Annotated in this window: 69 protein-coding genes; 28 read left to right on the forward strand and 41 right to left on the reverse strand. The window is 63.5% G+C overall.

Annotated elements, in window-relative coordinates:
• Positions 1-156: 156 nt before the first annotated feature.
• Positions 157-816 (forward strand): 16S rRNA (guanine(527)-N(7))-methyltransferase RsmG, encoded by a 660-nt coding sequence (gene rsmG / locus K1X71_09975; GenBank protein MBX7073461.1) that lies wholly within the window; start codon positions 157-159, stop codon positions 814-816.
• Positions 817-1,035: 219 nt separating this feature from the next.
• Entirely contained in the window at positions 1,036-1,935 is a 900-nt protein-coding gene (locus K1X71_09980) for a sulfotransferase (GenBank protein ID MBX7073462.1), read from the forward strand.
• Here the strand turns inward: K1X71_09980 and K1X71_09985 are convergent.
• From K1X71_09985 to K1X71_10000, 4 genes are all read right to left on the reverse strand, one after another.
• The gene (locus K1X71_09985; GenBank protein MBX7073463.1) at positions 1,865-2,620 is read right to left on the reverse strand and encodes a 1-acyl-sn-glycerol-3-phosphate acyltransferase; all 756 of its coding nucleotides are present in this window, start codon (positions 2,618-2,620) and stop codon (positions 1,865-1,867) included. The two genes, K1X71_09980 and K1X71_09985, sit on opposite strands and share 71 nt — an antisense overlap.
• A gap of 157 nt (positions 2,621-2,777) precedes the next feature.
• Complete coding sequence (locus tag K1X71_09990; GenBank protein MBX7073464.1) at positions 2,778-3,473, reverse strand: four-helix bundle copper-binding protein; 696 nt, start codon at positions 3,471-3,473, stop codon at positions 2,778-2,780.
• 214 nt (positions 3,474-3,687) lie between these two features.
• Entirely contained in the window at positions 3,688-5,391 is a 1,704-nt protein-coding gene (locus K1X71_09995) for a hypothetical protein (protein ID MBX7073465.1), read from the reverse strand.
• An 84-nt stretch (positions 5,392-5,475) separates the two neighbouring features.
• A complete protein-coding gene (locus tag K1X71_10000) occupies positions 5,476-6,084 on the reverse strand; it encodes a DNA-3-methyladenine glycosylase I (protein ID MBX7073466.1) in 609 nt (202 codons plus the stop codon).
• Between the two features lie 222 nt (positions 6,085-6,306).
• Here K1X71_10000 and K1X71_10005 point away from each other — a divergent pair, with 222 nt between their 5' ends.
• Positions 6,307-6,633, forward strand: coding sequence for a Dabb family protein (locus K1X71_10005; GenBank protein MBX7073467.1), 327 nt, complete (start codon positions 6,307-6,309; stop codon positions 6,631-6,633).
• Positions 6,634-6,664: 31 nt separating this feature from the next.
• Here the strand turns inward: K1X71_10005 and K1X71_10010 are convergent, their stop codons facing one another.
• Positions 6,665-7,648 carry an SDR family oxidoreductase gene (locus tag K1X71_10010; GenBank protein ID MBX7073468.1) on the reverse strand — a complete coding sequence of 328 codons (984 nt, stop codon included), beginning with the start codon at positions 7,646-7,648 and terminating at the stop codon, positions 6,665-6,667.
• A 185-nt stretch (positions 7,649-7,833) separates the two neighbouring features.
• Here K1X71_10010 and K1X71_10015 point away from each other — a divergent pair, with 185 nt between their 5' ends.
• Entirely contained in the window at positions 7,834-8,754 is a 921-nt protein-coding gene (locus K1X71_10015) for a VanZ family protein (protein MBX7073469.1), read from the forward strand.
• Between the two features lie 4 nt (positions 8,755-8,758).
• On the opposite strand, the gene K1X71_10020 is transcribed toward K1X71_10015, so the two are convergent.
• From K1X71_10020 to K1X71_10030, 3 genes are all read right to left on the reverse strand, one after another.
• On the reverse strand, positions 8,759-9,967 hold the full coding sequence (locus tag K1X71_10020; GenBank protein MBX7073470.1) for a S26 family signal peptidase: 1,209 nt from the start codon (positions 9,965-9,967) through the stop codon (positions 8,759-8,761).
• Between the two features lie 25 nt (positions 9,968-9,992).
• Positions 9,993-11,885, reverse strand: coding sequence for an acyl-CoA dehydrogenase family protein (locus tag K1X71_10025; protein ID MBX7073471.1), 1,893 nt, complete (start codon positions 11,883-11,885; stop codon positions 9,993-9,995).
• Positions 11,886-12,098: 213 nt separating this feature from the next.
• Positions 12,099-12,410 (reverse strand): hypothetical protein, encoded by a 312-nt coding sequence (locus K1X71_10030; GenBank protein MBX7073472.1) that lies wholly within the window; start codon positions 12,408-12,410, stop codon positions 12,099-12,101.
• A gap of 542 nt (positions 12,411-12,952) precedes the next feature.
• On the opposite strand from K1X71_10030, the gene K1X71_10035 reads away from it, so the two are divergent.
• Entirely contained in the window at positions 12,953-13,417 is a 465-nt protein-coding gene (locus tag K1X71_10035; protein MBX7073473.1) for a prepilin-type N-terminal cleavage/methylation domain-containing protein, read from the forward strand.
• A gap of 77 nt (positions 13,418-13,494) precedes the next feature.
• Here K1X71_10035 and K1X71_10040 read toward each other — a convergent pair whose 3' ends face one another.
• Positions 13,495-14,901: a hypothetical protein gene (locus K1X71_10040; GenBank protein ID MBX7073474.1), complete on the reverse strand. Its 1,407-nt coding sequence runs from the start codon at positions 14,899-14,901 to the stop codon at positions 13,495-13,497.
• Positions 14,902-15,527: 626 nt separating this feature from the next.
• Between K1X71_10040 and aroF the strand changes: the two genes are divergently transcribed.
• On the forward strand, positions 15,528-16,541 hold the full coding sequence (aroF, locus tag K1X71_10045) for a 3-deoxy-7-phosphoheptulonate synthase (GenBank protein ID MBX7073475.1): 1,014 nt from the start codon (positions 15,528-15,530) through the stop codon (positions 16,539-16,541).
• Positions 16,542-16,543: 2 nt separating this feature from the next.
• On the opposite strand, the gene K1X71_10050 is transcribed toward aroF, so the two are convergent.
• Entirely contained in the window at positions 16,544-17,020 is a 477-nt protein-coding gene (locus tag K1X71_10050; GenBank protein ID MBX7073476.1) for a molybdopterin-dependent oxidoreductase, read from the reverse strand.
• Positions 17,017-18,264, reverse strand: a complete 1,248-nt coding sequence (locus K1X71_10055) for a Gfo/Idh/MocA family oxidoreductase (GenBank protein ID MBX7073477.1) — start codon at positions 18,262-18,264, stop codon at positions 17,017-17,019. Before K1X71_10055 ends, K1X71_10050 begins: the two co-directional genes overlap by 4 nt.
• Positions 18,265-18,423: 159 nt before the next feature.
• Between K1X71_10055 and thyX the strand changes: the two genes are divergently transcribed.
• Both thyX and K1X71_10065 read left to right on the forward strand, forming a co-directional pair.
• A complete protein-coding gene (gene thyX, locus K1X71_10060) occupies positions 18,424-19,350 on the forward strand; it encodes an FAD-dependent thymidylate synthase (protein ID MBX7073478.1) in 927 nt (308 codons plus the stop codon).
• On the forward strand, positions 19,347-19,736 hold the full coding sequence (locus tag K1X71_10065; protein ID MBX7073479.1) for a DUF4440 domain-containing protein: 390 nt from the start codon (positions 19,347-19,349) through the stop codon (positions 19,734-19,736). Before thyX ends, K1X71_10065 begins: the two co-directional genes overlap by 4 nt.
• Positions 19,737-19,885: 149 nt before the next feature.
• Here K1X71_10065 and K1X71_10070 read toward each other — a convergent pair whose 3' ends face one another.
• Together K1X71_10070 and K1X71_10075 are read right to left on the reverse strand one after the other, a co-directional pair.
• Complete coding sequence (locus K1X71_10070) at positions 19,886-20,557, reverse strand: FMN-binding negative transcriptional regulator (protein ID MBX7073480.1); 672 nt, start codon at positions 20,555-20,557, stop codon at positions 19,886-19,888.
• 33 nt (positions 20,558-20,590) lie between these two features.
• The gene (locus tag K1X71_10075; GenBank protein ID MBX7073481.1) at positions 20,591-21,094 is read right to left on the reverse strand and encodes a transcriptional repressor; all 504 of its coding nucleotides are present in this window, start codon (positions 21,092-21,094) and stop codon (positions 20,591-20,593) included.
• Positions 21,095-21,312: 218 nt separating this feature from the next.
• Between K1X71_10075 and K1X71_10080 the strand changes: the two genes are divergently transcribed.
• Together K1X71_10080 and K1X71_10085 are read left to right on the forward strand one after the other, a co-directional pair.
• Positions 21,313-21,939, forward strand: a complete 627-nt coding sequence (locus tag K1X71_10080; protein MBX7073482.1) for a Holliday junction DNA helicase RuvA — start codon at positions 21,313-21,315, stop codon at positions 21,937-21,939.
• 134 nt (positions 21,940-22,073) lie between these two features.
• On the forward strand, positions 22,074-22,622 hold the full coding sequence (locus K1X71_10085; GenBank protein ID MBX7073483.1) for a hypothetical protein: 549 nt from the start codon (positions 22,074-22,076) through the stop codon (positions 22,620-22,622).
• Positions 22,623-22,660: 38 nt separating this feature from the next.
• Here K1X71_10085 and K1X71_10090 read toward each other — a convergent pair whose 3' ends face one another.
• Together K1X71_10090 and queC are read right to left on the reverse strand one after the other, a co-directional pair.
• A complete protein-coding gene (locus tag K1X71_10090; GenBank protein ID MBX7073484.1) occupies positions 22,661-23,350 on the reverse strand; it encodes a 7-carboxy-7-deazaguanine synthase QueE in 690 nt (229 codons plus the stop codon).
• Positions 23,347-24,051: a 7-cyano-7-deazaguanine synthase QueC gene (gene queC / locus K1X71_10095; GenBank protein ID MBX7073485.1), complete on the reverse strand. Its 705-nt coding sequence runs from the start codon at positions 24,049-24,051 to the stop codon at positions 23,347-23,349. Before queC ends, K1X71_10090 begins: the two co-directional genes overlap by 4 nt.
• A 17-nt stretch (positions 24,052-24,068) precedes the next feature.
• Here queC and queF point away from each other — a divergent pair, with 17 nt between their 5' ends.
• Positions 24,069-24,470 (forward strand): preQ(1) synthase, encoded by a 402-nt coding sequence (gene queF / locus K1X71_10100; protein MBX7073486.1) that lies wholly within the window; start codon positions 24,069-24,071, stop codon positions 24,468-24,470.
• On the opposite strand, the gene K1X71_10105 is transcribed toward queF, so the two are convergent.
• Together K1X71_10105 and K1X71_10110 are read right to left on the reverse strand one after the other, a co-directional pair.
• A complete protein-coding gene (locus K1X71_10105) occupies positions 24,455-25,855 on the reverse strand; it encodes an aminotransferase class III-fold pyridoxal phosphate-dependent enzyme (GenBank protein ID MBX7073487.1) in 1,401 nt (466 codons plus the stop codon). The genes queF and K1X71_10105 overlap by 16 nt on opposite strands.
• Positions 25,856-25,914: 59 nt before the next feature.
• Positions 25,915-27,219: a Gfo/Idh/MocA family oxidoreductase gene (locus tag K1X71_10110; GenBank protein MBX7073488.1), complete on the reverse strand. Its 1,305-nt coding sequence runs from the start codon at positions 27,217-27,219 to the stop codon at positions 25,915-25,917.
• Positions 27,220-27,486: 267 nt separating this feature from the next.
• Between K1X71_10110 and K1X71_10115 the strand changes: the two genes are divergently transcribed.
• The 3 genes from K1X71_10115 to K1X71_10125 all read left to right on the forward strand — a co-directional run bounded on the left by K1X71_10115 (position 27,487) and on the right by K1X71_10125 (position 30,252).
• Positions 27,487-27,795, forward strand: coding sequence for a hypothetical protein (locus K1X71_10115; protein MBX7073489.1), 309 nt, complete (start codon positions 27,487-27,489; stop codon positions 27,793-27,795).
• A 114-nt stretch (positions 27,796-27,909) separates the two neighbouring features.
• Complete coding sequence (locus K1X71_10120) at positions 27,910-28,587, forward strand: carbonic anhydrase (protein ID MBX7073490.1); 678 nt, start codon at positions 27,910-27,912, stop codon at positions 28,585-28,587.
• 33 nt (positions 28,588-28,620) lie between these two features.
• Positions 28,621-30,252 carry a SulP family inorganic anion transporter gene (locus K1X71_10125; GenBank protein ID MBX7073491.1) on the forward strand — a complete coding sequence of 544 codons (1,632 nt, stop codon included), beginning with the start codon at positions 28,621-28,623 and terminating at the stop codon, positions 30,250-30,252.
• Positions 30,253-30,262: 10 nt separating this feature from the next.
• On the opposite strand, the gene K1X71_10130 is transcribed toward K1X71_10125, so the two are convergent.
• The 10 genes from K1X71_10130 to K1X71_10175 form a co-directional block, all read right to left on the reverse strand.
• A complete protein-coding gene (locus tag K1X71_10130; GenBank protein MBX7073492.1) occupies positions 30,263-31,234 on the reverse strand; it encodes a DUF1559 domain-containing protein in 972 nt (323 codons plus the stop codon).
• Positions 31,231-31,656, reverse strand: a complete 426-nt coding sequence (locus K1X71_10135; GenBank protein MBX7073493.1) for a hypothetical protein — start codon at positions 31,654-31,656, stop codon at positions 31,231-31,233. Before K1X71_10135 ends, K1X71_10130 begins: the two co-directional genes overlap by 4 nt.
• Positions 31,653-32,144, reverse strand: coding sequence for a hypothetical protein (locus tag K1X71_10140; protein ID MBX7073494.1), 492 nt, complete (start codon positions 32,142-32,144; stop codon positions 31,653-31,655). The genes K1X71_10135 and K1X71_10140 overlap by 4 nt, the downstream gene beginning before the upstream one ends.
• A complete protein-coding gene (locus tag K1X71_10145) occupies positions 32,141-32,548 on the reverse strand; it encodes a hypothetical protein (GenBank protein ID MBX7073495.1) in 408 nt (135 codons plus the stop codon). The genes K1X71_10140 and K1X71_10145 overlap by 4 nt, the downstream gene beginning before the upstream one ends.
• Positions 32,545-33,798, reverse strand: coding sequence for a type II secretion system F family protein (locus tag K1X71_10150; protein MBX7073496.1), 1,254 nt, complete (start codon positions 33,796-33,798; stop codon positions 32,545-32,547). Before K1X71_10150 ends, K1X71_10145 begins: the two co-directional genes overlap by 4 nt.
• 7 nt (positions 33,799-33,805) lie before the next feature.
• Positions 33,806-34,861, reverse strand: a complete 1,056-nt coding sequence (locus tag K1X71_10155; GenBank protein ID MBX7073497.1) for a type II secretion system F family protein — start codon at positions 34,859-34,861, stop codon at positions 33,806-33,808.
• Positions 34,858-35,916: a type II secretion system F family protein gene (locus tag K1X71_10160; protein ID MBX7073498.1), complete on the reverse strand. Its 1,059-nt coding sequence runs from the start codon at positions 35,914-35,916 to the stop codon at positions 34,858-34,860. The genes K1X71_10155 and K1X71_10160 overlap by 4 nt, the downstream gene beginning before the upstream one ends.
• Positions 35,917-36,018: 102 nt before the next feature.
• Positions 36,019-37,212 carry a Flp pilus assembly complex ATPase component TadA gene (gene tadA / locus K1X71_10165; GenBank protein MBX7073499.1) on the reverse strand — a complete coding sequence of 398 codons (1,194 nt, stop codon included), beginning with the start codon at positions 37,210-37,212 and terminating at the stop codon, positions 36,019-36,021.
• Between the two features lie 98 nt (positions 37,213-37,310).
• A complete protein-coding gene (locus tag K1X71_10170; GenBank protein MBX7073500.1) occupies positions 37,311-38,606 on the reverse strand; it encodes a Gfo/Idh/MocA family oxidoreductase in 1,296 nt (431 codons plus the stop codon).
• Positions 38,607-38,856: 250 nt separating this feature from the next.
• Entirely contained in the window at positions 38,857-39,951 is a 1,095-nt protein-coding gene (locus K1X71_10175) for a formylglycine-generating enzyme family protein (protein ID MBX7073501.1), read from the reverse strand.
• 18 nt (positions 39,952-39,969) lie between these two features.
• Between K1X71_10175 and K1X71_10180 the strand changes: the two genes are divergently transcribed.
• Together K1X71_10180 and K1X71_10185 are read left to right on the forward strand one after the other, a co-directional pair.
• Positions 39,970-40,992 (forward strand): FAD:protein FMN transferase, encoded by a 1,023-nt coding sequence (locus K1X71_10180; GenBank protein MBX7073502.1) that lies wholly within the window; start codon positions 39,970-39,972, stop codon positions 40,990-40,992.
• Between the two features lie 266 nt (positions 40,993-41,258).
• Entirely contained in the window at positions 41,259-43,076 is a 1,818-nt protein-coding gene (locus K1X71_10185) for a chloride channel protein (GenBank protein ID MBX7073503.1), read from the forward strand.
• Between the two features lie 162 nt (positions 43,077-43,238).
• Here the strand turns inward: K1X71_10185 and K1X71_10190 are convergent, their stop codons facing one another.
• Positions 43,239-44,078 carry a hypothetical protein gene (locus K1X71_10190; protein MBX7073504.1) on the reverse strand — a complete coding sequence of 280 codons (840 nt, stop codon included), beginning with the start codon at positions 44,076-44,078 and terminating at the stop codon, positions 43,239-43,241.
• A 156-nt stretch (positions 44,079-44,234) separates the two neighbouring features.
• Complete coding sequence (locus K1X71_10195; GenBank protein MBX7073505.1) at positions 44,235-44,930, reverse strand: hypothetical protein; 696 nt, start codon at positions 44,928-44,930, stop codon at positions 44,235-44,237.
• Positions 44,931-45,128: 198 nt separating this feature from the next.
• Between K1X71_10195 and rlmN the strand changes: the two genes are divergently transcribed.
• Complete coding sequence (rlmN, locus tag K1X71_10200; protein ID MBX7073506.1) at positions 45,129-46,187, forward strand: 23S rRNA (adenine(2503)-C(2))-methyltransferase RlmN; 1,059 nt, start codon at positions 45,129-45,131, stop codon at positions 46,185-46,187.
• Here the strand turns inward: rlmN and K1X71_10205 are convergent.
• From K1X71_10205 to K1X71_10235, 7 genes are all read right to left on the reverse strand, one after another.
• Positions 46,184-47,230: an LOG family protein gene (locus K1X71_10205; GenBank protein MBX7073507.1), complete on the reverse strand. Its 1,047-nt coding sequence runs from the start codon at positions 47,228-47,230 to the stop codon at positions 46,184-46,186. The genes rlmN and K1X71_10205 overlap by 4 nt on opposite strands.
• A 230-nt stretch (positions 47,231-47,460) precedes the next feature.
• Complete coding sequence (mtnA, locus tag K1X71_10210; GenBank protein MBX7073508.1) at positions 47,461-48,525, reverse strand: S-methyl-5-thioribose-1-phosphate isomerase; 1,065 nt, start codon at positions 48,523-48,525, stop codon at positions 47,461-47,463.
• Between the two features lies 1 nt (position 48,526).
• Complete coding sequence (gene ald, locus K1X71_10215) at positions 48,527-49,636, reverse strand: alanine dehydrogenase (protein ID MBX7073509.1); 1,110 nt, start codon at positions 49,634-49,636, stop codon at positions 48,527-48,529.
• Between the two features lie 7 nt (positions 49,637-49,643).
• On the reverse strand, positions 49,644-51,074 hold the full coding sequence (locus tag K1X71_10220; GenBank protein ID MBX7073510.1) for a hypothetical protein: 1,431 nt from the start codon (positions 51,072-51,074) through the stop codon (positions 49,644-49,646).
• A 91-nt stretch (positions 51,075-51,165) separates the two neighbouring features.
• Positions 51,166-52,464 carry a hypothetical protein gene (locus K1X71_10225; GenBank protein ID MBX7073511.1) on the reverse strand — a complete coding sequence of 433 codons (1,299 nt, stop codon included), beginning with the start codon at positions 52,462-52,464 and terminating at the stop codon, positions 51,166-51,168.
• A gap of 194 nt (positions 52,465-52,658) precedes the next feature.
• Entirely contained in the window at positions 52,659-52,847 is a 189-nt protein-coding gene (locus K1X71_10230) for a DNA gyrase inhibitor YacG (GenBank protein ID MBX7073512.1), read from the reverse strand.
• A 119-nt stretch (positions 52,848-52,966) separates the two neighbouring features.
• Entirely contained in the window at positions 52,967-54,229 is a 1,263-nt protein-coding gene (locus K1X71_10235) for a MotA/TolQ/ExbB proton channel family protein (protein MBX7073513.1), read from the reverse strand.
• Between the two features lie 299 nt (positions 54,230-54,528).
• On the opposite strand from K1X71_10235, the gene K1X71_10240 reads away from it, so the two are divergent.
• Entirely contained in the window at positions 54,529-56,925 is a 2,397-nt protein-coding gene (locus K1X71_10240) for a penicillin acylase family protein (GenBank protein MBX7073514.1), read from the forward strand.
• Between the two features lie 15 nt (positions 56,926-56,940).
• Here the strand turns inward: K1X71_10240 and K1X71_10245 are convergent, their stop codons facing one another.
• Positions 56,941-57,459: a TlpA family protein disulfide reductase gene (locus K1X71_10245; protein MBX7073515.1), complete on the reverse strand. Its 519-nt coding sequence runs from the start codon at positions 57,457-57,459 to the stop codon at positions 56,941-56,943.
• A 48-nt stretch (positions 57,460-57,507) separates the two neighbouring features.
• Here K1X71_10245 and K1X71_10250 point away from each other — a divergent pair, with 48 nt between their 5' ends.
• From K1X71_10250 to K1X71_10280, 7 genes are all read left to right on the forward strand, one after another.
• On the forward strand, positions 57,508-59,316 hold the full coding sequence (locus K1X71_10250; protein MBX7073516.1) for a PAS domain-containing protein: 1,809 nt from the start codon (positions 57,508-57,510) through the stop codon (positions 59,314-59,316).
• Between the two features lie 319 nt (positions 59,317-59,635).
• The gene (gene phoU / locus K1X71_10255) at positions 59,636-60,343 is read left to right on the forward strand and encodes a phosphate signaling complex protein PhoU (GenBank protein ID MBX7073517.1); all 708 of its coding nucleotides are present in this window, start codon (positions 59,636-59,638) and stop codon (positions 60,341-60,343) included.
• The gene (locus K1X71_10260) at positions 60,322-61,029 is read left to right on the forward strand and encodes a response regulator (GenBank protein ID MBX7073518.1); all 708 of its coding nucleotides are present in this window, start codon (positions 60,322-60,324) and stop codon (positions 61,027-61,029) included. The genes phoU and K1X71_10260 overlap by 22 nt, the downstream gene beginning before the upstream one ends.
• 246 nt (positions 61,030-61,275) lie before the next feature.
• Positions 61,276-63,429, forward strand: coding sequence for a diguanylate cyclase (locus tag K1X71_10265; protein ID MBX7073519.1), 2,154 nt, complete (start codon positions 61,276-61,278; stop codon positions 63,427-63,429).
• Between the two features lie 147 nt (positions 63,430-63,576).
• On the forward strand, positions 63,577-65,502 hold the full coding sequence (locus K1X71_10270) for an ABC transporter ATP-binding protein/permease (GenBank protein MBX7073520.1): 1,926 nt from the start codon (positions 63,577-63,579) through the stop codon (positions 65,500-65,502).
• 54 nt (positions 65,503-65,556) lie between these two features.
• Positions 65,557-67,440 (forward strand): hypothetical protein, encoded by a 1,884-nt coding sequence (locus K1X71_10275; GenBank protein ID MBX7073521.1) that lies wholly within the window; start codon positions 65,557-65,559, stop codon positions 67,438-67,440.
• Positions 67,434-68,966 (forward strand): hypothetical protein, encoded by a 1,533-nt coding sequence (locus K1X71_10280; protein ID MBX7073522.1) that lies wholly within the window; start codon positions 67,434-67,436, stop codon positions 68,964-68,966. Before K1X71_10275 ends, K1X71_10280 begins: the two co-directional genes overlap by 7 nt.
• A 63-nt stretch (positions 68,967-69,029) precedes the next feature.
• On the opposite strand, the gene tpx is transcribed toward K1X71_10280, so the two are convergent.
• On the reverse strand, positions 69,030-69,551 hold the full coding sequence (gene tpx, locus K1X71_10285; GenBank protein ID MBX7073523.1) for a thiol peroxidase: 522 nt from the start codon (positions 69,549-69,551) through the stop codon (positions 69,030-69,032).
• Between the two features lie 815 nt (positions 69,552-70,366).
• Entirely contained in the window at positions 70,367-71,785 is a 1,419-nt protein-coding gene (locus K1X71_10290) for a hypothetical protein (GenBank protein ID MBX7073524.1), read from the reverse strand.
• A gap of 547 nt (positions 71,786-72,332) precedes the next feature.
• Here K1X71_10290 and K1X71_10295 point away from each other — a divergent pair.
• The 3 genes from K1X71_10295 to truD are packed head-to-tail and all read left to right on the forward strand — an operon-like array spanning position 72,333 to position 75,758.
• Entirely contained in the window at positions 72,333-73,271 is a 939-nt protein-coding gene (locus K1X71_10295) for an ABC transporter permease (protein MBX7073525.1), read from the forward strand.
• A 34-nt stretch (positions 73,272-73,305) separates the two neighbouring features.
• Complete coding sequence (locus tag K1X71_10300; protein MBX7073526.1) at positions 73,306-74,562, forward strand: ABC transporter ATP-binding protein; 1,257 nt, start codon at positions 73,306-73,308, stop codon at positions 74,560-74,562.
• An 8-nt stretch (positions 74,563-74,570) separates the two neighbouring features.
• Positions 74,571-75,758, forward strand: a complete 1,188-nt coding sequence (truD, locus tag K1X71_10305; GenBank protein ID MBX7073527.1) for a tRNA pseudouridine(13) synthase TruD — start codon at positions 74,571-74,573, stop codon at positions 75,756-75,758.
• On the opposite strand, the gene K1X71_10310 is transcribed toward truD, so the two are convergent.
• The gene (locus tag K1X71_10310; protein ID MBX7073528.1) at positions 75,742-80,076 is read right to left on the reverse strand and encodes a hypothetical protein; all 4,335 of its coding nucleotides are present in this window, start codon (positions 80,074-80,076) and stop codon (positions 75,742-75,744) included. The two genes, truD and K1X71_10310, sit on opposite strands and share 17 nt — an antisense overlap.
• A 320-nt stretch (positions 80,077-80,396) precedes the next feature.
• Complete coding sequence (locus K1X71_10315; protein MBX7073529.1) at positions 80,397-82,241, reverse strand: hypothetical protein; 1,845 nt, start codon at positions 82,239-82,241, stop codon at positions 80,397-80,399.
• Between the last annotated feature and the right edge of the window lie 138 nt (positions 82,242-82,379).

Raw genomic sequence — 82,379 nt, forward strand, 5'->3', positions numbered from 1 at the left:
AGGAGGGCAACTCGTGGCAGCGTAGCCCGCCGCGCCGAGGTTTGCAACGCGACGGCGCCCGCCGTTGTAACCAAAGCCGGCTATAATTCACGGTTTGACTCAATTCAAGGTCCGCGTTGCGAGAGAAGCCTGGTGAACGAACCCCCCACTAGTCCAGTGCAAGACGACTTACGCCAAACGCTTGCGCGGCATGGCATCGCGCTCGAAGGCGAGCAAATCGAGCTATTGGAGCGCTATGCGCTCGCGCTGTGGGAGTGGAACACCAAACTCAATCTCACGCGGCACACCACCTACGAAAAATTCGTTGGACGCGACGTGGTCGACGCCCTGGCCGTCGCCAGCCTTCTGGAAACCGGCGAACACGTCCTCGACCTCGGTTCGGGCGGCGGCCTGCCGGGCGTCCTTATTGCGATCGCCCGGCCCGATGTGCGCGTAGACCTTTGCGAATCGATGGCCAAGAAGGCCCGCGTGCTCGAACAAATCGTCGCGGACCTCGGGCTACCCATTCAGGTGTACGCGCGCCGGGTACAAGACTTGCTGGTCGATCAACAGTTCGATGCCTTGATCGCCCGCGCGGTTGGCCCGCTCAAGGATATCTTGCGGTGGCTGGCGCCGCACTGGGGGCAATTTCAGCGATTGCTGCTGATCAAGGGGCCGCGCTGGACGGAAGAACGTCACGAGGCGCGGCAGTTGGGACTCTTGCGAGAACTTGTCTTGCGCCGCCGCGTCCACTATCCGCTAGCAGGAACGGAATCAGAGAGCGTGGTGCTAGAACTGCGCAGCAAGGACGACGCGGGCGAGGAGTTCGAAGAGTAGTCAACGCTGCGCCAACTGGCGCCGGGCAACGCAAATGCGCTGGTTCGCGCGCCAGCATATCCACAATGACAATCGCCGTCGCAGTTTGCCTCGATTGCCGGCCTTCTCTTGCCGAGATGCGCGAGGTGCATTAAACCAACCTCATCTATTTGCCAGCACAGACTCTATGGCTTTTGACAAACCTGCGGATCTTGCGCAATCTCACTGACTCCGGATTTTGTGAGTAGCAGCCCTGTGGTGATGGTCGAATATCAACAGGCGCAAAGGGCGAACCATCCGGAGTTTGTGATGCAGAATGAGGTATGCCGACCCATCTTTGTGTTGGGTCTGAACAAGAGCGGCACCAGCCTGCTTTATCTCTGCCTGTCTCGCCATCCCCAATTGTCGGCGATTCAAGTTCCGACCAGCGCGCCGCGCCGCAAGCATGAGACGAGCATGTTGTATCTCAGCGATTACAACATCTCCGAGGGGCATAAGTTAACGAGCCTGCCGGCCAAGCTGCGGCCCAGCGATCACGCCAGTTGCTTTGCGCATCCCAGCTATCTGCCAAAGTATCGGCTCACCGAAGCCGACGTGGCCGCCGACGATTGGCAACTCGTTCATGCGGCGTACCACGCGGCAATGGTCGACTCGAACAAGCGGTTGTGCGAAAAATCCCCGCCCAATCTGGTCCGTAGCCGCTACCTGCAGGCCCTGTTTCCCGATGCCACATTCGTCGCGATTGTGCGTTCTCCGTACGCCAATCTGAGCGCCAACGCGAAAAAGCGCAATAAATGGGGCACCGTCGCGGAACAGGCCGCTCATTGGGCAGGCGGTTACGAGACTTTGCTGACTGATAGCCAGCACCTGCGACGATTACTGATCATCCATTACGAAGAACTGGTCGACAATCCACGCGGCACGCTCGCGGCGGTGTGCGCACACTGCCAGTTGGACTATTCTCCGGAGCTGTTGGCGGGCACATCGATCGAGTGCGGCGTGAACGACCAATTGATCGCGCTGCTCACCGCGGCCGACGTGCGTGTGATCACCGCCGCCTGCCAAGACGTCATGCGCCGATTGGGATACGATCCGCTGCGGTCTCGGGGCACAAACGGCGACTCGCGTCACGCGGCCTGACTTCCTGCGGGCGGGGCTTGAGCGGCGCTCCCCACGGCCGTGTCCGACGCAATCGTCTCTCGCGCGCCGTTTGCATGCACGCTCTCACGCGGCGTTCCACTTCCTCTCCGAGCGCCCGCTCCGAATAGCGTGCGATCTCCTCTGGCATAATGGGCATGCCAATCACCACATCGATCGCCGTCAGACACGGCAATACGGCGTCGCGCGGCAGACAGTCGAACGCGCCGTCGAGCGCCAAGGGAATGATCGGCGTTCCGGCCCGCCGCGCCACCGTGGTGAAGCCTGGCTTGAAGTGTTGCACATGGCCGTCGGGCGTGCGTGTTCCTTCCGGAAAGATGAGCACCAGCTCGTCGTTCTTCAGCCGGCGCAGCGTTTCTTTCAGGCCGCTCAGGCCGGTGCCGTCGCGGTCGATCGGAATCGCGTCCAGCGACGAGATCAGCCATCGCAGCGGTGGAAAACGAAACAACGACTGCCGCGCCAAATAGTTCAGGCGGCGGTCGAACGACAAGCCCACCACCAACACATCGAGGTGGCTTTGATGGTTGCATACCACCAAGGCGCCTCCGGCATCCGGCACATGCCGTCGACCAGTGGCGCGAATCCGAAACAGGCTCAGACCAATGAGCCTGCAAATCATGTGCAGCCACCAGTACCAGGCGCGCTTGGCGACAGAGCGTTGGGCCATCTCGTTGACAATGCGGTGCAATCGATCGAATCATCTGGCCTCGGCGACCAGGGGACCACCAATGTAATCCACCTCGCCGGCGCGCGCAACCGGCTGACTAAGCCAACTCGTGGCCTGGGCCGGACTGGCGCGCAATTCGTTCGCCTGACCACTCCAACTAACGTTGCGGCTGGGCCGGCTGTTGCTCGGATGACGCTGGCGCGTCCGGCGAGGCCCCTTCCGCGTGTTCGGCGTGCTCGCCGCTTCCCATGGTATTGACCATCTGCTTGCAAGCCTCGGAGCATTTGCGGCACGCCTCAGCGCAATCCTTGAGCAATTGGTTGTTGCCACCGGCCGCTTCGCACGCCATCTCACAGGCCGAGCAGGCGGTCTCGCACGCTCCGCAAGAGACTCCCATCAGCGGGCTACGCCGCTCCATCATCTGCACGGCAAAATCGCAAAACCGCTGGCAGTCGCCCGTAAGCTGTTGCACATCGCGCAAGGCCTGATCGGTTCCCGCTTGGTTGTAGGCGTACCATGAAGCGCGGTTGCAGATCTGCGCGCACTCGCGGCAAGCTTGGATACATTCGTGCATCGCTTGCATGTGCGGCGACTCCCCCGTCGGGCGATTCACCGTATGCCGTTGCGGCTTGTCAGCGGCAGGCGGTTGCTGTTGGTCCGCAGGCGCTGCTGCATCCGCTTCGGCAAATTGATTCGTTGGCGTCGCGGGCTCGGCTGGCCGGTCGGCTGCCGGCTGGGCAAGTTCAGCGGCGACCGGCTGCGCTGGATCATCGGCCAAGGCCCAGGCGCCCCAACCTAACGCGGTGGCGGTTAGTGAAGAAAGTAACACGAACAAGTGTTTCCGGCGGCGCATGACAAGCTCCTTCTGTTGAGGCGACTACAACCGTGTCAGTACACGGCGCCTCAGTGGCTTGCAAAAGTAATGCCCATCGCCCGTTTGACCTATTTCGCAAGCCGCTAACGCCAAATCCGATAGACCAGTTACGACTGCCAACAGCCTCCGGAGTCGGCATCGACCAGCTTGGCGGGTCGGCAATCGACGATTGACTCCTCGTGCGCGCTGAGTGTTACGAGATGATCTGCCGCCGCCGCTTCAGATAGTCCCACACGACATATCGATCCAGATCGCGGCCCCCCGCGAAAAAGACGCGCCCCTTGGTCGACTCGGCCATGCGGTAGGCGAACTGAATGTCTTCGCTCGATTGCGACCATCCTGACAGCAAGAAAATATTGATGGTGATCCCTGCCCGGTGACATTCCAAGGCCTCGCGCATCGTCGCCGACTCGGTGCGCCGGTCGGGCGGATACAGCATGTACAGCGTTTCATCTTCAAAATGGGCCGTCGGAAGGCCGTCGGTGATGAGGATGATCTGGCGATTCGGCGTGTCCTGCGCCGCCAAGAACCTCCGCGAAACAAGTAGTGCGTGCTGAATGTTGGTGAAGTGCGGCGGAATCTGCTGCTCGCTCAGTTCCGGATCGCTCATGTCGGCCTTCAACCGCACCCACGGCTCGAAGATCGTCACCGGCTTCGGTAGCAGCGAGCCGATTTCGCTGGCATGCCTCGGCTTGGCGAAGGTGAACATCTCGACAAACTGCAAGTAGTCCCCCGGATACTCGCGGCGGATCAGCCCGTCGAGCGCCAGCGCCATGCGCTTAACGTTCACATACTGCATCCCATAGCGCATCGAGCCACTCATGTCCATCAGCACCGCAGTGGCGCATTTGGGGCTGTTCCGTGTGCGGTGAATCTCGATGTCGTCCGCGCGCATTCGCACCGGCAGGCCGGGACCAGATCGCAGCATGGCGTTCACCAGCGAGCCCGGAATATCCATGTTGGCCACCGAGTCGCCAAACTCATACGCCTTGGTGGCCTGCATCTCCACGGCCCCTTCACCGATGATCGGCCCCTGATGCCGTCCAAAGCGCGCCGCTTCCAGGTCGCTGAAGATCCGCTCTAGCAGCTTGCCTTGAAACAAGCGATACGCCTTGGGCGTCAGCTCATAATGCCCGTTCTTGGTTCGCTCCAAGCCTTGTCGTTCCGCTAGCTCGCGCACATAGTCTTCGATCTGCTGCCGCAGCGCGTCCAGGTTCTCCAGGTCGGCTGGCTCGACAAACTGGCTCAACTCCTCCAGATCAATCACCGCAATCTGCGCGTTCTTCTCTGCCTCTTCCAATTGTTTGAGCAGGCGATCGATCGTCTCCAGCTTCTCCTTGATTTCCAGCGCCTCGGGCACGGTCAGTCGTTGGTTACCGGTGAAGGCATATTTGGCCGCCAGTTCCTCGACCTCGTATTTGTCTCCCAGAGCCGAGATCAAACGCATCAGTTCGCTGGCAAAGCGCGATTGATCGCTCCCGGCGCGATACCACAGTCGCTCTAGATCGCGCAACTGCTCCTCTTCGACCGCCTGACGAAAGAGCTTGCGTAGCGCCTTGGGGGGCTTAACGCCGCGCCCGGCGGCCACGTACTCCTCGCGCGCCAGCTTGAGCACGCGCTCGGTCTCGTATGTCTCCAAAATCTTGCGCTTCATCTCCTCCAGCAGGCGGCGGAGCGATTCAATCGTTGGTCCCAGACCCGCGATCTGACTGGGATCGAGACGCACGGCGCGGGCCAGTTCCTCGTCAGTCAGTTCGCGCAGATCGCCCGTCATAAGCAAATGTTCGAAGGCGCCAGAAACCAGATCGGGCGCGTCCTGTCGCGGGCTGGGAAACCGCTGCGGATCGTACTTGCGATAGACGTGAATAATTCCGCCCAGCTCATCGCGCGAATTCATGTCGACTCCTGCAGTGGCCGCCCCGTCTTGCCCCCAACAGTGTACGCATAGGCGCCGCTACGGGAGAAATTCGCCGCAAAAGCCTTACCTGGCGGCTGCACGCGGCTTGCGTCCCACTTGCGCATGGCGAAAGCAACTCGCCAGGTGATCGTTCACCACTCCCACGCTCTGCATGTAGGCGTAGCAGATGGTTGTCCCCACGAATTGAAAGCCGCGCGCCTTCATTTCTTTGCTGACCCGATCCGATAGTGGCGAACTAGCCGGCAACTCGTCGCGCGACTGCCAGCGGTTCACCACCGCGCGCCCATCGACAAAGCCCCACAAGTAGTCGGCAAAGCTGCCATGCTTTTCTTGAATGGCGAGCACACCGCGGGCGTTCTTGATGATCGCCACCAGCTTGGCCCGATTGCGGACAATCTCGGTGTTCGCCAACAACTTATCGAGGCGCCGCTCGCTGTAGCGGGCCACCCGCGCGGGCTCAAATTTGTCAAACGCCTTCCGAAACGCCTCACGCTTGCGCAGCACAATCTCCCAACTCAGGCCCGCCTGCACTCCCGATAGCGCCAAAAACTCGAACAAGCCGCGATCATCGCGCAGCGGCACCCCCCACTCCTGATCGTGGTAGTCGAGCATCAACTGCGATTTAGGCCAGGAGCAACGATCTGGCGCCGCGGGATTGGTCTGGTTTGGCATCTTGAGCAACCATCAAAACGGTCAGAGGCAAGCGGCTCGAGACTCGGCTACAATCGGCACGCGAGACATGTCCATTCGGCCACTAAAACACTTTGGGAGACGCCCCCCATGAAATCTTGGAAGTTTGCGACTATTCTGACCGCCTTGTTCTCCGTTTGCACGCTGGCGATGGTCGCCAGCCGTCAGCACCCCGCCTTTGCCGCCGAGGAGAAGCAGCCAGCCATGCAGCTTGCCCACAATGTGTTCTTCACCCTCAACGACAGCACTCCCGCCAACCGGCAGAAGCTCGTCGATGCCTGCAAGAAGTATCTGGTAAATCATCCGGGCGTGACGTACTTCGCTTGCGGCACGGTTTGCGAGGAACTCGACCGGCCCGTGAACGATCGCAACTTCGACGTCGGCCTGCATGTGGTGTTTGTCGACCGCGCCGCGCACGACGTCTATCAAACCGCCCCCGATCATCTCAAGTTCATCGCCGAAAACCGCGAAACTTGGAAGCAGGTGCGCGTGTTCGACACGAATGTCGAAAGCCTGACTCCCAAGCTATAACGCGGCCCGCAGGCGCGAGCGGCCCGACACGTCAACGGCCGCCGCGCGCCAGTCGCGCGCGAAATTCGGCAATCGTATGCTTGAGACCCTCGGCCAACGGAATCTTGGGCTCCCAGCCTAAGTTCTGTTTGGCTCGGGCGATGTCTGGCCGCCGCTGCTTGGGATCATCCTCGGGCAGCGGTTCGTGAACCACGCGCGTCTGGCCGCCGACTTGTTTTTGCACCTCGTTGGCTAGTTCCTGCATGGTGAACTCGCCAGGGTTGCCTAGATTGTGCGGCAGGTTGGCTTCGGCGCCGTTGTACTGCATCAGGCGAATCAAACCCTCCACCAGATCGTCGACATAGCAAAAGCTGCGCGTCTGGCTGCCGTCGCCGTAGATCGTCAGCGGCTTGCCTGACAGTGCTTGCACCACGAAGTTGCTCACCACACGGCCGTCGTTGAACGCCATCCGCGGGCCGTAGGTGTTGAAGATCCTCGCGATGCGCGTGTCGACTTCATTACTGCGGTGATAGTCCATGAACAACGCCTCGGCGCAGCGCTTCCCTTCGTCGTAGCAAGAGCGGATGCCAATCGGATTGACACGCCCCCAATAGGTTTCTGGCTGCGGATGCACGTCCGGGTCGCCATATACCTCGCTGGTGCTCGCCTGCAGGATGCGCGCGCCCACCCGCTTGGCCAGCCCCAGCATGTTCAGCGCGCCCGTGACCGAGGTCTTGATCGTCTTGATCGGGTTGCTCTGGTAATACTTGGGCGAGGCGGGACACGCCAGGTTGAAAACCCAATCGACTTCCAGCAGGATCGGCTGTGTAATGTCGTGGCGAATCAGTTCAAACCGCGGGTTCGCACGTAGCGGATCAACATTGGCCTTGCTGCCTGTGAAGTAGTTGTCGAGGCAAACCACTTCGTGCCCAGCGGCCAGTAACCGCTCGCACAAATGAGAGCCCACAAATCCGGCGCCTCCCGTAACCAACACACGTCGCGATTCACTCATGCCGATATCAGTCGAAGTGACCATGTGGCGCCCCGCCGCAAACCGCTGGCATTGTGGGTTGCCCGGGCAGGAGTGTCCAGAGCATTGTCAATCCGATGAGTTTGGCTTGTCCAGGCGCGACCGCCAAACCCTCAAGTGGTTCGACGGCAAGCGAATATCCCGTGCGCTGACATTGCAAAAACTACGTACTCAAAGATCACCAGCCTGAAATGAAACGCGCGGCAGTCATCCTGGTGGCGATTGTGGCCCTGGCGGCGCTCTTGGTTCCGCTGCCGGCAGATTCGCGCCTCGATCGCGCGGTGATGGACCTGGTGCATGCCCCCATGTTCGCGCTGTTGGCCGCCGGGCTCTATGTGCTGCTCGACGGATCGCGGATCGGCGGACCAATTGCACGGGGAGCCAGCGCTTTTTTGGTGGTGACTTTGTTTGGCGCGCTGGCCGAACTGGGGCAGGCCCTGACCGGCCGCAGCGCCAGTTGGGCCGACCTGGCCGCCGATGCCTGCGGCGCCGCGGCAGGGATTGCGTTGGCGGCGGCGTGGTCATCGCGCGAGCGCGCGGCGCAAGTTGGCCTCGTGCTGCTGGGACTGGCCGGTCTAGGCCTGGGCGTATTTCGCGGCTCGGCGACGATTGCCGACGTCTATCGCCAACATGCCGAACTGCCGCGACTGGCCAGCTTTGAGCGTCAGCGAGAGCTAGACCGCTGGTACCCCCATGAAGCATATGGCTGGCGTATGGGCCAGCACGCCACCGAGGGGGACTGGGCGTTGGAACTGCAACTGCTCCCCGGCCAATACCCGGGCATCACGCTCTGGTGCCCGCCTCCCGACTGGTGCATCTACGAATCGCTGGCGCTCGATGTTGTGCTGGACGAGGGACCGCCGCTCGATCTGATCGTCAAGATACAAGATCGGCGGCACAACAATGACTATCGCGATCGATTTAACGGGATGTTCCATCTCCACCCCGGAGAGCAGACGCTGCGCATATCGCTGGCCGATGTGCAGAGCGCACCTGATTCTCGGCTCATGCGTCTTGATGAAATCGCCGCGCTGTCGTTTTTCGTCATCGACCTCGGCGTGCCGCGCAAGATCTGGATCGACCACATCCGCCTCGAATCGCCGCTCCCCTGATGCCTCATTCGCCGCGGCGAAAAACCCAGATCGGCGCGCCCAGCAATTGATCGCCCGCAATGCCCGGCCGACGCCAGTAACGACTGTCGTGCGACAGCGCCGGGTTGTCGCCGAGCAGCAGATACTCGTCCTTGCCCAGCGAATAGATCGCGGCGACGGCGCCGCGCGGTTGCAAGTAGTGGATATCGCGGGCGATGCGGACGCGCGCGAGCGACACTTCACCGCCGCGCGCGCCGATGGCAATGCGCGCCGCTTGGTCGCTCTGAACTTTATTTTCAATTGGCTGTTGGATCAGCAGCTTGCCATCAAGTTCGCAAATTGCCTGTCGATCGATGTTGGCGGCCACCATGCGCCGCGGCACTGCCGCCAGCGAATGTGAAGCGATCAGCTTGCCATCGCTGATTAGCTCTACTTTTTGCTGTTGTCGCAGTAGCTCAATCTGCAGAGCGCCTCGTGGCGAACTCAGTTCAACAGCCAGGTCGCCCCGCAGCGACGCGATATCCAGCTCGACAATCCAATCATCAACCGCGTGCTTGTCGACCAGCGGCGCGCCGCAATTGTAGGAAAGCGTGTTATCGATCGGACGAACAAAGCTCAGCCAATCGAAATCGCTCGCCGCACGTCGGGGCGCAAATTGCCAGCTTGCGGCCCGAATCGTCCAGCCCGAGGGCGATGTGTCGGGGCGCCATGCCTCACGCCCCGGCGCCATGTACCGCGAGTCGTGGACCAGCGCCGTCAGTCTCTGCGCCACATCCAAGGGCTTGCGCGCGATCTCGCCATTCACCAGCGCGTCTCCCCCGCGCAACTCGATCGTCTCGCCCGGCAATCCCACCACCCGTTTGAGCAGCGTGCGAGTGGCGTCGTCTGGATCGCGGCACAGGGTCATTTGCCAGCGGCGCGGCGGCCGCAGCAGATACGCGCTCGGCCAGGCGATCAGTCGGTCGCCAGCGCAGTTGGGCAGGTCGTCGATCGGCGTGGCGCCGCCGCAATTTGGGCAAATCGCCCGCGCGCCCAGGGATGGCAGTTGATCCTCCGCTCCGCCGCCGATAGCCAGCGGCAAACCGCAATCGGCGCATGCGACCCGCCGATGCACACCGAGCACGGCTGGCGCCATCGACCCGCTGGGAACGCGATACCCAACGACCAGCCAAGTGGTGGTTAGCGTGGCGGCGATCGCCGCGCCAATGGCTAACTCGACGATCGCGCGCGTCATGCGCCCTCGCGCGGTCGGCAAGACCTCAGTCGAGGAGTCGATTCGCGATGCGAGTGGTGTCTTCGTCGTCGTTGTCCCACATGTCGGCCAAATGGCGCCGAATGCGCCGTTCGGCCGTCTTGAGATAGTAGCGTCCCAGCTCCAGCGCCTGCTGGCGCTCGCCGGCGTTCGTTTCCGCCGGAGCATGCCCATTGGCTTGCGCCGCCGCGGCTTGGTGGTCATGGCCGCCATGCTGCCCGTCGCCATGCCCATTCGCGCCGTGATGATCGTCCGCTGCATGGTGATCGTGGCTGGCGGCATGTCCGGCGGCATGCGACTCGGCCCGCAGGGCGCGATCCAGTCGCTTGATCACACACGCCGACGCGTACAGTTCCATGACCACATCGGCCGCGCGGCCCAATTGATATTGGCGATCGACGATCGACTCTTGGTATTTGCGCAAAAGCTTTTCCACGTTCGAGCCAAAAAGGCCGACCAGCTTGCCTAGTCGCGCGGCGTCGTCTTCGAGTTCGATCGAACGCACTTCCACCGCCGGCGAAGCGAGCATCGCGCCTAGCCGGCGACCGGCAAAACCGCCAATCTTGCCGAAATGGATAATCGGGTTCTTGAGCGCGTCGAGCACCCCTTTCAGCTCGAGTCCCACGTCGCGCATGCCGACCAGGGCAGTGAACGACTTGAGCACGTCGTTGGCGCCCTCGCCAATGGTGTTGATGCGCCCGTCGCGCATCATCCGCTCGAATGGCTCGTCGGTGAAGTAGGCCTTGCCGCCGTAGATTTGGATCGTGTCGTTGATGATGCGCCACAGCACTTCGGTGGCGAACACCTTGAGCATCGCCGTTTCCAGCATGTACTCTTCCGCGCCCGAATCGATCAGCGCGGCCGTCTCGTAAGTGCAGGACTCCATGGCAAAGGCGCCGGCCGCCATATAAGCCAACTTATCCTTGACCAGCTCGAACGAACCCAGCGTCTGGCCAAATTGCACACGTCGCGACGCGTGCTCACTTGCCTTGGCCACGCAAAACTTGGCCGCGCCGGTGCAGCTGGCGCCAAAGGTCGTGCGACCATAATCGAGCACCGTCAGCGCGATCCGCAGTCCCCTGCCCAACTCGCCCAAAATGTTCTCGTTGGGCACGAACATATCGCGAAACGCCAGTCGCCCCGTGGCGCTACCGCGCACCCCGCACTTGTCCATCCGCTCTTCGATGACCTCAAAGCCCTTCATGTCCGGCGTCACCATGAAGGCCGTGATCTTCGTCTCGCGGCTTCCAGGTACCGGCGTGCGGGCCATCACCGTCAGCACCTTGGCAATGCCGCCGTTAGTGATCCAGCGCTTGTCGCCGTTGAGGATGTAGCCACGGCCATCGGGAGATGGGGTGGCCAGCGTCTGCACGTTGGCGGCGTCGCTGCCCGCCTCGGGCTCGGTGAGCGCGAACGCGCTAATCGCCTCGCCGGTGGCGAGCTTCGGCAAAAACTTCTCTTGCTGTTCTTTGGTGCCGAATAGCACAATCGCGCGCGGGCCGATCGAGTGATGCGCGTTGACGAATAGCGCTGTGCCGCCGCAATGTCCGCCCAAGATTTCGATTAGTTGGCAATACGACGTTTGGCTCATGCCGCGGCCGCCAGCATGTTTGGGCAGGCAGGCCCCCAGCACCCCTAGCCGCCCCAGACCGTGTGTCACTGCATCCGGAATCCGCGATTCGCGATCGATCTGCACCGGGTCAATGTGATCGCGAGCAAACTGCTTCAACTCTTCGACTGCCCGGTTCGTTTCGGCGTCGGCCTGCAAGTCGGGGTAGGGGGGGAGTGCCTCATTCATGTAGCGGCCAAAGAACAAGGCCTTGGCAAAGCCCATCTTGTCGATGTGATCGCCGAGAATCTCCTCGGCTTCGGCAATTTGCTTTTCTCGGTCGACAGCCATGCTTGACCCTCTTTGGGCGACGAAGGAACTTTGGTTCGGCAAGGTAGCCTTAGTTATACGATTGGCGCCCCATTCCGCGTCAGGGGGCGCCACACGAAAATACGCCCCTCCGCCAGTGTGCAATTGTGTGCTCGCTAGCACAGTAGCGAACGCAGGGGGCACGGCCAGTGTCTCTGCTGCGATTCAAAGCACGGCGGTTAGCGAGTCGATCGACTATCGCAACCGGGCCAACGCATCCAGCGCGCGCTGCGCGGCGGCCACGCCGCCGAGTTGATCGGCCAGCTTCTTCGCCGCCACCAGGTCATCGATCGATAGCGATCCGGCCGCGGATCGACGGCCGCGCCCGCTACCGCTGCTGCCCGACTTCTTCATCACCGCCTTGATGTTGCTCACTTGCGCTGGCGAGACTTTGATATTCTTCTCGGCCAGCTTGGCGATGATGTCCTTGGGGCGCGTATCCATTCCCAGGTGGCCGATCATCTGACGCACGTGTTCAGCCTTGCTGATCGCTGATTTCTTTGCCATCGCAAATTCTCCTGACTCGAACGATTCTTGTGTTTCGCGGCGCCATGCTCGCTCGACTATCGCGATGAGCGACCGCCAATCCAGGGATCGTTGGTTTGGCAGCGGCGCGGATGTTTATCGTGGCCGCGAATGACTGGATGACGCCGATGCGTCGAACTCATTCACGCGAGTATTCACGTTGGATTGAACATAGCCGTTTACAGCGCAATGTGAAAGTCGCGAGAGTGTCATTGCATTCATCGGAAACGTCGCTTCATTGGCGAATAGCGCTAACCAACAGCCAGACGGCGCGAAAGAACGGCGGCCATTTCGAGAAGCGAAAGTCAGCAATCCGCGCGAGAAGCGGTCCTGCCAAACAGCAAGATGGCGACGCAAAACATAGCGCTTTCGCCGGGGCATTGCGTAGCGACCATCACAACTCTAGGTCAGCTTTGGCGACAAGCAAGCCACCCTTACGCGACTTGACTGTGTGTCGTCTGCCGAGTCGAGCCGAGGGACCTAGATTTGCATAGGCCCAATCCATGTACATGCTTCGACGCCCTATGTCGCGCCGCGCAACCACACGAACCGCTTACACGCTGGTCGAGTTGATCATCGTGCTGTTGGTCATTTCGATCTTGGCGGTGGTGGCAGGCTCGCGCGTCTCCCATTCGATGTGCGTGCAGCGCGCCGAGGGCGCCGCGCGGCGCATTGTCGCCGATCTCGAGATGTTGCGCGCTCGAGCGCGGCACGGCAGCCAACAGCAGAACATCGTGTTCGACGCCAGCACGCATTGCTACACCATCGCTTCGCTCGTTGATCCCGATCGCCCCGGCGAACCCTATCACGTCTCCCTGGCCGATCTCTACCAGGTTCAACTCGATACGGTGAACCTCGGCGGAGACGCCACGCTATTGGTCACCGGGCATGGAGTCGCCGATTCCAGCGGCACGATCATCGTTCGCTCGGGCACTGAGGCGCGCACCATTCTCATTGATAGCGATACCGCCAAGGGTGAAATTCAATAGCCATCAAAACAACAACCCCCCGACCGCTGGTCGAGGGGTTGTCGCAATGCTCGTAGTAGTGAGTGACGCTTGCGCTGCTAGAACACGAACTGCAGGCCGAACATGGCGCCATGCAGGATGAGCGTGTTGTTCGCCTTGATGTGCGTGATCTCCGGCGTATCGACCAAGAAGTGCGGATACTGCGTGTCGGCCAGCGCCAAGCCCGACGCTGCCATCACCATGTAGCCGCCAAACACGCTGCAGCGCGGAGTGATCGCCCAGTTGAGGCCCGTCCAGAACTCGCCAATAAAGCTCACCATGTTCTGGTTCGAGTTCACCACGTAGCTCTGCAAGCCATCGCCGCGATACACCGAAAACTCTTGGTGGGCCCAGTTATTGTAGATGCCGAACTTCGGTATGCCGAACCAGCTCAAGCGCGGCCGGAAGAAGCAGTTGGCCATCGTGCCGACCTGCGCGCCCAGCAGGCGATTGCGCACCTGCGAGTCGATGTAAGCCTCGTTCTGGCCACCGTTTTGCCCAAATTCGCTCCCGCCCGCGACCGAGCCAAAGATCAGCCCTTCGTTGAACTGGAAGTAGCGAATACCCGTCAGCCAGGTCAGGGTCAATGGTCGACCGGGCAGCGTCATCGGCGTCGAATAGACGTTCCATTCAAAGTTGTTGATGGTGTCGCGCCGCCAGATGCGATGTTCTTGCGCGTTGTCGAAGAAGGCCGTGGCCGGTTGCCCGCCGATGTTCACGCCAAACAGGTCGATCGGCGTCAGCAAGTTGCCCGGGTCACGCTCAAAGGCCGTCGCTTGGAACGGCGCGATCGACCACCAGGTGAAATCCCAGGCCACGCCGCAGCAAGGGCAGCAACCAAAACGCAACAGTCCGCCGCCACGCCAACTGTCCATGGCGTCGACGGTGTTCATCATCTGGTTTTGGTTGTTGTTCACCGCGGCAGTGGTCCACACCGGATTGGGATTATTGCGGGTGAGGATCAAACCGCCCACCGCGCCAAACCATTTGTCCCGGCAGCACGGCACACAACCGCCACACGGGTTGCAACTGCCGCTCGGCGAGGCCAGTGCCTCCTCGAAGTAGCTCGTTTGCGGCGCGGCCCCTTGCTGCGTCGGGGTCGGCAACACGCCGCCGTCGTTCATCAGCCCCGAGTATTCGTAGCGCGCCGGGGCCACACCCGCTGATTGCGGCATGGCTTGCGGCGCGGTTTGCTGCGGCGCCATTTGCGCCGGCGCCGGCATGTAAACCGGTTGCGGCGCCATTACGGGCACATAGACCGGCTGTTGCACCACGTAGGGTTGATAGACCGGCTGGCCAATGCCCGGCGGGTAAGCCGGCTGCAGATATGGTGTCGACGCCGGCGGCGCGACCGAGGTCGGTAGCGGCAGCATGGCGGGTGAGCCGAACATGCCGTCTTGCGCCGCGGCATGCGTCGCCATCGCAAGCGCGGCGACCACCAAGATCGATGAGTGAAACACTCTCATCGCCGGAATTCCTTTCCTGTCAACCACTCGACCAGATTGCGCCGCCACAGGGGCGGCGCAGGCCAGTCGCCATCCGTGAAGCCGCCTCAGGGGGCGCCACCGGCGCGGCGACGCCAGCTTGGCCGAATCCACCGGCCAGACCGTACACGCCATCGCGCGGCGTGCCGGTTCCCCAAGGGCAGTTAATAGTTCGATCGTCCCAACGGAAAACGAAGATTCCGCCAAAACGACATCCATCCGGGGGTTTTGCTGGCGCCGTGCCGCGACAATTCGCACAGGCGCAAGGCACGGAGCGCCAAGCAGGCACGGCACATCCGGCGCCGGCCTTAGTCCTCGCCCAGTGTGACGGCGGCGCGACCCGGCCGTGGCCCATTTTTTCGCGCGGCCGGCGCTTGAACGCGCGCCCGCCGCCGCGCACAATAGGCAACATGTCGAGCGCCACGAATTTCTTCTGGTTTTACTTTTACTTTAGCCCGCTCACGAGCGGGGCCGGAGGAGGTTTGTAACCTCGACAAGACTGCGACTGCACTCCGAACAAGCCCCGCGACCCGCAAAGTCGCTGGGCTTTTTTTGTTGCTCTACATCCGCCGCTAACAGCCAATTTGCCACCGAAAAGGAGACCACCTGTGATCGTTGTCATGAAACCCGGCGCCAGCCGCGAACAGATCGACCATATGGTCGAACGCATTCAAAGCTTGGGGCTCAAGGCCCATGTGATTGTGGGGGTCGAACGCACCGTGATCGCTGCCATTGGCGAAAAACGCAGCGACATGAAAGACTCGCTCGCCACCGGCCCCGGCGTCGCCGACGTTATCCCCATCCTCGCCCCGTACAAAATGGCCAGCTTGGAACTGCGACCCGAGCGCAGCGTCATTCGCGCCGGCAGCCTCACGGTGGGGGGCAAACACATCGGCGTCATCGCCGGTCCCTGCTCTGTGGAGAGCGAAGAACAAATCCTCACCGCGGCCCGCGCGGTCAAGGCGGCGGGCGCCACGGCGCTGCGCGGCGGCGCCTTCAAGCCGCGCACCAGCCCCTACAGCTTCCAGGGGCTCAAGGAAGAAGGGCTCAAACTGCTGGCCGCCGCCCGCGACGAAACTGGCCTGGCGATCGTCACCGAGGTCATGGCCACCGAAGATGTCGATCTAGTCTCACGCTACGCCGATGTGCTGCAGATCGGCGCGCGCAATATGCAAAACTATCGCTTGTTGGAAGCGGCCGGCAAATCGCCGGCGCCGGTGCTGCTCAAACGCGGCCCCAGCGCCACGATGGAAGAATTGCTGCTCGCCGCCGAATACATTCTGGACGCCGGCAACCCCAACGTGATGCTCTGCGAACGCGGCATTCGCACCTTCGAGTCGCACACCCGTTTCACCTTGCCGCTGGCCACCGTGCCGTACCTCCGCGCCAAAACGCACCTGCCGGTGGTCGTCGATCCCAGCCATGGCACCGGCCACACGTATCTGGTGGCCGATATGGCCCTGGCCAGCGTTGCCGCCGGCGCCGACGGCCTGATCCTCGAAGTGCATCCCGAGCCAGAACGCGCCATGTCCGACGGCTATCAGTCGCTCAATTTCCCGCAGTTCAAAGAGGTCGTCGAGCGATGCCGTCGTGTGGCCCAAGCCGTGGATCGCGAAATGTGACGCTACTTCGCCTTGCGAGCGTGCAACTCGGCGTGCGCTTTGTCGTCGACCGGTCGGTTGTCATAGCCGCGCGTGGCAGTTAGTTCAATGCGATCGACGTACTTGACGTTCGCGCATTCGTCGACCTCCGCGCACTGGCAAACTGCCGCTTCCGGAACCAAAAAACGGATCGGGCCTCCCGATTTCTCCGGCAACGATTGGCCGTCAAGCCGATAGACCAACAAACCCGCCACGCGCACTGCCGAGAGCGGGACGCTGGCATGGAAATCGTCTCGCGTGGCGTGCAGTGTCAGATACGAGGCCGACGGCTTGGCGCCTGCCAAAATCATCAGCGCCTCCAGCGGGACCGCGTCTCCCTTTCGGCCAGCGACCACGCGGCCCACATCGGGAAATTGTTCGGGGATCGCGGCCAGATCCTCAAAGTTGAGCGTCAGGGGGCGCTGCACTTCGCCATCGACTCGCAAAAGCACCTGCGTCATGTGCGCTGTCCTTCCTGTTTGACTAGATCGGTCCAACGGGCCGCCCGCTCGCTGCGCAGCGAATGATTCGCCAGGTGTGGCGCCCAGACCGCCGCCACCCCCGCCTCGGCCGGCGCGATCGGCCGTTGCCGGCTGCGCACGCAATCGAGCCAGTTCGTCAGGTGCAGCAGTTCGCCATCGGGGTTGGCGTAAAAATCTTGCCCTTTGCCGCCATCGCCCAGCACCAACTCGGCGGGCTGAGTTTTACTCTTTCGTTCCGGAATGAGCTCAAAGCGGCCGCGATCGACGTAGAGCGTCGCTTCGCTCCCCATGAACTCGATCATGGCGCCGTTTCGCGCGTTGGCGAACGTGGCCTCAAAAGTCACTTGCAGTTTCTTGTCGGGGTAGTGAACCAATGTCTGCGCGCTGTCGGGCGTTTCCCACAGGCCGCCGTCGTTCACATGATCTCCCAAGCTGGCGGCCAGCGCCGGCTGTTCCAGATTCAAGCACCAGTTGATGATGTCTTGCTGGTGCGTCATCAGATCGGTGAACACGCCGCCCCCAAAATCCCAAAACCACCGCCATTGCCGAAATCGATACGGATCGAACGGCTGCTGACGCGCGCTGCCCAGAAAGGACTGCCAATCGACCGTCTTGGGATCGATGTCGATGCGTCCCTGTTGCGCTCGCGGGGTATTGCGGTTCCAGGTGGAGCGCACTTTGTGAATCTCGCCCAACCGACCCGCCTGGATGATCTCGCGCGCCTGCTGATACTGCGGCATGCTCCGCTGCTGCATGCCGACTTGCACGATGCGCTGGTGGCGATTCTGCGCCTCGATCACCGCCGCGCCCTCGCTCACGTCGTGCGTGAGTGGCTTTTCGACATACACGTCTTTGCCCGCCGCGCAGGCTGCCACCGTGATTGGCGCGTGCCAATGGTCGGGCGTGGCGATCAGCACGGCGTCGATGTCTTTGTGGTCAAGTAGCGCGCGATATTCCTTGGTGACGAAACCCGAGTCGCCAACCGCCCGCCGGCCAGCCTCCAGATGTTCGTCGAACACGTCGCAAACCGCGACGGGCGTCGCGCCCGGAATCTTAACAAGCGCCCGCAGTAGTTGCCGGCAACGGCCGCCAAACCCAATCAGGCCGATCCGCACGGCGTCGTTCGCGGCATAGCCGCGCGCCGATTCCACCGCGGAATGGGCGATGGCGCCCGCCAAACCAGCAGCCAGAAATTCTCGTCGATCGAGCGCGCGCACTATCATGCGGTGAGGCCTCCCAAGTCGTCACACGTGTCTGCGCTTGAGCATAACCGATGGGCCGGTCGAAGTAATCCCGCCCGCTGACTGGTAGCCGCCATCGGCGGGTGTCGCGGCCAAGGCCGAAACGCTAAAATCCGCAATCGCCCAGGGAGGAGAAAGATTGTGGATACCGAAACTCAACGTGCCGAACTCATCGCCTCGTTGCGCTGGAAGAAGATTCGCGTTCTCGACGATGGATTCGTCGCGCTGGTCGATGTCATGGGAGACGATCGCGCCGTGGTCGACGCAGCGCGGGTCAGCTATGGCGCCGGCACGCGCAAGGTTTCGGACGATCGCGGCCTCATCCGCTATCTCTTGCGCCATCGGCACACCACCCCCTTTGAAATGGCCGAAATCAAGCTGCTGGTGCGCGTGCCGATGGACACATGGCGACAGTGGATCCGCCACCGCTCGGCCAGCGTGAACGAATACTCCACCCGCTACTCCATTGCGATCGACGCCGCCCAGCACACCCCGGCCGACGAGTGGCGCTTTCAATCCGCCTCCAATCGGCAGGGGAGCGAGGGGTTCATGCCCGCCGAGGTCGGCCGGCAGCTTTCCGACGCCGAGCGCGATTTTCAGGCCACCGCCCGACGCGTGTACGAAGAACGCCTTGAGGCGGGCGTGGCCCGCGAGCAGGCCCGCAAGGATTTGCCGCTTGCCACTTACACCGAGGCGTACTGGAAGATCGACCTGCACAATCTGCTGCACTTTCTTTCGCTGCGGATGGATTCGCACGCGCAATGGGAGATTCGTCAATACGCCTGCGCCATTGGCGAGCAGATCGTGGCGCCGCTCTTTCCGCTCGTGTGGGAGGCTTTTGTCGACTACCGCATGAACGGCCTGTTTCTCACTCGGCTCGATCAAGAGGTTGTCGCGCGCCTCGTGCGGCGATTGCGCGCCGAGCAGCGCGTGGCCGCGACGGAAGAAGATTTTCTGGCCGTGCAGGACGAATCGTGGCGCGCGCACGCCAAGAACCGAGAACGCGATGAATGCCGCGCCAAGCTTGCGCGATTGGGACTCTTGGAAGCCATTGAGGAGGACGAATGACCGCCGAAGCCACCCTGATGAACCTCACCCACGCGCTGCTCGACTCGATCACCGCTGGCGACTGGACCACTTACTCCAAGTTGTGCGATCCGGGGCTCACCTGCTTCGAACCCGAAGCCAATGGCCACCTGGTCGAGGGGATGCCGTTTCACCAGTTCTATTTCGATCTCGGCGCCTCGCGCGGACCCAAGAACATCACCCTCGCCGCGCCCCAGGTGCGCATCATGGGAGACGCCGCGCTAGTCACCTACACCCGGCTCATTCAGCAACTCGACGGCAATGGCCAACCGGTCACGCTGGCCTACAACGAAACCCGCATCTGGCACAATCAAAATGGCGAATGGAAGCACGTTCACTTCCATCGCAGCAGCCCCAGCGGCGACTGACAGCCTGGGGAAGAAAACCGTCGTGGCATTCTTCCCTCTCGCCGCGAGCGCAGCTACGCTGCCGCGGCACGCAACATCACGACCCATGTCGCGATCTTGCGAATTGCTGCCTGCAATTCGCGCAGCCCGGCGAATAGACTCCCGGTCTGCTAACCGTTGGCGTGGGTCTGCCACTGACGCATCGCCTCGGCGACCGCTCGCGAATTCTCATCCCCCAGCGACTCTAGCGCCGCGCGCACCCGCTGCTGCCGATCGGGCGGTTGATTCTGGCTCAGTTTCCACTTCGCCTCTACCCGGCTGATTTCCAATCGCAGTCCAACAATTTGCGCGGCCAATTTTTTGGCAAACTCGGTTCCGGCATCAAACTGCCAGCCGTCGGCGCCCTCGTACTGTAGGACAGCATCACCAACAATCGACAGTAATTCGTCTGGGTTGTGCAGCCAGGTGATGCGGCCATAGACATGCGCCGCCAGATAGTTCCAAGTCGGCACCACCGCCTCGGCCTTGTACCAGGCGGGAGAAATGTAGGCGTGCGGGCCGGCGAAGATCGCCAGCGCTTCTTGCCCCTCCGAATCGCGCCACTGCGGGTTCGCCCGGGCAAGATGCCCAACCAAGGCCCCTTGTTCACCCCAGGTGGAATCGAGCGCCAGCGGCAAATGAGTGGCGAACGGCGCGCCAGCCGAGGTGGTGACCAGTGTGGCAAAGCTGTGCTGGGCCAGAAACGATTCGATCGTTGGCCGATCGCATTGCGCGAAAGAACCTGGCACATACATGGCGGTTTCACCGGCAGGGTAGGGGAGGAGGGCAGGCAATTGAGACACGCCGCCGCGCCATCCGGTTCGTTCGCGCCGGCGCTAAATCAGGTCGACCTTGCGCGGGGCCCGCTTCTTTCGGCCGCAATCGCCGCAAACACCGGTCACCAGCACACGATGGCCCAAGAATCGAAATCCATGTTCGCGGGCGGCGGCCTCGGCGATGTCGTGGATTTCCTCACTGTGAAACTCGACCAGCTTTTCGCACTCTTGGCAGTACAGGTGATCGTGCTGCGGATAACCGTAGTCGTGCTCGTAGACCGCTCTGCCGGCCAGGCTCATCTTGCGCAAGAGGCCCGCGTCGACCAATTCGGTCAAGGTGCGATAGACGGTGGGTCGGCTAACCCGTTTGACCCCTAGCGTTCGCTGCAGGATGAGCAGCAAGTCGTCGGCGTCGAAATGATCGTGGCTGGCGAAGATCTGCTCCACGATCATTCGCCGCTGCTTGGTGGTCCGCTTGCCACGGCTCTGCAAATACTCCTCGAAGCGCTCCGAGGGAGACAGGGCCACGCGGACTTCTTCGAGGGCGAAATGACTCACCGCCATATTGAGACGTTTGCGGTCGTTCGTCGCCGCGCCTAAGTGCTTTGTGGAAAGTAAGAAGTATCAAACTTCCAAACTAATAATGATTCTACTTTGTGGTCATGATTGGACAAGTGCCGCCCCCTGTGCCCGCGACGCAACCTGTTATGATTGCAGCCGTTTACCGCCACGGCGATGCCTCAGCGCCGCGCAATGATTCCGTCAGCAATGGATGCAAATTTGTGATTACCAAGATCTCTGGCCGACTGGCCGATCTCTCGGACGAGGTGGCCACGCTCGCCATTGGCGCCTTTGAATATGAGGTGCTGATCCCCGAGTTCACCCGCCGCCACCTGCAGCAAGAAGTCGGCCGCGACGTCAGCCTGCACACGATCGAGTATCTCGACGGCAATCCCATGCAGGGGCGCGTGGTGCCGCGGATGATCGGCTTTCTCAGCGAAGCCGAACGCGATTTCTTCGAGTTGTTCTGCTCAGTCGATGGCGTGGGCGTGAAAAAAGCGCTCCGCGCCATGGTCCGACCGGTGCGCGAAGTGGCCGAGGCCATCGAAGAGCAGGATGTGAAGGGGCTATCGGCCTTGCCGGGCGTGGGACCAGCCACCGCCGAGCGCATCGTCGCCAAGCTCCGTCGCAAGGTTCCCAAGTTCGCTTTGATGGCCGCGCGCGAGACGCCGCACGAGGCCGACGTGCAGCACGATGTGGTTGCGGAGACGTTTAACGTGTTGCGGCAACTCGGCCATTCCGATTCCGACGCGCGCCGCCTGCTCGATAAGGCCTTGGCCGCCAAGAAAAAGTACAAGGATGTGCAGGACTTGTTGCAGGCCATCTATCAGCAAACCCATCAAGACTGAGCGGTGCCGCCGGGCTGACGATGCGAAACGCCTCCCCATTTGCTACACTTTGCCGCACGGACGCCCGCTGGGGCCGTTCCCGCGGCCGATCCGTTGTCAGGTCTTCGTAACGCTGTTCGCAGAGGTATCTGATCGTGACCAACAAACTGCTCGTCTTCGCGTTCATTGGCCTGACCTTCTTTTGTTGGGGCGCCTACGGCCCCGTGTTGCACCGCGGTCAGATGGCGATGGGACACAGCCGCTATCGTCCGCTCATCTGCGTTGGTCTGGCTTATTTCGCCATCGCCGTGATTGTGCCGATTGTGATGCTCAATCTGTACGGCGAAAAAGGAACCTGGAACGCCGCGGGCATCATCTGGAGTCTGGCGGGAGGCAGCCTCGGCGCGATCGGGGCGCTGGGCATCATCTTGGCCTTCACCTATGGCGGCAAGCCGTCGTATGTCATGCCGCTGGTGTTTGGCTTTGCCCCGATCATCAACGCCTTCTTCACCATTGGCATCAATCGCGCTTATCGCGAGATGAGCCCCACGCTGCTCGGCGGCATGATGGCCGGCATCATCATGGTGGCTATTGGCGGCTTTCTGGTCCTCTTCTGCGCCAACCGCGCGCAGACGCCGCACGCGCCGCCGGCGCAACAGAGTCACGCCGGTTATGGCGGTGGCGGCGGCGATCTGTCGTCGTAGCAGCGCGGAACGGAAATCGCGGTGACAGCCACGCTCGCTCAGGTGCCGCGCGCCAGGCCATACCATTCGATCTGCCGCCGCGGACAATAGCGGTATCCCCGATCCTGGCAATACCGCTCAATCCACTCGCTGCGCGAGGCCAACTCTTCGGCGGTCGTGCCCTGCGGCATGAGCAGCACCCGGTCGCGATCAAATTCTCCCAGTTCGTTGAGATACGCCTCGACCCGCTCCAAATCGTCGCGCGTGTCGATGACGAACTTGAGCTGATGCGGATAGTCGCGCATCAATCGCGCGATCACCGCCGGCGCGTGCCGCCGCGTCTCGTGCAGGGCGTGCCAGCGTGGATGCTCTTCCGCGCTCGGCGCCGAACCTGCCAGTTTGGGGCTGATCGACATCAAGTCGCACGCCACCGGCTGGTCTTGGGTGCCGGCCGTCTCGATCGTGATGTGCCAGCCCGCTTGGCGCAACTCATGCGTCAACGGCGCGATGGCGTCGAAGATCATCGGCTCTCCACCGGTCAGCACCACATGCCGGCAGGCGTCGAATTGACGGACGCCATCCACAATCTCGGCCACGCTCATTTCCGCGCCCTCGGGCCGCCAAGAGGCGTAGGGCGTGTCGCAAAACCAGCAGCGCAAGTTGCAGCCGCTCAAGCGAACAAAGACGCTCTCTTGGCCCGTGAGCAGCCCTTCCCCTTGACGAGAATGAAAGATCTCGGCGATCTTCACGGCGCGCTCGGCACGGATTGATACTCGATCGGATCGGTCAGCCCCGCGTCGGCGAACCCCTTGAGCCGCAGTCGGCAAGCATCGCACTGTCCGCACGAGCGACCCCTGGCGTCGGGATCGTAGCAGGTGAACGTCAGCGAGTAATCGACCCCCAGCGATGCGCCGCGGCGAATGATCTCGGCCTTGGTCAATTCGATCAGCGGCGCGTGAATTCGAAACGGCGCGCTCCCCTCGACCCCTGCCTTGGTCGCCAGGTTCGCCAGCCGCTCGAACGCCTCGATAAACGCGGGTCGACAATCGGGATAGCCGCTGTAGTCCACCGCGTTCACTCCCACAAACAGGTCGGCCGCTCCGCACGTCTCCGCCAATCCCAAGGCCAGCGAAAGCAAAATCGTGTTCCGCGCCGGCACATAGGTGATTGGGATGCCGCTCGACATTTCGGCCTCGCTGCGCCCCTTGGGCACCGCGATCTCAGCCGTCAACGCGCTGGCCCCAAACGCGCGCAGATCGAGTCGCTCGATCAAGTGCCGCTGCACCCCCAGCGCCTGCGCCACTCGCCGCGCGGCCTCCAGTTCAAACTGGTGTCGTTGACCATAGTCGACCGACAACGCGACCAGCGCATAGCCTTCCGCCTTGGCAATGGCGCCGGTGGTGGCCGAATCGAGCCCGCCAGACAGTAATAGGACCGCCCTTTTCGTCATGAACCCATGATGACACAATGATTTCTGAAGCAAAAGGACGCCTGCCGGAGACGCTTGCCTTGGCCAAAAACTATCGGGCGATGCTGGAAACTTTCGACAATCAGTTTCCAGGCCGCGACTACACCATTGAGATCACCTGCCCCGAATTCACGTCGGTGTGCCCCAAGACCGGTCAGCCCGACTTTGGTACGCTCACTTTCACCTACATCCCCGACAAGAAGTGCGTGGAGCTCAAGAGCCTCAAGCTCTATTTGCAGCAGTTTCGCAACGACGGCATCTTTTACGAGAACGTCACCAATTCCATTCTCGATGATCTCGTCGCCGCGCTCGCCCCGCGCGAGTTGACGCTGGTGGCCGCCTTCACCCCGCGTGGCGGCATCTCCACGCGTGTGGTCGCGCGCCATCAGGCGTCGCGGTAGCGCCGCGCCACCTCGCCAAACAACTGGTGCATCACGTCCAGATACAGCCGCGCGTCGTCCAATTCCATCACCAGCGGCGGGCTGATGCGAATCACCTTGCCCGCCAGCGGGCCCAATAGATGAATCGCGCGCCCCGTCTGGTCGCCGTGATAACACGCCTCGACGCAGGCCCGGGCCACCTCTTCCGCCGATCGCCCGCCGACCGCCGCGCACTCGACGCCCCACACCACCCCTTCGCCGCGCACGCGAGCCACGCTATCCAGTTCGGTGAGCCGCGCGAGACCCTGTTCCAGCACCTGCGATAGCGCTCGCCCATGGGCCAGCACGTCGGTCTGTTCGTACTCGTCTAGGGTGGCCAGCACCGCGGCGCTCGCCAACGGGTTGGCGCTCCAGGTGTCGGACGCGGCCCCGTAGTGCATCGTGGTGAACAACTCGGCCGGGCCGACCGCCGCGCTCACCGGCACGCCGTTGCCTAGCCCCTTGCCCAGCACCACCACATCGGGCGAAACGCCATAGTCGACAAAGGCGAACGCCGATCCGGTGCGGCCAAAGTTGGCCTGCACTTCGTCGAGAATGAACACGATGTCGTGCGCTTCACAGAAATGATCGAGCAGTTGCAGATATTCCTTTTGCGGATGGTACGATCCTCCGCCCCCCAGATACGGCTCGGTGATGAGCGCGCAGATGCGGCCGCCAAGCTCCTTGCCGATTTGTTCCAACTCGTTCGCATACGGCGTCAGATCGATTGGCTTTTTGCGCGCCGCCAGATCGGCGCATTCTTCGCGCGGAAAGCCAATGAATCGCACCCGCGCGTCGCGCTCTGGATCGGTCTCGCAGCCCGTCACCGCCCCCGCCAAACCCTTCTTGCCGTGAAATCCGCCGCGCGTCGCCAGGATCATGTCCGATCCCTGGCGCCGTCCAAGCGCCGCCCACAGCGCCTTCTGGATCGCTTCGCTGCCACTGGCCGCCCACAACACCTGTTCCAATCGCTCGCTGCCGGGTTGTTTCTGCAAGAACGCCACCAATCGTTCGGTGGCCACCGTTTCGATCTCGGTCACGGCGTTGTACGCGTTGAGCGTGACCGCCTGAAAAAAGTCGCCCGTTTGCGGCATCCGGTCCAGCGCCAGGTAGCTCATCACGCGCCGCCACCAGCGGGTGGGATTATGCCCTAAATTCGCCACCAACACGCCCGACGTGAAGTCGGCCAGCTTGCGACCCTCGGGGGTCCAGTGGTAGCAACCCGCGCTCTTGGCGATGACCGCCAACGTGGGCGTAAAGGTTCGCAGCGAACGCGGTTCAACGGCGGCCAAGCGGCGACGAATTTCGTTGGAGCGCGTTTCCCCCGCATGTTCGATGGTGGCGTGCTTTTCGGTGGCTGGTGTCATCTATCCTTGGTGGGTTGGAGTGAAATCGAAGTACGGAGGTAGCACGATGCGAGTTGGCGCTAAACGCGGCCAGGGTACAGCACTTCGGGCTTTTCGCGTCCTGGCGTAAACAGGACCAGCCCTCCGGCCGCGTGGTTCACATAAGCCACCGCGTTCGGTTCGCCAGCGGCATGCCGCGCCAAGATCGCTTCCATCGCCTGCACGGCTGCCACGGTCTGCCGGTCGGCGCTCAGGTCGTTGTAGTCGAGCTTTCGCGCGGCGGCCAGCCGCGCATCGCGCTCGCCGCGGGCGCCGCCAAATTCCACCGTCGCCACCTCGCGCGCGAACCGCTCTAGCACTTCAATGCCGTAGCCGCGCTGCGCCCGCGCTCCCCACGGTTCGACGAATGTGCCGTTGTAATGGTTGTTCATCGTGATCTTGATCTCGCCGGGCGTGACTCCCTCGATGGTGCACTCGATTCCGCGCTTGCGACTGTGACCGTTCCACACCCCGTTGTCGAAGCGAAACTGCACCTCTTGCTCGACATACCCCGGAAAATTGTCTGGCGTGACCCAACTGGTGTGGATGTCAAAGGCCGCTTCGCGCGGCGGCTTGCCAGGCGGACCATATTCGTAAATCAGCCGAAGCTGAGTCGAATCCCACGTTGGCCCATCGGCCGGTCCCACCAATCCCCGCTGCCCGGTGCAGGCAACCGATTTCAAGCGACCGCCAAACGTGAAGTCGATCAGCTTGATGTAATGCACCGCCACGTACGTGCCCGGGTTGCGGCCAACGATCCACTCCGCGAACTGCGAGCCCGAGATCTGCTTGGGCTCGAGCAGCGAGCAGTACCCGTTGTTCACATGCGTCAACCGATCGTCCACCACCAAGGTGCGCAATTTTTTGTGATCGGGGTCGAGCAGCTTGTGATACACCACCTTGGCCAGCACGCGCTTCTCGCGCGCCAACCGCTCCAGTTCGTCCAACTCCGCCAATGACAACACCGATGGCTTCTCGACCAGCAGGTGCTTGCCAGCCGACAGCACCGCCTTGGAGATTTCAAAATGCCGTTGATCCGGCGTCGCCACGCAAACCAGGTCGACGTTGCCCGCCGCCAACCGTCCGCCGGCGTCGTCGCCAGTCAGGTTTTCGAACTGGGCCAATTCTGGCGGGGCGCCGCGGCGAAAAGCCTCGGCCCGAGCGCCGGTTCGCGTGGCGACCGCGGCCAGGTCCACTCGGCAGGCCCCAAAGGCGGGGTCGTAGATGCCAGCCAGCGCCGACTGCGTGAAAAACGGTCGATAGGTCTCGTCAAAGATCATCCCCAGCCCAACCATGCCGGCGCGCAAGCGATGAACAGGACAGTTTTGCGATGAGAAGTCGTTCATGAAGAACAATCGTAGCGATTGCCGCCTCATCATTCGAGCGACACCCCACGCGGCATTTGCCGCCAATGGCGCAGCTAGCGAGTCGCCAATCGCCCAATTCGCCAATTTGGTGTGAAGTGCATTCGCTTCGTAACCGAAAAAAGTGGTGAAATGCGCAATTGCCCGCTGGGGGAGCGGCTGTCTAAAATTGGCGGTCGTAGGGTCTTCAGGGTAGGCTTTTGTTGGATGTTGAATCTCTCCGCAACTTGCTCGCGTCTGCGTAACGCCGTGGCTGTCGCCAGCCGCATCGGCGTCTTCGTGTCGTGCTTTGTTGCGATCGGCCTGCCCACCAATCTCCAGGGCCCGCTCGGCCGCTACGCTGGCAGCCAGGCCGAGGAAGAGCAGCGCTCCGAGGTGGAAGAGGCTGTGTGCGTCGTCCGCAGCCTGCTCTCGCAGCGCTCTTGCGCCATCCCCAATCCGGTGGCGTCGGTCCGCGTGGCGCCACAGGCCCGCGGCATGCGTCGCGGAGCGACTCGCGTCGCCAGCACGCTGATTCCCGACAATCTCAACGGGTGCGGCGCCACACTGCGCTGTTAGCCCTCCTCTCGCCAGACTCGATTGTCTCGCGCCATACGCCGCCGTGCTGTCTTGGCGCGATTTGGGTCACTTCCTGACGGCTGCTGTCGTCACTGCTGCGAGAGGAAATCCTTCATGCGCCAACTGCTGCGCGGTATTCATCGCTTTCAAAATAACGCCTTTCTCGCCCGCCGCGAACTCTTTGCCGACCTGGCCAAGGGCCAGCGTCCTCAAGCGGTCTTTGTCACCTGCTGCGACTCCCGCATCGACCCCACGCTCATCACGCAAACCGAGCCGGGCGATCTGTTCGTGATCCGCAATATTGGCAACATCGTTCCGGCCTACCATCCGGCCATCACCGGCGACAGCGTGGCCGCCGCCCTGGAATACGCCGTCGGCGTGCTCGGCATTCGCGATTTGATCATCTGTGGACATTCGCACTGTGGCGCCGTGCGGGCGCTGCTCGATCCGGCGCAGGCAGACAAGCTGCCAAGCGTGCGCGATTGGCTGGGCCACGCAGAAGCCACCAAGCGCATCATGCGCGAAAACTACAGTCATCTGTCGGGCGAGGCGCTGTTGAACGTCGCCGTGCAAGAGAACGTGCTGGTGCAACTCGAGCACTTGCGCTCCCATCCCGCATTGGTCGCCGCCATCGCGCGCGGAGAACTGAACCTGCACGGTTGGGTGTACAAGATCGAGACCGGCGACATCTTTGCTTACGACGCCGCCGGCGAGCAGTTCTTGCCGATTGGCGAAACCGCCGTAGCCGAACGGGTCGTGGCCGAACGGGCCGTGACCGCCGACGCCATCTAAGCCAACTCATTTCAGCCCAGAAAGTCGATGAATATGCACAGCACAAATCAAAGATCCCCACTCCTGAGTTGGCGACAAACGCTCGGCAGCGATCTTCTGGCGTCGGTCGTCGTGACGCTCGTCGCTTTGCCGCTCTGCATGGGCATTGCGCTCGCCGTCGGCGCGCCCATGTCAGCCGGCCTAGTGGCTGGCGTGATCGGCGGCATCGTGGTCGGCGCGATCGGCGGCGCCCCCTTGCAGGTCAGCGGCCCCGCCGCCGGCCTGATCGTCATCGTGATCGAAGTGCTCGCCCGCTACGGCACGGTCGACGGCCAATTCAGTTTGCAGCGCGGCATGCTCGCGCTGTCGGTGGCTGTCACGCTGGCGGGTCTCATGCAACTTGCCGCCGGTTGGTTGCGGCTGGGACAATGGTTTCGCGCCGTGTCCCCAGCCGTAATCGACGGCATGCTGGCCGGCATCGGCATTCTGATCGTCGCCACGCAAATCCATCTCATGGTCGACGACCCCACCAAACGCGCCCACGGACTCGATTACCTGCTCTCGATTCCGCAAGCGATCGAAAAAGGGCTGTATCCGCTCGACGATTCGCAGCATCACCGCGCCGCGCGGATCGGCGTCATCACCATTGGCGTCATCCTGCTGTGGTCGCGCCTGCCCTGGAAGAAGCTCCGCTATCTGCCGGCGCCGCTGGTGGCAGTGGCCACCGCCGCGGCCATCGCCAATTGGGGCGGCTGGAAAATCAGCTACGTGCAGTTTCATGGCGGTTTGGCCGAAGGCCTCACGCTGCTCAATCCCTTGGCGGCGCCTCAAGTTTTGGACTACTCGCTGTTGCTGACCAGCGTTGCCATCGCCTTTGTCGCCAGCGCCGAGACGTTGCTCTGCGCCACGGCCGTCGATCAATTGCACACCGGGCCGCGCACTCGCTACGATCGCGAACTGGCCGCCCAAGGGGTCGGCAACTTCTTGTCCGGGCTATTGGGCGGCCTGCCGATCACCGGCGTTATTGTGCGCAGCGCCACCAACGTGCAGGCTGGCGCCAAGACGCGGCTATCCGCCATGCTGCATGGCGTCTGGCTGTTGCTCTTGGTCGCCGCGTTTCCTGGACTTTTGGAACTGGTGCCGCAGGCCGCTCTGGCCGCAGTGCTGGTCTATACCGGCGTGCGACTCGTCAATCTCCACGCGATCACCGGTCTCTGGAAGCAAGGCCGCGCCGAGGTGCTCATTTATCTCGCCACGGTCGCGGGCATCGTGATCGAAGACCTGCTCACCGGCGTGGCGATTGGCGTGGTGCTGTCCGCCATCCGCATCTTGTGGATTGTCACGCGTATGCAAATCAAGGTGCGGCACGACAATTCCAACCAGCGCATCGAAGTCGGCATCCGTGGCAACGCCACCTTTTTGCGGTTGCCACGCCTGGCCGGCGCGCTCGAAAACATCGAGCCCGGAACGACCGTCACGGTCAATCTCGAACGGCTCTCCTATGTCGATCACGCCTGCGCCCAACTCTTGGAGAGCTGGGCCGTGCAGCACGAAGCGGCGGGCGGACACGTCGAAATCAACTATCAAACCTTGGAAATCAAACTCCGCGGCAAAAAGCAGGCCGACTCCGATTCGGTCGCAATCGAGCGCCCCGCGCCTCGCGTGCGCGCGGTGGCCAGTCATTGAACTCGGGCGGTCATCGAATCCCCGGCGGCAACCCGCCGTCGGCCCGATGACCCAGTTGTTGCAACACGGGCAGCGAAATCGAGTCGCTCAGGAAATACACCGACCCATCCCCCCACGCGATGTTGGCGCCCCCCGGGTGCTGACTGCCGAAGCCACCCACATACAGTGGGTTGTTGTAAGGCGGTCCCCCCGCCGGGGCTGCGCCGCTCCCGTCACCATCGCCTTCTCCCTCTGCTTCCTCCGGCGCTGCGTTCACGCCACTTACCGCCGGACCCAAACTAAAGGCCGAACCCGCGGGCTCTTGCACCGGCGTGCCGTTAATCGCCGTGCCGGTGTTGCGCAGTGTGGCCCGCGTGCCCGACATCCAACCCAAGTCTTTGGCGTCCGCGCGCTTTTCCCCCACGAAGATCGTGTGCGACAGCCCATCGGTCACTTCGGCCAGCCGCACATGGCTGTTCAGGAACAACACGCCGTTGTTGTTCACGTCGATCGGCGCCTCGATATCGTGATGACAGCCGGCGTAACTGCTGATCCCACGCCCCAAATCCGATTGGTTGCGCCGCTCCGAGGGGCAGTTCAGCACCGGCAGCGTCAGGCTCGCCACGTGGTCGTTTTTTTTGTGGTACACGCTGGCCGCGAAGTCGACATGCGCGAACACGTTTCGCTCGTCAAGCTGCGGCAAGATCTGCACGATCCAACCCATGTGATACCCGGTGGCCACGCTTTGAATCGGCCCCTGCGGCTCAATCGTGCCCGGCGGCAACATCTCAAACGTCGCTTCGTAATTCGCCAGTCCGATCGAGACTTGCATCAGGTTATTCGCGCAGGAGACGCGCCGCGCCGCCTCGCGCGCCGCGTTCACCGCTGGCAACAACATTGCGATCAAGATGCCGATGATCGCCATCACCACCAGCAACTCCACCAGCGTGAAACCGCCGTCGGTAGATCGGCGGCCAGGCGATGCCGTGTAACTGCGAGTCATTGCGATGCCTCCTCGCTGTCAGGAATCTGATAAATAAGCGTTTGCTGGCGGACCGCCGACCGGTCCCCCTCCGCCGGAAAAATCGCGCGCGCCCGCACGCGCCGCGCTGTTGGTTGTTCCGCGATCGGTTCGACGACAATCTCCACGCGCGCCCCGTCAGCCTGCCCCAATTCATTGGCGCCGATGTCCCATGTCTCGCCGCTGTAGGCCGGATCGCGCGCGAGCATGCTGATTGCCCGCTGGCAGGCCGAGTAGGCCAGCCACTCGGCCTGACTGCGTCGCGCGGCTTCGCGAGCGGCGCTGCGATCGATGGCCACGGCCCGCACCAGCGCCGCTGATAGGAGCATCACGACCGCCAGCGCCAACAGCACGATCAACGTCATCGCGCCGCGCCGGTTGCGTGTTGTATGACTGCTCGTCATGGCTTGGCCTTGCGGTCAGAGCGTAGCACGGCCACCGCGCGCAGCGTGGGCGCGTCGGCCGCCGCTGGCATTGCCAGTTCACCCGGCGGCGCCACGGTCAATTGCGCCCATCGGCCGGCCTCGTCGCTGAATAGCTCAAACCTTGCTTCCGCGCCGCGCGGCAACCGAAACGACTCGCGCGCGATCGTGGCGCCGGCTTGCTGCTCCTCGCGCTCGAGCCGGTCCTGCGTGGCGCGATATTCGATCTGCCGGTCGGCCAACGTCAGCATCAGCCCGCCCGTCTGCTCGCTGGCTTCACTCGCCGCGTGCGCATCGGTCCGAAATTGCGATTCCAGCCGATCGAGCGTGCGCATACCATCGATTCGCTCCCGCGCGCCGCTGGTCCCCCGTAGCACAAGCGCGATCGCCATGGCGGTCAAACCGGTGAGGATGCTGCCAACCGCCATGGTGGCGATCATCTCAATGAGCGATGTGCCAGTGCGCTTCATGGCGAGGGGGCTCCAATCCGTGTCCACGCCGTCAGCGCCACCTGTCGCTCGTTGCCGCGCGGCGTTTTCCAAATCACCGTGGCCGTCAGCCGCGCCAGTCCCTCTTGATCGTCGCGCGCCAGCCGCGCCGCTGCGCCGGCCAGCCCGGCGCGGGCAACGGTTGGCGCCTCGGCCAGCGGCAAGCCCGCCGCCAATCGCGCTGTGGCCAATTCCAGTAGATTGCTCGCCTCCTGGCGCGCGATCTGCTCCTGCCGCGACAGCCGAGCTTCCACCGACCACAGCCGGGCGCATTGCGTGGCCAGCGCCAGCGCCGCGCCGGCGATCACCACCGCCGCGCCGACTTCCAGCATCATATAGCCTCGGCGCCGCGCTGCGCGGTTCGTGTTGCGACCAACTGCAATCATGGAACCAAACTCTCAATCAACTTGATCAGCGGCAAGTAACAGGCCAGCGCGATGATCGCCACCAGCACCCCAAACAGCACCACGACCAGCGGTACCAGCACCTGCCCAAGCGACTGCAATCGGTAGCCCATGCGCCGCTCGGAGCTATCGGCCAAGGCGCGTAGCGCCCACGGCAGATTGCCCGCTCGCTCGGCAGCCATCAACAACTGTCCGTCGCGCAGACTGAACAGGCGATGCCGCGCGAGGCTATCTCCCAATGGCGATCCCGCCGCCAGCGATTGCGCGGCCGCGCGCAAGCGGCGCCGTGCCCAAGGTGGCCGAGTCGCCGCCACGGTCTCCAGGCAGATCGGCAATGGTCGCTGGCTTTCGGCCGCCAGCGCTAGTTGCCTTAAGAGCACGCCGCGCGATCCACCTGTCCCAAGCGTCAAGAGCGTAGCCGGCCACGGCGCCCAGCCGATGTAGGCAACCACGGAATACAGAAACACCAGCGCGCAGATCACCAGCACCTGGCTGATCGTCATCTGAATCCAAACATTGCCGCTCCAATCGATCATCCGCTGTGCGATCAGCGGCATTTCAATGCCAAAATCAGCGAAAATCAGCTCAAACTTCGGCAACAGGAATCGCACAAACCCGCCGGTCACATTGACCAACAGCAGCGAGCTCCAAAACAACCAGAGGATTCGGCTAGTCAGCGGCGCCCACAGCGGCGCGGCTTGTGTCCGTTGCTGCGCCGCCTCGCGCAGCGCCCTTCCCATCTGGCCCGTCTCCCGTCCAATCCGCGCTGCGGCGACAGCCTCTTGCGGCACCAGCCTTGGCGTTTTGACTAGCGCCTCCGGCAGGTCCACTCCCCGCTCCAACAAGCCGACCAACGCCACCAGTCTGGCCCGGGTTTGGCCGCGCGTCTCCGTCGCCAGCGCGCGGAGCACTCGTTCCAGCGGCATCCGCTTTTCCACCGTGGTGGCGATGACGTTCAATACCATGTCGCGCCGCGCTCGGCCCACGCGGTTGGCGACCATCATCAGCACCGCGAAGCTGCACATCCACAACAAGATCGAGCCAGCCACCTGCAGCGTGCTCGCCAGAATGGTGACCGCCGCCGAGGCGATCAGCGTCCACCCCGCCACCCGCATCAGAAATCCCATCAGGCTGACCGGCTCGCCGCGCCGCTGCAACAGTCGCGCCGCGACCAGCAGCGCCGCGCCAAAAATTACGATCCCGGCAATGCTTTTGACAATCGATTCCGCCATGCTGATCCTACGACAACGCTTCGATAAGCCAATACAACGGCATCACCGTCGCCGTCAAAATCACCACTACGCACCACACCACCATCAAGAAGGCGATCGCCGGCAACACCACCTCCACCAGCGATACCTGCCGTCGTGCCCGCGTCTCGAACAGATCGGCCGCTGCCCGCAGCGATTCGGACAGTTGTCGCTCGCTTTCTCCCCAGCCGACCATCGGCGCCAGGCTCGCCGGAAAGGCCGGCTCCGTGGCGAGCGCGGCCGACAGGGGCTGCCCGGTTTCCACCACGTCGGCCGCCCGCAGGCTGGCCGCGCCCAATTCCACGTCGAGCGCCGCTTGCCCGGCGGTGCGCAAGGCCTCGTCGAGCCGTGTCCTGGCGTCGATCAGCACCGACATCAGCCGCGACCAGCCCGCCAAAGTTCTAAAACGCCATAATCCGCCAAACAGCGGCGTCCGTTTGTAGAGTCGATGCTTCGTCTCGTCCGGCAGTATCCAGCGCCAAATGGCGGCGCCCGCTACAGCGGAGACGAACGCGGCGACTGCAATTTGCCACACATGCCTGCCGGCCAGCACGAACAATTGAGTTGCCAGCGGAACCTCCACGTCGAAGTCCTGAAAAAACGCGTCGTTCGGTTGGGCAAACACGCTGAGAAACAAGAAGATCACAATCGTCAATAGCGTTAAGACGCAGGCCGGGTAAAACACGGCCAGCCGCGCCTCACGTCCCAGTTGGTCCAGCCGCCGCTCATAGTCGAGGTAACCTAACCATGCTTGCGCGTCGCCGCGGCGCGCGGTCTCGATCAGCGCCGCTCGCAGCGGTCTTGGCACGCCGCGTTCGGCAGCGAGCGCGTCGTCCAGCGCCGCGCCGCGCTGCACGCGATCGGCCACCCGCGCCAGCGCGCCCGCCAATCGAGGCCGCGCCGATTCTTCTGCCATCGCGTGGAGCGCGCCAACCAGCGGCAGCACGCCCCCCACCAGCGCGGTCAACTGCCCGCCCAACAGTTTTTCCTCGCTGCCAGTTAACGAGGCGTCGCCGTTTGTCGCCGATCGATTGTGCTCGGTCATTGCGACACCGCGCTTCCCAACTGGCGCAGCAACGTGGCCCAGGGATAGAACAGCGTCACTCCGCAGATCATGGTAGCGGTCCCGCCCACAACGAATACCAGCGTCACCGGCAGCGTGGCGCGCAGCCGATTCGCGCGCCAGCGCGCCCGATCGCGATAGGTTTCGCTCACCTGCGCCAGCGCGGTCGCCAGCGCCGGCCCGCTGGCCGCCACCAGCGCGAATCGCAGCGCCGCCGGCAACCGCGAAGCGCCGGCCGCCTGAGGCAACGGCTCGCCGCGCTCCACCGAGTCGGCGAGCGCTCGCGCCGCCCGGCCCGCGTTGCCCTGGGTCGATTCGCCACTCAGCCGTAGCGCGTCGGGCAGCGGCACGCGCTGCTCGATCAGCAGGCCCAACAGCCCGGCCAAGCCGGCGGTCTCGGCATCGACCATCAAGCGCCTGTAGGGACGCCAGGCCGTAGCCTCGTCTCGCGTCCGCGCTGGGCGCAGCAGCCAGCGCGTGACGACCGCCGCCGCGATCGCAAACACTAGCGCCGCCAACGGCCAAACCCACACCGGCCACTGCGCCAGCCCCAGCAACAAGTTCGTTCCGCGCGTGCCGCTGGCGCGCAGTTCATAAAAACCTTCGCGAATCGGATTCAGCACCCCCACCGCAAACAGCGCCATGACCGCCGCCGCCGCTGCCAGCACCACCAGCGGATAAATCCAGGCGTATACGCTGATCCGCTTGAGTTCGGCCTGCAACAGCGCCAAGTTGGCCAACTCCTCTAATGCTGCCGGCAACCGTCCCGCGCGCTGGCCCGCCGCCACCACCGCTCTTAAGAGCGGCGCCAGTGGCCCGCCGATCGAGGTCACCGCGGCTTCCAGCGGTTCTCCGCGCGCCAGTCGATCGGCCACCAGCCGCAGCCCACGCCCCGTCAAGCGCGGCATCTCCGTCGCGCCGTCGGCCAGGCCGGTGTCGAGCGGCAATCCGGCCCGCACCATCGCCGCCATTTCGTCGCATAGCGCCGCCAACTGCTCTGGCGTCGCTGCGACCGTCTCTTGGCCTGTACCTGCCATTTACTGGCCTCAAATGCGCTGCACATGTGCGCCGCCTCACTGCGAGCGCCCGCGCGCACAGTAAAGCGTTCTGCGCGCACTGTAAAGCGATTTGCGCGCAAGTTATCGCGAAAAACCAAAAACTCGCCGCGCCTCGGCCGCGCTGGTCCATCCCGCGGCAATTGCCTGCCGCGCCCGCTCCCAGCGGCTGGTCATGCCGGCCGCCACAGCCCGCGCCTCCAGCACCCGCGCCTCCTGGCGGTCGAGGACCGCGCGGCTCACGTCGTCGGCCTCCACGGTCAACAGTTCGACAATCGGCAGCCGCCCCCGGTATCCGCTGCCGTGGCACCGCTCGCAGCCACGGGCGACCCTCACCGGCGAGACCTCAAAACCGAGTCGATCAGCGGCGTCCACGCTCTCGCCTGCGCACTCGCACAGCCGGCGCAACAGCCGCAGATGCAACACCCCCAGTACCCCGCTGCGCAACAAATACGGCTCGATCCCCATGTCCGCAAGACGACTGATCGCCGCCGCCGCGCTGGCCGCGTGGAACGTGCTGATCACCAGATGCCCGGTCAGCGCCGCCTGAAACACCGTCTCCGCCGTGCCGCGATCGCGCACCTCGCTCACCAAGATCACCTCGGGATCTTGGCGCAACAGATACTTGAGCCCGGTCGCCAGATCGAAGCCGGCCGCCTCGTTCACTTGCGACTGGGCCACGCCCGCCAGTTCCACCTCGATCGGGTCTTCGAGCGAGGCGATCGCCCGCTGCGGCGCTCGGCGGGCGATCTCGCGCAGCGCGGCGTAGGCGGTCGTCGTCTTGCCGGCCCCCGCCGGCCCGGTGAGCAGCAGGGCGCCGCTCGTTTCGGCCAGCAGTTCGCCCAGTCGCGCCGTCACATCGGCCGGAAATTGCAACTCGTCGAGGTATTGAAACTGTCCGCCGGCCGGAAACAGCCGCACCACACCCTTCTCGCCATGCAAGGTTGGCAGCGTGCTCAAGCGCATCTCGACCGTGGCGTCGCGCCAGCGGATGCGCCCCTCTTGCGGCGTGTCGGTGTGATACGTCAACAAGCCCGCCAGCACCTTGAGCCGCGCGATGATGTTTGGCGCCACCGCGCGCGGCAGGGTCGCCACGTCGTGCAGCACGCCATCCACCCGCCAGCGCCATTCCAGCCCCGCCAGCGTTGGGCGCAAATGCAAATCGGTGGCGCCGGCCGCCAACCCGGCGTCGAGGATGATCTCCACTGCGCGCACAGCATAGTTGGCGTCGGTCGGATCTAGCTGTGCCAGCCGCTCGCTGGTCATGTCGCGCGACATGATGCGTTAACCACGGAGGTAAATAAAAAGACGCCGGCTCGCTCAACGAACGAACCGGCGTCAATCTTACTTGCCGCGACGGGCAAACGCTCGCGCGATCAAACCACCTTGGTCTGGCCCGGCACCGCCACCGCCGGCACGGGCGGACTGGCATTGAACGCGTACTCCGCCGGCGCCAGCGAAATTTGGCTGTTCAGCGCGTCTTCCCAGCGCAGCATTTTGCCGGAGTAGGTGCACATGCGACCCAAGATCGCGGTCATGGTGCTCATGGCGCCCATCTCGCCTTCGTTCAACGGCGCGCCGGCGCGAATACTGGCGAACAGGTCGTCGTGCTCCGTCTGATAGGGGTTGTGCCCCTCGCCGCGGTAGCGCCACGGCTTTTCGTCCTTGGTCTTGATCACGCCCGCGCTGATGTCGGCGGTTCCCTTGGTGCCATGCACATGCTCGGTCACCGAGTCCCAACAGCCGGGGATGTGGCGGCAGTAGCTGAACATGCGGCTGCCGTCGTCGTATTCAAACTCCACGGCGTGATGATCGTAGATCTCGCCGAAGTCGGCGCCGGTCCGCACCTGCCGGCCCCCCATCCCTTGGGCCCGCACCGGGTATTTGCCCTTGAGCCAGTTGATGACGTCCATGTTGTGGATGTGCTGCTCCACGATATGGTCGCCGCACAGCCAGTTGAAGTAGTACCAGTTGCGCATCTGGTACTCCATCTCGGTCTGCTCCGGCTTGCGCGGATGCACCCACAACCCGGCGCCGTTCCAATAAACGCGGGCGGCGACCATGTCGCCAATCGCCCCGTCCTGCAAGCGCTTGATCGTTTCGATGTAGCTGTTCTGGTGATGGCGTTGCAGGCCCACGCCGACGCCCAGGTTCTTCTCCTTGGCCTTGCGCGTCGCTTCCAGCACGGCGCGAACGCCCGGCGCGTCGACCGCCACCGGCTTCTCCATGAAGACGTGCTTGCCGGCGTCGATCGCGGCCGCGAAGTGAATCGGCCGAAAACCGGGCGGAGTGGCCAACACCACCAGATCGACCCCGGAATCGAGCACCTGCTTGTAGGCGTCGAAGCCAGTGAAACGGCGATCTTGCGGCACTTCGATCCGCCCCTTCAGCGCCTCGTCTTTGTTCAGTTCGTTGAGGCTGCTTTCCAGGCGATCGGCGAAGGCGTCCCCCATCGCCACCAGCTTGACGTCGCCGGCGGTGTGCAGCGCCTGCGAGGCGGCGCCGGTGCCGCGTCCGCCGCAACCGATCAGGCCGATCTTGATCTGGTCGGCGCCGGCGGCGTGCGCGCTGCGCGCGATCGAAAGCGAACCGGCGGCGACCGCCGCGGCGGCCACGCTAGATGTTTTGAGAAAGTCGCGGCGATGGGCCGAGCTATCGGCTGGAGAACTCATACGGTGACTCCGCACAGGGTTGCTGTTAGGTAGGCCAGACAACGAGCCACGCTTCCGCCGCGCCCGCCGCCCAAGAGAGCAGCATACCGTGTGAGCAGGGGGGATGACAAATTTTGGATGGGGGGTTTAGAAGGGCTCTCGCCCCCCAATGGAGTGGCTGCGCGGGCCAATCTTAAGCTTGTGCGACAACTACTCTGGTGGCCGGAGTTGCGGAGGATGATGCGCCATGTCCATGGACGCCCGCCACCCTCTACTCCTTGTGCGTCCCTTCCGCCATGTAGGCGGCCTTTTGCTCCGCGGTGTCTTCCGTCAGCGGACGCACCACCCGAAAGCCCGCGAACAACGCATCGGTGAAGTACCAGATGCTTTGCGGAATCTGCGGGTCTTGCATCTTCCAGGTTTTGTCCGAGGCCCGCCGCGCGGCGCTGCGCAGTCGCGGTGGATCGTCGTCCCATGATCCGCCACGCACCACATGCGGATAGGGCTTCTTCGGTGGGTTGTACGGATTCAAGGTTGGTTTGTCGGTCGGAAACTGCGCGTAAAAGTGCGCGTCGTACGCGTCCAGACACCACTCGGCCACGTTGCCGTGCATGTCGTGCAGGCCCCACGGATTGGGCTTCTTCTTTCCCACCGGTTGATACTGGTCTTCGCTGTTGTCGTAGAACCAGGCGTAAGCGTCCAGATCGGCCGCGTCGTCGCCAAACGAATACGCCGTCGTGGTCCCCGCGCGGCAGGCGTATTCCCACTCCGCTTCGGTCGGCAACCGGTAGTAGTGGCCTGTCTTGGCGCTCAGCCATGCGCAGTAGTTCTTGGCCGCCCACTGCGTCATGCAGATCGCTGGGTAGCCCTCCTTGCCCATGCCAAAGGTCATGTCGGTGTATGGCTTGGTGGGGCGTGTCACGGCGTCGGCCAGTTTGTCGAGCGGCGTTGGCTCGATGCCGATCACCTTGCGGCGCTGAATGTCGAGATTGAATGTCCAAATCTCGTACTGGTCCCATGTCACCTCGCACTTGCCCATCCAAAACGGCTTGAGCTCGACCGGATGCTGCGGTCCCTCGTCGGCGCTGCGTTCGGGCTCGCTGTCGGGGCTTCCCATTGTGAACACGCCGCCGCGGATCGGCAGCATCTCAAAGGTCACCGTGGTGCCCGAGATCTCCTCGGTGTATGGCTTCATCTCGGTTTCGGTCTTCGCCTCGGCAGCCGGGTTGGGGTCGCGCGCCGCCGCGATGGCTGGCAACAGCAGGCCGCAACAGGCGATCGCCGCGACGTGGCGAAGCCAGTGCGGCGCGACTAGTCTGGAACGATGAGCGAACAGCGAAATCGATAGGGGGCAAGTTCGGTGCATAACGACGGGGACTCTCTGGTGAGACGGGCGTGGATCGTGATCTCGGCGGCGACCTGGTTCGCCACGCTGGCGGGACCAGCCCAATGGGCCGGCGCGGAAGAGCAAAATCTGCGGCGCCATGAGTACTCCCAGGTTCTCATGGGCATGGACTTTCGGCTGACATTTTACGCTGCCGACGCCGACGCCGCAAAGCGGGCCGCCGACACCGCTTTTGCCCGCGTCGATGCTCTGAATCGCATCATGAGCGACTACGATCGCAACAGCGAGCTATCGAGGTTATCAGCGACTGCGGGCAGCGATCAGTCGGTCAAGATCAGCGGCGATCTCTGGCTGGTTCTCTCGCGATCGCAGCAACTAGCGCGGGAAACCGGCGGCGCCTTCGATGTCACCGTTGGCCCGTTGGTGCGGCTTTGGCGCCGTTCGCGCCGTCAGCGCGAGTTGCCATCGCCCGAGCGGCTTCAAGAGGCTCTGGCCGCGACGGGCCACCAACACCTGAAGCTCGACGAGTCAACGCTAACCGCGCTGCTCGCGCGGCACGGCATGCAGCTTGACCTCGGCGGCATTGCGGCGGGCTACGCCGTCGACGAGGCGCTACGCATCTTGCGTGAGAATGGTTTTACAAAGGCGATGGTCGATGCCAGCGGCGACATTCGCTGCGGCGATCCACCCCCCGGCCAAGCGGCTTGGCGCGTGCGCATCGAAACGCTGACGGGCGAGGCGCATCATGGCGCTATCGTGCCGGTCGTCAACGGCGCCATCACCACAGCCGGCGACGCCGAGCAGCACGTTGAGATTGGCGGCGTTCGCTATTCGCACATCGTCGATCCCAAGACCGGGCTTGGTGTGACGACTCCCACCAGCGTCACGATCATGGCCGCGGATTGCCTCACCGCCGACAGTCTCGACACCGCCATCGGCGTCTTGCCTCCCGATCAGGGAATTGAATTGGCCAAGCGCCATGGCGCCAGTTGCCTGATCGTGCGCCGCGTGCAGGGCGAGCTACAAATCTCGGCCTGCGGCGCATTCGCGCAAACTCCGTAAGTAGCACCCACGAACTAATCAACCGCCAGTCACCGAGCGCGCCAGACGAGGCGCGCCGCGGCAGTTGGAAGACATGCCGAACGCAGGTTCGCCTTGTCATGCGGCGACAATTGATTATTCTGACTGCGGGGGAAATCAGGGGCTTGGGGCAGGATGGCGCCGCCGCGGCAGTCGCTGGTAACTGACGCGATTCCTGTTGGCGCGGTGAGCGGGGCGAATTCCGGGTGGCTGGCGCGCTTCGTCAGCGATTGAAGGTTGTCAGTCGAATGACGAAGACCCTGCCGATCGAAAAACACAAAGGGGATTTCTCGGCCCAATTGCGATTGCTCTGGATCGCGTTGCTCGCGATCGTCGTCGGCGCCATTGGCGCCTGCTTCGCCGTCGCGCTCCTCTGGCTGATCGCGCTCTTCACCAACCTGTTTTATTATCACGAATTTTCTGGCGTGATCCGCTCGCCGGCCGCAGCGGCCGCCGATTGGAGATTCGTGTTTGTCCCGGCGATCGGCGGATTGATCATTGGGCTCATGGCCCGTTATGGCTCCAGTCAGATTCGCGGCCACGGCATTCCCGAGGCGATGGAAGCCATTCTCATCGGCCAAAGCCGCATGAAGCCCAAGGTGGCCGTGCTCAAGCCGATTTCGTCCGCGATCTCGATTGGCTCGGGCGGTCCCTTTGGCGCCGAAGGCCCGATCATTATGACCGGCGGCGCCGCCGGTTCGATCATCGCGCAAGCCTTCAGCATGACCTCCGCCGAGCGCAAGACCCTGCTCGTGGCCGGCGCCGCGGCGGGCATGTCGGCGACATTTGCCACGCCCTTGGCGGCGGTGCTGCTGGCTGTCGAGCTGTTGCTATTCGAATGGCGGCCGCGCAGCCTGGCGCCGGTCGCGCTGGCCAGCATCGCGGCCGCCTTGCTGCGCCCCTACCTGTTGGGCCCGGGCCCCTTGTTTCCGGTGACCGCGCATGGGCAGTTGTCCGCCGATGTGTTGTTGGCGGCGGCCTTTGTCGGCTTAATGGCCGGGGTGTTGTCGATGCTGCTCACGATCGCCGTCTACGGCGCGGAAGACGCGTTCGCCCGGTTGCCAATTCATTGGATGTGGTGGCCCATGATCGGCGGCCTGGTCGTGGGGATTGGCGGCTACTTTCAACCGCGCGCGCTGGGGGTCGGCTACGACGTCATCGAAGACCTGCTGCGCGGAAATTATGTTCCCCGGCTGCTGATCACCTTGATCGTGGTGAAGGCCCTGATCTGGTCGATATCGCTTGGCTCGGGCACCTCCGGCGGCGTGCTGGCGCCATTGCTCATGATGGGGGGCGCGCTCGGCGCGATCGAAGCGGGCTTTCTGCCAGGCAACGACAAGGCGTTGTGGCCGCTCATCAGCATGGCGGCGGTGCTAGGCGGCACGATGCGGGCGCCGTTGACCGCCGTCGCGTTCGCCATTGAATTGACTTACGACATTGCCGCCTTGCCGGCGCTGCTTTTGGCCTCGATCACGGCCTACACCTTTTCGGCGCTGGTCATGAAACGGTCGATCTTGACCGAGAAGATCGCGCGCCGAGGTTATCACGTCAGCCGCGAGTACTCCGTCGATCCCTTGGAGACGTTGTCCGTTGGCGAAGTCATGACGGCCGATGTGGTCATGGTCCCCGCGTCGCTACCCATCGACGAGTTGCTCTCGCAGTATTTCGCCGGTGGCAGCATCTACAAGCATCAGAGTTATCCCGTTCAAGACGCCGATGGCCGCTTGCTGGGGCTGGTCACCAAACGAGACTTATTGGACCATTGGCTGGCGCGACATGCCGCGCGGTCGGCGGACGACAACGCGGCCATCGATCCGATCATCGCGTACGACTTGATCCGGCGGCAGCCGATTGTGGCCTATCCCTGGGAAACGTGCCGCACCGCCGCGCTGCGCATGGCGCAAGCGGGCGTTGGCCGCCTGATGGTGGTGTCGCAAGACGCCCCGGATCAACTGCTCGGCATCATTACGCGCAGCGACCTGCTCAAAGCGCGAACTCGCTTGGCCACCGAAGAAGTGCAGCGCGATCGATTTATCGCGTTTCGCTTGCCGCGCAAGACAGGCTAACGCCCGCGCGCAATCGACACTTTCAAATTGCCTTGCCGGCTTGTCGCCCGGTGACATATTCGCCGGGCTGCTAGCCGCGGCGTCGTAGTTGCGCTCGCGGCGAGAGGGAAGAAAGCTCCGACGGCTTTCTTCCCCTGACGGCTAACTCGCTACTTGCGATCCCTAGAAACTCCCCATGCCAGCGCCGATCCCCACGCCGATCCCGCCGCCAAACGTCGAACCCCCCATGCCAGCGCCCAACCCGCCGTAGTTGAAGCCGCCGAAACCAGGACCGTAGTTGTAGCCCCGATACCCGGTCCCCCACGTGCCGTTGTAGTAGCCGCCGCTGGTGTACGGCCCAAAGTTGTAATAGCCATTGGGGCTGTAGTTGTAATAGCTACCTGGGCCATAGTAATAATTGGGCCCCGGCCGATAGCCTGACCGGTATCCATAGCCGGTGTAATAAGGCCCATCATAGTAGCCAGAGTTGCCAATGTACGTGCGCTCGCGTGTTGTCACGAGCTGGTCTGGCGGAACCCAACTCGAACCATTCCAAACCACCCAGGTCTTGCTCGGCAGCCAATACCACCACCGCCCATGAAACATGCGATAACGCCACTGATTGTCTTGTGAGCTTTTCGCCCGCGTGCTCGAGTCGGGCATCGCGCCCCGCGCGCTCAGATCGGAGTCGAAGGTGGTGGCGTCATCGGCCTGGGCGCCATTCGTTGTCGGGGTCTCAGTAGCTGCATCGGTCGCCGGATTGGCTGCGCTGGCGTCCGCGTTCTCCGCGGTAGCCGCCGATGGTTGCGACACTGGCGCCTGGCCCGCGGCTTCGACGCGTTCCGGCGCCACCGCGCTAGCCGCTGGTTCGTCGGCAATGCTCGCAGGCTGGGTGGCAGCGCTCGCAGGCTCGCTCGTGCTGTTCGGCGGCGCCTTGTTGTTGTCGTCGGCCGCTTGTCCCACGGCAATGCCACCGCCAAGCGCCACGGCAATCATCAAAAAATGGCCTAAGTATTTCCGCATGTGCCTTCTCCTGATGGGGGGATCGATGCGCCGGACACCGTGCGCTTCGAATTGCCTGCAACCCACAATAAGCAAGGAACGTGCCAGAATCGAATCGTCGCGCGGCATTTCGCCAAAGCGCGGGTCAAATCGGCAATTCACCAGTCACTTGCGCGATCAGCGGATCGATTCGACCATCTGCTCCAGATCGCTCTTGTCGTACTTGGCGGCACTGGCGCGCGCGTGCAAGACGGCGGTCCCCTCCTTGCCCTTGAACTGCCCCGAGACCACCCAGTACTTCTCGTTCGACACCTGTCCCTTGGCCGACGAAAAGATAAACTCCGCCGGCTCGCCATGAATGGTCAGTTCGCGCGTTTCCGAACTCTGCTTGTCCTCATCGATTTGTTCGTCCACGTCGGTGTCGTGCTCGTGGTCGCGAATCGATTGATCAATCCGCGCCATCAATTGCTCGCGCGTGTTGCGACTCACGTCCTGATAGAACTGCCCCAGCACCAAAAAGTTGTCGTACTCGTCCCCGTCGCTCTTGTCGGAATACACCGTCCACGACCACAACCGCTGACCAATCACCGGCACGCGCATGTCAAACGCCATGTCGGGCAGAAAGTCGGCCGGCAGGTCGATCTCGGCAATCTCGGCCGTGCGCGCCCGGATCACCTCGGGCTCGTCGCTACGGCTCACCATGCTCTCAGCGAGTCGATAGCTGTAGATGGCGAACACCCCCACGCCGCCGCACAACAACAGCATGGCCACGCCGCAGCCAATGCCCATCCCCAACAAGATTCCGCTCCGCGAACGGCGCGGCGCGACGTTGGGCAGGGGAGGGGGGGCCTGGGATGCGAATTCTTGCGACATGTGTCGTCAGTTTCCCTGTATTGCCGGGGCCAAATCAGCCGGCGCCACAACGCGATTAGGCGCCAGTTGAGGGCGATTGTCATGGCGGCGCGCCGCGATTGTCAATTGAACGCTCCGTTACACCGCTAGGATTCGCCGCCGCTGCGCAGAATAATAGTCTCAAATCAATTTGGCGCCCGACGCTCAACGACGCTCCTCATGCAGCATTTACTCGATTATTCGCCCGCTGGCCTTCAATCTTGGCTCGCCGAGCGCCAATTTCCGCGCTTTCGGGCAGACCAGATTCGCCGCTGGCTCTTTCATCGACGCGCCGGCGACTTTGTCGAAATGACCGACCTTTCCAAGGCCGAGCGCGAGCGATTGGCCGCCGAAGCCTGCCTCTGGACCACTCAGATCGCCGCCCAGCGCCGCGCCACAGACGGCACCGAAAAGCTGCTGTTCGCCTTGCATGATCGCCAACGCATCGAGTGCGTGCTGATACGCGACGACCCGCGCCGCACCATTTGCATCAGCACCCAGGTCGGCTGCGCCATGGGTTGCGTCTTCTGCGCCAGCGGCCTCGATGGCGTCGAACGCAACCTGTCGACCGGCGAAATCGTCGAGCAAATGCTCCGCCTCAATCGCCTCTTGCCGGCCGATGAACGACTCAGCCATATCGTGGTGATGGGCATGGGAGAGCCGCTGGCCAACCTCAAGAACCTGCTCCCTGCCCTCGAGCACGCCACCAGCGACGTCGGACTGGGCATCAGCGCGCGGCGGATCACCATTTCCACGGTTGGCCTGCCCGAGGGAATCCGCCGCCTCGCCGCCGAGGATTTGCCGTATCACCTGGCGATCTCGCTGCACGCGCCCAACGACGAACTGCGCAACCAACTGGTGCCGGTCAACCAGAACATCGGCATCGCGCCGATCATGGAGGCGGCCGAGGAGTATTTTGCCGCCACCGGCCGGCGACTGACCTTTGAGTATGTGCTGCTGTCCGAAATCAACGATCGCCCCGAGCACGCCCGTCAATTGGTCCGACTGCTGCGCGGCAAGACGGCCCTCTTGAACGTCATTCCCTATAACCCAGTGGCCGGACTGCCATACAAAACACCAACGTGCGCGGCCATGCGCGAGTTCCGGCATCTGTTGCTGGCGGGCAACATCAACGTCAAGTTCCGCCAACGCAAGGGAGATCGCATCGACGCCGCTTGTGGCCAGTTGCGCCGGGCCGAACCCGAGGTGGTCACGCTGGCGCCCCCCGCGGCGCCTTAACCGCGGATCATCGACTTGCTGACCTGGCCGGCGTTGATCGCGTCGATCAGTTGTCGCAGTCGCCCCAGGTTGCGACGATTGAAGCGAAACACCAAGCGCGGCAGCTCCGCCAGTTCTTTCTCGTCGCGCTCTTCTGGCAGCGCGCCGGTTTGCTTGAATGTCCCCTCGGTCACAATGTCGGCAAACGCCGTTTGTATCTCGGCCAGCAGCTTGTCGGACAATGGCGCCTTCAGCCGGAACACCAGCTTGTTGCGCACGTAGCGCATGCTGTGATACACGCGATAGAACCCGATGATCTCGTCCACCGCGTCCGCGACGCTGTCGGTGATCTTGTAGAGCGACAAATCCTCGCGCGAGATCATGCCGTCGGCCAACAGGTAATCGAGCACGTACTGGTTCCACGCCGTCCAAAAACTCCCTCCCGGCGCGTCGAGAAACACCACCGGCGCCATGTCGCGCTTGCCGGTTTGCAACAGCGTCAGCACCTCGATGCCTTCGTCCAATGTGCCAAAGCCGCCTGGCAGCAGGCACACCGCGTCGCACTCCTTCACGAACATCAGCTTGCGCGTGAAGAAATACTTCATATGCACCAGCTTCGAGTCGCCGGCGATCACCGGGTTGGCGCTCTGCTCGAAGGGGAGCATGATGTTCAGCCCCATCGAGTTCTCGCGCCCGGCGCCGCGATGCCCCGCCTCCATGATGCCGCTGGCGGCGCCCGTCAGCACCAGCCATTTCTTGTCCGCCATCGCTCGGCCAAACGCCTCGGCCTGCGCGTAGGTGGGATGATCGGGCCGGGTACGGGCCGATCCAAACACCGTCACCTTGCGCCGCGTGCGGTACGGCGTAAACACCTTGAAGGCGTAGCGCAGCTCGCGTATCGCCCGGCTGAGCAGCTTCAAGTCGCCTCGGCTGGTGTGGTCGCTCGCCAGCTTGTCTGCCGAAAGCTTGATCTCGTCGATCAAGTCGCTGATGCGCCGCGCGTCGACCGGCGCGTCGGCATGGCCATTGGTCGCCGACTCATTGGCCGAACTCGGCGCCGCGATATCGGGCGGCGCGCTGGGCTGTGAAGTCTTTTTGTCCTTCGGCAATTCCTTGCCGCCAGTCGAGTCGCCGCCAGATTCGGTCACGCAATTCTTTCCGCGTGAAGCGTAGGGCGGCTCGTCTGGGCGCCTCGCGAAGCAGCCGCCCACGCAGGGGGCGAGGCCATGCACATTCCGCTGCCATTATACCCTGCCCGCTCGCGGCGCGCCCGGCGGCGGCAAAAGCGAGCGACTCACGCCTGGCGCTGGCCAACGACCGTGGCGATTTGTTCCCGGGTCACCGGTCGAATCACCCCCGCCTCGCAGATGATCGCCGCGATCAGTCGCGCCGGAGTGACATCGAACGCCGGGTTGTACACCTTCACGCCGGGGGGCGCCGTCTCGCGCCCAAAACCGTGCGTGATCTCGCGCGGGTCGCGTTCTTCGATCGGGATCTGTTCGCCGCTGTCGAGCGTCAAATCGAAGGTGCTCACCGGCGCCGCCACATAGAACGGAATCCCATGCGCCTCGGCCAGCACCGCCACCGAGTAAGTGCCGATCTTGTTGGCGGTGTCTCCGTTGGCGGCAATGCGGTCGGCGCCGGTCACCACCGCCTGCACGCGCCCCTCGCGCATCACCTGCGCCGCCATCGAATCGCAGATTAGCGTCACGTCAATGCCGCGCTGCTGCAGTTCCCAGGCCGTGAGCCGCGCGCCCTGCAAGAGCGGCCGCGTCTCGTCGGCGAACACTCGCAACCGTTTCCCTTGTTCCTCGGCCGCGAACATCACCGCCAGCGCCGTGCCGTAGTCGGCCGTCGCCAGTCCACCGGCGTTGCAGTGCGTGAGCACCCCTTGGCCGTCGCGCAATAGCTCGGCGCCGATGCGCCCGATCTCGCGGCAGATGCGCTGGTCGTCTGCATGGATGGCGCGCGCCTCGGCCAGCAGTCGCGCGCGGACCTGCGCCGCCGGTTTGCCTTGCATCGACCTGCCCACCGCGCGCATGCGGTCGAGCGCCCAAAACAGGTTCACGGCGGTCGGCCGGCTGGTGGCCAGGTAATCGCAGGCCGTGTCGAGCCGCGCCGACACGTCGCTGTCGCTTGCTCCACGCAGCGCCACGCACACCCCATACGCCGCCGCAATGCCGATCGCCGGCGCGCCGCGCACGCGCAGCGACTTGATCGCCTCCCACACCGTGGGCGCGTCGTGGCACTCGATCTCGCGCAGTTCCGTCGGCAGCAGCGTCTGGTCGATCAGTGTCAGGCAGCCGTCGCTGTCTCCCACCCAGCGCAGCGTCGGCAAATCGGCGGCGGTTGTCTTCACTTCACACCAAGAATCGCGGGTGATACGGCAACCCGAACGTGTCGGCCACCGCCCGATTGGTTATTTGCCCTTCGTACAGATTCACCGCCCGCGCGATGGCCCGCGAGCCGGTGGCCGCCGCCTCGATGCCGCTGCGCGCGATCTGCAGCACATACGGCAGCGTCACATTGCACAGCGCATAGGTGCTGGTGCGCCCCACCGCCCCCGGCATGTTGGTCACGCAGTAGTGCAGCACGCCATCGACCATGAATGTTGGCTCGCTGTGCGTCGTGGGGCGACTGGTGGCCACGCAGCCTCCCTGGTCGATCGCCACGTCGATGATCACCGCCCCCGGCTTCATCGTTTTCAGATCATCGGCGTCGATTAGTCGCGGCGCCTTCGCCCCTGGGATGAGCACCGCCCCAATCACCAGATCGGCGCGGGCAATCTGCTCGCGAATCGTATGTCGGTCGCTGTACAAGCAATCGACGTTCGCCGGCATGATGTCATCGAGGTAGCGCAGCCGGTCCATGTTGATGTCCAATAGGCCGATATTGGCGCCAAAGCCGGCCGCTACCTTCGCCGCGTTCGCCCCCACCACACCGCCGCCGAGCACGGTGATATTGGCCGGGGCCACGCCGGGCACGCCCCCCAGCAATATTCCGCGCCCCATCTGCGGGCGTTCCAAATATTTGGCGCCCTCTTGAATGCTCATCCGCCCCGCCACTTCGCTCATCGGCGTCAATAGCGGCAAGCGGCCTTGATCGTCGGCCAACGTTTCGTAGGCCACCGCCACGGCGCCACTGGTCAGCACCGCCTCGGTCAACGTGCGGTCGGCCGCGAAATGAAAGTAAGTGAACACAACCTGCCCGCGCCGCAGCAGGGGCCATTCGGCGGCCAGCGGTTCCTTGACCTTTACGATCATCTCGGCCCGCGCGAAGACCTCGGTGGCCTGTTCGATGAGCTCGGCCCCTTGCGCGGCGTACTGATCGTCGGCGATGCCCGAGCCAAGCCCCGCCCCCACCTCGACCAGCACCCGATGGCCAGCCCGCGTCAACTCCTCGACGCCGACCGGCAGCATGGCCACTCGATACTCGTCGCGCTTGATCTCTTTCGGTACGCCGATGATCACGCGGCGGTCACTCCCCATTTTTCTCGGCGCTGGCGGCCGCGTTTTCACGCGCCACATGATCTTGCGCCACTGGGTCAGCCTCGTCGGCGCCGTTTGCTTCGTCTTCGGCCACCGCCGCCACGCCGACCGAATCGCGCCGCAATTGCGGCAATCCGTAGTGCGCTTGTTCCCCTTCCAGCTTCACGTCGTCCAACTCGGCGGCGTCGACTTCTTTACGCAACAGCAGATAGATGGCGGTCGACGCGCTCCAAAAGTACGACACGCCAAAACCCAATGCCAGATATTGCACGCAGGCGACCCAGAAGCCAAGCACCGCCACGCCGGCGCGCCCCACGCCGCTAAACGTGGGCGCCTCCGCAGTGGCGTCGACCATCGGTGTCGGGCCAAACCACGCCAGCGGCGCAGTCACGCTCGGTAGCTCGCTGACCACTTGCGCCATACGCGCGCCACCGGTCGACCAGCTTGCCCCCCACAAGCTGAGCAGCACGACGCCGCTGGTGAACAGCGTCACCACGGCCGAGGCCAACAGCCCCAAGATGCAAACCACCACCACGTAGCCCAGATAATGTAGCGGGCGCTGATACACATAGGCGTACGTGCGCGACAGCGCGTCAAAGCTGTCGGTCCCCTCCACGCTGATCGTCGACCACATGAGCGGCCAGCCAAACGCCAAGCCGACCAGAAAGACCATCATCACCAGTCCCGCCACCAGACAAAGTGGCCACGCCAGCGACAGCGCCAAGATGCCCGCGTCGAAACGCATCAACCAGCCGACCGCCACGATTGGCAGGGACAACAGCGCCACGCCCACCAGCGGAAACAGCGGCGCCCAAAAATAGGCGCCGTACTTCTTTAGCGTGTGGCGATGCGCCGCGCCCAGCGCCACACGCTCTTCGCGCGCCAATCGCACCGCCGCGATGTGGGTGATGATCCCGCCGCAATAGCTCCACACCGCCACCGTCCATAAGCCGCAAAGCAAGGCGTAGGTAAAGCCCACCACGTTCAATTGCGGATCGAAGATCGACCGCAGCGGCCGGCTGAGCATCGACCACGAACCGAGAAACTCCAGCGGCAACCAGCGTCCCCCGGGCATGTAACTCGTCCCGGCCACTTCCACTCCGCCAGGGATTCGCGCCTGCACCGAAGCCGTCTCGGGCGCCGAGGCGCGCAGGCTCCAATCGCCAGAGCCCAGTCGCTGTTGCAACTGGGTCATTGCCGGATCGTCGCCACCGTCAAAGACATTGCCCAGCGCCCACCAGCCGACGACCGTGAGCCACAGGCCTAGCGCGCCGACAACCAATAGTCGCGGATCGAGCGCCACCCGCGGCGCGCGCAACAACAGCAGTGCCGGGAACCGCTCGCGCCAGTCGGGCTGCGAGGCCCACTCGACATCGGGGCCAGGATAAGAATTGGTCTCGGGCGTCTCAGCGCTGGTCATGGCTAAATCCTCCCAATCTCGTTGAGCGAACGAGACTTACGCGCAGAGATTATAGGTCAGCCAGACAGGGGAGCAAGGCGAGTTCCATGTCTCACGGCTCGTCAGCTTGCGGATCCCCAGCATTGTCGGCAATGCGCACATTGCCGCTACTGGCGTTGGTGACTCGTTCGGGGCCGGCGAACACGTTTCCGGTAATCACGGCGCGGCGCACCGCTTTGCCGAGCGATACCTGAGCGGCGTTTTGCTGCCGGAACTCGCATCCCCGCACCAGCACAGTTCCGCTTTGAACATCGAGCGCCGCGCGACCATCGCCTGGCCGATCCCATTCCACGAAGGTGCAATCGCCGAAGCCCACCGTGCCTTTGCCGGCGATTCGGGCAATTTGATCGCATTTGCCCCAGAACGCGCTGTTCACAAACCGCACCGTGCCGCGGTTGGTATCCTCGACTTCCACCATGGTCGGATCGGCGCCGTGAAAAGCCACGAACTCGCCGTTGGTAATCAGCAGCCCGAACGGCGCGCAGTTTTCAACGAGCACCGCTCGCAAACAATCGTCGGCGCCGATCCCCAAAAAATTGCCGTTGCAAACCCCCGATTTGCTTTGCGCGAACTTGTACCCCACCTTGTAGCCGAAGCAGAACGTGTTGAGCACATACTGCCAGTCGGTGCGAGCAAAGACAAACGCCTCGCCGTTAGCCATTTGCCACTCGCGCATCTTGGGGTGCATGCTCCACCAGGGGTTGAAGTGGACGTTTTCAATGCGGCCGACGTCGTAGATTGCGTCGACCAACACGCCCCGGCGCAGTGGTTGGCCCGAAACGTTGCGAATCAAATGCCGTTCGTTCTGAGTGGCGTCGATGCCGTTGTAAGGATTGAGTAGTTCGACGTCGAGCAGCGCGGGGTTCTTGCCCCGCATCGCCACGGCCCAGGGATAGGGCCGCGGCGCTTCGTCCCGCTTTTGATCGGGGTAGTAGAGCACCAACCCCTTGAGCGTGCTGTTGGTGTTGAGCGTAATGAACGGCGGTCCGTTTTCGCTGCCGGCGTCCGCCGTGACCAACAGCGTCGTGCCGTCGTCGGTCGGCTTGGGCAAGCCCTCGTCGCGGATGCCATTGTGCGCAGGAACCGATTCCCACACGCCACGCAGCGTCACGCCGCTGGGCACATTCAGTGAACCCCGGCACAAGTACACGCCACGGTTGAGAAGGACCACGCCGCCGCGCGCCCGGCCGGCCGCATCGAGCGCCTTTTGAATGGACTTGGTGACGTCGGTGATCCCATCGCCGACGGCGCCGAATTGCGCAGCATCGTAAATGTCGGGCCGCGATTGCGCCTGGCAATTCGAGCCGCACCACACAGCAAGAAAAAAACAAACCGTCCAAGATTTCGGCATTTGTAGAGAACCCGTCGAGAGAGAATGTGCCGGGTCATGGTGCGCACTAACCAGTTGCCGTTGAATGCCATTTGGGGACAAGGGCTTGCGCTGAGCGCCGCTTGCGCGGTTTAGCCGGCGCATGCGCCCGATGATAATTTCATTTCAGCACGTAAGTCGCGGCGGAAATTAGCGTCCGCATCCAACCTCGTGTTTCAATCCTCATTTGGCGGCGTGTCTGAGGATTCTTCTTCCTCCTCCTCCAAGCGGTAGACCGGCAGGCTATAGTTCTCACCCAGCCAGCGCCCCAGGTCGACCTGTCGGCAGCGCTCGCTGCAAAACGGCACCGTCGCCAATTTGGGGTCGATGGGCTTCTTGCAAGTCGGGCAGCGAATGATCGACATGACCGGGCCGGTACGAGGGAGTCGGCGCGCGAGAAAAGGCTTGCGCTGCCTTATTATGTACCGCGTCGATCGCGCGGCCTCAACCAGCTTGGCCAGCGCCAGTGGGCCAGATTCACGCGCTATGCCGCTTTGTCCTTGGTGTGCGAGCGGGCGGTGAGCAGATGAATCGCAGCCGTTAGCCCATGCACCGCCTCGTCGATTTGCTGCGTCTCGCGCAGCAGTCGCAGGTTGTCGGAGAGCCGCGTCTGTAGTTCGACCAGCTTTCCTTCTCCGCGCATCACGCCAGTGAGCGCCTCGGCCAGTTGACCAAAATCTTGCTTGATGGCGTGCAGTTGATCCACCGTGCTCTTGAGTTGCACTCGATGATCAGTCCGGTTCGCCTCCACGGTCTCCAGGATGCGACGAAATCGCTTCTCGCGCTCCGCGTCCCCGGCGTCCAGTTTCTGGCTCACCCGGTCGAGGCTTCCTTCCCACAACTGCACCTGCATCTGGGTGCGGTCGTCCATCTTCTGATGGATCGACTCCAGCGCCTGCGACCAGATCGTCAACTGTCGAGCGATCGCCGTGTCGATGGCGCTGATCGAAGCCCTGCTGGTCGCCTCCAGCGCCCCCAGGAACGGGGCTATGTTCGCGTCCGCCGCCTCGAAGCGGTTCAAAAGCTCTCGCTCCACGCGGCGGTCGATCTGTCGCAAAATTCCTTTTTCAGTCCGCTCTCCCAAGAAGAGGGCGAACATCATCGTCACGGCCGCCGTCAGCGCTGCCGTCGTGGTGTTGAAGCCGGTGCCGATGCCTCCCACCACTTCCGGCAGTCGATCGGCGATCTGTCCCGCCGACATACCACCCAGCGCGGTGCCGAAGTGCACCACCGTGCCCAAGAAGCCCAAGACCGGCGTGACCCAGGCCACAAATCGCACCAGTCCAAAGTTGGTGAAGGTGCGCTCGTCGTCCTCGTCCGCCAACGAGCGCAAATAGTCGGCAAACTCATCGGCCGAGCCTTTCTCCTCCACATGTGTCAGCGCGGCCAACAAACGCTGGCCCATCCGCGAGTCGCGCAGCCAGCGCGGCATCTCGCCAATCTGGGCCTTCAGCGCCGTGGCCTCGCTTGCCGCCACGCGGCCTGTGCGATGCGGCAACCACTCGTGCTTGAGCGCCATGATCTCGCGCGGATACGACGCCAGACGGAACACAATGTCGGTAATGCCCCAGATAAAGAACGACACGATCACGTACTCCACCGTGTGTTCGGTGGTGTAGCGCGCCAGCAGCGTCCCGCGCATCCGTTCTTGATGGATAAACCAATAGAACGCCAACGTCAGCGCGGCCGCGGTCGCGAACGGAAAGTCGATCCCTTTGAACAAACCGGTACGTCGACTGCCAGACATGGAATCTCCACGCGACAAGGCGCCGGCCGCCGCCAGCGATAACAATTTGAGGGCCGCGGATAAGAAGGAGAATTCGCGTTTTGGTCAAGATCAGCAGTCGATTGGCGCCGTCAATTTCCAACTGCGCGGTGGCTTGGGTTGTTGCCGTAAGTAGCCGCTGCTCAATCGTTTGCGGCCTTGATGCCCGGCGCCTCCCCGAATGTCGCCGGGCAATGAACCGCCTCCTATTTGCTGGCAGTGGGGCAGCGAGGCAGTTATTTTCTTTGCGGCGAACCTCGGTCTCTCGAAAGGTGCTTCCCATGCGAGCAAAGTGTCGCTGGCTGCCTGCCGTCTTGCTGTCACTGGCTTCTCTTACCGCCGTCGCCGCCGAGCAGCAAGCGCGGCTGCCGGGACTCTCTGACAAGGTCGAGGTCTATTTCGACGCCTACGGCAACCCACATATCTACGCCAGCACGGCCGACGACGCCGCCCGCGCGCTCGGCTACCTGCACGCCCGCGACCGGCTTTGGCAGATGGACATGTTTCGTCGGCAGGCCTCGGGCACAACGGCCGAGGTGCTCGGCCGCGACGGGTTGGAGAACGACCGCCTCATGCGCCAGCTTGGCATCCGCCGCGGCTGCGAGGAGCTATGGAAGTCTGATCAGCTTCCCGCCGATCTCAAGGCCGCGCTGGTCGCCTATGCAGAGGGAGTCAACAGCCGGCTGCGCGAACTCGACCCCAAAAAGTTGCCCATTTATTTTCAGGCGCTCGAATATCAACCCAGCGAGTGGACTCCGGTCGATTCGCTCGTCTTCAACAAGTACATGGCCTGGGATCAGTCGGGCACGCTCGACGATCTGTGGTTCGGCGTCATGGTCGAAAAGCTCGGCGTTGAGGCCGCCGAAGAACTGTGGCCGCTCGATCGTCCCTACGAAGAGCCCACGGTTGTCGTCCAGGTGGACCAGCAAAAACTCCCGCCTCAAAAAACCAAGCCCACGGCCTCAGCCGGGTTGAGCGACGCGTACCAGGCCGCGTTCGATCGCCTGTCGCGCGTGACCTCTCCGTTTCGCGGTTTGAGTTACGGCAGCAACAACTGGGCGGTCGATGGCACAAAGACCCGTTCCGGCAAGCCGATCCTGTGCAGCGATCCGCATCTCGGTTTCCATATCCCCGCCATCTGGTACACCGCACACCTCTCGATCGCGGGCAAGAACGTCGCCGGCTGCACCTTTCCGGGTGGGCCGGGCGTCATCATCGGTCACAACGACCACACCGGCTGGGGAATCACCAATCTCCAGGCAGACGCAGTCGACTTGTTTGTCGAAACGATCAACCCAGAAAACTCTCTTCAGTACAAACATCGCGGCGAGTGGAAAGCGCTGCGCCGTGTCTCGGAAAAGATCGCCGTGCGCGGCGAGCCTGAGCAAACGCTCGATATCGATTACACGGTGCATGGGCCACTGATTCAGCGCGAGCCCAAGCCAATCGCCCTCTGCTGGAACGGCCTCGGCCCCACCACCGAGTTTGTCGCTTTCTGGCAGTTGCAAACCGCGCAAACGCTGGAGCAGTTTCTTGCCGCGCTCTCCAAGCTCACGACACCGGGGCTCAACATGGCCTACGCCGATATTCACGGCAACATCGCCATGCACCCCTGCGGCGCCTATCCGCTGCGGTTGCCCGGCGCCGGCCGCGCGCCGCTGGATGGCGCCTCGGGCGAGCACGATTGGCAAGGCATGATCCCCGCCAACGAAATGCCGCTGGCCGTCAATCCCGACTGCCACTATGTCGCCTCGGCCAACGGCAGACCCACCAGCGTCGGCTATCCGCACTACCTGGGCTGGATGTGGGATTGCAGCTATCGCAAACGCCGCATCAATCAGTTGCTCGAAGCAGCCAGCGACCTGACGGTCGAGTCGATGCGCCCCATCCAATTCGATCATTACGACAAGGCGGCGGAGTGCTTTGTCCCGTCGCTCTTGGCCGCGCTCGATGCGGACCTCCAAGATCCCTTGGCGCGCCGTTGCCGCGACACCCTCGCCGAATGGAATTATCAAGCCGATACCAAAACGCTGGCGCCCGTCATTTGGCTGCGCTGGTTTAGCATCTTTCGCGAACAGGTCTGGAACGACGAGTGGGCGCCGCGCGATATCAAACAGCCCGGAGGCTCCTGGGGCTTTAGCGGCACCAACCGGCGCGAGCCCATGATCGAGGTGCTCGAATATCTGACCCGCGAGCATCCTCGCTCTAGCTGGTTCGACGATCGCGCCACGCCGCAGCGCGAAACCCGCGACGACATCGCCCGCCGCTCGTTCCAATTGGCGGTCGAATCGTTGGCCCGCGACTTCGGCCCCGAAATGGACCAGCGCTGGCAGTGGGGCAACATCAATCGGCTGTTCGTACGCTCAATGACCGGCAAGGAAGAGCTGGGTCGCGACGGCGGTCCCGTGGTCGGCACCGCGTACACATCCAATCCCGGCGGCAATATCGGTCGCGTTGGTGGCGGCGCCTCGTATCGCTTGATCGTCGATTTTGGCCACCCGAGTCAGTCGCTCGGCGTCTACCCCGGCGGGCAGAGCGAGATTCCCTTCACCACTCATTATGCCGATCAGATCAAGCTGTGGGCGGCCGGCGAGTACGACACTCTGGCAATGACCAGCGATCCCAGCAAACTTCCCGACGCCGAGAAGAAGTCAAAGCTCGTGCTGAGCGCCAAATAGCGGCGGTCGCCACGCTTAACCCTTGGCGGCCAGCGCCTTTTCAATCGCCTCGTCGAGCGAGCCCTCGAGGCCGCTGTGCCAGGCGACTAGTCCATCGCGCCCAATCACATATTCCGCGGGGATGCCGTTTACGCCAAACGCGGAAAAGGTCGCCCCCGCGCCCAGGCCGGCTGGCCACGGAATGCCGCCGCTCTGGATGAATTCTTTCGATTCGTTGACGGTGTCGGCGCCTTCGGGCGTCACGCCTAAGAACACGACTCCCTGCGACTCGTGCCGGCGATACGTTTCGACCAATTCCGGCGCGTGGGCGCGGCAGGGTCCGCACCAGTAGGCCCAAAAACTCAGCACCAGCACGCGGCCTTGCAGGTCGCCCGCCGTGGGGGCGGGGCCATTGATCCACTCGCTCGCCACGATCTCCGGCGCGGGACTCCCCGGCGCCAGCAGGTTGCCTTGCGATCCCGGACCGCAGCCCAATACCAATAGCGCCAAGGCGAAACAGCCGGCGCCGAACACCAGCGGAGGCGAAAGTTTCATGGCCATAGGCTCCAGCGGCGAGTTGGGATTCGACTTCCCCTGCGAGAAATGTACGCTCACATTAGTTGGTTTGCCAATACTCTACTGGCGTTAAAGCTCATGTTGCCGCACCGCTTGTTGCTCCGTTTTCTGCTGGTGTTTGGCGTGCTTTACGCGCTGGTGGCGGCGGTGTCGATTGCGCTGATTATGCGCTGGGAGCGCGACCGCCTAGCCGCCGATTTTCGCCAATCTCTGCGCGAAATCGCCGCCGCCGCCGTCCCTGCTGATTGGCCGCCGCGAGACGAAGCCGCCGCCGCCGATTTGCAGGCGAGCGTCACCCGGTTGGCCGCCCCGCTGCGAGCGCGGCTGACCATCCTCGATCAGTCGGGCGCCGTGATCGCCGATTCCGATGGCGATCCCTCGCACGTTCCCAATCAATCGCGTCAGTCAGAGTTATTGGCCGCCGCCCGGCAGGGCGAGGGGATCGCCACCCGCGATGGCCAACCCGGCGACGAATTGGTTTGGTTCGCCACGAAGTTCAATGCGGCCGTGCGCCCCGGCTATGTCCGCGCCAGCCGCACCTGGGCGCCGCAGCGACAGTCGCTTGGCTCGCTCCGCAACCGCTTGCTGGCGCTGGCTGCCGCCGGCGCGCTGGTATTGATCGCCGCCACCTGCGTGCTGGTCGTGCCTCTCACACGCGCCGCCGGCGCCTTGGCCGCCAGCGCTCGGGCGATGACGCGCGGCGATTTCTCGCGCTCCGCGCCCAGCGAGTCGGTCGGCGAAGTGGCCGATTTGGCGCGCTCCTTCGAACAGGCCCGGCTCGAACTCGCCGCGCAGGTCGAACGACTGCGGGCCAATAGCGATCGCCTCACCAGTGTGCTCGGCGCCATGAGCGAAGGGGTCGTGGCCATCGATCCGCGCCGCCGCATTCTGTTCGCCAACGGCGCCGCCCGCGCGCTGCTCGAATTCGCCACGTCCGAGGTCATTGGCCGACCGTTGCTCGAAGCCGTTCGCCACCGAGAAATTCACGAAACCGTGGAGCAGGCCTTTGCCGCTGAAGAACCGTGCTTTCGCGAGATCGAAGGGCAGGGGACCACGCGCCGTGTGATCGCCATGCACGCGCGGCGGCTTCCCGGCGCGCCCAGTCCCGGCGTGTTGCTGGTAGCGCACGACGTCACCGAACTGCGCCGCCTGGAGAAGTTGCGCCAGGAGTTTGTGGCCAACGTCTCGCACGAGCTGAAAACTCCGCTCACTGTCATCAAGGCCTTTGCAGAAACCTTGCTCGATGGCGCCATCGACGACCGCGAGCACAACCGCGCGTTCGTACTCCAAATCTCCGAGCAGGCAGAGCGCCTCCATCAACTGATTCTCGATCTTTTGAGCGTCGCGCGCATTGAGTCGGGAAATGAGCGCTTCGACTTGCAGCCCTTGCCGCTGGAACCCATCGTTCGCTCCTGCCTCCAGCGATACGCCCCGACCGCGGAGGCCAAGCGCGTGGCGCTTACGGCAGGCGCGTCGCTCGCGGGCCTACAGATCTACGCCGACGAAGAGGCCGTTCGCGAAATCCTCGATAATCTCGTCGACAACGCGATCAAGTACACCCCCGACGGCGGCCAAGTCGAAATACGCTGCCAGGCCGAAGCCGCGCTGGTCCGCATCGAAGTGGCCGACACCGGCATCGGCATTCACAGCGACCATCAAGGGCGGATCTTCGAGCGCTTCTACCGCGTCGACAAAGCCCGCAGCCGGGAGCTAGGGGGCACCGGACTGGGACTGTCGATCGTCAAGCACCTGGTCTCGGCGCTCGGCGGCACGGTCGCCGTCGTCAGCCAGCCGGGCGGTGGCAGCACGTTTGTCGTGCGATTGCCGCGCGTCTGATTGCCCGATTCTCACCAATTCTTCACCGCATCTTCACTGCGGCGACGAATCGTGCCACGGTCCGACGTTGGGAGATGGTGAGCGCGCGCCGTTCGCTACAAGCGGGCTGTTGAAACGCTCAACGGAGCGTTACCGTATGATGGAGGACGCCGTCTTGCGGGCCAATCGCGGATTCGGAGAATGGGAACTGCGAAATCTTGCCTCCTGGTTGCATGGGGCGGGCAAGCTGGCCGACGTGGCCATGATCCGCCTCTTGCCCCCACGCGCAGCGCCAGCGCCCAGGGGGATGAATTTCGATACGGAGTTGACTGAGGCCGCTATGACCAAGCATCTGCAGCGCGACATGGAGTCGATCCAGCGAGAAATTCTCGCCCTCTCCGGCATGGTGGAAGAGTCGATTCACCGCGCTCGCCGGGCCTTGCTCGAGCGCCGGCTTGATCTGGCCGCCGAGGTGGTCGAAGAAGACAGCGAGATCGATCGCCGCGAGGTGCATGTCGAGGAAGAGTGTCTCAAGATGCTCGCGCTGCACCAACCGGTGGCCGTCGATCTGCGCCGCATCGCCACCGTGCTCAAGATCAATAGCGACTTGGAGCGCATCGCTGATCTGGCGGTGAACATCGCCGAACGGGCCCAGGCCCTCAGCGAGTACCCCGACATGCCCATCCCCAGCCGCTTGGAACGCATGATCGATCTGGCGACCTTGATGGTGCGCAGCGCGCTCGACGCCTTTGTGAACATGGACGCGCAGGCGGCCCGCCGCGTCTGCACGTTGGACGACGAGGTCGATCGCTACAACTGCGAAGTGATCGACGAATTGCATGAGCAGATGGAGACGCATCCACATCTGATCCGCGCGGCCCTGCATTGCTTCTCCGCATCGCGCCACGCAGAGCGCATCGCCGATCACGCCACCAACATCGCCGAAGACGTCATTTACCTCGTCGAAGGCGAAATCGCCCGACACCGGCACGACGGTATCCATCTGCCGCGCGAGGAAAAAAGCGCATGGCGCTCGCCAAAGTCTTGATCATCGAAGACGACGCCTCGCTGGTGGAGGTGTTGTCATACAACCTCAAGCAGGCCGGCTACGAAGTGCTGGTGGCGCGCGACGGCGCCGATGGCGTCCAGCAGGCCTTGGCCCGCGCTCCCGATCTGGTCATTCTCGACCTGATGCTCCCCTTGATCGACGGGCTGGAAGTGTGCCGCCGCCTGCGGTCGAGTTCCGCCACGCGGCACACGCTCATACTCATGCTCACTGCCCGCGCCGAAGAATCCGATCAAGTGGTTGGTTTCTCTCTGGGCGCGGACGACTACGTGACCAAGCCGTTCAGCGTCAAGGTGCTGTTGGAACGAGTGAAAGCCTTGCGCCGCCGCCGCGACCCGGCGCCAAACGACGGTGAGACACTGCTTGGCCAAGGCATCTCCATCGATCGCGTGCGGCACCGCGCGGCGGCCGGCGGCCGCCCCTTGGGGCTTACCCTCAGCGAGTTTCGCCTGCTCGAAGCGCTGCTGCGTCAACCCGGCCGCGCCTTCAGCCGCGCGGAATTGATCGACTCGGCGCTGGGCGACGACGCCATGGTGCTCGAACGCACCATCGACGTTCACATCCGTTCGCTGCGCCAAAAACTAGGCGCGCACGCCGACGTCATCGAGACGGTTCGCGGCGTCGGCTATCGCTTTCGCGAACACGATGGCGCGCCCATCGAAGGCTGAAAGCCGGCGGCTGTAGGCCGGCCGCATCGCGACCGCTCAGGGGGACGGAAGCGGCATTTCCCCGTGCTTTCTGGCCATTCACGGCCCTCATCGCGGCTAATCGGTCTCCAACCAGGCCGCTACATCCGCGGTACTTTCCCACTTTGGACAAACCACAGCAGTGACCTAGGTTTGTATTGCTGTAACCCGGCTGCGCGCCTGCCTTTGTATTGCTGCTTTGAGTTGCTGGTTTCGGGATAGATGTCGATGGGTATCGAGCTTGCTGGCTTTCCGTACTTGCCTGGCGATGGCATCGGCAATTTGCTGAGCCTCGAGCAGCCGCATCCCGCGCTGGCCACCTGTCTCGAAGACATCGCTCGCGATCTCGAACGCCTCGATCTTCTCGCCCCGCGCTCGGCCCAGGCGCCCCCCGCCGCGGCGCTGTCCGCTGTGCAAAATCTCTTTCACGCGCTGAAGGAAAAAGACGCCGCCACCGCGGCGCACTCAATGCGGGCCACCCTGGGTTGCGCCCTCTGGGCAGAACGGCTGCGGCTAGACGCCGACGAGCGCGACGCCATCGAATCGGCGGCCCTCTTGCACGACATTGGCAAGATGGTCGCGCCGCCGGCCTTGCTTCGCAAACCGGGACCGCTGACCGAACAAGAACGCGCCACGCTGCAACTCTGCCGCCGCGTGGGGCTCGAGGTGGTGCGCGACAAGATCGCCCTGCCCGCCGTGTTGGAGATCGTCTCGCACGCCGGCGCGTGGTACGACGGCAGCCGCCGCATTGTGGCGCCGCCCGCGCATGACCTGCCGTTGGGCGCGCGCATGCTGGCGATCATCGACGCCTTCGACGCCATGACCTTCGATCAATCGTATCGCGAGGCGATTCCGGTCGATCGCGCGCTCGCCGAACTGCAGCGTTACGCCGGCACGCAGTTCGATCCACAGTTGGTCGAAAACTTCTGCCGGCTGCCGGTTGAAGAACTGCTGCGACTGCGTGAAAGCGCCCAGCGACATTTTGGCGACTTGCCGCCGCGCGCCGCGCCGGTCGACGCGCACTTTCCATTGCGGCTCTTTCAGGATCAGCTCTTGGAACAGCTCAGCGACGCCGTCGCGTTCTTGGATCGCGATGGGCGCATCGCCTTCTGGAGCGACAGCGCCGCGCGCCTGACCGGAATTTCCAAGCTCGAAAGCCGCGGCGTTCGCTGGACCCCCGCGCTCTTGCACTTGCGCGATGGCTCGGGCGCGCGACTGACGGAAGGCGATTGCCCCGTGGCTTATGTGCTGGCCAACGGCAAACCGTGGGCCCGCCGTGTGTTGTTGCGCCGCGCCGACGGCGAGCTGATCGCGGTCGACGCTCAGGCGCTTCCGGTGACCGGCGACGACGGCGCCGTGCGCGGCGCCACACTGCTGTTGCGCGATCTTTCGCCCGAGGAGTCGTTGCGCGCCCGCTGCTTCAATCTGCAACAACTGATCACCCGCGACGGATTGACGCAGGTGGCCAACCGCGCTGAGTTTGACCGCGCGCACGCCCAGGCGGTCGCCCGCGCCCTGGAGGACGGCGCCCCCTACAGCCTGATTCTCTGCGACATCGACCACTTCAAGCACATCAACGATCGCTATGGGCATCCCGTGGGGGATGAAGTTCTCAAACGTTTTGCCCAATTGCTCGAACGCGCCTGCCGACAAAACGACCTGGTTGCTCGTTACGGCGGCGAGGAGTTCGCCATCATCTGCCGCGAATGCGAGCTCGCGGTCGCCGCCAGCCGCGCTGAGGCAATGCGCGCCGAACTGGCGAACTTGCTCCACAGCGAACTGGGCGACCGCCCGATCACCGCCAGCTTTGGCGTCACCGCCGTCGAGAGCGGCGACACTCCGGCCAAGGCGCTGGTCCGCGCCGATCAGGCCTTGTATCAAGCCAAACGGGGCGGTCGCAATCAGGTGGTCGCCATCGGCAGCGTCGGACCCGTCGCGGCCGCGCCGACGCCGGACGATCACGTGGTCGCCGAACAAGTGATGACGACCACCGTGCCGCCGCCGATCGCTGTCGAAAAGCTCCGCGGCTTCATCGCCGATCATCAGGCCGAATTGATCGAAGTCGACGAGCAGCGCGTGCGCATCAAACTCAACGCCTCGCGCGTCAAAGGGCGCCGCCGCCTGGGCGACCGACGAGTCGATTGTTTTCTCGACGTCGCTTTCGAGACCCTGGAACCGCTCGAAGCCAAGCCCGAACGCGGCCCACAGGTTGGCGCCAACCGCACGCGCATCCATGTCGCGGTGGTCGCGCTGCGCAGCCGCGATCGCCGGCGCAAGGCGTTCCGCGAACTGGCCGCCGAAATGCTGACTTGCTTCCGCTCGTACCTCATGGCCGACGTGGCCGACATGGCCGAAGTCGATCAGCCGCTGCAAACCAGCTAGCCGCATTATCGCGCGGCCGATCTCCCGATGGGTTCCGAGCTACTAGCCCCCGCTGCAAGTTTCTTGTTCTAATTGGACAGTCAGCCTGTTGCAGCACTCCGTTGGCCGCCAGGCGTGTCCCAATCCTTCTGAGAGCGCAAGAAACCTGTGGCCGGGAGATCCGCCGCCAGTCGGCTGCGATATCTGGAGTACAAACGCGATATTCGGCGGCGTCGTGCCGAGGGCGAGTTTCAACCCTCGCGCGGACATGGAACCCGCCCCCACTCCGGCGTCCGGCACAGGTCGTTCGGACAGTTGCTCACCCAGTTCTGGGGATTGATGCGTGGGCATCGCAGCGCGCTTGTATTCGCGCTGGCCACGCTCAGCGTTTCCACCTTGCTCAAGCTTTTTCCGCCGGCGGCCACCAAGCTGGTGATCGATCATGTCCTTGGCACCGAGCCGCTGCCGCCGTTGCTCGCACGCTGGTTGCCCGCCACCGATCCGCGTGGGCTGCTCTGGTCGATTGCCGGCGGCATCGTCGCCATTTCGCTGGTAGAGTCGGTGATTCACCTGTGGGGACGCTGGTACGCCACTCGCGCCGCCAAGCGTGTGCAAGCCAGCGTGCGCAAACGCTTGTTCGAGCATGCCGTGCGTTTGCCGTTACATCGCGTGTATCAGCTCAAGTCTGGCGGCGTGGCCAGCATCCTCCGCGAAGACGCTGGCGGCATCGCCGAGTTGATCTTCACCATGATCTACAACCCGTGGCGGGCGCTGGTGCAACTCATCGGCAGCCTGTTGGTGCTGGCCTGGGTCGACTGGCGGCTATTGGTCGGGGCACTGGGGCTATTGCCGTTGGTTTTTCTTGGCCACCGGACCTGGATCCGGCGCATCCGACCTCTGTACCGCGATATTCGTCTCCGCCGCCAAGAGATCGACAGCCACGCCACCGAGGTCTTTGGCGGCATGCGAGTGGTGCGCGCGTTCGGGCGCTCCGGCGCCGAGACCGGTCGTTTCTTGCGGGGCACGCACCTGATGGCGCGGCAAGAACTGAACGCCTGGTGGTGGGCCCGCTTTGTCGAGTTCGCGTGGGAAACCATCATCCCGCTGGCCACTGCCGCCTTGCTGCTCTATGGCGGCATGCAGGTTCTCGAAGGGCAACTATCGCTCGGCGATTTGATGATGTTTCTCGCCTATCTGGCAATGTTGCTGGGGCCGTTGGCGGTCATCGCCAATAGCGCCACGCAATTTCAAAGCGATTTGGCCGGCCTCGATCGTGTGCTCGATTTGCTGGCTGAACCGCAAGAGATGGTCCGTCCCGCCGACGCCGTGCGTCTCGATCCGACCAAGGTGCGCGGCCGCATAACGCTCCGCGACGTTAGCTTTCAATATCCCGGCGCCAGCGAGCGTGTGCTTCGCCACATCGATCTTGATGTTCGCGCTGGCGAATTGATTGCGCTGGTGGGGCCCAGCGGCGCCGGCAAGACCACGCTCTGCAATCTGGTCGCCCGCTTTTACGACCCCACTGCGGGCGCCGTGCTGCTCGACGGCGTCGATCTGCGCAAGATCGACGTCGATAGCTACCGCCGGCTGCTAGGTGTCGTCGAACAAGATGTGTTTCTGTTCGATGGAACGGTGGCCCAAAACATTGGCTACGCCACGCGCGGCGCCGCCGAAGACGAGATCCGTCGCGCCGCCAAACTGGCCAATGCCCACGAATTCGTGACCGCGTTGCCGGCGGGCTACGATACGGTGATTGGCGAGCGCGGCGTGCGCCTCAGCGGCGGCCAACGGCAGCGATTGGCCATTGCCCGCGCTGTGCTGGCTGATCCGCGGATTCTCATTCTCGACGAGGCCACCAGCAATTTGGACACCGAGAGCGAGCGCTTGATCCAGCAGAGCCTGGCCACCTTGCTGCGCGGTCGCACCAGCTTCGTCATTGCGCATCGGCTCAGCACCATCACCCATGCCGATCGTATTATGGTGATCGAGGGGGGCGAGATTATCGAGCAAGGCACGCACGACGAACTGCTGGCCGCTAGCGGGCGGTACCGCCGCATGGTGCAAATTCAGATGGGCATGGCCGAGGTCTTGTAGCGCCCACGCGATTACAATGCTCCGGCCCCAATTCACGGCAAGCGAATACCCCGCATGCAGCCAACAGAAGACGCCATCTGCCAGATGTACGCCGAACGTGAGGCGCGTTTTGCCCGCGAGGCCGCAGCGCTGGCGCGCCGCGCCGATCGCATCGCCAACGCGCGGATGGCGGTCTTTGCCGTGGCCCTCGGCGCCGTTCTGTATGGCATCTGGGGCGCCCCCAGTTTTCGAGGCCCGCTATTCATTACAGCGGGCCTGTTGGTCGCCGGGTTTGTGGCGCTGGTTGTTTGGCATCGGCGCGTGCTCAGGCAATGGGCCTACGAGGCGGGATTGGCTGATCTCAACCAGCAAGCGCAAGCCAGAATTCAGCGAAATTGGGGCCAGCTACCCCTCCCGCCGCTCGATCCCGCGTTGCTGCGCGATCCCTTGTCCATCGACCTCGACCTTTTGGGCCCGCGCTCGCTCTTTCACCTGTTGGCGCTGCCTGCCACGCCGCTGGGACTGCGCAGACTGGCCGACTGGCTGCTCGAACCAGCGCCGCTATCCGACATCGCCTCCCGTCAACTGACCATCGCCGAACTGGCGTCTCAACTTGACCGGCGACAAGAGCTGGCGCTGCTCAGTCGGCCGTGCGCTCGCGGCCAAGCCAGCCTCAACCCCTTTCTCGATTGGGCCGAGGGCCCAGTCTGGCTCGGCCAGCGGCCCTGGCTGATTCGGCTCACCCGAATCACTCCCTTAGCCTCGCTCGTCCTCTTTGTCCTCTACAGCGCAGGCCTGTTGCCGTTGTCGCCGCTGCTGGCCGTGCTGGTGTTGAATGTGGGGCTCAGTCTCCATTTTTGCCGGCAAATTCATCCGCTGTTCTCGCGTATCGCCTCGCGCGAAGGGGAACTGCGGGCCTATGTCGCGCTGCTTGCGCAGGTGCAACGCTTCTCGGTCACGTCGCCGGCCATGCGCGAAATTCAATCGCATGCCCGCGCTGCGCTGCGCTCGCTCGACCGATTGCGCCGCCTGATGGACCTGGCCGATCTGCGATTTTCGCAATTGCTGTACGGCGTCGTGCAAGCGACGACGCTTTGGGATTTTCATGTGCTTGCGTTCGTCGAAGCCTGGCAGGCGGCGCATCGCAGCGAGGTGCGTGGCTGGTTCGAGCATCTGGCGCGGTTCGAGGCGCTCTGCGCGCTGGCGGGCCTCAAGCACGATCAACCCGACTGGGCCACTCCTCAGGTCGATTCCGCCGCGACCGAAGTCGCCGCGCGGCAACTGGGGCACCCGCTGATCCCCGCAGCGCAGCGTGTCGCGAACGATGTGTCGCTTGGTCCTGCCGGCGCGTTTCTGCTGGTCACCGGATCGAATATGTCCGGCAAGAGCACCTTGCTGCGTTCGATTGGCGTCAACATCGTGTTGGCGCAGGCCGGCGCGCCGGTTTGCGCGGCGTCGCTGTCGTTGCCCCCCGTTCGGCTCGGCGCCAGTATTCGGGTCAGCGACTCGCTCGGCGACGGCGTTTCGCTGTTCATGGCCGAGTTGCGGCGCCTCAAACAGGTGGTCGACGACGCCGCTCGCGTGCAGCGCGCGGGCGAACGCCAATTCGTCTATCTGTTGGACGAAATCTTGCACGGCACCAACACGGTCGAGCGCCAGATTGCCGTGCGCCGCGTGGTGCGGCATTTGCTCGAGTGCGGAGCGATTGGCGCGATCACCTCGCACGATCTGGCCCTGGCCGATGTCGACGGGTTGGCTGCCGCCTGTCATCCGGTCCATTTCCAAGAGTCATTCAGCGACGGGCCCGCCGGGCGACAAATGACCTTCGACTACCAACTGCGGTCGGGCGTGGCCACCACGACCAACGCGCTAAAACTGCTCGAAATGGTCGGCCTGCCAGCCGACGATGGTCGCGCGCCGTGCCCCGCGCCCACTGTCCAGGAGGCCAAATCATGCTGACTCGCCGCGCCCTGGTGGGCGTGCTCTTGGCGTCGCTCAACCTCTCGTTTCTCTTGCCGGCGCTACCAGCGGACGAAGCGCCTGCTACCGCGCAGTCGCCGCGACGCTTTGTCATCTTGCTTCCCGCCGATCTGGCGATCGCCGACTCACGCGCGCGGCTGTTCGTGTTTCTCTCGCAGCGGCCGAGCGAGCCGCGAACCGGGCCCGACTGGTTTCATCCGGAACCCTTTTTTGCGATTGATGTCTCTCAGCCGATGGCGGGAGGGCAGTACGTCGTCGACGACCAGTCCGCTGGCTTTCCCGGTCCGCTCTCGGCGCTGGCGCCCGGCAAGTACCGCGCGCAAGCGGTGTTGCATCAAAACCACGATCATCACGACCCCGGCACGGCGTCCGGCAACTGGCATAGCGATGTGATGGATGTCGAAGTGTTGGACCAGCAGCCGCTCGACATTGAGCTTTCGCTTACGCAACAGGCGCCGCCGCGGCCCTTCCGTGGAACCGATTGGGTGATCGAAACCAGGCTCGCCAGCCCGCTGCTCAGCCAGTTCCACGGCCGCGAGATCGTCCAATACGCCGGCGTGGTGTTGCCAAAGGCCTATTTCGACGAGCCCGAGCGTCGTTTTCCGGTCGTCTACAGCATTCCTGGCTTTGGCGGCAGTTACCACGCGGCGCTGGCCTATCGCGATTCGCCCCCCACGGCCGCCGAGGGCGAAACCGATCTGATTCGCGTGTTTCTCACCGGCGAGTGCGAATGGGGGCATCATGTCTTCGCCAACAGCGCCACTAATGGCCCCCGCGCCGATGCCTTGATTCAGGAACTCATCCCCCATATCGACGCCACCTATCGCACTGTCGCCGAACCATCCGCCCGTTTCCTCACCGGGCATAGCTCGGGCGGTTGGTCTTCGCTCTGGCTGCAAGTCAGCTATCCACAATTCTTTGGCGGCGTGTGGAGCACCGCGCCCGACCCCGTCGATTTTCGTGACTTCCAGCGCGTTGACCTCTATGCCTCTCCGCCCCCCAGCCTGTTTGTCGACGAGCAAGGCGGCCGGCGCCCCTTGGCTCGCACCGCCGACGACCAGCCGCTGCTCTGGTTCGACTCGTTCCTGCGCATGGACGATGTGCTCAAACGCGGCGGCCAGCTTCGCTCTTTCGAGGCGGTTTTCAGCCCGCGCGGCCCAGATGGCGAACCTTTGCGTCTCTGGGATCGCGCCACCGGACGCGTCGATCCCAATGTGCTCAGGGCCTGGCAAGACTACGACATCAACAAAAAACTGGAGAGTAACTGGCAGTCGCTCGCTCCCCAATTGGCGGGCAAGCTGCACATCTGGGTCGGCGACCGCGACACTTTCTATCTGGAAGGCGCGGTTCGGCTGCTCAAAGAGACGCTGCAGCGACTAGGCAGCGACGCCAGCATCGTCATTGTGCCCGGCAAGACGCACTCGACGCTGATCGACAGCGAACTGCGCCAGACGATGCGCCGCGAGATGAGCGAAGTATTTCTCAAGTCGCGTGGCGGCGCATAAAAAACGCGGCGCCGTGCTGCTTTCCACGGTCGCCGCGCTGGAATGGTCGATCAACTCAGTCTCTTACAGCAGGCCCTTCAGCGCCTTGAGCGCCGCGTCGTAGTTCGGCTCCTGTCCTACTTCCTTCACCGTCTCGGCATAGACCACCTTGCCATCCTTGTCGACCACAAAGGTGCCGCGGGCCAAAATCTTCAGTTCGTCGATCAGCATTCCCCAGTTCTTGCCGAATGAGCGATCTTGATAATCGCTCACCGAGCGAATGCTCTTGATGTTTTCGGCGCCGCAAAACCGGTTCATCGCGAACGGCAGATCGAGACTCACCGTCCAGGCGTTTACCTTGTCTCCAAAGGCGCCGACTTCCTCGTTGAACCGCTTGGTCTGCTTCTGGCAAACCGGCGTGTCGAGCGACGGCACCACGCTCAGAATCGAGGGCTTGCCCTTCAGGTCGCTCGGCGTCAGTCGCTTCATCTGGCCGTCTTCAAAGGCGTGCATCACAAATTCGGGCGCCGCCTGTCCCGACTTCACTTCCTCCCCCACCAAAGTCATTGGGTTGCCCTTGAAAATCACTGCGCCTGCGCGTGCCATGTGCGTGTTCCTTAGTTGGTGTGCCTTGCTTCGCCCGCGCGGCGCTCTGGCCGCGATGGCAAACCGTGGTTGCCATGCGGGGGGAAACCCGTAGTATCCGCATCCCGCCCTAGCGCACAAGTAGCCATTTTCATGCCACTTGGCCCGCCGGGCTGCTGGCTGTGGCGCCTGTCGGCCGGTCGAGAAAAAAATTTGACACCCGCCCAGAAGTGGGGTATCAAGTAGTCGCTGACGAGAGTTGATCCGATCCCCGAGTCGGATCGTGTCGCGTCGAGGCCAACTGCGGGACCACGGGTTCGATTTACCAAGCGTCAAGCCCGTGGAGTGCGGGAATTCCCGAGTTGGCAACGGCCGACCAGCGGCTATCCGTAGTTGAATCTAGCGCTAACGAGGCTCACCAGACTCGCACGTTTCCGGCAAGTTCCGCCCTCCCTTTGCGAGGCCAGTAGGGCGGCAATGACCCCAGAGACCGGCGCTTGCCAACTACGGACGGGCCACAAAACGAACAAGGCGGGAAGATTTGCATCTTCCCGCCTTGTTCTATTTTCCGGTTGGCTCGCCGTCCGGGGGACTGCGGCCAATGGCGGGAAGATTTGCATCGTCCCGTCTTGGTTTATTTTCCGGTTGGCTCGCCGTCCGGGGGACTGCGGCCAATGGCGGGAAGATTTGCATCGTCCCGTCTTGGTTTATTTTCCGGTTGACTCGCCGTCCGAGGGACTGCGGCCAATGGCGGGAAGATTTGCATCATCCCGTCTGGGTTTATTTTCCAGTTGGTTCGCCGTCCGAGGGACGGCGGCCAAATGGTGGACAGTCAACTAACGGCAGCCACCGCAACCGGCGTTGCCGCCGCAGCCGCCACCGCCGCAGCCGCCATTGCCACAACCATTGTTGACCGGCACGCGGCAGGTGATGGTCTTGGGCATCATCCGGCAAACTTGCACCGGAACCTGCTCTTCGACCACCTCACGGCGCATCACCGTCACCGTCCGAGTCTTCTGCTCCGGCTCGCAGCGATACTCGGTCACCTGCATGGTCTTGGACTGCTTCTGAGCCGTGCAAACCGTGTACTTCACCTCACGGCTTTGCTGCTCTTGCACATACTTGCACACTTGCACATTGCGGGTGCGAGTTTCCGGTTTGCAGACCGTCACGGTGTAGGTGTACGGCTGCTGCACCTGCTGCATGCGAGTTACCTTCATGGTCTTTTGCTGCGGCACGCAAACGGTGTACTGCACCTCGCGCGACTGCTGCTCTTGCACCATCTTGCACACCTGCACCTGTTGGGTGCGGGTCTCGGGCTTGCACACCGTCACGGTGTAGGTGTACGGCACTTCGCTGATCTGCGGACGGCACACCGTATAGTTCACCTGCTTCTCGACGATGTTCGGCACCCACACGCTGCGCGTGCGGGGCTGGCATGGCGCACAACCGCCGCCATTGCCGCACGGGTTGCCGCAGGGGCTACCACACGGGTTGCAACCGCCGCAGCCATTTGAGTAGCTGCCGCAGCCACCGCCGTTACCACAACCATTGCCACAGCCGTTGCCGCTGCCACACGGGTTGGCGTCGCATGGCACCTGGGCCCAACTTCCCATATCGCAACGCACGGTGCGGGTGCGAGTCTCATTGACGTAGTTGCAAACCCGTCGTACTCCCTCGCGGGTTTCCTGGTGCGGAACCATGACCGTCACCTGCCGATCAACGGTCTCCGTCACCGGCTTGCAAACGGTGTAGTTCACCGTCTTGGTTCGCGTCTCGGGCACCATCACCGTCACGGTCTGGTCCACCTCAATCGGCTGGCAAACCGTCCGTGTCCCTTGGCGCTCCTCCTGGTGCGGCACCATCGCCGTGTACTGCTGCGTCATGGTCTGCATGACCGGCTTGCAGGTAGTGTAGTTCACCGTTCGGGTTCGTTCTTCGGGCACCATCACCGTGTATTCACGGGTCACATCGCGGGTGTACGGCACGCGGTTGTAAACCGTATAGGTCTGCTCCTGCTGCTCCGGACGGCAAACGGTGCGGCGCACCGTGCGCATCTCGGTCACCATCGTCGGCGCCATCACGGTGCGCTCGACCATTTGATACTGCGGGCCGCAAGGCGCCGCCGCCGTGGCCGCGCAGGGACTGCCACCGCAGGGGTTGCCGGCGCAGGGGCCAGATCCACAGGGGTGACCGTGCGAGACTAGAGCGCTGACAACAAGACATGGACCAAGTAGCAGTGATGATGCAAGCATGATGTTTCCTTCCTTTGCTTCCAAATTGCACGAACGTGCGCGACAAGCACTCCGGCGCCAAGCACGGCGTTACCAGCAAGCTGTATACCGCTCGACCAAGATTGCCGTCAGCGACCAAACGGACAAACTCCGCCTAGTCGCGCAAATTACAACATGCGTGATTCGCATTCTCAAGGCGCAAACTTCGCACCTCCGAAGAATTTTTTGCCAACGGCTTACGCGGTTGACCAACCTGATCGTCTACCCACCAGGTAAATGACTTGGTTCGTGCAGTTGGCCAAGTGTCCTTCCGCATGGGTCGATACATGTCGGCGCGCTGATGCGACTCACTTCAATGCGCTGCTCGGTTTCAAACCGTCTGCTTACATCAGCCAAAAGCCATGTGTTTGGCGCGATGCGTAGCAGCGGGACCCGCGCCAGAATCCAAGCAGCCTGCTTGCAAATCGGTAAGTAATGCGGCTGCTAAAATGAATCCCGCTTGGCACTTGCGACGAGCCCGCCTGGCACGTCACAATGGTGGGTCACTTCACCTCTGCTACGGCGCGTCATGAATTCTCCGACGACATTCCCCACCGGCGACAGTCAGGCCGCCGCTGCTCCCTTGGATGCGCCCGCCACTGGCTGGCAGGCCCTTCGTGCCGAAATGCGCGAGATGATCGTCGAAGTATGGCGTTTTCGCGGGTTATTGTGGCAGCTTACCCTCCGCGACCTGCGGTTGCGCTACAAACAAGCCATCATGGGCATTGGCTGGGCGTTGTTCATGCCCGTGCTCATTGTTGGCTCGGGCGCCCTGATCAAATACGCCATGGCGCAAGTGGGGGGCGTCGAGGTGCCGCTGTCGCGTTTGGCGGCCATGGCGCTCAAGTCGCTCCCCTGGGCTTTCTTTGTCGGCGCGATCGGCTTTGCCGTGGTGAGCCTGGTTTCGAATATGAACCTGGTGACCAAGATCTACTTTCCGCGCGAGGTGCTGCCTCTCTCGACGGTGCTTACCCAATGCGTCGATTCGGCGCTCGGCGCCAGCGTGCTCGCGGTGATCCTCTTCACCGTGGCCGAGGTGCAACCCTCGTGGCAAGTCCTCTGGGTCTTTCCTTTGGTCGCCATGATCTTTCTGTTCACGGCCATGTGCGCTCTCATGTTGAGCTGCGCCAATCTCTTCTTTCGCGACGTCAAATACATCGTGCAGGTAATCTTGACGTTTGGCATCTTCTTCACCCCCGTCTTTTACGAGCCAGAATTGTTGGGGCCGCGCGGCTCTTGGTTGATTATGCTCAATCCGCTCGCCCCGTTGCTCGAAGGTCTCGATGTCGCCGTCATCGAGCGGCACAATCTGCTGGAGCCATTGATGGTCCAGTCCAAGGCCGGTGTCGATATCATTGCCTGGCATCCGCTTTACCTGCTCTACTCCGCCATTTGGTCGATTGGAGGCTTTTTTCTCGCCTGGTTGATTTTCCACAAGCTCGAGTTTGTCTACGCCGAATACATTTAGCTCCTCCTGATTCCGCCGCCCCACGAAAAGCCCCATGCAACAGGACGTTGTCGTCGAAGTCGATCGCCTGTGGAAAAAATTCCACCGTGGCGAGGTGCACGATAGCCTGCGCGATTTGATCCCCGCCTTGGCTAAGCGCCTGGTGCGCCGTGCGCCCAAGTCCGACGAGCTCGCCGCCGGCGACTTCTGGGCGCTGCGCGATGTCTCGTTCGAAGTGCTCCGCGGCGAATCGTTGGGCATCATCGGTCCCAACGGCGCCGGCAAGAGCACGTTGCTCAAGATCCTGTCGCGCATCTTGCGTCCCAATCGGGGCCGGTATCAGGTGCGCGGCAAGCTCCGCGCCCTCATCGAAGTGGCCGCCGGCTTCCACCCCGACCTCACCGGCCGCGAGAACATCTATCTGAACGGCTCGATTCTCGGCATGTCGTCGCGCGAGATCGATCGCAAGCTCGACGCCATCGTCGATTTTTCCGGCATCGCGCCGTTCATCGACACCCCAGTCAAACGCTACTCCTCCGGCATGCAGGCCCGGCTCGGCTTTTCCGTCGCGGCGCATTTGGAGCCCGATGTGTTGCTGGTCGACGAAGTGCTCGCCGTCGGCGACGCGATGTTTCAAGAAAAGTGCCTGCAGCGCATGAACGAAATCGCCCAGGCCGGCGCCGCCATCATCTTCATCAGCCACGACCTGCGTGCGATCGTCAACCTGTGCGACAAGTGCATCCTGCTGCGGCAGGGACAGATTCAAAGCTGGGGCGAAACGGCCGAGGTGGTCAGCCAATACACCTCCGACTGCCACCTGACGCAAGATCGCCACGAAGAAAACAACAACTGCCGCATCATCCGCGTCTCGGCGCAGGGCGAGCATACCGGCTCGCAACTCACCTTCCCCGCCGGCGAGCGCGTGCGGATCGAAATTGAGATCGAAGCCAAGCGGCTGCTGGAGGCCACCTCGCTAGAAATTCATTTGCACGACAAGAGCGATCAACTCGTCTTTCGCGCCTCCACCGCGCAACTTGGTCAAACGCCACGCGCGCTGCGCGCCGGCGAACGACTGACCGCCGTCTTCGAGCTTGATCTGAATCTCGGCGCCGGCGTTTACGGCCTGGGCCTGGCGGTCCGCCGCGCCGAACACGCCGTCAACTATCTCAATCAAAACTGGCTCATGCCGTGGAACATCGTCGCGCCCAATCAAGGGGGCGGCATGTGCTATCTCAACTGTCAGCTCGCGCAGTTCGATATCGCCCAGCCGGGGGCCGCCCATTCGGTGGCCACCAGCGGATCGGCCGGTTAAACGGCGCCATGACGTCAGGCGCCAAGCTGCGATGCCTGCCCGACGATTTTCAAGTCGAGGAAATCACGCGCCTTGCGCCGCGGGGCGGCCGCTTTGCCTTCTATCGATTACGCAAGCAAAACCTCGGCACGCCCGAGGCGTTGGCCGCCATTGCCCGCCGCTGGCGTCTGCCGCCCCGAGCGATCGCCTTCGGTGGCCTCAAAGACAAGCACGCCGTCACCACGCAGCACCTCACCATCGAAGGCGGCCCCCGTCAGGAACTGGCGCAAACCAATCTGTCGCTCGATTACCTCGGGCAAGTGGACCGTCCGTTTCATGCCAGCGACATCGTGGCCAACCACTTCCAGATCGTGCTCCGCGACCTCGAACCCCGACGCGCTGCTGCGATGGCCGAGCGATTGGCGCGGCTCGGCGCTATCGGCGTTGCCAACTATTACGACGACCAACGCTTTGGATCGCTTGGCGCTACTGGCCAATTCATCGCCCGCGCCTGGGTCGACCGCGATTACGAGCGCGCCTGCCATCTGGCCCTCTGCGATTCAACCGACAGCGACCGGCCAGACGACCGACTCGACCGCCAGCGCATCGCCGCCGCCTGGGGCCAGTGGGACGATCTCGCCCGCCAGGCCTGCCGCGACGATCGTCGGGCGGTGCTTGAAGAACTATGCCGCTCCAATAACTTTCGCCGCGCGTTTGTGCGCATCGCCCACCCGCAGCGCAGCCTGTATCTCTCCGCCTATCAGGGCTTCCTCTGGAACGAACTGCTCGCCGAACAACTCAACCGGCTCGTTCCGCCGGCGCAGGTGGTCGCCGTGCCGCTCAAGGCAGGCCGGGCTCTCCTCTATCGCGAGCTTGATAGCGCGGTGCTCGACGCGCTGCGCCAACTTGCGATTCCGCTGCCATCCTCGCGCATTGCGCCAGTGGGGCCCATCGCCGAACTGATCGAGCGCGTGCTGGTCCGGCATCAAATCACGCTCAAAAAGCTCCGCGTCGACTACCCGCGCGACAGCTTCTTCTCCAAAGGGGAGCGCGCGGCGATTGTTTTTCCCGCCGAGCACCAAGCCGCCGCAGAGCCCGACCCCCTGCATCCTGCCCGCTCGCTGGCGCGGCTTCAGTTTCAATTGCCCCGCGGCGCCTACGCCACCATGGTCGTCAAGTCGCTCTTGATCGGCGATTCTGTCACGGCGTCGGGCTGATGCCCAATAGCGCCTCTTCCTCTTCTTGAATGATGATCCGCGGCGTCACCATCATCATCAGGCTTTGCGTCTCGCGCCCAATGCCCACGTTCTTGAACAGGCGGTTGATGTACGGCACCTTGCTCAAGATCGGCACGCCAAACTCGTTGCGCCCCTCGCTCAAGCGCTTGATGCCGCCCAACAGGATGGTGCCACCGTCGGGCACGCTGACTGTGGTCGTCACCGTGACGAAAGAGAACGTTGGCAATTGCACCGTGGTGCCGGAGGTGACGGTCTCCGATTCTTCCTCGCGCGCGTCGGTGTCGTCTTCCGGCCCGTCCGATCCGCTCGATTCGCGCGTGGTGGTTGAGCCTTCGAAGGTGAAGGTGTCCACTTCGCCAATGTTGCTGAAGAACGGCACGATCGTCAGCCGCACAAACCGCCGATCGCTCGACACCGTGGCCTGCACCGTCATAAAGGTGCCTTCGTTGAGCACCACGATCACTGGTTGCTGGGCCGCCGCGAAGTCGCCCACCACCGGAATCACGCTGATCACAAACGGGCTCTGCGACGTGTCGGAGACCGTGGCTTGTTGGCCGTTGAACAGCGTCACTTTGGGCGCTTGCAACACGTTGCTGCGGCGGTCTCCCTGCGCGGCATTGATGAAGAAGAACGCCTCGATGTCGCTCAAGATGGCAAAGCCCAGCGAGGCGCCCGCCGTGGGATCGAACCCGCCGAACTGCGGCACCGACAGGCCAAAACTGTTTTGCGTGAACGGAATGTCGAGGTCGGCCGAGAAGGTGCCCGGCGCCGTCATGCCCACCACCGTCGTTTGATTCTTGCGCAGATCGACCGAGTTGAAGGCGCGCGGCACGTTGGTGAACAGTGTGCCTGGCGGCGGCGCGCCGTACGCGGTCGGCGTGTCCGGGTTGGGCCGCCCAAAAATCTGGAACGGCTTGTCGGTGTTGTCGTTGATGTTGAAGTCGAAATCGACGCCGATTCGTTCAAAGAAATTGTCGTTGAGCGTGATGAACCGCACTTCGATCGTCACCTGCAAGTCCTGCAGGCGGCGCAGTTGCTCGAGCAGGTCGCGGATTTGGTCGTGTACGTCCTCGGTCTGGCTGATGACCAGGCTCAAATTGGTGCGAAATTCCTCGATCGCCCCGGAGCCGCCCACCTCGTCCCATGTGGTGGGCGCGATCGTGGTGGTGATCAGTTGAATCAAGCTGTCGAAGTCGGCGGCCACGCCGCCCCCCGCGCCCCCCGGCCCCGCGCCCGCCGGCGCCGAACTGCCGAGCATCGCCCCGGCCATGGTCGATTGTCCGCCGCCCGCGCCCATCTGTCCCAACAAGGTCGGATTGATCGCCGCGCTGTTCGGCGTGCCGTCGCGGCTGGCCACCACCGCCAAGGGCGATTGGCCGCTGAAGCCGGTGCCACCGCCGTAGCCCAGGCTGGTGTAGGCGTCGTGCAGGCTCCCGGCCAGACCCATCCGCGGCCCCGGCACGAAGTTCGGAATCGGAATCACCAGGTCGGCCACCGGATACATCACCGGCAACAATTCGCCGTTTCGGTACTGCTCGCTGGTGATCTTCAGCACTTCGTCCTTGATGACGTAGCCCAGATGCAACGGCTCCAGCACCAGGTTCAAGGCGCTCTTCAGCGAGATGTCTTGCTTCAGGTTGATCGTCACCGGCGTGGTGGTTTCCACTCCCTCGGCGCCCAGTCCCTGCGGGTCGATGTGGATGTTGATGCCCGCCACGTTCGCCAGGCTGTCGAGCACTTCGCTCAGCGCGGCGTCTTGGAACTGCAAAGACACCGGAGTCTTCAGCTTCTGTTCGATCTGCATCTCCCGCTCGTTGCGGCGCGGGCGGTCGCCCAGCGCCAAGCGTTTGCGGCGGTCGGTCAGTTTTTCCCATTCCAGCTTGCTGCCAAAGTCGATCGGCTTGCGATCGTCGAACGGCACGCTCGAGGCGTCCACCGCTTCGAGCGAGGCCACAAAGCCGTTTTCCTTGTCGAGCTGAATCTGCTTCTGCTGATTGAAGCGGCGCACAAAATTGGCGTTCCAGCGCAATTGCTCGGCCAGCACATTGTCGGGCGCCAACTCAATCGCCTTCTTGGCCACCACCTCGGCCTCGGCGTAGCGCTCTTCGTCCATCAGGTTGTTGTATTCGTTCACCCAGGCGGCCAACTTCTCGTCGACCTCCACCTTCATCTGGCGCTCGCGGTCGAGTTCGCCCAGTGTGGCCTGATTCTTTTCTTCCAGCTCGATGTCGGCCCGATGCGCCTCGAAGTATGCCTGAATGTCCGACTCGGTCCGTTCCACCCGCGCGTGCAACTGCCGCCGATGCTCGGGCGCGACTTGCGCCGTCTCAATCAAGGAGTGCGTTTGTTTGAGCAGTTCGAGCGCGCCCTTGGGATCGGTTTCCTTGAGCCCCATTGCCCGGCTCTGCTGATTCCCCACCTCGACGCTGATCCGCTTCTGCAGCATCCGCTGACCGGCGGACACGTCTTCCAATAGCGAGCCAGGCGCCCCGCTCGGCGACAAAGGATGCGGCTCGCCGGCCGGCGCAGTGGCCGCTGGCGGCAATGTCTGTGGCGATAACGGCCGTGGCTGCGCGGGGGGCGCCATCGGACTCGCCGAGGTGGGCGGCTGCGGCCGCGCCGGCGCCCCTGCGGGTATGGGTTGCGCGGGGGGCGCGTCGATCGGCTGCGGCTGTTGATCCAATGTCTCGGGCGACTCGGGCGCCGCTGCCGCCGGATTGGCGCCGTCAGCGCTCGCCAGATACTGCGCCAGTCGGGCCTGCTCTGGCGGCGAAAGTTCTTGCTGACTCTGGCGGGCTTTCAGAAAATACGCCCGCGCGGTGTTCACGTCCTGCTGACGCAGCGCGTTTTCTCCTTGCGCCAGCCATTGGCTCGCGAGCGCCTGCGCCACGGGTTGCGCCTGGGCAGCGCGTGGTTGCGCCGCCGCGGCTCGCGGCGCCGGCATGTTGGCCGCGCGTGGCGCCGCCGGTCGCGCGCTGAGCGGTTGATCGAACGGTTCGTCGCCGGGCTCTTCTTGCGGAAAGTCGAAGCTGGCGTGCGCCGCTTGCGCTGCCTGTTGCGACGCCGAAAGCGCCGCCGGCTCCTGATAATCGGCCGTCGACACGCCCGCCGGCTGTTGCAGCGCGGCGCTCGCGCCACCCGCCAGTCGATTGCCACGATCGCGCGGCGGCTGGCGGCGTTCGAGTATCTCGGCCAACAGTTCCTCTGGGCTGGCGCCATCGGCGGCCTGCTCGCCCGACTTGGCGCTCTCGGCCATCGCGCGCCGCGCGAATTGCTCGGCCAGATGGAGCTTGTCGCCGCGGATCGCCGCGCGCGATTGATCCATCAGGTCCTGGATGCGCCGCTGGGCAGTGCTCATCCCTTCGCCAGCGGCCATCGATCCGGCCGCCGCGCCCCCTTGGCCAGTGCGGGCGTTCTGAATTCGTTTGAGCAAAGCTTGCGGGCGACCGTCGCCGCTTCCCGCTCCGCCCGAGAGCGATATCGCCTGCTGAGCCAAAGATTCGGCGGCGTCCAGTTCCGCATAGCGCAGCATTCCTTCGGCCTGCTCCAAGGCCAGTTGCGCCGCGGCCTCGCTCGCCGTCGCATGATCGCCTTTGGCCAACGCCTCAGAGATTGCTTGCTGCTTCTGGATCAGCGCCTCGACCTGCTGCGGCGCGTCGTGCGTTTCGGCGCCTGCCGGCGCCCGTTTGGCTTGCTCCACCAGCAACCTGGCCTGCCGCACGTCTCCGCTGGCCAGCGCTCGCCGCGCTTCCAGCAGCGTCACGCTGGCGTCCGCGTCGGTATCCAACAGAGCGGGCTCGCGCGGCGCTCCCGCTGGCGATTGAATTTCTCCCTCGGCCGGTGGCGAAGTGATCAATCCTTCGGCATCGGGCGGCGCGCCGCCGGCGGCCGGCGCCGCAGCGCGTGCGGAAGTCGCCGGTTGCCCCATCATTTCCTTCGCCGCGCTTGCCTTGGCGCGCTCGCGCGGGTCCGCTTCTTGCCGGGCGCGAAGTCGCTCCAGATCGCGCCGCGCTTTCTTCGGCGTGTCGCCCAGGTGCAGCATGCCGAGCGAAACGCCCGATTGCTCCGCCCAGGTGATGGCGCGGTCGGCGGCGTCCAGATTCCCTTTTTCCATCGCGGCGCGCGCGGCGCGCAGCCCGTCGAGCACATCTTGGCGAGTCGGCGCGTCGTCATCCGCCGTCACCGCGTTGGCACAAACCAACAGCGGCGCCGATAGGTCAGCCCCCTGCAAGGGCGGACCAGCCAGCGCCCAGCCCCAGGCGATAGTGCTGATGACGATCCAGCGTTTCGTGTTCAACGCGAACTCCTTTCGCGACGCAGGACGGCTCGTCCTGCCGGCGAGTCGGCGGACCGCGGGCAGCCGCCGCTCGTTGCTGCATTCTTCGCCCCAGCGCCCTACAACATCCGTGTCGAGGCCGCGCCGGCGCAAACCGTCTAGGGCCGTGCCCAAAACGGTTGAATGAGCGGGATAGATACTCGCCCCTGTAAAGAGGGTCAAGGGCAGTCAACCGCAAACCCTACCCCGGCGATGCGTCTAACGGTCGTCTAGGCAAATGGCGCAACGCGCGTTGTGCTGCCGGTCACGCGCTGGCGTGCTGGCGCCGCTATGGCTGCCGCTTATCGGCCGCCGTCGTCATTGCCGCGCCGTCCCCGGCGCGGCTTCTTGTCGTCCTGCTGCTGTCCCGCCATGCCGCCTGCGGACGGCATACGCCCCTTTTTGTCGCTGCTGAGCGCGTCGTCGTCGTCCTTGTCTTTGTCCTTGCGCTTGCTGGCTCGCTCCGCCTCGTCGTATTGCTTTTCGATCTCGCCAAAACGAGGTTCCGCCTTCCGCACCTTCAAGCGGCCGCTCGGATCGAGCACCAGCAAGGTGGCCGGCTGATCGCGACCTTCCCCCTCGCTACGCATATCCAATACGGTGGTCTCGGTGCGGAAATCGACCGACTTCCCCTTTTCGCCCATCCGCGGGTTGCCCCCGCCCGAGTCGGTCAACATCACCTTATCGCTCTGTTGATTCAGCAGTTGACCACGAAACGCGATCGGCACGACCGCAATCGCCTTGCCCCCCGTCGGCAACCATTGCTCCAGTAATACCGATGTCCCCAACTCGCGATCGCTCGTGGGGGTGACCAACTCGCCGGCCAACAGCGTGCCGTCGAACGGAATCGTCACCGCGTCCGAAGCCGCCGTCGCCGCCGTGCGCATGTAATCGTTGGCGGCCAACTCGGGTTCGGTCAGGTAGTTTGCGTCGACACCGAAATTCGGATTCTCCAGCACCAACCAAACTCGGTACCTGTAGGTCTTGCCCGGCTCGGCGGTGAAATCGAAATACCGAAAAAGCAGATACGGCGATGAGCCAGCGGCGGCGGTCGCGGCGGGCTCCGCTTCGGTGTCGGCCGCCGGCGCGGCGGCATCAGGGGCGGCCGCTGGGGCCGCCGCCAAGGGATCGGCCTCTTCACCCGCTGCTGGCGCCGGCATCGGCATGGGATCAGCCGCCGCCACGGCAGCTTCGCGCTTTGGCGCCAGTGGCAGTTTTTCGTTTGTTATTTCTTGAGCGTCCCATTCGCTTCCTACCAAGGGAGGCAGCGGTTCGGTCACGGCGGGATCGACCACGCTGGCGTCGGCGACCTCCACGCTGTTGCCGTTATAGCGCGCTTTCTCAGTCGCGTTCGCGGCTGAGGCGTCGATCCACTGCCATTTCAGGTCATTGTCCGCCACACCAGGAATCACCTCGGCCCGCTCCACCTGCGCTGCAATCCCGTTGCGAATCGGCTTGTATCGCGGCGTTTGGTCCCCCTCCATCGGCATCGAAACCCCGCGGAACGTCTCGGCAAATGCCTTGGCCTGACGGTCGACTGGCACAAGTCCCACAATCACCGCGTAGGGCTTGCCTTCGGCGTTTCCCGTCGCCGCTGTCGCGCCCGCGCCCATGCCGCCCGCTCCAATCCCCATTCCGCGCCGTGGCATTGCTCCGCCAGCGCGCGGCATCGAACCCCCACCCGCTGGAGGCGCCGCCGCGGGGGCGGCCGCCGGCGCTGCTGCTACCTGCCCCTTGGGCTTGAGATCGAACGCCCCCACTCCGGTCGACACCTTCAGGTCTTCCAGCGCCAATAGCTGCGGCTGATTCCGCTTGTTCCCCGCCGGCCAGACCGGGGGATCGACCGGTTTCCATTCAAAGCCGTCGAGCGTGACCTTTTGCGTCACCGCTTTGGCCTTGTCGGCGTACTCGACCACCTTGATGCCCGACTGCTCCAAATCAAACGTCGAGCCGTCAATGTTCGTCCGCGCTCGCTGCGCCAGTTGGCTCAATTCGCTCGGTGTCTGCGTCACGCGCTCCAGGCCAAACGCGCCATAGAGCAACAACAGGCAGCAGAGCGCAAAACCGCCAAACACAATCTTCTCGACGTGATTGACGAGAAACGATTTGATCTTGGTGGTGTCGAGCTTGATCTTCGGTTTGGCCATCGCAAAATCCTTCGACTCGGACCGAATTGCTACGGTTGTGCCGCTGCCGGCTCTGCGGGCGCAGCCGGGGGGACAGCCCCCGGGTCCGCTGGCGCCGCGCCTTCTGCTGCCGGCGCTGCTTCAACGGGCGCGGCATCG

The organism is Pirellulales bacterium (genome assembly GCA_019694455.1).
GTDB lineage: Bacteria > Planctomycetota > Planctomycetia > Pirellulales > JAEUIK01 > JAIBBY01.

Excerpts from the sequence above, each read along its gene's own strand:
- tpx (MBX7073523.1), bottom strand. The coding sequence starts at position 69,551 with ATGGCACGCGCAGGCGCAGTGATTTTCAAGGGCAACCCAATGACTTTG.
- phoU (MBX7073517.1), top strand. The coding sequence starts at position 59,636 with ATGACCAAGCATCTGCAGCGCGACATGGAGTCGATCCAGCGAGAAATT.
- K1X71_10025 (MBX7073471.1), bottom strand. The coding sequence starts at position 11,885 with ATGGCTGTCGACCGAGAAAAGCAAATTGCCGAAGCCGAGGAGATTCTC.
- K1X71_10195 (MBX7073505.1), bottom strand. The coding sequence starts at position 44,930 with ATGTCGCAAGAATTCGCATCCCAGGCCCCCCCTCCCCTGCCCAACGTC.
- K1X71_10040 (MBX7073474.1), bottom strand. The coding sequence starts at position 14,901 with ATGAGAGTGTTTCACTCATCGATCTTGGTGGTCGCCGCGCTTGCGATG.
- K1X71_10220 (MBX7073510.1), bottom strand. The coding sequence starts at position 51,074 with ATGACCAGCGCTGAGACGCCCGAGACCAATTCTTATCCTGGCCCCGAT.
- K1X71_10145 (MBX7073495.1), bottom strand. The coding sequence starts at position 32,548 with ATGATTGCAGTTGGTCGCAACACGAACCGCGCAGCGCGGCGCCGAGGC.
- K1X71_10225 (MBX7073511.1), bottom strand. The coding sequence starts at position 52,464 with ATGCCGAAATCTTGGACGGTTTGTTTTTTTCTTGCTGTGTGGTGCGGC.
- K1X71_10035 (MBX7073473.1), top strand. The coding sequence starts at position 12,953 with ATGTCGCGCCGCGCAACCACACGAACCGCTTACACGCTGGTCGAGTTG.
- K1X71_10300 (MBX7073526.1), top strand. The coding sequence starts at position 73,306 with ATGCAACAGGACGTTGTCGTCGAAGTCGATCGCCTGTGGAAAAAATTC.
- K1X71_10075 (MBX7073481.1), bottom strand. The coding sequence starts at position 21,094 with ATGGCGGTGAGTCATTTCGCCCTCGAAGAAGTCCGCGTGGCCCTGTCT.
- K1X71_10105 (MBX7073487.1), bottom strand. The coding sequence starts at position 25,855 with ATGACACCAGCCACCGAAAAGCACGCCACCATCGAACATGCGGGGGAA.
- K1X71_10150 (MBX7073496.1), bottom strand. The coding sequence starts at position 33,798 with ATGGCGGAATCGATTGTCAAAAGCATTGCCGGGATCGTAATTTTTGGC.
- K1X71_10250 (MBX7073516.1), top strand. The coding sequence starts at position 57,508 with ATGTACGCTCACATTAGTTGGTTTGCCAATACTCTACTGGCGTTAAAG.
- K1X71_09990 (MBX7073464.1), bottom strand. The coding sequence starts at position 3,473 with ATGCGCCGCCGGAAACACTTGTTCGTGTTACTTTCTTCACTAACCGCC.
- K1X71_10290 (MBX7073524.1), bottom strand. The coding sequence starts at position 71,785 with ATGCTTGCATCATCACTGCTACTTGGTCCATGTCTTGTTGTCAGCGCT.
- K1X71_10260 (MBX7073518.1), top strand. The coding sequence starts at position 60,322 with ATGGCGCTCGCCAAAGTCTTGATCATCGAAGACGACGCCTCGCTGGTG.
- K1X71_10170 (MBX7073500.1), bottom strand. The coding sequence starts at position 38,606 with ATGAGTTCTCCAGCCGATAGCTCGGCCCATCGCCGCGACTTTCTCAAA.
- K1X71_10030 (MBX7073472.1), bottom strand. The coding sequence starts at position 12,410 with ATGGCAAAGAAATCAGCGATCAGCAAGGCTGAACACGTGCGTCAGATG.
- queC (MBX7073485.1), bottom strand. The coding sequence starts at position 24,051 with ATGACGAAAAGGGCGGTCCTATTACTGTCTGGCGGGCTCGATTCGGCC.
- tadA (MBX7073499.1), bottom strand. The coding sequence starts at position 37,212 with ATGTCGCGCGACATGACCAGCGAGCGGCTGGCACAGCTAGATCCGACC.
- K1X71_10190 (MBX7073504.1), bottom strand. The coding sequence starts at position 44,078 with ATGCGGAAATACTTAGGCCATTTTTTGATGATTGCCGTGGCGCTTGGC.
- K1X71_10175 (MBX7073501.1), bottom strand. The coding sequence starts at position 39,951 with ATGCACCGAACTTGCCCCCTATCGATTTCGCTGTTCGCTCATCGTTCC.
- K1X71_10160 (MBX7073498.1), bottom strand. The coding sequence starts at position 35,916 with ATGGCAGGTACAGGCCAAGAGACGGTCGCAGCGACGCCAGAGCAGTTG.
- K1X71_09985 (MBX7073463.1), bottom strand. The coding sequence starts at position 2,620 with ATGGCCCAACGCTCTGTCGCCAAGCGCGCCTGGTACTGGTGGCTGCAC.
- K1X71_10315 (MBX7073529.1), bottom strand. The coding sequence starts at position 82,241 with ATGGCCAAACCGAAGATCAAGCTCGACACCACCAAGATCAAATCGTTT.
- K1X71_10265 (MBX7073519.1), top strand. The coding sequence starts at position 61,276 with ATGGGTATCGAGCTTGCTGGCTTTCCGTACTTGCCTGGCGATGGCATC.
- rlmN (MBX7073506.1), top strand. The coding sequence starts at position 45,129 with ATGCAGCATTTACTCGATTATTCGCCCGCTGGCCTTCAATCTTGGCTC.
- K1X71_10010 (MBX7073468.1), bottom strand. The coding sequence starts at position 7,648 with ATGGTCACTTCGACTGATATCGGCATGAGTGAATCGCGACGTGTGTTG.
- K1X71_10005 (MBX7073467.1), top strand. The coding sequence starts at position 6,307 with ATGCAGCTTGCCCACAATGTGTTCTTCACCCTCAACGACAGCACTCCC.
- K1X71_10245 (MBX7073515.1), bottom strand. The coding sequence starts at position 57,459 with ATGAAACTTTCGCCTCCGCTGGTGTTCGGCGCCGGCTGTTTCGCCTTG.
- K1X71_10135 (MBX7073493.1), bottom strand. The coding sequence starts at position 31,656 with ATGACGAGCAGTCATACAACACGCAACCGGCGCGGCGCGATGACGTTG.
- truD (MBX7073527.1), top strand. The coding sequence starts at position 74,571 with ATGACGTCAGGCGCCAAGCTGCGATGCCTGCCCGACGATTTTCAAGTC.
- K1X71_10275 (MBX7073521.1), top strand. The coding sequence starts at position 65,557 with ATGCAGCCAACAGAAGACGCCATCTGCCAGATGTACGCCGAACGTGAG.
- K1X71_10280 (MBX7073522.1), top strand. The coding sequence starts at position 67,434 with ATGCTGACTCGCCGCGCCCTGGTGGGCGTGCTCTTGGCGTCGCTCAAC.
- K1X71_10020 (MBX7073470.1), bottom strand. The coding sequence starts at position 9,967 with ATGACGCGCGCGATCGTCGAGTTAGCCATTGGCGCGGCGATCGCCGCC.
- K1X71_10125 (MBX7073491.1), top strand. The coding sequence starts at position 28,621 with ATGCACAGCACAAATCAAAGATCCCCACTCCTGAGTTGGCGACAAACG.
- K1X71_10000 (MBX7073466.1), bottom strand. The coding sequence starts at position 6,084 with ATGCCAAACCAGACCAATCCCGCGGCGCCAGATCGTTGCTCCTGGCCT.
- K1X71_10235 (MBX7073513.1), bottom strand. The coding sequence starts at position 54,229 with ATGTCTGGCAGTCGACGTACCGGTTTGTTCAAAGGGATCGACTTTCCG.
- K1X71_10050 (MBX7073476.1), bottom strand. The coding sequence starts at position 17,020 with ATGACGCAGGTGCTTTTGCGAGTCGATGGCGAAGTGCAGCGCCCCCTG.
- K1X71_10240 (MBX7073514.1), top strand. The coding sequence starts at position 54,529 with ATGCGAGCAAAGTGTCGCTGGCTGCCTGCCGTCTTGCTGTCACTGGCT.
- K1X71_10155 (MBX7073497.1), bottom strand. The coding sequence starts at position 34,861 with ATGACCGAGCACAATCGATCGGCGACAAACGGCGACGCCTCGTTAACT.
- K1X71_10055 (MBX7073477.1), bottom strand. The coding sequence starts at position 18,264 with ATGATAGTGCGCGCGCTCGATCGACGAGAATTTCTGGCTGCTGGTTTG.
- K1X71_10130 (MBX7073492.1), bottom strand. The coding sequence starts at position 31,234 with ATGACTCGCAGTTACACGGCATCGCCTGGCCGCCGATCTACCGACGGC.
- K1X71_10140 (MBX7073494.1), bottom strand. The coding sequence starts at position 32,144 with ATGAAGCGCACTGGCACATCGCTCATTGAGATGATCGCCACCATGGCG.
- K1X71_09995 (MBX7073465.1), bottom strand. The coding sequence starts at position 5,391 with ATGAATTCGCGCGATGAGCTGGGCGGAATTATTCACGTCTATCGCAAG.
- K1X71_10120 (MBX7073490.1), top strand. The coding sequence starts at position 27,910 with ATGCGCCAACTGCTGCGCGGTATTCATCGCTTTCAAAATAACGCCTTT.
- K1X71_10295 (MBX7073525.1), top strand. The coding sequence starts at position 72,333 with ATGAATTCTCCGACGACATTCCCCACCGGCGACAGTCAGGCCGCCGCT.
- K1X71_10230 (MBX7073512.1), bottom strand. The coding sequence starts at position 52,847 with ATGTCGATCATTCGCTGCCCGACTTGCAAGAAGCCCATCGACCCCAAA.
- K1X71_10110 (MBX7073488.1), bottom strand. The coding sequence starts at position 27,219 with ATGAACGACTTCTCATCGCAAAACTGTCCTGTTCATCGCTTGCGCGCC.
- K1X71_10015 (MBX7073469.1), top strand. The coding sequence starts at position 7,834 with ATGAAACGCGCGGCAGTCATCCTGGTGGCGATTGTGGCCCTGGCGGCG.
- K1X71_10185 (MBX7073503.1), top strand. The coding sequence starts at position 41,259 with ATGACGAAGACCCTGCCGATCGAAAAACACAAAGGGGATTTCTCGGCC.
- queF (MBX7073486.1), top strand. The coding sequence starts at position 24,069 with ATGATTTCTGAAGCAAAAGGACGCCTGCCGGAGACGCTTGCCTTGGCC.
- K1X71_10065 (MBX7073479.1), top strand. The coding sequence starts at position 19,347 with ATGACCGCCGAAGCCACCCTGATGAACCTCACCCACGCGCTGCTCGAC.